Raw genomic sequence first — 109,713 nt, 5'->3', positions numbered from 1 at the left:
CGCACCCGCTCGGACGGCAGACCGCTGGTGTCGATCCTCAACGTCACCTCCCCATCATCACCGCCCGGACCACACGGCGACGGCCTCGATTGACGATGCGCGTCAATCGACGTGCCCCGCCCCGGCGGCCGGCCGCACCGTCTGACGTCATGGCGATCACCACCCGAATCCAGCCCCGCGCCCTCGTCCGCGTCTCCGGAGGCCCCCGCTACGCCGTCGCCCTGGCCGTGGACGCGCTCGGCACGGGCCTCCTGCGCCCCTTTCTGCTGCTCTACGGCGTGACGGTCCTGAGGCTGTCCGCGCCGGCCACCGGCACCGCCATGACGGTCGGCATCGTCGCGGGCCTGGCGTGCATGCCCGCGGTGGGCCGATGGCTGGACCGCGGCGCACGCAGCACCGTCGTGGCGGCGTCGATGCTGGTGCGTGTGCTGGGCGTGGCGCTGCTGCTGGCCGCCCCGGCCGGGCACGTCCGGCTCTTCGCGGCGGCGGCGCTCTTCCTCGGCATCGGCAACCAGGCATGGCCCGCCGCCCACGCCGCGCTCGTGGCCACGGTCGCCCACGGCCGGGAACGCGACACCGCCCTCGCCGCGGCCCGCGCCCTGCGCAACGCCGCCCTGGGCGTCGGAGCACTCCTGGCCGCCGTGTGCCTGGCGGGAGGCGCCACCGCGCTGCGGGCGCTGGCGGTCGCCACCGCACTCGCGTATCTCGCCGCGGCCGCCCTGGCGTGGTCGGTGCACGCGCACGCGCGTCCGGCCGGGACCGCCCCGCCCGGGGACCGGGACGGCGAGCCCGCGCCCCGCATGCTCGCGCTGCTCGCCGCCAACGTGGTCTACGTCTTCTGCCTCAACGTCCCCGAGATCGCGATCCCGCTGGTCCTGGTGACGCGGTTCCACGCGTCACCGGTATGGCCGGCGGCCGTCTTCGTGGCCAACACGGCGCTCGTCGTCGCCCTCCAGGTGCCGGTCACCGTCCTGATGGCCCGCTTCTCCCGGCGGACCGTGCTGGCCCTGTCCGGCGTGGTGATCGCCGCGTCCTACCTCGGCTTCCTCGCGGCCGCCTCGCTGGGACACCGCTGGGGGCCGCCGGCCGTCGCCGCGGTGTCGGTGGTCTGCACCCTCGGCGAGATCATCTACGCCGGCAGCGCCACCGCGCTGGTCACCGCACTCGCCCCGGCCCGCGTCCTCGGACGCGCCCTCGCCCGGTTCCAGCTCTCCACCGGCTTCGGCCTCGCCGTCTCTCCGGCGGTCATCACCGCTCTCGCCGCCCGCGGCCCCGCCGCCCTCTGGGGCGGCCTCACCGCCGCGACGTTGCTCTCCGCCTCCGCCGTCGCCACCGGGAAGGACCGGCGACCACGGCTGAGGGGTCACCGCCGCCAGGCGCGACCAAGCTCGTGAACTCGCCGGATGGGGACGATCCCGGGACCCTCGGCGAGTCACAGGCGTCCGCCCAGGGGAGTGCGGTGCGCGCGAATTGTGCGGTGGCTGATACGCCAGCCGCCCGGGGTGCGGACGAGGACGTCCTCGTAGGTCACGCTGCCGACGGAGCCGTCGGCGCTGACGCCGAGCCCCTTGGACCGCGCGTGCACCCGGCCGCCCGCGGCCTCGGTGAGGACGACGTTGGTGACGTGGTGCCCGACCGGGTTCAGCTCGCCGAGCGCCCGTCCGGCGGCGACGCACGCGGCCAAGCCGACCAGGGGCTCCTGCCCGAGGTCGCCGACGTCGCAGACGACGTCGGGGGTGAACAGCTCGTCCAGGCGGTCCAGCTCCCCGCTGTCGCACAGGTGGCCGTGCATCGAGATCAGCTCGGTGATCTCGGTGCGGTCCTCGGCGGTGAACGCCATCGCTCCTCCTCAGGGGTGAGCACTAAGCGGGGAAGTCCCCGTTTAATGCTCCGCTAGGCTAACCGGGGAGGTCCCCGTTCGACAACCAGGGAGCCCGGATGACCGCCGCCTCCGGCCGGGGGCGCCGCGCCGACGCCGAGCGCAACGCCCGGCTGCTCGTCGCCGCCGCCAGGGAGCTGTTCGACGAGCGGGGCCCCGGCGCGCCCCTGGACGAGGTCGCCAAGCGCGCGGGCGTCGGCAACGCGACCCTCTACCGGCACTTCCCGACCCGCGACGACCTGCTCGCCGCCGTCTACGCCGACGAGGTCGCCGCCCTGTGCGGGCAGGGCGAGGCCCTCGCGGCCGAAGCCGAAGCGGGGGAGGCGCTCCACACCTGGCTGGAGTCCTTCGCCGTCCACGTCGCGACCGGGCGGGCCCCGGCCTTCGCCGGAGCGGGCGGCGACGACGCGCGGCGCACCGAGCAGTTCGAGCGCTGGCACGCCGCGCTGACCTCCACCGCGCGGGAACTGCTCACCGGGGCGCAGCGGGCGGGCGCCGTCCGCGACGACCTCACCGTGGCCGAGGTGCTGACGCTGGCCCACGCGATCGCCACCTCGTGCACCGACCCCGGCCAGGTCCGCCGCCTGCTCGCGATCGTCCGCCACGGCATGATCTGACACCGCCGCGGTCTCGCCGTGCACCGGCGGTCGGCTGTGGCGCGTCGCCCGCGGTCCGGCCTCCGGACCGGGCTCATCGCGGCTGGAGCGGGTCGCCGGACTCCTCGCCGGTGAGTGCGTCGGGCCGGAAGACGACGCGGATGTCGAGCCCGCCCTCCGGCCGGGGACGCACGCCGAGGTCCGCCCCGTGCGCGGTGGCGATCGCCGCGACGATGGACAGCCCGAGCCCCAGGCCTTCGCCGTCACCGGTCCGGGTACCGTCCAGCCGCCGGAAGGGCTGGAGGATCTCGTCGACCTGCCCAGGCGGAACGGCAGGCCCGGTATTGGCGACGCGCAGCGCCGGCCGCCCGGCGTGCGCGCCGGTCCAGACGCTCACCCGCCCGCCGGGCACGTTGTGGCGTACGGCGTTGTCCACGAGGTTGGTCAAGAGGCGCTCCACCAGATGCGGATCACCCGGCGCAACGGCGCGGTCCAGATCCGGCTCGATCCGTATCCCGCAGGCGGCGGCGGCCGCGTGCGCGGACTCGACGACGCCGGCGGCGATCACCGCCAGATCCGTGTCCTGAGCGCGGTCCAGCCCTCGCTGGCTCCGGGCCAGGGTGAGAAGCGCCTCGATCAGACGTTCCTGGTGCCGGTTGCCGGCCAGCACCTGCCGGCACGCGGCTCGCAGGTCGGCGGCCGACGCGTCCGGATCGGCCAGCGCGACCTCCAGCAGGCTCCGCTCGAACGTCAACGGCGTCCGGAGCTCGTGGGAGGCGTTGGCCACGAAGGCCCGCTGCGCCTCGAACGCGGCCTCCAGCCGGCCGAGGAGGCCGTCGAAGGTGTCGGCCAGGTTCTTGATCTCATCGTCGGGGCCGCGTACGTCGAGGCGCTGGTGCAGGTTGCGCGCCGAGATCTCCCGCGCCGTCGCCGTCATCGCCCGCAGCGGGCGAAGCGCGCGCCCCGCCGTCAGCCAGCCGAGCCAGACCGACACGAACGTCATCATCACCAACGCCAGGCCCGACGCCACCAGGAGCCGCCGCAGGTCCTCGGCCCGCTGGCGGCCCAACCGGTCGTCCAGGTCCAGGCTCGGGACGGAGACGCCCGGAACCGGCGGCCCGTCGACCGGCCCGGCCGGCCGAGGCGGCGGCGAAGGACGGACGGGGTTGAACGGCAACGAGTGAGCCGTCAGCACGTAGGTGACGGCCAGCAGCAGCACGCCGGTCCCCAGGAACAGCGCCCCGTACAGCAGGGTCAGCCGCAGCCGGATCGTCCATCGCCGGCGCCCCCGCACCCGGTTCGCGCGTGCCGGATCCCCGGTGCCCATCAGATCCGGTAGCCCGCCTGGGGCAGGGTCTCGATCACCGGCGGATCGCCGAGCCTGCGGCGGAGCCGGCTGATCGTCACCTTGACCGTGCCGGTGAACGGATCGGCGGCCTCGTCCCACGCCCGCTCCAGGAGTTCTTCGGCGGAGACGACCCTGCCCTGGGCGGCCAGCAGCAACTCCAGCACGGTGAACTCCTTCGGGCTCAGTTCGAGCCTCCGGCCGGCCCGCGTCGCCACCCGCCGCCCGGGGTCGAGCCTGAGGTCGCCGCGCACCAGCACCGGAGGCAGCGCCGGCTGCGATCGCCGGGCCAGCGCCCGGACCCGCGCGACCAGTTCGGCGAACGCGAACGGCTTGGGCAGGTAGTCGTCGGCGCCGGAGCTCAGGCCGTCCACCCGGTCCTCGATCGCGGCCGCGGCGGTCAGCATGAGCACCCGCGCCGGATAGCCTCCGGCCGTCAAGGACCGGCAGACCTCGTCACCGTGCAGGACGGGAAGGTCGCGGTCGAGGACGACGACCTCGTAGCGGTTGACCGCCGTCCGCTCCAGCGCGGCCGCGCCGTCCGACACGACGTCGACCGCCATCCCCTCGCGGCGGAGCCCGGCCGCCAGCGTCTCGGCGAGCCCATGGTGGTCCTCGACTACCAGCACGCGCATCGTCCATCCCCCTGCCGCCGGAACGGGCTCCAGCATCGCGCAGGAAGCGGTTACAGCGCGGTTACAGCGTTCGTTCCCGCCCGGTAACCGCCGTGGCGGTCGACTACCGGTCAAGCCCGAACACCGCATGACCGAGGAGGGCCTGTGCCACGCAACCCTGGAAGTCCAGACCGGTCCGAAGCCGACCGACCTCGTCCCCCTCACCGGGGCGCGAGGCCCCGCCCCAGAGACAGGCGGGTCACGACCGCCGTCGCCGGATCGGCCGCGGTGCTGGTCGCCGCGACCGTCACCGCCGCGGTCTGGGCCGCCGACCCTCCGGGACCGCTCGGAGCGCGCCACGGACGAACCGGACACGGGTACGGTCAGGCGCAGCTGCAGCGCGATGTGGACGCCGTACACGCGACCGGTGTCGTGGGAGTGCTCGCCGCGGTGGGCTCACCGGAGCGCCTGCTGGCCCGCGGCGGCGTCGCCGACCTCACGACGCGCAGGCCCGTGCCGCCGGATGCCCGCTTCCGGATCGGCAGCGCCACGAAGACGTTCACCGCCGGCGTGGTGCTGCAACTGGCCGGCGAGGGAAGGCTGTCGCTCGACGACACCGTGGACAGATGGCTGCCGGGCGTCGTCCACGGCCATGGCAACGACGGTCGCAAGGTCACCGTCAGGCAGCTCCTCCAGCACACCAGCGGCCTCTACAACTACCTGGCGAGGCCGGCCGTGAACCCGCGGCAATGGGAGAAGGAGCGACTGCGGACCTGGCGCCCCGAGCAGCTCATCGCACTGGCCATGCGCCACCGGCCCCTCTTCGCGGCCGGGAAGGGCTGGAGCTACTCGAACACCAACTACGTCCTCGCCGGGATGATCATCCATCGGGTCACCGGACACACCTGGCAGGAAGAGGTCCGGCGGCGCATCCTCGTCCCCCTGGGCCTCACCCGGACCAGCGCGCCGGGGACCGATCCGCACGTGCCCGAACCGCACGCCAGGGCCTACCAGCGGTTCGCGCCGGACGGTCCGCTCACCGACGTCACCGTCCAGAACCAGACCCTGGGCGACGCCGCCGGCGCCATGATCAGTACGACCGACGACCTGGGCCGCTTCTTCCGCGCGCTCGTGGGCGGCCGGCTGCTCGCCCCGGCGCAACTGGCCGAGATGCAAAGGACGGTCCCGGCCGAGGAGCTGCGGATGATGGGAAGCCCCGGAGCACGCTACGGCCTGGGCCTGGTGTACCGGCCGCTGTCCTGCGGCGGCGGTTACTGGAGCCACGGCGGAGACGACAGCGGCTACCGGACGCGGCCGGGCGTCACCGCCGACGGCCGCCGCAGCGTGGTGGTCTCGGCGACCTCCCGGTCACCCGGCGACCTGGAGGCCGAGCAGCGCACCGGCCGCGCGCTGGACACGCTGGTCGACCACGCCCTGTGCGCCGGGTGACCCCGGTCCGCCGCCGTCGAGGACGGCGGCGGGGTCAGGGCGCGGCACCCTCCAGGATCACCACCGGAATCTCGCGCTCGGAAGCGGCCTGATAGCGGTCGTAGAGGGGGAAGATCGCGGTCATCAGGGCCCACAGCGGCGGCTTCTCCAACGGAATTGCGGTGCGCGCCCGCGCGGTGAAGGTGCCGGCCCCGACCTGCACGGTCACGTGCGGATCCGCGGTGAGGTTGAGGTACCAGGCGGGGTGCCGGGCGGCTCCGGCGTTGGAGGCCACCAGCAGGTGGCGGTCCTGGTCCCGGCCGTAGATCAGCGCGGTGCGGCGCAGCCTGCCGGACCGGCGGCCCCGCGTGGTGAGCAGCAGCGTCGGCAGGCCCTGGTAGAGATGGCCCTGGACGCCGCCGGTTTCGAGGTAGGCGCGGATGTGGTCGGCCACCCAGGGGGTGGGGCTGTCGACGACCTCGTTCTCGGGTGCCGTCACCGCCTCCTCCCCGCCTCGGCGCGGTGGGGAGGAGACGCCGCGGCGAGTGCCCGCGCGCGTCGTGGACTCCCGCGGTCGGCGTTCCCGGTCCCGCTCACTCGCGCCATCGCGGCATCTCCTTCAGCTACTCGACAGTTCAGGAACTGAATCTTCATTGAGCCGGAGCGTAGCATTCACTTGAGGAACTGAATAGTTGAGCCGCTTAAACAGCCGCTATGCTGGCGGCATGAGCGCCGAAACCGACCCGGATGAGGCGGATGAGGTCGTGGCCGAACTGAGCGGCCTGGTCTTCGAGGTCACCGGGCGGCTGCGCGCCCAGTTCAACGCCGCCGCGGCGAGACTCGGGCTTCCCCCGGCGCAGGCGCTCGTCCTGAGCAACCTGTCCGGGCCCACCCCGATGCGCCGGCTGGCCGACTGGCTCTCATGCGAACCGTCGAACGTCACCGGGATCGTCGACGGCCTGGAACGCCGCGGCCTGGTGACCCGCCGCCCCGCACCGGACGACCGCCGCGTCAAGCACGTGGTCCTCACCGAAGAAGGCGAGCAGGCCCGCCTGCGGTTGCGCGCCAGCGCCCACGCGCTGGCGCGGACCTTCTTCGAACTGCCCGGCCCCGACCGGCGGCACCTCCGCGACCTGCTCGCGCGCGTCCTTGCCGGCCCGCCGGCGGGCGCGGACGCGGCCGGGGTCAGCCCGGAGCCCTGCGGCTGAGGTGCTCCCAGGCCCGGTACTCCTCGGTGCGCGCCCGGTCCATCTGCTGGACCATGTCGTAGGAGGCGGCCCCGACGATCAGCCGCAGCGGCGGCTCGTCCAGTCCGGCCAGTTCCAGGACCACCGGCGCCGCGGTGCTCGGGTCGGGCCCGGCGTCCTCGCCCCACATCTCGGCCAGCCGGGCGCGGACCGGCTCGTACTCCGGGCGGGGCGTGGTCTGGGTGGTGCCCCGGGTGAACAGGTCCGTGCCGTACCCGCCGGGCTGGACGATCGTCACCTTGATCCCGAAGGGCGCCACCTCCATCGCCAGGGCCTGGCTCAGCGAGTCGAGCGCGCTCTTGCTCGCGGCGTAGAAGCCCGCGGAGGCGACCCCGCCGCCGGTCCCCATCGTCGTGACCTGGAGGATGTGCCCTGACCCCTGCGCCCGCAGGTGCGGCACCACGGCCTGGACCACCCACACCGCGCCGAAGAAGTTCACGTCGAACTGGGCGCGGATCTGCTCCTCCGTCGCCTCCTCCACCATGCCGAGCAGCATCGTGCCGGCGTTGTTGACCACGACGTCGAGCCGCCCGAAGGCCTCCGCCGCCCGGTCCGCCACCGCATGCACCTCCGCGCGGTCGCGGACGTCCAGCGTCAGCCGGACCAGGCGGTCCGGGTGCGCGGCGGCCAGGTCGTCGAGCGGGCCCAAGTCGCGCGCGGCCGCCACCACGCGGTCTCCGGCGGCGAGCGCCGCCTCGGCGTAGGCCCGGCCCAAGCCCCTCGATGCACCGGTGATGAACCAAACGCGGGCGGTCGCCATGCGCTCTCCCCAATCTCAGTGAGACGAGACGGTTCGTCTCGTCTACTCGGAGTCTGGTGCCCCTCCCTTCCGCTGTCAAGACGAGACGTCTCGTCTCGATGCCTGGTAGGGTCCCGGCCGTGTCCGGAAACAGGAACCCGAACCCGGCGCGCCGCAGCGAGCGGTCCCGCAGGGCCGTCCTCGCCGCGGCGCGCGAGCTGGTCTCCGAACTCGGGTACCCCAAGGTGACGATCGAGGCCATCGCCGCGCGGGCGGGCGTCGGCAAGCAGACCATCTACCGCTGGTGGCCGTCCAAGGGCGCGGTGGTCTTCGACTCGTTCCTGGCGCTCAGCGACGGGGAGGAGGGCGTCCGCCTGCCCGACACCGGCGACGTCGAGGCCGACCTCAGGGCGGTCATGCGGGCGACCGTCGCCGAGTTCGCCGACCCGGCGTTCGAGGCGCCGCTCAGGGCGCTCAACACCCAGATCGCCGACGATCCCGACCTGGCCGCCCTGTACCGCGAGAAGCTGGCCGGGCCGCTCGACCGGGCCAAGAAGGAACGGCTGCGCAGCGCCCAGCGGGCGGGGCAGCTGAACGCCGACGCCGACCTCGACCTAGTGCTCGAGGTGCTGTACGCCCCCCTCTTCCAGCGCTGGCTGCACCGCACCGGGCCGCTCACCCCCGAGTACGCCGACGCGCTCGTGGACGTCGTCCTCCGCGCCTTCGCCCCCTGACCGGCACCCGAGGCGGCGCCGGGTCCCGACCGGCGGCACCTTCGCGACCTGCCGGCGCGCTTCCCGGCGAGCGCCCACGCGGATCCGGCTCGGGCGCCCGGCCGCGGCTCGGCGCGACCGCCCGGCGGGCCGGGCGCGGCGGGGGCTGAAATCCCGGCAAAGCTTGCCCCTGCCGCGGTGCGGGGCGTCCGGATCGCCCTCCTGGCCGCCGTTAACGTGCGGGAATGCCGCAGACGCCCGGCCCGACGCCCGGCGACACGCCCGCCTACGGCCCGGCCGACGTCCCGCCCGACGCCCGCGCCACCGAGCGGGCCGCCGAGCGGTCGCACCGGATGCCGCCGTGGCTGCCCAGGGCGTTCGCGCTCGCCGGCGGCGGCGTGCTCGTGTTCCTGGCCACCCTGTGGCTGCTGGAGCGGCTGCGGGATCTGCTGCTGCTCCTGCTGATCTCGCTGTTCCTGGCCTTCGCGATCGAGCCCGCGGTGAACTGGCTGGCCTCGCGCGGGTGGCGGCGCGGCGCGGCGACCGCGGTGATGTTCGTGGTCGTGGGACTGCTCCTGGCCGCGTTCCTCGGCGGCATCGGCTCGCTGCTGGCCGCCCAGGCCACCAACCTGATCGGAGGGTTCCCCGGCTACGTCCGCGAGTTCGTCGGCTGGGTGAACTCCACGTTCGGGACACATCTGTCGCAGCGGACCATCTTCCAGCGGCTCCCCACCATCACCGACGCGCTGTCGCGGCACCTGTCGAGCGTCGCCGCGAACGTGTGGGGCTTCGGCACGACCGCCTTCGGCGTCGTCTTCAACTTCCTCGGCGTCCTGCTGTTCACCTTCTACCTGTCGGCCGAGGGCCCGCAGTTCCGCCGGACGGTCTGCTCCCTGCTGCCGCCGCACCGCCAGCGCGAGGTGCTGCGCGCCTGGGAGATCGCCGTCCACAAGACCGGCGGCTACATCTACTCGCGGGGACTGCTCGCCCTCATCTCCGGCATCGCCCACTACGTGCCGATGGTCCTGCTCGGCGTCCCCTACGCCGCGGCCCTGGCGCTGTGGGTGGGGGTGGTGTCGCAGTTCATCCCGGTCGTCGGCACCTACCTGGCGGGCGCCCTGCCCGTCCTGATCGCGCTGACCAAGTCGCCGAGCACGGCACTGTGGATCCTGCTGTTCATCATCGCCTACCAGCAGTTCGAGAACTACCTGCTGCACCCGCGCATCACCGCGCGGACACTGGACATGCACCCCGCGGTCGCGTTCGGGCTCATCCTGGCCGGCGCCGCCGTCGCCGGGCCCGTCGGGGTGCTGCTGGCGATCCCGATCGGCGCCAGCCTCCAGGCCTTCGCCGGCGCCTACGTGCGCCGCTACGAGGTCGAGGAGCATCCGCTGACCAGGCCGGACGAGCCCCCCGGCCGCTGGTGGCGGTGGCTTCACCGCTGACGCAGCCCGAGCGCTTCACCCGGCCGGGGACGGCTGCCGGGCGGATCGTCGACCATTGCCGTGGACGAGGGCCGTCCGCCGCGGTTACCGTGCCCGGGAGAACCTTGATCATCAGGCAGCTCGGGGGAGGGAGGGGGCCGTCATGCACCGTCCCCGCAAGCGCCGCCGCCGGTGGGTCGCCGGCCTCGCGGCGGGAGCACTCGCGGTGACCGGCCTAGGCGCCGTGGACGCGTCCGCCGCGCAGGCGGCGCCGGACGCCGGCAAGGACCCCCGGCTGCTCCGGATCCTGCGGTCGATGCCGCTGCGGGACAAGGTCGCGCAGCTGTTCGTCCTGCAGGTCTACGGCAAGAGCGCGACCACCGCCGAACCGGCCGACGTCGCCGCCAACCGCAGGCTGTACGGGGTCGACAACGCCGCGCAGGTCGTCGCCCGCTACCACCCCGGCGGCTTCATCTACTACGGCGACAACGTCGCCGGCCCCAAGCAGCTCGCCGCGTTCTCCAACGGCATCCAGCGCGCCGCGGCCGCGCAGCCGCTGCGCGTCCCCGCCACGATCGCCATCGACCAGGAGGGCGGCATCGTCGCCCGCGTCCAGCCGCCCGCGACGCAGTCGCCGGGCAGCATGGCCCTGGCCGCCGGGCGCCGCACCGGCGACGCCCGCGCGCTCGCCCGCATCACCGGCACCGAGCTGCGCGCCATCGGCGTCAACCAGGACTACGCGCCCGACGCCGACGTGAACGTCAACCCGGCCAACCCCGTCATCGGCGTCCGGTCCTTCGGGTCCGACCCCGGGCTGGTGTCGGACATGGTGACCGCGCAGGTCGGCGGGTACCGGGACGGGGGAGTGACCCCGACCGCCAAGCACTTCCCCGGGCACGGCGACACCACCACCGACAGCCACACCGGCGTCCCGCGCATCGACCACACCCGCGCCGAATGGGAGCGGCTCGACCTGCCCCCGTTCCGCGCCGCGATCAGGCAGCGCGTCGACTCCATCATGACCGCGCACATCGTGGTGCCGTCGCTGGACCCCTCCGGCGACCCCGCCACCCTGTCGCGGCCCATCCTCACCGGCATCCTGCGCGACCGGCTCCACTACCGGGGCGTCGTCGTCACCGACGCCCTCGACATGCAGGGCGTGCGCGACAAGTACGGCGACGAGAACATCCCCGTCCTCGCCCTCAAGGCCGGCGTGGACGTCCTGCTGAAGCCGCCCGCCGACGCCCAGGGCACCGGCGTGTTCCCCCGCCAGCTCGCGGCCGTCGTCAACGCGGTGAAGGCCGGTGAGCTCACCGAGAAGCGCATCGACGAGTCGGTCTACCGCATCCTGGAGCTCAAGCAGCGGCGCGGCCTGTTCCGCGACCCCTACGCCGACGAGTCGAAGATCGACCAGGTCGTCGGGACGCCCGCGCACCTGGCCGCCGCGCAGCGCGCCGCCGACCGCACCACCACCCTGGTCAAGAACGGCGCCGGGATCCTCCCGCTGCGCCCCGGCGCCCGCAAGGCCCTGGTCACCGGATGGGGCGTGTCCACCACCGCGACCCTCGGCACCGAGATCGCCCGGCGCGGCGCCACCACCACCATCCGGCAGACCGGACTCAGCCCCGGGCAGGCCCAGATCGACGAGGCGGTGGCCGCCGCCCGCGACCAGGACCTCGTCGTCGCCGTCACCAACCGCGCCTGGGACGTCAAGGACGAGCCCAACCACAACGGGCCCGGACAGATGAACCTCGTCAAGGCGCTCGTCGCCACCGGCAGACCGGTCGTGGTCGTCGCCGTCCGCGACCCCTACGACATCGCGTGGTTCCCCGAGGCGACCACCTACGTGGCCACCTACTCCTACACCGCCGAGGCGCTGCGCTCGGCCGCCAAGGTCCTGTTCGGCGAGCTCGACCCGCGGGGGCGGCTGCCCGTCGCCATCCCCGTCCGCGACCAGCCGGGCGCCGTCCTCTACCCGTTCGGGCACGGCCTGTCCTACTGACCCGCCGTTCCCGCCGACCCGCCGCCCGGCCGCACGAGAGACGGCCCGGTCCCGGCGCGGCAGCCGCCGCCGCGCCGGGACCGGGCCGGTTTCGGATCGGGGGGACGCGCCGGGCGCGCCCCGCGCGTCACACCCTCCGCGCGCCGATCGACTTCATCAGCGCCGGCCACACCGCGCTCGCCTCGCGGACCCACGCCGGCCAGTTGTGCCGGCCGTCGCCGTAGATGTGGGCGGTGTAGGGGATGTTCAGCTGGTCCAGCCGCTTCTGGAAGTCCTTGTTGTTCGCGCCGACCGCGATCTCGCTGAGCAGGCCGATGTCCCACGGCGCGACGTCGGGGTCACCGGGGCCGGGCCGCCCGGTCGTGCCCGCGGAGAAGTACAGGCCGGTGCCGCGCAGCTTGGGGGCCAGCGAGTACGGGTCGTGCGCGGCCCAGTTGGCGTCGTCGGACCACGGGACGCCCCAGATCGCGAACGGGTCCTGACCGTTGCCCGCGTTGGTGAACATCAGCAGCGCCGGGATCCCGATCGAGCGCATCGACAGGATGCCGCTCAGCGACGCCGCGTACTTGAACATCCCCGGGTGCCGGGCGGCGTAGGACATCGCGCCGGCGCCCCCGGAGGAGTTGCCGATCGCCGCGCGCAGCGCCCCCGCGTGGTAGTTGCGCTCCATCAGCTGGCGCACCTCGGCGGTGTGGAAGGTCTCCCACTTGGGCGTCCCGCCCTTGCCGTAGTTGTACCAGTCGGTGTAGGAGCCGTTGTCGCCCTCCGGCATGACGACGATGACGTTGTACTTGGCGGCCCACGCCTCGATGTCGGTGTTGCGCGTCCAGGAGGTGTAGTTGTCCTGGCCGCCGTGGTAGGCGTACAGCACCGGCCACGTCGCGGTCGCGTTCCGCGTCCAGTTCTTCGGCAGCAGGATGCGGGTCTTGACCGTCCTGCCGAGGGCGGGGGAGGCGATGGCGATGTCGACCTCGTGCGAGGCGATCTTCTTCTCCGCGGTGATCCGGGCCCCGTCGTCCGCCCTGGCCGGTCCCGCGAGCGCCTGCGCCGGGCCGCTGCCGACCGCGCCGAGGCCGATCGTCAGGACGGCGGTGACCGCCCCCGACGCCAGCGAGCGCCGCCAGGTGACTCGGTGCTGTCGGCGGCGGACGGTAGGTGTCGTGTGCAAGGCTCACCTCGCCGATCGGCCCGACCCCCGTGGCCGCGCGACTTCCGCAGAGTGTCCTCGCCTCCGCCGAAACGATCTACATGGCCGGGTTACAAGATTTCTCCGCGAGGCTGTGGAGAAGTGAGTCATCGGGCGCCGCCGGAGGCGGATCCGGCCAGCAGCGCGGCGAGCTCGCGGGGCCTGGAGAACATCGGCCAGTGCCCGGTCGGGAGTTCGTGGTAGGTCCAGCCGGGTCCGGTCATCATCGAGAAGACCGGGTGCCCGCCCTCGCCCATCTCCCTGACCGCGGCCAGCGGGATCGTGGACGCGATGAGCGTGCGGGGGACCTCCGGCAGCGGGTCGGGCCGGGTGAGGGCCTGCGTCGCGGTGCCGAACGGCTGGGGCGTTCCGCGCTCGCGCATCTCGGTCAGCCGCTCGCCGGTCAGGCCCGCGAGGTTGACCGGGTCGTCCTGCGGGTCGAACGCCGGCACCGGGATCTTCCAGCCGTCCCCGTGCTCGGCGACGGCCTTCTCCAGCTCCGCGCGCGAGTCGGGGTCGCGGAAGTCGATGCCCGCCAGGCCGGACGGCATGGGGCCGCTGTCGACGTAGACGACCCGGGCGATCCGGTCGGGGGCGCGGTCCGCGGCGCCCGTGACGGCCATGTTCGCGCCGCTGTGCGCGACCAGGACGACCCCGGTCAGGCCGCGGTCCTCGATCAGAGCCAGCAGGTCGGCGATCTGGGTCTCGACGTCGGCGCCGGGCGGGGTGTCGACGGCCCGCTCGGCCTGCCCGGCCGGCGTCACCGCGTGCACCGCGTGGCCGGCGGCGCGCAGGTCGGCCGCCACCTCGTCCCACGCCCACGCGCCGAGCCAGTAGCCCGGGACCAGTACGAACGTCGCGTTTCCGGTTGCCATGGTGAGCCGTCCTCTCTCGGTGGATACGGCTCCACGCTAAGGTCGATACAGGACAGAACCCGCCCGGATTAAGCGAGTGGCCTGTGTCACAACCCGCCCCGTCCCACCCGACGACCCGCGTCCTGGCGATGCTGGAGCTGCTCCAGGCCAATCCCCGCATGGGCGGGCCGGAACTGGCGCGGCGGCTCGGCGTGGACGAGCGGACCGTCCGCCGCTACGCGGCCCGGCTGGAGGACCTCGGCGTCCCCGTCGTCGCCGAGCGCGGCCGGTACGGCGGCTACCGGCTCATGCCCGGCTACAAGCTGCCGCCGCTCATGCTCACCGACGACGAGGCCGCCGCCGTGGTCCTGGGGCTGCTGGCCGGCCTCCGGGTGGGCCTGCCCGGGCAGGCGACCGAGAGCGCGCTGGCCAAGGTGCAGCGGGTCCTGCCCGCCGCCCTCCGCGACCGCGTCCAGGCGCTGCGCGAGACGCTCGGGTTCACCCTCGCCGCCCGCGACCCCGCCGCACCCGACACCGGCACCGTCCTGACCCTCGCGGCGGCGGCGAGGCAGAGGCGCCGCGTGCGCGTACGCTACCGGTCCTGGCAGGGCGCCGAGACGGAGCGGGACCTGGACCCCTACGGCCTGGTGTTCCACTCGGGGCGCTGGTACGTCACCGGCCACGACCACCGCAGCAGAGAGATCCGCACGTTCCGCGTCGACCGCGTCGCCGCCGCCGAGCCCGGCGACGCCCGCTTCGAGCCGCCGGACGGCCTCGACCCCGTCCAGCACGTGACCCGGTCGCTGGCGCGGGTGCCCTACGCCCACGAGGTCGAGGTGCTGCTGGAGACGACCCTCGCCGAGGCGCGGCGCCGGATCCCCGCCACGACGGCGACGCTGGCCGAGACCGCCGGGGGAGTGGTGATGACCACGCGCGCCGAGCGGCTGGACGGGATGGCGCTGATGCTGGCGGGCCTGGGCTTCCCGTTCGCCATCCGGCGGCCCGAGGAGCTGCGCGGGCACGTCCGCGACCTGGCGCGGACGCTGGAGGAGCAGGCCGGGCGATGACGTGGCAGCCCGCTCAGGACAGGGTCAGGCCTTCGCGCGGGCGTCCCACTCGTGGCGGAGCATCGCGTAGACGACCTCGTCGCTCCACTCGCCCTTGACGATCTCGTTCTGCACCAGGTGCGCCTCGCGGCGCATCCCGAGACGCTCCAGGACGCGGGCGGAGGCGGCGTTGCGCCCGTCCAGCCGCCCGCAGACGCGGTGCAGGTCCAGCCCCTCGAAGCCCAGCCGCAGCACCACCTCGGCGGCCTCGGTGGCGAACCCCTTGCCGTGGTAGGCGGGGTTGAAGATGTAGCCGATCTCGCCCTGCCGGTGCTCCCGGCTGCGCCACTGGAGGTTGACCTCGCCGATCAGGTCACCGGTCTCGCGCCACTCCACCGCCAGGACCAGCCAGTCGCCCTCCTTCTCCACGGTGGAGGCGCTCATCTTCTGCCTCAGGAACGACCGGGACTCCTCGAGGGACCGGGGCTCCCAGTAAAGGAAGCGCGCCACCTCGGGCAGGGACTGGTAGGCGTACAGACCCTCCAGGTCGTCTTCGCGGAACGGCCGCAGGTCCAGCCGCTCGGTCTCGATGGGATAGGCGGGACGGAGCATGCGATGATCCTATTCAGGCGGTCCGGTCCTGTGCGACCCGTGATTCCCCGGTAGCACGCCCCGCCCCGCGGCCCGCTAAAGCCGGTGCGCCCCGTGCTCGTCCTTCGCCTCGTGCCCGTCGTCGTTCCCGTCCTTGCCGTCGTGCTCGTCCTCGACGCCGTTCTCGCGGCGCTCGTCCTCGTCGAAGGCGCGGGTGTCGCGGAACTCCACGTACGGCTCCTCCTCGGGGGGCTGCCCGGCCGCGATCACACGGCTGCGTTCGAGTTCGGCGTCCAGTTCGGCGCCCAACAGGATCGCCAGGTTCGTGATCCACAGCCACACCAGGAAGATGATGATCCCCGCGAGGCTGCCGTAGGTCTTGTTGTACGAGGCGAAGTTCGCGACGTACAGCGCGAAGAGCCCGGACGCCGCCAGCCACAGCAGGATGGCGAGCGCGCTGCCCGGGGTGACCCAGCGGAAACCGCGCTTGGCGTTGGGGGAGGCCCAGTACAGCAGCGAGAACAGGAAGCCGACCACCAGCACCAGGACCGGCCACTTGGCGATGCCCCAGGCGGTGACCGCTTCGGAACCGAGCCCGAGCGTGTCACCGACCTTGCGGGCCAGCGGCCCGGAGACCACCACGGCGATCACCGAGGCCGACAGCAGCACCAGCGTCAGCAGCGTCACCGCGATGCGAAGCGGCACGGTCTTCCAGAACGGACGGCCCTCGGGAACGTCGTAGACGGCGTTGGAGGCGCGCATGAACGCCCCCACGTAGCCCGACGCCGACCAGACGGCGGCCGCGAGGCTCAGTACGGCGACGAAGCCGGCGCCGCCGGCGCCGCCCTCGAGCTGCCTAATCGAGCTGACCAGCAGGTCCCGGACCGGGCCCGGCGCCAGGCTCCCGACGCTCTTGACCAGGTTGTCGGTGGCCGACTGGCCGGCCATGCCCACCAGCGACACCACCACCAGGATCGCCGGGAAGATCGACAGGATGGAGTAGTAGGTGAGCGCGGCGGCCCAGTCCGACAGGTTGTCCTTCTGGAATTCCTTGAGGGTGCGCTTGAGCGTCTCCCACCATGACCGCGCGGGCAGGTCGGTGGGGGCGCCGGGGAGTTTGCGCATTTCGGTCTTCTTCCCGCCGCTCAGGACCGGCCGGTGCGGTGCACCATGACGGCGCGCTTCTGCCCGGTGCGCATTCGCACCCGCACCGGGGTCCTGGCCGGCGGCGAGGCCTTGCGGCCGCGCCCATGCCGCGTCTGCGGCGCCGCGTGGCGGCGGCGCATCCACACCACGCCCAGGGCGAGCCCGCCGGCGGACGCGACCACCACGGCGCCCAGGCGGGCCCTCGCCTTGGTCTTGTCCGAGCTCGCGACCTTCCGCGCCGTGGCCGCGGCGTCGCGGGCCCTTTCGCGCGCCTGCCCGACCTTCTCCCGCGCCATGGCCTTCACGTCGGCCTTGGCGGCGAGCTGCTCCACCGTGTCTCCGAGATCGTGCCGGGCCCGGTCGACCTCCTGACGGAGTTCCTCGGTGCCGGCCGCGGCCCCGTGCTTGCCCTGCATCGTCATCGGTGCGTCGCCCTCTCCTTCAGCTCGGACACGGTCTGCTTGGCCTCGTCCATGGCCTTCTCGGGCTTGGGCGGCGCGGCCCGCCGGGTCTGCGCCCGGCCCATCAGTGCCAGGACGCCCGCCACCACCAGCAGGAACACGCCGATGATCAGCGCGGCCGCCCAGACCGGGAGCGCCAGCGCGATCGCGGCCACCGCCGCCGCCAGCAGGACGGCCACGCCGTACAGCGCGACCAGCGCGGCGCCGCCGAACAGGCCGGCACCGGTGCCGGCGTGCCGGCCCTTGTCCTTGAGCTCGGCGACCGCCAGCCGCATCTCGGCCCGCATCAGGTCCGACACCTGCTGCGTGGCCTGCCTGATCAGCTCGCCGGTCCCCGCCTCGTGGCGCTCGGCGCGGAACTCCGGTGCGCTCGCCGCGTCGTGCCGGTGCGCGCCCGTCGTCCCGGCCTGGCCGTCGCCGTCGTGTTGCTGCCGCACGATGCTCATGCCTCCAGGCCCCCTCCACGTTTTCGAACCCTGCGCAAGGGCGTTCCCTGTGCGCATGGGCTAAACGTGGTCGCGCCACGACACGCGGTCGGCGGGCGGGGTTCCGGCCCGTCCGGACCTCCGGTCAGCGGCTCACGCGGTGGTCAGCCAGTCGACGCGGTGCGCCTCGGTCGGATCGGGGGTCTCCCAGCGGCGCACGAGCCGGTCGATGACCGGGTCCGGGACGGGGGAGGTGCGGGCCCGGTTGCGCTCGCGCAGCACCCGCGGCGGCGCCTCCAGCGCGACGACCTCCACCCGCCCCCGGTACCCGGCGATGAGGCCGGTGCACAGCTCGCGCTGCTGCCGCGACACGTTGGTGGCGTTCCACACGAACGACCGCCCGGCGCGCAGGTGCTCCCGGGCCAGCTCGTGAGCGGCGGCCGCCACGGGGCGCTGGTCGCCGGCCGGGTCGACGCCCATCTCGGCCCGCAGCCGGTCGAGGCTGACGACGGGCGTCCCCGGGCGGTGGGCGGCGATCCAGTGGTCCTTGCCGGCGCCCGGCAGCCCGGACAGGACGGTCACGGTGCAGCGCGTGTCGTCGTAGGCGGCGTAGGCGGGATCGCGGTCGGGCTTGCGGAAGTACCAGAACCGCGCGTGGTCTGAGGGGAACGCGCGCGGCCCGTCCAGGCAGTCCTGCTCGGCGCAGTACTCCCCGTAGAGGGCGACGTTGTCCAGCAGCTCGTCGGTGTCGGGGCAGATGCGGCCGAGGATGTCGGCGGAGGCGAGCAGCACCAGGTCGTCGTTGCGGGCCAGCAGGCTGACGCGGAACGCGATCTGCCGGAGGTCGGGGCGCTCCAGCGCCCAGAACGGCACCTGGTGGTGGCGGATCAGCGCCGCGACGTGCTCGCGCCAGGCGACCGGGGCGCCCAGCTCCCACAGGACGGCCCGCACCATCAGGTCACCGCGGCGGGAGTGGCCGCGCGCGGTGATGCGGCCGTCGTCGTCCAGGGCGGTGCAGTGCGGCTTGGCGATGTCGTGCATCAGCACGGCCGTGAACAGGCGGACTCGCTCCTCCGGCGGCCGGGCGCGCCATCCGGGAAGTGACGCCAGCGCCTCGCACGCCATCCGGGTGTGGGTCTCGACGTCGCCTTCGCCGTGGTAGACGGCGTCCTGCGGGACGTCCGCCATGTCGCGGACCCAGGAGAAGGCGTCCCGGATCCGGTCCCACGGGACCGTCCAGTTCGGTGGCGCCGGACACAGCTCCTCAAACACCCGCATACAGCACCTCCGGGTCGGCCAGGCCGTTGGCGACGATGGGGCGCTCCTGCCAGTGCGTGCCCGAGTCGAGGATCGCGTTCAGGAAGCTCGGCCGGACCCACTTGTAGCGGTCGACGGTCTTCCCGCCCTCCTCCACCTTGATGTACAGGCCCTCCATCTCCTGCGAGGCGTCGGTCTCCGCGGCGACGCGGTCCGGGTCGGCGCCGCCCGCCTCGGCCGCCGCGCGCAGCGCGTCCCGCCACCGGGGAGTGCGGCAGGTGGAGGGGCCGGTGAGCCTCGTCAGCGCGGCCAGGTCCGGCAGCGGGCCCTCGTGCAGGACGGGCACCGACACCACCGGCGTCCCGGCGAGCAGCTCGCGGCGCGCCTCGGTCGACAGGAACGTCCCGTCCCGCCGGTCGAGGACGTCGAACTCGCAGAAGTAGTGGGGGAGCGCGTCGTAGAAGACGGTGTGCTTGGCGTACAGCCACTCCCCGTACAGCACGTACCGGTCCGCCAGGCGTTCGCGCAGGATGTGCTGCACCGACGCCGCCCACGCCTTCATCGGCCCGAACTGGCGCTCGCGCGGCCCGCCGGTCAGGTAGTGGCCGCGGCTCTGCAACCGCAGCTCGCCGGCGGAGGTGAAGCTGATGCCGGCGTTGGCGCCGTCGAGCTTCTCCTCCACCACCAGGTACCGCCCGGCGATCGCCTCGAACGGCACGGCGGCGAGATCGTGGTCACCCGGCTGGAGCCGGGATCCCGCGATGTGCCGGGTCCGGGGGTACTTGCGAAGCATGCCCACCGTTCTAGGGCCGGGCGGCCGGTCCCGCCAACCGGTTTTCGGTCCGTCAGCGGGCCGGGACGACGCGGGTGAGGGCCAGCGCGGCCAGCCACAGGCCCGCGCTCGCCCAGGCCAGGACGTGCAGGCCGGAGGCGAACGCGGGCTGCGGCGCCGGGCCCGCGACCGCCCCGTACACCGCGACGCCGAGCGCCGTCCCGACCTGGCGGGCGGTGTTGTTGAACCCTCCGGCCAGCCCTGCGTGCGCCGGGGGCACGGCGCGCATCGCGGCGGCGACCACCGCGGTGACGACCAGGCCGTCCCCGATCCCGATGCCGAGCAGGGCCGGCAGCAGCGCCGCGTAACCGCCGCCGGGCCCGGCCGTGAGCAGGGACAGGGACCCGGCCGCGGCGACGGCGGCGCCCGCGGCGAGCGGCACCCGCGTTCCGAACCGGGCGGTGAGGCGCCCGCTCACCGGCGCCAGGACCGCCAGCGGCGCGGCCATCGGCAGCAGCATCGCCCCGGACAGCAGCGCGGAGCGGTCCCCGGCCTGCTGCAGCCGCAGCGTCGCCACGAACAGCACCCCGTTGGTGACCAGGTTCATGATCAGCGCGATGCCGCCGGCGCCGAGGAACGCCGGGGCCCGCAGCAGCGCGCCCGGGACCATCGGCGCGGCCGCGCGCCGCTCGGCCAGGACGAACGCCGTCCCGGCGGCCAGGGTGAGGGCGGCGGTGGCGGCGGCGCCTGCGCGGTGGCCGTGGCCCGCGGCGATGACCGTCCAGACCAGGCCGCCCAGGGTGAGCGGCGCGAGCACCATCCCGGCGCGGTCCAGCGGGGCGCCGGCCCGGGGCCGCGAGGGCTCGCGGACCAGGGCCTGGACGCCCGCGATCGCCGCCGCGGTGATCGGCACGTTCAGCAGGAAGATCCACCGCCAGCCGGCCGTGTCGACCAGCAGCCCGCCCAGCAGCGGCCCGGCCGGCAGGGCCGTGGAGGAGATGCCCGCCCACACCCCGAGGGCGCGCGCCTGCTCGGCGCGCCCCGGATGGTACGCGGTGATCAGGGCGAGGCTGCCGGGCAGCAGGAGCGCGGCGCCAGCCCCCTGCGCGATGCGGGCCGCGATGAGCGGTCCGGCGCCGGGCGCGGCGCCGCAGGCCAGCGACGCCAGCCCGAACAGCGCGAACCCCGTGAGCGTCAGCCTGCGGTGCCCGATCCGGTCGCCGAGGGCGCCGCCGCCGAGCAGCAGCCCGGCGATCGCGACCGCGTACCCGTCCACGACCCCTTGCAGGCCGGGCAGGCCGGTGCCCAGGGCCCGGCCGATGCCGGGCAGCGCGACGTTGACGACCGTCACGTCCAGCAGCACCAGGAACATCCCCGCGCACAGGATCGCGAGCATCGCCCCGCGCCGGGGCGCGGGGCCGGCCTCCCGGGCGGCGGGGACCCCGGTGGCGCGCGTTGTGGAATCCATGGCGCCACAGTGGCGCCCGGACGTTTCGGCGCGGCTCGAAGCGTCCGTCCCGCCGGGCCCGCGGCGGGGACGGGCGGCGGGTCAGGCGACGGCGACGCGAGCGAGCGCGCCGATCTCCAATGCCACCCACAGGGCGCCGTCCGGGCCGACCGCGATGCCGTGCGGCTCGGATGCGGCTGTCGGCAGCGGGTGCTCGTCGATGCGGCCCTCGGGGCTGATGCGGCCGACGTGGGCGGTGCCCCACTCGGTGAACCAGAGGTCGTCGCCGGGGCCGGCGACGATGGCGTGCGGGCGGGCGCCGCGGTCGGGCAGCGGGAACTCGGTGACCTTCCCGTCGGTGGTGATCTGCCCGATGTGCCCGGTGCCGATGCCGGTGAACCAGAGCGCGCCGTCCGGACCCGAGGTGATGCCGACTGGCGCGGAGCCCTCGGTGGGCAGCGGGTGCACGGCGACGTCCCCGTCCGGCGCGATCCGCCCGATGGCGTTGCCCTGGTTGAGGGTGAACCACAGGGCCTCGTCCGGACCCGCCGTGATCATCGAGGGCATGGTGCCCTCTCCCGGCACCGGGTAGGCGCTGATCTCGCCGTCCACGGTGATCCGGCCGATGCCGCCGGCGTGCATGCGGGTGAACCACAGCGCGCCGTCGGGCCCGGCGGCGATCCCGCACGGGCCCCACCCCTCGGGCAGGGCGAACCGCGTGATCTCGCCCGCCGCGGTGATGCGGCCGATCGCGTGGCCGTGGAAGGCGGTGAACCACAGCGCGCCGTCCGGGCCCGCCGTGATGATCATCGGTCCGGCGGGGACGGGCCCGTGCACGGTGAGCTCGCCGTCCGGCGTCATCCGGGCGATCCGGCCCTCGTGGACGAGCGTGCACCACAGCGCGCCGTCTGGTCCCGCGGCCACGCCGTACGGCCCCGCGTCCGGGCCGGACACCGTGAACTGCTTGATCGTGGTGTGTGAACCCTCTGCCATGAATCGTCCCCCCTCGTCCCTCAACTGCTGTTTCCGTCCGAGGACGAAGTTAACGCAACCAGAGTTGCGTTACTATCGGGTCATGGAGACCGGCCGGGACCTCGAGACCGCGCGGTGACCGCCCCCGGACCGGGCACCGTCCGCCCCGGAGGCCGCACCGCGCGGGTGCGCGACGCCGTCCGCGAGGCGACGCTCGCCGAGCTGTCCGATCGCGGCTACCAGGGGCTCACCGTCGAAGGGGTGGCGGCCCGCTCGGGCGTGCACAAGACCACCGTCTACCGGCGCTGGGGGAGCGCCGACGGCCTCGTCGCCGACGCTCTCGACCGCGCCGCCGCCGAGCCGTGGCCGATCCCCGACACCGGGTCGCTCGCGGACGACCTGCGGGCCCTCGCCCGGCTCGTCGCGGACGGCTTCGCCGATCCCGTCGAGGGCCCGATCGCCCGCGCGTTCGTGCTGGCCCCCGCCCAGAGCGGCGACGCCGCCCGCTCCCTGCACTCGTTCTTCGCCCGCCGCCACGAGCAGGCCGCCGTCATCGCGCGCAGGGCGGTCGAGCGAGGCGAGGTCCCCGAGGGAACGGACGCGGCCGAGGTCGTCCGGGTCGCCGTCGCGCCCCTGTACTACCGGCTGTTCATCACCGGGGAGCCGGCCGACGGGCGGGCCGCCGACCGGGCCGCCGCGGCCGCCTGCGCTGCCGCCCGCGCGGGCGCCCTCACGGCCGCGCCCGACCCCTGACCGCCGCGCTCAGGTGCCGTCGAGCGCGGCACGCAGGGCCTCGGAGTAGGCGCGTGGGTGGGTGGTGTTGCCGTTGTGGCCGCCGGGGAACTCGCGCGGCTCGGTGCCGAGCAGGGCGGCCAGCGCGAAGGCGCACTCCTTGTCGAAGACGGTGCGCGGGGTCGTGCGCCCCACGGCCGGGACGATCCGTGTGGGGGCGCCGGCGAGCGCGGCGACGTCGAGGGTGTCGCCGATGACCGCGCTGAAGTCGTGCTCGACGAAGAAGTCGAAGTCGCGCTCCCGCTGGGGCGTCATGGGCCGGCGGGTGACGCCGGGCTCGGCGTCGGGGGCGGCGGGGTCGATGCCCAGCACGCCGGCGATCAGCCCGAACGTGGCGGCCAGGCCGTCGCGGCGGTGGACCTCCTGGATATGCGCCAGTTCCCGCTCGTGGCGGGCGCGCTGGTCGCCGGGCAGCAGCCGCGGGGTGACGGGCTCATGGGCGACGAGCACGCCGATCCGGCCGGGGTGGTCGACGGCCACGTGGAACCCGATCGAGGCGCCCAGGCTGCACCCGAGCATGAGCACCGGTTCGTCGGACAGTTCGGCCAGCAGGCGGTGGACGTCGTCGGCGTGGTCGGTCAGGCTCACCCCCCGGGACGGGTCGTCCAGGACGCTGCGCGACAGACCTCGGCGGTCGTAGGTCACCACGGTGTAGTCGGCGACGAGCCGGTCGGCCAGGTCCGCGCTGCGCCCGGCGTCCCCCTCGCCGCTCTGGGAGATCAGCAGCATCGGGCCGGTGCCGCGCACCTCGTAGTGGATCCGGGCGCCGTCGGTGCGGAGCATGCCCGTCTCCAGGGGCCGGGGCGTGGTGGTGGCCATCGGAGGTCCTCTCGGTCAGGGGGCGGTTCGGTCGTACGGGACCGACCATAAAGCATCAAGTTTGATACATCAAGCTTGATGCATCAGAACTGATGTAAGTTGGCGGCATGGACGGAGTCGAGCTTTTCCTGCTGGGGCGGACCCTGATGAAGATCGGCGAGGAGGCCCTGCCCACCGAGGGCATCGGCCGGCACTCCACCAGCGTCCGGACCGTCCTGATCGTCGTGAGCGACGTCCGCACGCATCCCGGAAGCGCCGTCGGGGAGATCGCCGCCCGCACCGGCCTTCCGCAGAGCGCGGTGTCGGCGGCGGTCGCCCGGCTCCGCGAGGTGGGCGCCGTCAGCGCCGAGCCCGATCCCGGCGACCGCCGCCGGGTCCGCATCCACCCCGTGTCCCCGCCCTCCGCCCGGGTGGAGGAGATCAGGGCGAGCTCCGTCGACGGAGCCCTCGCGGCGGCCCTGGACACCGACGACCCGTCGCGGGTCGCCGAGATCGTCGGCCTCCTCGAGGAGCTCGCGCGGCACCTGACCCCGCAGGCCGTCACCCGCCTGCGCGGCTCGTCGTCCGCCTGAGGCTCCGGGCACCGCATGGGAGCCCCCGGTTCTCCACGGTGCCGCGCGGGTCAGTCGGCGGTGTCCGCCAGGCGGGCGGCACGGGCGTTGAGGTAGCGCCGCTCGGTCAGGCTGTGGGTGCGCTCGGCCGCCGCCAGGTAGCACGCCCGCGCGGCGGCGGCGTCGCCCGACATCTCCAGCAGATGCGCGCGGACGGCGTGCAGGCGGTGGTGCCCGGCGATCCGCTCGTCGGCCTTCAGCCCCTCCAGCAGGGCGAGCCCGGCGGCCGGGCCGCGGGCCATCGCCACCGCGACGGCGTGGTTGAGGGCCGCCATCGGGTTGGGCGCCAGCTCCAGCAGGACCTCGTAGAGGGCGGCGATCTGCGGCCAGTCGGTCTCCTCCGCGACCGGGGCCTCGTCGTGGAGCGCGGCGATCGCGGCCTGCACCTGGTAGGGGCCGGCGGGCCCGCGCGGCAGCGTCGCCGAAAGCAGCGACACCCCCTCGGCGATGTACTCGGCGTTCCACAGGCTCCGGTCCTGCTCGGCCAGCGGGACGAGGTCCCCGGCCGCGTCCGTGCGGGCGGGGCGGCGCGCGTCGGTGAGCAGCATGAGCGCGAGCAGCCCGGCCGCTTCGGCGTCGCCGGGCAGCAGCCGGTGGGCGATCCTGGCCAGCCGGATCGCCTCGGTCGCCAGCTCGCCCCGGTGAAGGCGCGCCCCGCCCGTACTCGCGTACCCCTCGGTGAAGATCAGGTAGAGGACGCGCAGGACCGCGGCGACCCGTCCGGGCCGCTCGTCCGCGGCGGGCATGCGGAACGGGACGCCGCTGTCGCGGACGCGCCGCTTCGCGCGGCTGATGCGCTGCCCCATGGTGGCCTCGGGGACGAAGAACGCGCGGGCGATCTCGGCCGTGGTCAGGCCGCCGACCGAGCGGAGGGTGAGCGCGATCCGCAGGTCCGGCGTCAGGACGGGATGGCAGCACAGGAACAGCAGGATCAGGGTGTCGTCGCCGGCCGGCGGCGGGCGGTCGGCGGCGGGCGCGATCCAGGCGTCCGGCGGCGTCCAGGCGGCCAGCGCGTCCTCGCGGCGGCGGCGCGCCCGCTCGGCGCGCAGCAGGTCGGTCAGGCGGCGGGACGCCACCGTGATCAGCCAGGCGCGCGGGTCGGCGGGTACCCCCTGGTCCGGCCACTGCGACGCCGCGGCGAGCAGCGCCTCCTGGACGGCGTCCTCCGCGGTGTCGAAGTGCCCGTACCGGCGGACCAGCGCGCCGAGGACCTGCGGCGCCAGCGGGCGCAGCAGGTCCGAGGTCCCCTCGTGCGGCGCGGTCACGGCTCCAGGTCGGCGCGCCCGTCGACGATCGGCCGCAGGTCCGCGTAGGCCCGCGCCCGCGCCGCCTCGGGGACCGGGCACCGCGCGAGGCGGGCGGCGATCTCCGAGGCGCGGTCGAACCCGTCGCACTCGATGACGGTGTACCCGGCGAGCACCTCCGCGGTCTCGGGGTAGGGCCCGTCGGTCACGGCCGGCTCCCCGTCCCCGCCGTGGAACCGGCGGGTGTGGACGGGCTCGTCCAGCCCCTGGGCGTCCACGAACTCCCCGGACTCGACCAGGTCCTGGTTGAACTTCTCCATGTACGCGTGCATCGCGGCCAGATCCTCGGCGGACCAGACGGCCTCGCCCTCGGGCACCTTGCCCGCCATCTCGTCGTAGTCCCGCTGCGACGCGTACAGCATGAGCATGTACTTCACGATGCTCTCCCCTTTGGTCCGGCGCCCCCGCGGCGCCTCGTGCAGGAGACGTCGGAGCCGCTCAGCCGCTTTCGACACACGTTCCCATTCTTTCTCGCGGGCCGATGTCGAGAACCCGGCGCCCGCTCCGACCCGTCCGTGACACGTGATCTCACCGGACGAGGGGTGCAGGGGCATGGAGCACGAGGAGCAGGACGCCGCGGAGGCGCCCGCGGGGACGCGCGAGTGGCTCGCGCTGGCCGTACTGGCGCTGTCGTCGCTGCTGCTGGCCGTGGACATCACGGCGCTGCTGCTGGCGCTGCCGCGGCTGAGCGCCGATCTGGGCGCGAGCGGCACCGAGCAGCTGTGGATCAGCGACGCCTACGGGTTCATGGTCGCCGGATTCGTGATCACCATGGGCACGCTGGGGGACCGGCTCGGCCGGCGCCGCCTGCTGTTCGCCGGAGCCGCCGCGTTCGCCGTCCTGTCGGTCGTCGCCGCCTACGCGCCCGACCCGCAGACGCTGATCGCCGCCCGGGCGCTGCTGGGCGTGGCGGGCGCGACGCTGGTGCCCTCGACGCTCGCGCTCATCACCAACATCTTCCGCGACGAGCGCGAGCGCGGGAAGGCCATCGCGATCTGGGCCACCTGCCAGTTCGCGGGCGGCGCGTGCGGCCCGGTGCTGGCCGGGCTGCTGCTCCAGCGCTTCTGGTGGGGGTCGGTGTTCCTGGCCGCCGTCCCGGTCATGGCCCTGCTGCTGGCGGCCGGCCCGTTCGTGCTGCCCGAGTTCCGGGACCGGACGGCCGGACGCGTCGACCCGCTCAGCGTCGGGCTCTCCCTGGCCGCGGTGCTGCCGGTGGTGTACGGGATGAAGCAGCTGACGCTCGCCGACGGCCGCGGCGGGCTCGCTCCGGTCGCGGCGATCGCCGCCGGGGCGGCCCTCGGCGCCGTGTTCGTCCGGCGCCAGCTCAGGCTCGACCACCCGCTGCTGGACCTGCGGCTGCTGCGCAGCCGCCCGTTCAGCGCCGTCCTGGTCTCGCTGGTCTTCGCGGGCGTCGCCATGGCGGGGACGGGCCTGATGGTGACCCAGTACCTCCAGGGCGTGCTGGGGCACTCGCCGTTGGCCTCGGCCGTGCTGTTCGCGCCGATGGGGCTGGGCGTCGCCGCCGGGACGATGGCGGCGCCCGCGCTGGTCAAGCGGGTCCGGCCCGCGACCGCGATCGCCTCCGGACTCGCGGTGTCGGCCGCGGGCTGCCTCCCGCTGGCGGTGTCGGACGGGCTCCCCGCCGTCATCGCGGGCGTCACGGTCCTGGCCCTCGGCACCGGCCCGCTGTTCGCGCTGGGGACCGGCATGGTGGTCGGATCCGTCCCGCCCGAACGCGCGGGCTCGGCGGCGGCGATGTCGGAGACGAGCAACTACCTCGGCGGATCGCTGGGCCTGGCGGTCCTCGGCGTGATCGGCACCTCCGTCTACCAGGCCCGGATGGACGGCGTCGCGGGCCCCGCGGCCAGGACCCTCGCCGGCGCCGTCGCCGGCAGCGGCCACCTGCCGCCCGCGCGGGCGGAGGAGCTGCTGCGCGCCGCCCATGCCGCGTTCACCGCGGGCCTGCACGTCACCGGCGTCGTCGCCGCCGCCATCTTCGCCGGGCTCGCCCTGCTCGTGGCGGCCTCGGCCCGCGGCGGCGCGACCCGGGCGGCCGGGGGAGCGGCGGCCGAAGAGGCGGACGCCCGGCCCGCCGTGGTGTGAGGGGTCAGGAGGGGGCCGCCCACTCCTGCTCCTTCCAGGCCGGGTCGAGCGGTGTGTGGGCGATGTGGTTGGTGTAGTTGGACAGGGTCTTCATACCGACGCCGAGGACGACGTCCAGGACGTGGCGGCGGGTGTGGCCGGCGGCCAGGAACGCCTCGACCTCCGCGTCGTCCACCCGGCCGCGCCGCTCGACGTCTCCTCAGCGGGGCGAAGGGGGAGCGGGTGAGAGGGGGCGGAGCGCGGCGTCGACCGCCGCCGACAGCTCGCCGGGGTCGGCGCCGGCGCGTGAGCGCACGTTCACGCCGTAGGCGAGCAGTGCCAGCATCCGCGCGGTGGAGGGCAGGTCCAGGTCGCCGCGCAGCTGCCCGCGGTCGCGTGCGGCGAGGAGGGCGGCGCGCAGGGCGGCGCAGAGGGCCTCGTGGTGGGCGTCCAGCACCTCGCGTTCGTCGGCGTCGCCCGCCTCCTGCGCCGCGTGGGCGTTGGACACCATGCAGCCCCAGCGCGCGTGCTCACCGGAGCAACGTGCGGTGACGAGCCCGTCGAAGAACGCGGCGATCCCCGGTAGGCCCCGCCCGTCGGCGGCGAGCCGGTCGAACACCGGACGCGAGTGCCGGTCGACGTAGCGGCGCAGCGCCGCCAGGTAGAGCTCCCGCTTGCCGCCGAACGTCCCGTACAGGCTGGAACGGCTGATCCCGGTCTCGGAGACCACCTCGGCGATCCCCGTCGCGGCCGCGCCGCGCCGCCAGAACAGCCGCACCGCCTGGTCCAGGACGGCGTCGGGGTCGAAATGCCTGACGTCGGGCAACGCCCGCACCTCCATTAACTTGGAATGATCGTTCCAAGATTGGCACGTGGTACGGCGGGGCGCAAGGGGAGGGGGAAGGGCGTCAGGCGAGGCCCGCGTCGTGGGCCAGCAGCGCGATCTGGGTGCGGTTGTCCAGGTCGAGCTTGGTCAGGACGCTGGAGACGTGCGCCTTGACCGTGGCCACGCTCATGAACAGCTCGGCGGCGATGTCGGCGTTGGAGCGCCCCCGGGCGACCGCCAGCACCACCTCGTTCTCGCGGGGGCTCAGCCGGGCGAGCGCCTCGCGGGCGCGCTGGTAGGCGCCGGCCTCCACCGCCGCGCGGTCCATGAGGCGGCGGGCGACGCGCGGCGACAGGATCGGGTCGCCGTCGGCGACCTGGCGGACGGCATGGACGATCCGGTCCGGCGGGGTGTCCTTCAGCAGGAACCCGCTGGCGCCCGCGCGCAGCGCGTTCAGGATGTCCTCGTCGGAGTCGAAGGTCGTCAGCACGATGACCTCCGGAGGGTTCGGCCGGGCGCGCAGCCTCCGGGTCGCGGTGATGCCGTCCACGCGCGGCATCCGCAGGTCCATCAGCACGACGTCGGGGGCGTGCGCGTCGGCGGCCGCGGGCACCTCGTCGCCGTCGGCCGCCTCTCCGGCCACGGTGATGCCGCCCGTCCCGTCCAGCATCATCGACAGCCCGGCGCGCACGAGTGCGTCGTCGTCCACGATCAGGACGCGCAGGGGGCGGGTCACGCGGGCCATGGTAGCCAGGCGCGCAGCCGGAACTCGCCCTCCGCGGCCTGGTGGTCGAGCCGCCCGCCGGCCAGCCGGACGCGCTCGGTCAGCCCCACCAGGCCCGTGCCGCTGCCGGGGGCGAGCGGCGCCGCGCCGTCCTCGGGCAGCGGGTTGCGGATGTCGACCACGAGGCGCGATCCCGGCCGCCCCTCCAGCACCACCCGGACGGGACGTCCCCCCGCGTGCTTGCGGGCGTTGGTCAGCCCCTCCTGCACGACCCGGTACGCGGCCCGCCCCGCCGCCGCCGGAAGCGCGGACGCGCCGACCGTCTCGTCCCGCAGCTCCACCTGCCCGCCCGCGTCGCGGGACTCCTCCACCAGCCGGGGCACGTCCTCCAGGACGGGCTGGGGCCGGTCCTCCGCGCCGGCGTCCTCGCCCGAGTCCTCGGCGCGCAGCAGCAGGATCACCTCGCGCAGCTCGTCGAGCGCCTGGTGCACCCCGGTGCGGATCACCCCCGCCGCCTGCGACAGCTTCTCCGGCGGGGCGTCCGGCCGGTACTCCAGCGCGCCCGCGTAGGTCGCCAGCAGCGACAGCCGGTGGGCGAGCACGTCGTGCATCTCCCGGGCGATCCGGGTCCGCTCGGCCATGCGGGCCTCGGCCACCCGGCGGCCCTGCTCGGCCTCCGCCCGGCGGGCCCGCTCGCGCAGCGAGTCCAGCAGCTCCCTGCGCGCCCGCGCCAGCGCGCCCCACCCGATCAGCGCCCCGTAGCCGGCGGCGATGAGCAGCAGCCACCAGCTGAAGGAGATCCCCCGGTTCGGCTGCCACAGCCCCTGCACGACGTGCGCGGCGACGCCCGCCGCGCCGACCATCGCCGCCTGCCGGAACGGGCGCCGCTGCGCGACGTGCAGCACGCCCATGCTGGCCGCCGGAGTGGCGGTGGGGGACAGGGCCGCGAGCGCGGTCAGCGCCAGGGCGGCGCCGACCGGACGCCACACCAGCAGCGGCGCCAGCAGCCAGCTCGCCAGGGCGACCGCGATCTCGAGGCCCAGGACGGCGCCCGCCCCCTGCGTGCTGACACGGCTCCAGACCGTCAGCGCGGTCAGGGCTCCCGCCACCGCGGCGAGCACCGCCGCACCGCGCAGCATGCGCCGCGCGTCGAGCTCCGGGCGGTCGAACGTCTCGTTCACCGCACCGAGGCTAACCGCGAGGTCGCGCCGCCGACACCGACCAAAGTAGGTGCCCGCCCGAACCGGGGGCGGAGCGGACCCCGCCGCGCGGCCGATGCGCGGAGACCGCCCCGGCGGCCACGCTTCCGGACGTGCACCAGCCGCAACGAAGGGAGAGGCACATGACCGGAGGCGACACCGCACGGCGGGCGCTCACCGTCGCGGGAGCGGCGGCCGCCGCGCTCGCGCTCTGGGTGGCGGCCGGCCCGGTGGCCGGGCTCGACCTGTCGGCCGAGACGGGCGGGGAGGTCCGGCGGATCGGCGCCGGCACGGTCGTCGCCGCCACCCTGATCGCGGGGCTGGCCGCATGGGGCCTGCTCGCGGCGCTGGAACGGACGACCTCCCGTCCGGGACGCGTGTGGACCGCCGTCGCCGCGACCGCTCTCGTCCTGTCGATGCTCGGGCCGCTCGCCGGCGCCGCCGACGGAGCCTCCATGGCCGTCCTGGCGGCGATGCATCTGGTCGTCGCGGCGATCCTGATCCCCGGCCTCGCGCGCTCGGCCCGTCCCGCGCCGAGCCGTGACCGCCGTGGGGCGGGCTTGTGACCCGTCCCGCGGACCGGTCCTGACGCAGAGGGCGGCCGGTCCGCGGGACGGGCGCGCTCGCGCCCGCGTACATGGGCAAATGATTCTTCTCGGGCCATTTCCGGGGGCTCGGGTTGACGGGGGCGATGCGAGCGTGTCATCCTGGCTGCGGGATCGAGGTTGACGATTTAAGTATGAGTGGACAGCTCTATCCACATTGCTTTATGCTGCCCCTTCCGCGCTCGCCTCGACGTCCCCTCTTCCGCAGTGGCCGTGATGTCGTCCGGCGTGCGCGCCGTCAGTCCGCCGCGAGCCCTCGGAAGGACCCCTGTTGGCAGTCTCGCACACCGCGTCCGCCGTACCCGCCGTACCCGCCGGCCCCCGCCGCGTCTCGTTCGCGCGCATCCGCGAACCCCTCGAGGTTCCCGATCTGCTCGCCCTGCAGACCAACTCCTTCGACTGGCTGGTCGGGAACGAGAGGTGGAAGGCCCGGGTCGAGGCGGCCCGCCAGGCCGGGCGCCGCGACGTCCCGATGCAGTCGGGGCTGGAGGAGATCTTCGAGGAGATCAGCCCGATCGAGGACTTCTCCGGAACCATGTCCCTGTCGTTCCGGGACCACCGGTTCGAGCCGCCCAAGTACTCCGTGGAGGAGTGCAAGGACAAGGACATGACCTACTCCGCCCCGTTGTTCGTCACGGCGGAGTTCATCAACAACACCACCGGTGAGATCAAGAGCCAGACGGTCTTCATGGGCGACTTCCCGCTCATGAGCCCGAAGGGGACGTTCATCGTCAACGGCACCGAGAGGGTGGTGACGTCCCAGCTCACCCGTTCGCCCGGGGTGTACTTCGACCGCGCGCTGGACAAGGCGTCCGACAAGGACATCTACGGCTGCCGGGTGATTCCGAGCCGGGGTGCCTGGCTGGAGTTCGAGGTCGACAAGCGCGACAACGTGGGTGTGCGCATCGACCGCAAGCGCAAGCAGCCGGTGACGGTTCTGCTGAAGGCGCTGGGGTGGGACGAGGCGCGGATCCGGGAGCGTTTCGGCTCGTATGAGTCGATCAATGTGACGCTGGAGAAGGACCACACCTCCGGTCAGGATGACGCGCTGCTGGACATCTACCGCAAGCTGCGGCCGGGTGAGCCGCCGACGCGGGAGTCGGCGCAGACGCTGCTGGAGAACCTGTACTTCAATCCCAAGCGGTACGACGTGGCCAAGGTCGGCCGCTACAAGATCAACAAGAAGCTCGGTCTGGACCTGGACATGAACCAGGGGACGCTGACCGAGGACGACGTCGTCGCCACGATCGAGTACCTGGTGCGTCTGCACGCGGGTGAGGAGGAGGCGACCCTCGGGAGCGTGGCGGTGCCGATCGAGGTCGATGACATCGACCACTTCGGCAACCGGCGGCTGCGCACGGTGGGTGAGCTGATCCAGAACCAGGTCCGCGTGGGGCTGGCCCGCATGGAGCGGGTGGTGCGTGAGCGGATGACCACGCAGGACGTGGAGGCGATCACGCCGCAGACGCTGATCAACATCCGGCCGGTGGTGGCCTCCATCAAGGAGTTCTTCGGCACCAGCCAGCTGTCGCAGTTCATGGACCAGACCAACCCCCTGGCCGGCCTCACCCACAAGCGCCGCCTGAACGCACTGGGGCCCGGCGGTCTGTCCCGTGAGCGGGCGAGCATGGAGGTCCGCGACGTCCACCCGTCGCACTACGGCCGCATGTGCCCGATCGAGACGCCCGAAGGCCCGAACATCGGCCTCATGGGGTCCCTGTCGTCCTACGGGCGCGTCAACCCCTTCGGCTTCATCGAGACGCCCTACCGCAAGGTCGTCGAAGGCCGCGTGACCGACGAGATCGACTACCTGACGGCCGACGTCGAGGACCGGTACGTCATCGCGCAGGCCAACACGCCGATCAACCCCGACGGCACCTTCGCCGAGAGCCGGGTGCTCGTCCGCCGCAAGGGCGGCGAGGTCGAGGCGATCCGGCCGGACGAGGTCGACTACATGGACGTCTCGCCGCGCCAGATGGTGTCCGTCGCGACCGCGATGATCCCGTTCCTGGAGCACGACGACGCCAACCGTGCGCTGATGGGTTCGAACATGCAGCGGCAGTCGGTGCCGCTGCTGCGCAGTGAGGCGCCGCTGGTCGGGACGGGTATGGAGTACCGTGCCGCGACCGATGCCGGTGATGTGATCACCGCGGAGAAGGCGGGTGTGGTCGAGGAGGTCTCGGCCGACTACGTGACCGTGATGAACGACGACGGCACGCGGACGACGTACCGGGTGTCGAAGTTCAAGCGGTCCAACCAGGGGACCTGCTTCAACCAGAAGCCGATCGTGGACGAGGGCCAGCGGGTGGAGCTGGGCCAGGTGATCGCCGACGGGCCGTGCACCGATGACGGTGAGATGGCGCTGGGCAAGAACCTGCTGGTGGCGTTCATGCCCTGGGAGGGGCACAACTACGAGGACGCCATCATCCTGTCGCAGCGGCTGGTGCAGGACGACGTCCTGTCCTCGATCCACATCGAGGAGCACGAGGTCGACGCCCGCGACACCAAGCTGGGGCCCGAGGAGATCACCCGCGACATCCCGAACGTCTCCGAAGAGGTCCTGGCCGACCTGGACGAGCGGGGGATCATCCGGATCGGTGCCGATGTGGTGCCCGGTGACATCCTGGTCGGGAAGGTCACCCCGAAGGGGGAGACCGAGCTGACTCCGGAGGAGCGGCTGCTGCGGGCGATCTTCGGTGAGAAGGCGCGCGAGGTGCGCGACACCTCGCTGAAGGTGCCGCACGGTGAGCAGGGCAAGGTCATCGGGGTGCGGGTGTTCTCCCGCGACGACGGTGACGAGCTGCCGCCGGGGGTCAACGAGCTGGTCCGGGTGTACGTGGCGCAGAAGCGCAAGATCACCGACGGGGACAAGCTCGCGGGCCGGCACGGCAACAAGGGCGTCATCTCCAAGGTGCTGCCGGTGGAGGACATGCCGTTCCTGGAGGACGGCACCCCCGTCGACATCGTCCTGAACCCCCTGGGCGTCCCCGGCCGCATGAACGTCGGACAGGTCCTGGAGACCCACCTCGGCTGGATCGCCTCCCGGGGATGGGACATCAGCGGCATGGACGAGGAGTGGGCCGGCCGGCTGAGGGACAAGGGCCTAGACCGCGTCGAGCCGCGCACCAACGTCGCCACCCCCGTCTTCGACGGCGCCGGCGAGCAGGAGATCATCGGCCTGCTCGGCAGCACGCTGGTCAACCGCGACGGCGACCGCATGGTGATGCCCACCGGGAAGGCGAGGCTGTTCGACGGCCGCACCGGCGAGCCCTACAGAGACCCGATCTCGGTCGGCTACATCTACATCCTCAAGCTCCACCACCTGGTCGACGACAAGATCCACGCGCGCTCGACCGGCCCGTACTCCATGATCACCCAGCAGCCGCTCGGCGGTAAGGCCCAGTTCGGCGGCCAGCGCTTCGGTGAGATGGAGGTCTGGGCACTGGAGGCCTACGGCGCCTCATACGCCCTCCAGGAGCTGCTGACCATCAAGTCCGACGACGTCGTCGGCCGCGTGAAGGTCTACGAGGCCATCGTCAAGGGCGAGAACATCCCCGAGCCCGGCATTCCCGAGTCCTTCAAGGTGCTCATCAAGGAGATGCAGTCGCTGTGCCTCAACGTCGAGGTGCTCTCCAGCGACGGCATGTCCATCGAGATGCGCGACACCGACGAGGACGTCTTCCGCGCCGCGGAGGAGCTCGGCATCGACCTGTCCCGTCGTCCGAACGAGGGCGCGATGAACGTCGAGGAGATCTGACGAGCGGCCGCCCGGTCCGGGCGGACGCCTCCCCGGACGGGGGTGTCCGCCCGGACCGGGCCGGCCCGGCGGTGCCGGGTCACCGGCGCAGTTCGAACGTGAGATGCGCGGACAGCGCGCGCAGGAAGTCGACGGAGTCGAACACCTCCCCGGCGGAGGCGACGCCGGTCGCCCGGGTCCGGCCGGTGAGGACGCGGTCCACCGCCTCCACCGCGAGCGGCGCGCTGACGGCGTAGATGTCCCGGCCGCTCGCGGTGGCGCGCCGCTCCTCGCCGCCGGAGCGCACGACGACGTCGACCACGAACGTCTGGCCGGAGCGTCCGCGCTCGTCGGCCGCCGCGGGCGCCGGGGTGCCCGGAGCCGACAACTCCTCGACCGCCTCGACCGTCATGTAGGAGCGCACTTCGGGGACCGCCAGGTGGCTGGGGATCGTGACGACGTCGGCCATGCTGAACTCCCCGATGACGGAACGGACGCCCATCGGCTCGGGAAACGCCCACTTCACGGAGGGAAGGGTGTCGTCGTGGTAATCCAGCTTCCCGCCGGTGAAGCGGACCCTCCGGCCGTCCCGCCGCTCGTAGGAGACCGCGCCCGAGGCCCGCGTACCGGTGGTGGGATGCCAGCCGCTCAGCCCGTAGGCGACGTGCACCTCGTCGGCGGCGTCCCAGTTCCCCATCGCCGCGGTGGCCAGCAGGTCGCCGAGGCCGCCGAAGAAGGCCATCGCGGGCACGACCACGGTCCCGGTCTTGCGGGCCCGCTCGGCGAAGCGCGCGAACGTGTCGGCGTTGGCCTCGATCTCGGCCGCCACGTCCACGTACGGGATGCCGGCGCGCAGCGCCGCCCCGATCACCGGGGCGCCCGTCGCGGCGAACGGCCCCGCGCAGTTGACGACCGCCGCCGCGCAGGCCAGCGCGCGGTCGAGCGACGCCGGATCCCCGGCCGACGCGGGCCGGACCTCCAGCCCCGGAAAGGACTCCGCCAGTGCCTCCAGCTTCCCGGCGTCGCGGCCGGACAGGACCGGGACGAACCCGCGGTCCCGCAACTCCGCCACCACGAACCGCCCGGTGTGCCCGTACGCGCCGAACACCGCGACCGCCTGACCCGATCCCATCGTCTCTCCCACCGTCCATCCCGGCGCCCTCGCCCGGACCATGGGAAGGATCCTGGCGGGCGAGAGCGCCCCGCACGAGCGTCCGGAACGCCATGGTTCATACAATTTCGGACATGAGGACGATCGCGGTCGCCGTCACCGACGGGATGCTGCACTTCGAGCTGTCGGTGGCCTTCGAGGTGTTCGGCTCCGCGCCGGCCGACGTGGCAGGGCCCTGGTACCGCGTCCTCGGCTGCGGGCCGGGCACCGTGCGGGCGGGCGGCTTCCGGCTGGAGCCCGAGCACGGGCTCGACCGGCTGGCGAGCGCCGACACCGTCATCGTCCCGGGGTGGGCCGACGTCGACACCGATCCGCCGGCCGACCTCGTCGACGCGGTGCGCGCGGCCCACCGGGCGGGCGCGCGTGTGGCCTCCCTCTGCACGGGCGCGTTCGTGCTGGCCGCCGCCGGCCTGCTGGACGGGCGGCGCGCGACCACGCACTGGGCGCACACCGCGGCCCTGGCCGCGCGCTACCCCCGGGTGGAGGTCGATCCGGACGTCCTCTACGTGGACAACGGCACCGTGCTCACCTCCGCCGGCAAGGCCGCCGCGATGGACCTGTGCCTGCACCTGGTCCGCCTCGACCGCGGCTCGGCGGTCGCGAACGCGGTGGCGCGCCGCCTGGTCGTCCCGCCGCACCGGGCCGGCGGCCAGGCCCAGTTCGTCGCCTCCCCGGTGCCCGCGCGGGAGGACCATCCGCTCGCCGATCTGCTCCCCTGGGCGATCGACCGGCTGGACCGTCCGCTGACCGTCGGGGACCTGGCCCGCCAGGCCTCGATGAGCCCGCGCAACCTGGGCCGCCGCTTCAGGTCGGTGACCGGCACCACTCCGCTGCAGTGGCTGTTGACGCAGCGGATCCGCCGCGCCCAGGAACTGCTGGAGACCACCGACGACAGCGTCGAGGCGATCGCCGCGGCCACCGGGATGGGCACCGGCACGACTCTGCGGCGGCATTTCAACCGCACGGTCGGCGTCCCGCCCGACACCTACCGCCGCACCTTCCGCCGCTCACCCGCCGAACGGCCTGCCGGCGGCACCGCGACCGGCGAGCGGCCCGCCGCGTCCCGGACGTAGCGGTCGCCGGTCCCTGAGGGCCCGACCGGCGAACCCGCTCGGAACACCTCCGCGCTGCCGGCGTGGCCGTGTCCGCCCTTTCAGTTCCAACGCGGTCCGCATGGTGGCCGCGGTCCGAGGCCTGCCGGCGTCCCGCCGCCGGCACGGCACGTGTGCAGTTCGAGCGAGGGAGAGTGCATGGACGCCGATGTGATCGTCGTGGGCGCCGGTCCGGCCGGCCTGATGCTGGCCGGGGAGCTGAGGGCGGCCGGCGCGCGGCCGCTGGTGCTGGAGCGCCGGCCGCGGCGCCGCGAGGTCCCGAAGGCCGGGGGACTGGGCGGGCAGATCCTGGAGCTGCTGCGCTACCGGGGCCTGCTGGAACGCTTCGAGGCGGCCTGCACCGATCCCGTCCCAGCGCCCCGGTTCCCCTTCGGCGGGGTGCATCTGGACTTCACCCGCCTGCCGGATCCCCCCATGCACGCCCTTCCCCTGCCGCAGCAGCGGCTGGAACGGCTGCTCGAGGAGCGCGCCCTCGAACTCGGCGCCGAGATCCGCCTCGGAAACCAGGTGGTCGGGGTGAGCCAGGACGATGCCGCGGTGACGGCGCAGGTGGACGGCCCGGACGGACTCCACCAGGTGAGCGCCCGCTACCTGGTCGGGTGCGACGGAGGGCGCAGCCGCGTCCGCGAACTGGCCGGCATCGCCTTTCCCGGCACCACCTATCCGGAGGTCAACCGGCTGGCGCAGGTGACGCTTCCGGACACGGTGGCCGTGTCGGGCGACGGCGACCTCGACGTCCCGGGCTTCGGGAGGATCCGTGCGGGGTTCACCCAGACCGGCCGCGGTCTGTTCGGGCTCGGCTCGTCCCCGGGCTCCAAGACCGTCTCCGTCTACACCACCGAGGACGAGGGCACCGAGTACGACGACGACGTACCGATGACGGTCGCCGAACTCCAGGGCAGCATCCGCCGCGTGCTCGGCGCGGTCCTGCCGGTGCGTGAGGCGCTCCGGCTGTCGCGGTTCACCTTCCAGGCCCGGCAGGCCGAGCGCTACCGCCACGGCCGGATCCTGCTGGCCGGGGACGCGGCGCACCTTTTCCCCGCGACCGGCGTGGCGATCAGCGCCGGGATGCTGGACGCGGTCGACCTGGCCTGGAAGCTGGCCGCCGCCGTCCACGGCTGGGCGCCGCCCGGCCTGCTGGACACCTACCACCGTGAACGCCACCTCGCCGGGGCCCGCACCCTGATGCACACCCGCGCCCAGGTGGCGCTGCGGCGCGGCAACGACCCCGCGGCCGAGGCGCTCCGGGAGCTCTTCCAGGAACTGCTCACCGACGAGCAGCCGCTGCGCCGCATGGGAGCGCTTCTCGCCGGCACCGACATCCGCTACCCGATGCCCGGCGCGGCCTCGCACCCCTTGGCCGGGACCTTCGCACCCGACCTCACCCTGCACACCGACCGGGGCGTCACCAGCGTCGCCGAGCTCATGCACGCCGCCCGGCCCGTCCTGCTCGACCTCGCCGAACGGCCCGACCTGCGCGAGGCGGCCCGGGACTGGCGGCACCGCGTCGACATCCGCGCCGCCAAGACCGACCAGCCGGCGGCCGGCGTCCTGCTGATCCGGCCGGACGCCCGCGTCGCCTGGGCCGCGCCCGCGGACGAGCCCGCCGCCACCGCCGCGCCCGCGCTGCGGCAGGCGCTCTCCGAGTGGTTCGGCGCTCCTGACGCCGGCGCTGCCTGAGGGTTCCGGCAGGGCGCCGGTGGAGGCGACGGCCCGGCGGGACGGCCGCGAAGTCGACCGTCCCGCCCGGTCGCCTACCGGGTCTCGCCGAACGCCCGCCCTTCATGGCCTCGACCCGGCCGTGGCTCCTTGGCCGCCCTGTGCTGTTCGCGAGCCCAGGCGGCGAGGCCCGCGGCCATGAACGCCGCCCCGGTCGCCGACACCGCCGTCCATCCGCCGGACCGGTAGGCGCCCGCGCCCGCGGCGGAGCCCGCCACGCCCCCGAGGGTGTAAAAGGTCATGTACACCGAGGCGATCCGTGAGCGGGCCCCGTCGACGAGCCCGTAGACCACGCTCATGTTCAGCAGATGGGTGCCGTGGACCGCGACGTCCATCACCAGGAGCCCCGCGACGAGCCATGCCAGGCTCCGGTCTCCGAGTGCCACCGCGCCGAACGAAGCGACCCCCAGGATGAGCAGCCCGCCGGTCCAGGCGCTCTGGCGGCCCCGGTCCGCGGCCCGCCCCGCGACCCTGGCCGCGAGGGCTCCCGCGGCGCCGACCAGCGTGAACAGGCCGATCTCCGCTTCGCCGTAGCGGTAGGGCGGATCGGCCAGCAGGAACGCCACGGTCGTCCAGAAGACCCCGAACGCCCCGAACACGCAGGCGCCGATCAGCGACCGGCCTCTCAGCAGCGGCTCGCGCGCCGCCAGGCGGGCGGTCGCCCGCAGCTGCGCGCCGTAGCCGATCGGCACCTCCGCGGCGGACGGAGCCATGGCGCGCGCCAGCACGGCGGCGAGCAGCAGCGTCATCGCGGCGGACGCCAGGTACAGGACGCGCCAGCCGAAGTACGCGGCGGTGAGCCCGGCGACCGCGCGCGACAGCAGGATGCCCACCAGCCCGCCGCCGAGCATCGTCGCGACCACCCGGCCGCGCTCGTGGCCGGCGGCGGCGGTGGCCGCGTAGGGCACGAGGATGTTGACCACGCTCGCGCTCGCCAGGCCGATCACCGCGCCCGCGGCGAGCAGCGCCCCGGCGGTGGGAGCGGCGGCGGTCGCCGCGAGGGCCGCCGCGTCGACCAGGAGCAGCAGGCAGACGAGGGGGCGGCGGCGGACGATGTCGCCGAGCGGCACCACCAGAGGCAGCGCCAGCGCGTAGCCGAGCTGCCCCGCGGTGGGCAGGTACCCGACCGCCGAGTCCGCGGCGTAGGAGTGGGCCATCTGCAGCAGCAGTGGCTGGCAGTAGTACAGGTTGGCGATGGTCAGGCCGTAGGCCGCGGCCAGCAGCCACACCATGCGGCGGGGCGTCCGCTCCGCTCCGCCGGCCCGCCGTCCGAGCGCCTCGTTGATCACGACCGCGACGCTACGAGGGAAATGGATCGACGATAAGATCCGCTCTCGTGTCAGGATCTTGGCCCATTCCAGGAGTCGATCTCCACCTGGAGCTCGACCCCGCGACCGGGCGCCGGGCCGGCCTGGAGAAGGCCCTCCGGGAGGCCGTCCGGACCCGACGACTCGCGCCTGGGGCGCGGCTGCCCGCCACCCGCAGGCTCGCCGCCGAACTGGGCCTGTCCCGGGGCACCGTCAAGGCGGCCTATGACCAGCTCGTCGCGGAGGGCTACCTGGCCGCCCGCCAGGGGTCGGGCACCGTGGTGGCCCGGCTTGCCCACGGCTCCGCCGATGACCCGGACCGATCATCCGGCGAGGCGGCCCTCCGACCACGGCACGATCTGCGTCCGGGCCGTCCGGACGCGTCCGCGTTCCCGACCGCGGCCTGGCTGCGGTCCGCGCGCCGGGCCCTGGGCGCCGCCGCGGGGGACGCCTTCGCCTACGGCGATCCGCGCGGCCGGATCGAACTGCGCACCGCGCTCGCCGAGTACCTCGGACGGACCCGCGGCGTCCTCGCGTCCCCCGATCTGATCGTCATCACCGGCGGATACGTCCAGGCCCTCGCCCTGCTCAGCCGCGTGCTCGGCGAGGCCGCCCCGGCCGTCATCGCCGCCGAGGACCCCGGAGTCACCTTCCACCGCGAGGTGATCCGCCGCAACGGCCCGGCCGTCGTCCCGATACCGGTGGACGAGCAGGGGGCCCGGACCGACCTGCTCGAGGGCCCCGGATTCCCCTCGGTGGACGCCGTGGAGCTGACCCCCGCCCACCAGTACCCGACCGGTGGGACCCTCGCCCCGGGGCGCCGCCGGGCCCTGGTCGACTGGGCGCGCTCCAACGACCGTCTTGTCATCGAGAACGACTACGACGGCGAGTTCCGCTACGACCGCCAACCCATCGGCGCCATCCAGGGGACCGCTCCAGACCGGGTCGCCTATGTGGGGACCGTTTCCAAGACCCTCGGGCCCGCGCTGCGCCTCGGCTGGATCGTCACGCCCCGCCGCCTCCTCGAACCGCTGGTCGAGGCCAAGCGCCACGACGACCGGCAGACCGAGAGCATCGGCCAGCTGACCTTGGCGGACTTCATCACGTGCCACGCCTATGACCGGCACGTCCGCGCATGCCGGCTGCGCTACAGGCGCCGCCGCGACCTCCTGCTCGACCGCCTGGACTCCAGGTCGCGTCCGCCGGCCGGATTCTCCGTCCACGGAGTCGCCGCGGGCCTGCACGTCCTGCTCAGCCTTCCCGCCTGCGGCCCCACCGAGCAGGACGTGCTCAGCGCCGCGGCGGCCCGGGACGTGGCCGTGGGCCGGCTGGGCGACCGCTGGCATGCGCCTGGAGATCATCCGCAGGGCGTCATCGTCGGTTTCGGAACGCCGAACCAGCACGCCTACCCGGCCGCCGTCGAGGCACTCACCCGCGCCCTCGACGCGTGCAGCCGCTGAGCGGCGGATCGAGCCTCAGCCGCCGCTCGCCGGTTCATGGCGCTCGTCCGGCTGGGCCTAGGGTGGGGCGGCATGGCGCTGCGACTCGTTCAGGTGAACTTCAAAGCTCGGGACGACTCCGCGCTCGGCCGGTTCTGGGCGGAGGCGCTCGGCTGGAGCATCTCCAGCGAGGGCCCCGGCGTGACCAATCTCGAACCCGAGGGATTCGACTGGCCGGACCCCACCGCCGTATGCGTCGACCTCGTCGCCGTCCCGGATCCCGGAACGGTGAAGTACCGCGTGCACCTCGATCTCGCCACCACCTCGGCGGACCATCGGGCGGAACTGGTGGCGCGCCTGAAGGATCTCGGTGCGACGCCCGCGGACGTGGGGCAGGGTGATGTCCCGTGGACGGTGCTCGCCGACCCGGAGGGCAACGTCTTCTGCGTCCTCGAGCCGCGGGAGGTCCACCGGGACACCGGCCCCATCGCCGCCGTGGTGGTCGAGAGCGAGGACCCCCGGGCCGAGGCCCGTTTCTGGGGTGAGGCGATCGACTGGACCCTGCACGAGGTGACCGACGATCACGCGGTGCTGCGTTGCGCCGAGGGCGTCGGGCCGTATCTGGAGTTCCGCCGCGCATCGAGCCTGCAAACCTGGTGGAGCCGCGTGCATCTCGACCTGCTGCCCAGCCCCGTGGACGCCAAGGACGCGGAGGTGGCCCGGCTGCGCGCCCTCGGCGCCACCGACGTCGACCTCGGCCAAGGCGATGTGCCTTGGACGGTCCTGGCCGACCCGGAGGGCAACGAGTTCTGCGTCCTCGGCCGGGCCTGAGGCAGAGCCGCGCCGCCCCCGGTTGTGAACGATTGCGGCGGCCCTGACGAAAACCGTTTGAGCCGTCCTTCCTCGTTCGAGTACGTTGCCCGCGGCTCATCTCAGTGAGGACAAGGACAAGACCGCGTGACCCCGCCTGCTCTTCAGACCTGACACCTTCTTCCGCTCACCCGTAGCCGACGCTCCCGTCGGCTCCGCCGGGCTGCCCGTGCGCGCCCGGTCGTACAGCGTTCGAGGCCGCGCGCAATCGGCCTCGTGTCAGGTCTTGAGAGATCATGTCTTCACAACCTCATACCGTGCTGCCCTGGGTCGTCCGCCGGACCAGGCTGCCCCTGCTGTCGCTGCGGTGCGCCGACTGCCGCTCGGAGTCGGCGACCGCGGGCGAGGGCAGGTTCCGTGTCAACGCCAACGGCAGGCTGCTGGACGTGTGGCTGCTGGTCCGCTGCGTGTCCTGCGATCGGACGAGCAAGCTCACCGTGCACGAGCGAACCCCCGTCAGGTCCTTCGATCCGGCCGTGCTCCACGGCTACCGGGTCAACGATCCGCGGCTGGTGGCCTCCAGGCTGCTGGATCCGCTGATCGCCCGACGCAACCGCTTCACCCTGGACTGGACCGGAGCCTGGCGGCTGGAGACGCCGTCGGCATGGCTCGACGAGGCGTACCCGGTCGAGATGGAGGTCGTCTTCGACGATCCGGTGCCGGTCCGTCCGGACCGGCTCATCGCGCAGGGTCTCGGCCTCAGCCGGAACGAGGTACGGCGCCGGATCAAGTGCGACATCCCGCTGCGCCGTCCGACCACTGCCGGATTCACCTTCACCGTGATGACCTGAGACCGCCGGGGTGCAGCCGGGCGGCCCGCCCGGCTGCACCCCGGACCATGGCGGTCCCTCGTCCGCAACGAGGCCGAGCGCGGAGCTGGCGGTAACCACAGACCGCAAGGAGTGCCCCGGCAAGAGTTGCGATCAGAGGGCACGACCCGGCGTCCTGGCCACCCTCCGAAGGGGCCCTGCTTTCAGGCGAGCGTTCCCGCTGGTTGCAGCCTGTCGCGAGCGTTCTTCCACGGTTTGACCCAGATCATCTCTTCGGGGACCAGTACCTGGCCGCATGAGCTGCACACCTGGCCCTGTGTGGTCTCCTCGCCGCACGTGACGTGGACCATCGCCATGTGCGCGCCGGTCGCCGGCATCACGGTGTGACGCTCTCCCCAGATCGCGAGCTGTTGCAGCACGGGCAGCAGCTCGGCGGCGGCCTCGGTGGCGGCGTACCCCTGCCGGGTACGGGCCCCGTCGGGGTAGTCCACGCGCACCAGCAGGCCCGCGGTGACCATGGAGCGCAGGCGGCGGCTGAGAACGGCTTCGGAGATGCGCAGGTTGTCGCGGAGCGCATCAAAGCGTCCGCGTCCGTGCAGGACGTCGCGAATGATGAGCAGCACCCACGGATCCCCGAGCACGTCAAGTGAGCGCCGGATGGGGCAATGCTCCTCGGACCAGTCGGATCGCAACGGCATCAGGCAGGCCTTCCGTGACTCCAGGGGTGGGCGACCAGTATGGTTCAATACTAACTTCCTTCAAGAAAGTCATCTCGTATGCCACAGATCCCCCCTGGCCCTGCGCGTGTGCGACCTCGGCCCCGTGTGCACCCCGCATGGTGGGTGGCCGCGGTGGCCTTCCTCGCGCTCCTGAGCGCGGCGGGGTTCCGTGCCGCCCCCGGCGCGCTCATGGTGCCCCTGCACGAGGAGTTCGGCTGGTCCACGAGCGTGATGTCGCTCGCGGTCAGCATCAACCTGGTCCTCTACGGACTCACCGCGCCCTTCGCCGCCGCGCTGATGGACCGCTTCGGCGTCCGCCAGGTGGTGGCCACGGCCCTGACCCTGGTCGCGCTGGGCGCCGGCGGCAGTGTGCTGATGACGGCCTCCTGGCAGTTGCTCATCTTCTGGGGGCTGCTCATCGGGCTGGGAACCGGGGCGATGGCGCTGGTGTTCGCGGCCACGATCGCCAACCGCTGGTTCCTCCAGCGCCGCGGCCTGGTGATGGGCCTGTTGACCGCGGGCTCGGCGACCGGGCAGCTCATCTTCCTGCCGCTCGTCGCGGCGCTGGCCGAGGGCGTGGGGTGGCGTCCGGCCTCCCTGCTGATCGCGGCGGCAGCGCTGGCGCCTGTTCCCATCGTGTGGTGGGTGGTGCGCGACCACCCGGAGGACCGCGGTGCTGTGCCCTACGGGGCGGACCCCCACACCTACCTCACACAGCCGCGGACGAACGGCGGCGCCGCGCGCGCCGCCTTCGGCGGTCTGGCGTTCGCGTCACGGCAGGGCTCGTTCTGGGCCCTGGCGATCGCGTTCGCGATCTGCGGGGCGACCACGAACGGCCTCATCGGTATCCACTTCATCCCCTCGGCGCACGACCACGGCATGGCCACGACCACCGCGGCCGGGCTGCTCGCCGTGGTGGGGATCTTCGACATCGCGGGCACGGTCGCCTCGGGATGGCTCACCGACAAGTTCGACCCCCGCAAACTCCTGGTCGCCTACTACGTCTTCCGTGGCGTGGGGCTGCTCCTGCTGCCCTGGCTGCTGTCCGACACGGTGCACCCGAGCATGGTGCTGTTCGTGGTGATCTACGGCCTGGACTGGGTCGCGACCGTCCCACCGACCGCTGCGTTGTGCCGGGAGATCTTCGGCGAGCGCGGCACCGTCGTCTTCGGATGGGTCTTCGCCGCCCACCAGCTCGGCGCGGCCGCGGCCGCCCTGGGCGCGGGCCTCATCCGTGACGTCTCCGGCACCTACACCTACGCCTGGTGGGGCGGCGCCACGATGTGCGTCATCGCGGCCGTGCTGTCCGTCATCGTCAAGCACTCCCGCGAACACACGCTCGCGACCGCCGCTCCCGCCACGGCTCCACAGTGATCCTCCCAGGGAAGCGAACGATGCCTCTGGCCCGGACCGCCCTCCGTTCGGCCACCTGCTCCCGACCCACCGCCGCGATGCGCCGAGCCATCGCCACCGCGGTCGCGGGCAACGACGTCTACAACGACGACCCGACCGTCAGGGAACTCGAGGCCCAGACGACCGGGCCGGCGGACGCCGAAGACATCGTCATCGAACCGGCCGGCGTCCAGACCGAAATCGTCCGCTTCCGGCTCGACGGCGCGCCCTCCAACTCCGCCGGGGTGCGCGCCGTGTTCCACCTCGACCTCACCCAGCAGGACATCAACGATGCCCCGAAGGGTGTCCGCGACGGGGTGGCCAACCTGGGCCACTCCACGACCGCGACGAACGTCGCAGGATACTGAGGCACCCCTATGCGCACCGTCATTACAGTTCCCGTCCTCTCGGACGCCTTCGCCCAGCTCGGCGTCCCGCTCACTCTCGTCAACACCGCCGGCCCGGCGGTCTACGTGTCCGGCCTGCCGCCCTATGACCCCGGGACCGGGGAACTGGTCCGCGGGGACATCGCGACGCAGACCGACGCGTGCCTGCGCGCGTTGACCGCCTGTCTGGCCGCAGCCGGAGCGACTCTGGACGACGTGGTGAACGTGCGCATCTATGCCGCGAACGCCGGATTCTACGGAGTGATCAACAAGGTCTACGCCCGGTACTTCCCTGACAGCGCACCCACCCGGGTGTTCGTGCCCGTCGCGGGTTGGGCCGGAGAGTTCGACATCGAAATCGACGCCGTCGCCTACCGTGAGTGATCACCTCGCGAGGTTCGGCTGACAGGTGATCTGCCCGCTCTGACCAACGCCGGGGACCCGGCGGATCGCCCTGCGCAGCTCCGGCCGCCCCAGCTCGTGCGAGCACCGGGCCCGCCCCAGCGCACCCGGACGTTGCACCACCGCACGCTCCTGCGACACCTAACGCCCCGTGATCCGCGCCCCCGCGACCGGCCCCTCTGCCACCTGGCCTACCACGCCGGGCTCCGGGCCGCGAGATCCTCGTTCTGGACGTGGCCGACGTGCCCCTGTCACCTTCGGCGGTGCCGCCGCATCCGCAGGACAGTCCGGCCGAGCATGACTGCTCGGTGCACAATCCGACACGGGCGCCGACGAACTCCTCGCGAAGGCGCTCCATCCGTGCTCGCAGTCCCTCGGCGAGGGCGCGAGCCGCGTCGGCCTGACGGCGTGCGTGTTCCGTAGCCTCCCAGCGCCGCGCGTTGCCGGACCGGGCCGCCGCCAGCGCCTTGAAAGCCTGCTGCGGCCCCGGCTCGCCTCGTGGACGCGGTGGTCGGCGCGTTCGCGTTGGGCGGCGGCTTCGGCGCGCGTTTCCTCCACCGCCCGAAGCCGTTCGGCCTCCGCGCAGGCATCCCGCGCCCCGGTGGTCTCCGCTCTGGCCTGCGCCGCACCGGCAACGGCGGCTCGGCACGCGTCTGCTCCGCGGCCCGGAGCGCCTCGTCGCGTTCACGTTCGGCCTCCTGCGCGCGGAGGCGGTCGGAGCGGGCGCGTTCGCGGGCCTTCTCCGAGGCCTCCTCGGCTTGGACGGTTCGGGCCTCGGCGTCGTCGCGGGCGGCGCGGGCAGCGGCGACCGCCGCCTCCGCCTCCGCGTCGGTCGGTGGTCTGCGGCGCCATCGCCCCCCAGCAGGACCGCGATCCGCAGCGCGAGCAACTCGTCCCCGTCGTCGCAGCCCGCACGCCCCGGCAGGCGAGCGTCAGGTGGCAGCACCGCATCCCGGTCGGCTGATCGATGGTGGGCTGGTCGTAGCGGGGCGGCTTGTCGTACTCGGCGGCGTCCGGGATCCCCGGCTGGACGTCGTGGCGGTAGGGGCAGGTGCCGCACGGCGAGGCCGCCGGGCGATAGAGGCTCGGCATGCCCTGAAGACCAACATCGTCGAGCGCGTGGCCGGCGCAGGCCGAGCCGCGGCGCCGATGGCGGAACACCATGGGCGGGCTGGTGCAGCGTTCGAGGCGGCGGCGCTGGCGCGCAGTCCGTGGAAGGTGCGCGGCGGCGTTGTCGAGCTCGGCGCGGATGGCGGCGTCGCGCACGATCTGGTCGAGGGTCTGTCGCCGGTGCGTGTTGGGGCCGGGGCCTGCGTAACCGGGCGTGCCGCCCCGGTGGCCGTGCTTGTCGGTGCGCGCAGCACGTGCGAGTCGGGAACATCACCACAATAGGTACGGTGTCGCCGTGACATCGGTGACTCTCGTGCCCCAGACGCGCACCATGAGCGGTGAGGAGCTCTCGGTCGGCGATGCCTGGACCACCCTGCGTGAGTACGGCGTGGGACACCTGGCCCGCGATTCATGGATCCGGTTCAGGTACGGCGACGGTATGAGCCACTCCAGGGCGCTGGCGTTCCAGATGTGCCTGTCGATCGTTCCAGGGACCATCGCCCTGGTCGGGCTGAGTTCGGTCATCCACCAGGAGCAGCTGGGCCAGGTGATCCAGCTGACGCTGAGCCGGCTGGCCCCCGGCGGGGACAGCGATGCCGTCCGAGAGGTGCTCGGCGAACAGCGGCAGAGCCGCGACGCGCTCGCCCTGTGGCTGGGTCTCGCCACCGCGCTGGCGTCCCTGACCAGCACGATGGCTCAGATCGAGCGCGGCGCGAACCGGATCTACGGCATGAAACGCGACCGCCCGTTTCACCGCAAGTACGGCAGGGGAGCGGTACTGGCGGTCACTGCGGGTGCGCTGATGGTCTCCGGCTTCACGATCATGGGCGGCGGTGACGCCATCGGGGACGCCCTCGCCCAGGTCTACGGCTGGGGCGAGGGTCTGCGCTCCTCCTTCGACCTGGTGCGCTGGCCCCTGGGCTTCCTGCTCGCGCTGGCCTCCACCTCGGTGCTCTTCCGGGGCTCTCCCCGCCGCAGGCAACCCGGCCACACGTGGCTGGCCTTCGGCGCGCTGGTCACCCTTGCGCTGTGGACCCTGTTCACCTTCTGTCTGGCGGTCTACACCGGTCAGAACACCACGTTCGGCAGCACCTATGGTCCGCTCACCGCGTTGATGGCGCTGTTGCTGTGGTCGTTCCTCAGCTCGATCGCGCTGTTCTACGGCCTGGCGTTCGCCGCTCAGCTGGAGGCATACCGCGGGCGCTGCCCCGCCCCTGCACTGCCTGACCCCGGCCCGACCGCCGAAGAAGAACGCGAGCCGCTGGTGGGCGCCGTCGGCTCGGCGGTCATCACCTCCAGCCGCCGCCTCATCACCCTGATCAAACGACTCCGATCCCCCAAAGACCAAAAGTCCTGAAGGCCTTCCCCTCGTCACCGCCGACCGCGCGATGCCTGTACCGGCGGTCGGCTCGACCACCCGGCGGCGGGGAACGGCGACGAACGACAGACCCGCGCAGTGCGACCTCGTCTTCAAAATGCACGGCCACTGCAACCTGTCCTGCGATCACTGCTACATCTACGACATGACCGGTCAGCTCTGGTGCGGACGGCTCCTGAGCGAATCACACCTTGCTGATCCCAGTCACCGTCTGGCCGTGCCCCGGGAAGGGGCAAGTGCGCCGGCAGGAGGTAGGTGCCGGCTCTGCCCCCTGGCATCGGCGCGGGGCTCCGGCTGCATGATCCCTCGGTGTATGGCTCTGTGTGCGCTAGGGCGATATCTGATATGCGGAGCTCGTCCTAGGGCTGGACTGGTCGTCCACCAAGATCAGTAGGGTGGAGACTGCGCGAGTCGACCGGGCATCCGGCCGGCCTTCGGGTACCGGAGGCCCTGCTCGCCGAGCTCAAGGTCGTTGCGGGGGGCGAGTGCGGTGCGGATCGAGCCGCCCTGGCGGTTACTGACCCACCAGACCACGTCGTAACGGGCCTTGACTTGTTGCGCGTACTCCGCAGCCATCTGGGGCTTGTTCACGTTCCCCGACTCCCTGCCGGGCGATGGCACGTGGTGTTCGCCTTCTCTCAATTCTTCGTCCTCGTGTCCCTTAGTCCAACACTTTGTCCGGTTGTTGTGCGGCGGGCGGCCCGGTCCCGGGGCCCAAGTTCAACGCTTGGAAGAATGTTGGACGCAATGCCGCCACTGAAAGGCAGTCGGCGCGCTACAGTCCTCGGGGTCGAGTTCCCTCCCCGATCCCCCAGAGCGTTCGTTCATGGAGGCACAGCGATGCCGAGAAAACGACTCAGTAAGGTTTTTCCATGCAAGCGGAGAAACCCGTCGTCCCGACCCCAGGTGCACAGCGGTCCGGCCGATCGGCGATGCCGATCGGCCGGCTGCGTTCGAGGTGCTCACGGGGTTGACCGACACTGCACCCTGCGCCGATTCCGCAAATCTCACACTTGTGCGCACCTCGAGGGCGAATCCATGCAGCCGTCGGTGCACGAAGGATGCCGTGTTCCCCAGAGGCCGCAGCGGAGCCTGGTTATAGTGGCAACCGCCGCTGAGGTGGGGATATTCGTGCTGGAGCTCTTGCACTTCTTGAAGAACTAGCAGCGAATTGGTGGCCTCCATTCTTCAAATGAGAGAATCTGAGGGTCGCCACCTGAGCAACCCCACTAGGGGGCGCGCGACGGGAGCCCTCGCATCTAGCTGGTCTTGACCGGCGGAGGAGATGCGAGGGCTACTTACTTTTGCCCGAAGAAGTACTCTGCGGAAAGCTCGGCAGGCTTCCATTGACCTGGAGGCCCGACTTTCGCGCTCTGCCAGTACGGGCGGGGGCGGCGGCACCAGCTGATTTTACTGTCCTGTCCCGCGAGGTCGAGATCGAAGTCGAGGACGCGGTGGAGGCCGCCCGGTGCGGTTTGGTCGCGGTGGTGCATGGATGCGCGGCCACTGAGGTACGGGGCAGCCAAGACAGCCGAAGGGGCAACGCCCTGGTCAGGGCGTCTATAGGTTGAAGACGCGCCCGACGGGGGCCGCAGACCCGTGATGCGGCCGTCCTCGCCGACGGCCAGGACGACCTCGCTGATACCGGAGGCGGCCACGTTGGCCAGTCCATAGCGAGCCGGGGCGCGACCGCGCTCATCAAGCCATGCAGTGAGGTGAACGCGAGCGAACGCGGCCAAGGGGACGGTGCGGCCGGTGATGGGGATGTCCTCGAGTTCGAGGCGGGCGCATTCTTCCACCCGGGTGCCGACGTACAGCAACACCGCCACGATCGCCGCATCGCGGACGCCGCGTCGGACGGCCGTGCGTCCGACGGTGCCGTGAGTTGATCGGCGGTGACGGCCCAGCCTTCGGCGACCAGCTCGCGGGCGTGGCTGGCTAGCTGCAATCGGCGCGCCGTCGCTGATCGAGTTTTGCGGCTGGGTGGCCCGGTTGTGTTCGGGGGAGGCGGCGTTGGGCCGAGGGGCGCGGGGTGTTAGAGCCCTACATCGTCCAGGGCATTGTTGGCCCAGGCTGAGCCGCGTCGCCAGTAGCGGAACACCATGGCCAGGCTCGTCCAGCGTCCGTGTTCCTGGATGGTGGAGGGCGCGGCGCCGGCCTCGGCGGCGGAGGTGGCGGCGCCGGCGCGCAGCCCGTGGAAGGTGTGCGCGGCGGCGTTGTCGAGCTCGGCGCGGATGGCGGCGTCGCGCACGATCTCGTTGAGGGTCTCGTCGTCGATGCGGCCGGTGTTGGGTCCGGGAGCGGCGTAGCCGGGCGTACCGCCCAGGCGGCCGTGTTTGTCGATGCCGCGCAGCAGCGGGCCGCCGGTGATGGGCGGTTCGGCGTCGGCGAGCCGCGCCACCCAGGTCCGCAGCAGTGCGACCGGGTCGGTCTGCGGGCGCCTGCCGTGCTTGAGGACGACCTCGCTGCCGACCGCATCCTGGTCGGTCTTTGATCTGAGCACGTTGATGACCAGTCCGCGAGGAGTGAAGGTGAGGTCCTCGATGTCGAGCGCGGCGACCTCCGAGCGGCGGCCCATCATCGCGAAGCCGAGCACCAGGACGAGTTGGTCGCGTTCGGCGCGCAGCGGGTGGATCCGCCCGGCGTCCGCGGCGTCCCCGATCGCGGTGATCATGGCGCGGAGGGCGTTGACGTCGATCTCGGGGGCGCGCCGCACCCGGTGCCGCAGCGCCGGGTCGGGATGGGCGGCGCGCTGCTTGCGGTAGGCGCGCAGCGCCATCCGGGCGAGCCGGGGATCGCAGTCGAGACCGGCGAGCTTGTGCGCGGACTGCACGCAGCTGAGCATCGCGTCGATGCTGGCCGGCGCGGGGGGCCTGCCGTACTGGGTGGTCGTGCCGGTCAGGTGGTGGACGTACTCGGCGAGCGTCTCCCGGGTCGCCGGAAGCGGCGTCCGGCCGGTCAGCTCGCACCAGCGGGTGAAGGTGGCCCAGTGCCGGATGTAGGCGCGGGTGGTGTTGTCGGCCAGCCCCGCGGTCACCATCGCGGCCGCCTCGGGCGACAGGGTCTCGTCCGGCGGCGACTCAGGCGGGGCCGGGGGTGAGGGCACAGCGGTGCCGGTGACGGCGGGCTCGGTCCGGGGGAGTGGCGCCTGCCGTGATACGAGCGCGGGGAGCGGCGGCGAGGGGGCGCGGCCGCCGTCCTGGGGGTCGGTCACGGCGTAGCCCCCGGACCATCGCCAGCGGCGTGGGGGAGGCCGGGGCCGGGCAGGGAGCCGTCGCCCCGGGCGCCGCTGGTTTCGCCGTAGCAGTGGTCGAGCAGGCTGCGGTGGCGGGCGGGGAAGAGTTCGCGCCCGGCACCGTCGCTTGCCAGAGGATCTGGGGCCGGTGCGCGCCCGGCGGCGAGCGGACCGAGGCCGGAGCGGACGCGCATCCAAGTAACCCTTTCGTGACAGTGCGTCGCGAAGCTGGAAAGCTCCTGGTACCGGGTCGGTCCTTTCACCCCGGTCCGTCGACGCACCCCGACTCGGCTTCGGTGGGAAGGCTTTGTGCTCATCGAGGGAGCCATCGCCCCGGTCGGCCTCCGCGAGCGGTCACCGCAGGCGGCCGAGCAGATCGCTGCGGCGGGGAAGGGCCGCGCGGAGCCGGTTCAGGTCTTCGGAGCTCCCGCCGTGGCGGCGGACCACCGGCGGCATGACGGCCTTGACGATCAGCAAGGGCACCACGATCGCCAGAAGCAGTCCCGGCCCGAGCATCCTCGATGGAGTCACCCGGGGAGCGTACCGCGCCGGCGCTCTCGTCGTCAGGGTTAAGTCTCCCTTAACCCTATCTAGATGCCTTCGAACTATCGCGTTTCTAGAAACCGAGGAACCTAATTTAGGTTTCTCGGAAACCAACTGCGAAACCTGTCACGATGGGGGCATGGCCGATCTTGAAGCTCCGGCGCCCGATGCCGCCCGCGATGCGCTGCCCGTTCCAGCCGTCACCAGTGCCCCGCTCCCGTCCGCCACGTCGGCCGGGGGCCCGGGGGAGGAGGGGCCAGACGTCGCGGATGCGGCGCCGCATGGGCGGTGCAAGCACTGCCGGGGACCGTTGCCGCCGCGCGCGACCACCGGCCGCCGCCGCGAGTACCACCACAGCGGAGAGGGCCCGAACGGCCAGGACTGCCGGGAGGCGGCCCGGCGAGCCCGCGAGTCCGCCGTCGGCGCCGCCGTCGAGCAGCCATTGCAGGCCCTCATCACCTGGGCCGACCGGGAGGAGACCGACCGCCGCTCCCACGCCGAACTGCTGCGAGCGGCCGCCGACCGCGACGAGCGGTTCGCCGCCGAGCTGGCCGATCTGCGCACCACCGTGCTGGAGCGCAATGCCGGCCTGGAGGCCCAGACCGCGCAGGCCAAGGCCGCCACGGCCGAGGCGATCGTCGCCCGCGAGGCCGCCGAACGACGTGAGCAGACCACCCTGGCCGAGGCCGCCGAGGCCCGCGCCGACGCCGAGCGCTCCGCCGAGCGCGCCGCCGGCGCCGCCGAGCTGGCCCGGCGGGCCGAGGACGCCGCCGACGCGCACCGGATCGCCCGGACCAAGGCCGAGCAGGAGACCGCGGTGGCCGTCCAAGCGGGCCAGGAGGCGCGCTCCGAGCGCGACACCGCCCGCGCCCGGCTCAGCGAGCTGGAGCGGGAGTTGGCCGCGGCCCGCGCCCAGGTCGGCACTCTGGCCGGGCGGTTGGACGCTGCCGCCCGCGAACTGGCCGCCGCCCGCCAGAGCCTCACCGAGAAGGACGCGACGATCGGCGAGCTCACCGGACGGCTGGAGCGCGCCGAGCAGGAGGCCGAGGCCGCCCGCGCCCGCGCGGCCGAGGAAGTGCGCGCGGCCCGCGCCGCAGCGGAGCAGGACCTCCGGCGCGTCGACGCGCAGCGGCAGACTGCCCTTGACGCCGCCGAGCAGATGCGCGATCAACGTGACCAGGCCCGCACCGACATGGCCGCCGCGCAGGCCGCCCACCGCGCCGAGTTGCAGGCACTGGAACGTGAGCGGGACGCCGCCCGGGCCGCGGAGACCGAGCAGCGCGAACGGGCCGTGCGGGCCGAACAGGCCGGGCGGCCGGACGAGACCGCTGGCGGCTCGACCGGAACGGGTCCTGGGATCGCAGAGCCTCGGTGAACACGCCGGGACGGCTCGCCCTGCAGCCAGCCGCCGGAGGACGATCGCCTCACCCAGTAGGGACCGGCTCGGTCTTGCCGATCCCCTGGCCCCCCGCTTTCATGGCGGGTTGATTCCGGCTGGTCGTCGACATGCGAAAACGCTCCTGAACTGGGAGGGCAGGGCTTACCGAACGTCCTGTCCGCGCCAGGTTCTGGAGCACCTCCCAAGTGAAGACCACCGGCCGCGGGGCCAAGTGGTCCCCTCAACGCCGGGTCCAACACCGCTGCCGATCACCTCGGCGCAGGACGCCCGGCCCTCCACCAGATCCCGTCCGGCCTGCACAAACGCATCCGGACCGATCCAGGTGGCGGTACCCACCAGGCCTGAACTGGGGCGCGGCCCGCCGCATCAAGCACTCGGCCGCATTCAAGCCTCACCGACGACCTCTGCACCGCGATCCTCAAACCTGCCCGAGCACGTGTGGGGAGCGGAGGTCGTCGGCGACGCCTACGAGGTGGACGGTGGCCTGCCATCACCCGGTGGCACGAAGCGGATCTGAAGCTGATTTGAAGCAACGGCTTGTTTGACTGGCGGCCGCTGTCCCAACGGCAGCGGAGTTCCGACAGCGGGAAGGACGAACAGCCATGAGAACGAAGATCCTGCGGCGCGTCGCGCCGATCGCCGCCGCGACCGGGTTGGCGCTCGGTGCGGCACCCGTCGCGGCCGAAGCGGACACGGGCGCCGCGGCCGAGGGCATCGCGGCCGACGCGCCGTTCCGTCTCTACAACAGCGGCAGTGGTCGCTGCCTGATCGACACCCCCGACCTGTCCGGTGCCTGGACCGGTAGCTGCACGAGCGGCCGCCGCTACTGGCGAGGTGTCGAGGACGTCTGGGGCGGGCGCGTCGTCAACACCACGAGCGGGCGCTGCCTGACCGACAAGAACGGGAGCGCCCTGTTGATGGCGTGCACCGGCGCCTACAACCAGATGTGGTACCACCTGGGCTACGGCTTGGTGCAGAACGTCGCCTCCGGCAAGTGCCTGCAAGGGGCGACGGGGGGCGGCGGCACCTGGATGTCGGCCTGCAACACCTCCAACACCTACCAGCGCTGGGGCACGCTCTCCTGAACGAGACAAGGACGCAGCAGCGCCAATCCAATCGGCGCCGCCCGCAAGCCCAGCTCGCCGATCTTGCTGTCGGGCTCCGTCCGCCGAGCCCAGTCCATCGCCGACCGCCAGGACCACGAGGGCGCGGACTGATCCGGCAGAGTGACCACCGACCCGACAAGCAGCACACGAAGGCCCTGCCTCCCCGCTGGCAGGGCCTTTTCCCGCTCCTAAATCGTTGAGGGTCAGTGCGTGGGATCGGGTGCGGCGCTGTCGGGCGCCGTAGTTTCGTAGCAGTCGTAATTGCGTTGGGCGACGATCCGGCCGTGCTCGACCCGCAGGAAGGCGGCGATGCGCGCCCGCAGCACGTGTCCGGCGGGATAGGGACCGTAGGGGACCGCGAGCCTGCCCCACCATTCCACCTCGAGTGCCACCTGGTCGCCGGCGGCGACGGCGTTGCGGACCTCGAACCGCTGCTCCGCCATGGCCTCCCGGCCGCGTTCGGCGGCCTCCCGCATCGCGTCGAGATCGCGTACCGCCCCTTCGGGGAAGAGCAGGTTGGGCAGTTCCTCGTGGATCATCCCCGGCGCGAGGAAGCGGGTGATCTCCTCGGCGGACGCTCCGCCGGACACCGCCTGGTGGTAGCGGACGGCGAGATCGATGTTCCGGGCTTCCCGGTCACGGTCGTGCGACATGAACACAACCATAGTTGCACAACCAAGGTTGTCAAGTGCAGGCTGGGTCCATGCAGTCATCAGCGGCCGGTCCCGATGGCGGATCGGATGCCGTGCGACCGGAGGATCTCGATCTGGGCAGCCTCGCCCTGTTCGTCGGCCTGGCGGCGGCCGAGGAAGTGCGCCGGGACATCGAACGGGAGGGCTTCGCCGGGTTGCGGTTCTCGCACGGCTACGTGTTCCAGCACCTCATCGAAGCCGAACCGACCATCGGTGAGCTGGCCGCCCGGCTGGACATGACGCAGCAGGGCGCGTCGAAGGCGGTCGCCGAACTGGAGCGCCTCGGGTACCTCGAGCGAGTGCCCGACCCGGCGGACGCGCGGATCCGGCGGGTCCGCCTCAGCGCGAGGGGACGGGCCGCCGTCGAAGCCGCACGGCGCGGCAGGGCCGCTCAGCAGGAGCGGATGGCGCGCCGCTGCGGGCACGAGCGGCTCGACACCGCGCACGCCGTCCTGGTGGAGCTCCTCGACGTGCTCGGTGGCGCCGATGGCGTACGGCGTCGCGACGTCCGCTTCCCAGCCTGACATCCGGGACGAGGACGACCACGGGGCAGGTCGCCCCGCGGCTGTCCGAACTGGACGATCGTCTCCGCCGTCGTTGCGAAGCGCCTGGCCAGCGGCTCCCCGACCGGTGGGGCCGGCGAGCGTCTCCAGCGTGGGGCCGGTGCGCTCAGTAGTCGGAAGGCGTGTCGCCGCCCGCCAGAGGAGGGGCGCCGGCGATGCGGCCTCGAAGGTCGTCCAGGATGGCGGCCGTGGCGGTCGCGCCGAAGCGGGTGGCGCCCAGGTGGTGCAGATGGAGCAGGGCGTCGAGGGTGCGCACGCCGCCGGCGGCCTTGACCTGGATGTGCGCCGAGACGGTGCGCCGCATCAGGGCGATGTCGTGGGGAGTCGCTCCACCCGGGGCGAAGCCCGTGCTGGTCTTCACGAAGGCCGCTCCCGCCGCCTCGGCCGCCCGGTACCCGGCGACCTTCTGGGCGTCGTCCAGGTACGCGTTCTCGAAGATCACCTTGACCGGCCGGCCGTCCGCGGCCTCGACGACGGCGGCGATCTCATCCCGGGTGTGGGCGGTGTCGCCTGCGCGCAGGCGGCCGATGTCGACGACCATGTCGATCTCCTGTGCGCCCAGGGCGACGAGTTCGGCGGTCTCGAAGGCCTTCGCCGCGGTGGTCGACCCGCCGTGGGGGAAGCCGACCACGGTGCCGACCGCGACATCGCTGCCGGCGAGCGCGGCCGCGGCGGCCGGAACGTCGACCGGGCGCACGCACACCGACGCGGTGCGGTACCTCAGCGAGGTCGCCACGCCCTCGGCGACCTCGGCCGGGGTCAGTTCCGGCCGCAGCAGCGAGTGGTCGATCATCTTCGCCACCTCCTCGCCGGTCGGCAGCGGGCCGTCCCATCGAGCGGCGGAGACGGATGCGACGGTCATGGCGTTCCCCTTTGGTCAACGGAGGTATTGTATAGACAGCCTACACAGATGAGGACGATGGTGAGAGGCCCGCGTACGCGGCGCTCGATCGAACCGTCCCGGACCCGGAGGAAGAAGCCCCGCCATGGCCGCTCCGCAGCCCCTGTACGAACGCATCGAGAAGCAACTGCGCCGCCGGCTGGCCGACGGGGTCGACGGTGACCCGTTCCCGTCCGAGCCTCGGCTGGCCGAGGAGTTCGGCGTCTCGCGCATGACCGTGCGGGCGGCTCTGGCGGGGCTGGAACGCGACGGCCTGCTCGAGCGCGTGCCCGGTCGGGGGAGCTTCGTCCGCAAGCCCGCCGCCGCCCGTCCGGTGGGCACCCTGCTCAGCTTCCACGACCAGGCACGCGCGGCGGGCGCGGCTCCCCGCTCCCGCGTCCTCCAGGCGGGCCTGCGCCCCGCCACGCCCGCCGAGACCGCGGCGCTGTACCCGGCCGCGTCCGGCGAAGACGCGGCCGTGGTCGCGATCAGCCGCGTCCGGCTCTTCGGCGATCTGCCCGTCGCCATCGAGCACGCGGCCTTTCCCGCGGCCCTCGAAGCCCTCCTCACCGCGGATCTGGAGACCGGATCGCTCCACAACGCGCTCCGCCGCCTGGGCCTGCATCCGACCCTTGGCTCGTCCGTCCTGACCGCCAGGACCGCTGATGACGACGCACCCGAACTCGACGTGAGCGCCACCACTCCGATGCTGGTCGAGACGCGCTCCATCACGGACCAGCACGGCGCTCCGCTGGAGTACACCGTGAGTTCCTACGTCGCCCACCGCTACGCGCTCCAGGTCGACTTCTCCGTCGTCCGCCACGAGGGGCCGTGACCACTCGGCGGCTCGGCACCGTACGCACGCCGCCGGCCGACCACGTTGGGGGCAGGCCCCCGACCTCCCGGCCGGGCAGAGTGCCTCACCGGCGCCGGGGAGCCCCGGGTGCGCAGTCCGGGGGCGGTGTTACCCGGGGGCGTCGGCGCGGATGCCGTCGAGGACGATCCGCAGGTGGCGGCGCCAGTCGGCGAGGCCGCCGGGCTTGAAGTACATGGTGGCGATCACGCCGTTGGCGAGCATGGCGAAGTCGGCGAAGGTGAAGTCCTCGCGCACCCGCCCGGACGAGACCGCGTGGTCGATGATGCGGCCGACGGCCTCGGCGAACTCGGCCTTCTGCGGCCGGACGTCCTCCCACTGCGGCCCGTCGGAGCCCATGAGCGCCAGCTGGAAGCCGGCGTCGCCGTTCGCGGCCTCGAGGTAGCCGCGCAGGACCGCCTCGAGGGCTTCGCCCGGGTCGTCGATCTCCTCCGTCGCCCGCGCGAGGTCGGCCATGCCGTGGAAGCGCTCCTGGACGATGGCCGTCAGCAGCGCCCTCTTGTTGGGGAAGTGCCGGTAGAGGGTGCCCATGCCGAGGCCGCAGTGCGCGGCGATGTCCTCCATCTGGGCGCGGTGGCCGAGGCGAGCGAACAGCTCGCCGGCGGACGTCATGATCCGCTCGCGGTTGCGGCGTGCGTCGGCGCGCAGGGGCCGTGTGTTCTCGGTCATGGCTTGACAACCGGAAGCGTAGTTCCGGTACCGTGCATGGCGCAAAGAGGAAGCGGTATTCCGGTTCCGGTTAGAGTCGTCGTCATGGAGGCCTCGTGCTCGTCATCACCACTCCCACCGGCCAGATCGGCAGCCAGGTCCTCGACCTCGTGCTCGACGCCGACCGCCCCGTCCGGGTGATCGCCCGTGATCCCTCGCGCCTGCCCGCGCGGGTGCGAGAACGCGTGGAGGTCGTCCAAGGGGCCGCGGACGACACCGGCGTGGTCACCAAGGCGTTCGAGGGCGCCGACCGCGTCCTGTGGGTGGCGCCTCCGAACCCCCGCGCCGAGAGCCTCCACGGGCACGTCATGGACTTCACCCGGCCTGTGTGCGATGCGATCGAGGCCCAGGGCGTCCAGCGGGTGGTCGGCGTGTCGAGCCTGGGCCGGGGCACGGCCCGGAACGCCGGCCAGATCTCAGCCGTCTTCGCCATGGACGCCCTGATCGAGAGCACGGGCGTTCACTACCGCTCCCTGTGCGCTCCGGGGTTCATGGAGAACATGCTCCGGCAGGTCGAGCCCCTCAGGAGCGAGGGCGTGTTCTTCTCCTCGGTCTCCGGCGACCGCAAGGTCCCGACCTGCGCGACCCGGGACATCGCGGCCGTCGCGGCCGGCCTGCTCCTCGACGCTTCCTGGGAGGGGCAGGAGGACGTCCCCCTTCTCGGCCCGGAAGACCTGTCCCACGACGACATGGCGCAGATCATGACGGAGGTGCTGGAGCGCCCCGTCCGCTACCAGCAGATCTCCGGGGAGGCCCACAGGGCCGCGCTCGTCCGGCATGGGATGAGCGAGGCGTGGGCGCGGGGGATCGTGGCCATGGCGGACGCGGCCGACCGGGGCCTCTACAACGCGCAGCCGCGCACTCCGCAGGCCACGACGCCCACCGGCTTCCGCCAGTGGTGCCGGGAGGTGCTCAAGCCGGCCGTCGGCGCCTGACCGCCCGGTGCCGCCCGCGCCGGTGCCGCGCGGCGGGACGGGCACCGGGACGGGCGGCACCGGCGGGCGGGCCGCGCTTCAGGCGGCGGGAGCGCCGAACCACCTGGGCAGGTGGGCGAGCAGGTCCGCCTGGTCGTCGCCGACCCACGCGACGTGGCCGTCCGCGCGCAGCAGCGCCGCGGGGACGTCGAGTTCCTCGCTGGTGTCGACGACGTGGTCCACCCGGTCGGCCCAGCCCGCCGCCGAGAGCCGGCCGGTCTGGTCGAGGAGCAGTCCGCGGCCGCCGTGCATCAGCCCGTAGAGGCGGCCCTGCTTCAGCCCGACGTCCCGCAGCCGGCGCCCGACGAGCGGATGCCCGCCGCCGAGGTCGTAGCGGATCCCGATCGCGATGATCTTCTCGGTCAGGTAGCGGTTCACCTCGTCGAAGTCCATCAGCCGCGACACCAGCTCGCGCACCGCGCGCGGACCCGGCTCGGTGGACAGCAGCTCCATCTGCGCGCGGGTGTTGTCCAGCACGTCGGCGGCCACCGGGTGCCGCTCGCGGTGGTAGCTGTCCAGCAGGTCCTCCGGCGCCCAGCCGCCGGCCTCGGCGGCCAGTTTCCAGCCGAGGTTGAACGCGTCCTGGACGCCGAGGTTGAGGCCCTGCCCGCCCACCGGCGGGTGGATGTGCGCCGCGTCCCCGGCCAGCAGCACCCGGCCGACCCGGTAGCGCTCGGCCTGCCGGGTGGCGTCGCCGAAGCGCGACAGCCAGCGCGGGGAGTGGACGCCGAAGTCGGTGCCGGCGACCGCCCGCAGGCGGCTCCTGAACTCCTCGAGCGTCGGCGGGGCCGCGCGGTCCTCCGCGACGCCCTCCGCGGGCACCACGATGCGGTGGATCCCGTCCCCGACGGGCCCGGCGCCGAACCGCTTCTGGGTCTCGCGGACTTCGGCCATCACCGCGGCCACCTCTTCCGGGGGCGCCGTCACCTCCATCTCGCCCAGCAGGGTCTCGACCCGGGTGGGCTCGCCGGGGAAGCCGACGCCGAGCAGCTTGCGGACGGTGCTGCGGCCGCCGTCGCATCCGACGAGGTAGCGCGAGCGCAGCCGCGTCCCGTCGGCCAGCTCGGCGGTCACCCCGTGCTCGTCCTGGCTCAGCCCGACCACCTCCCGGCCGCGCCGGATCTCGGCGCCGAGCTCGTCCGCGCGCTCGGCCAGCAGCCGGTCGGTGACGGGCTGCGGGATGCCGAGGACGTAGGGGTGCGCGGTGTCCAGCCGCTCGGGCGCGGGCTTGCGGATGGCGGCGAAGAAGCCGCCGATCGGGTACCGCTTGCCGTGCTCGAGGAACCGCTCCAGCAGGCCGCGCTGGTCCATCACCTCGATGCTGCGCGCGTGCAGGCCGAGCGCGCGGACGAACGCGGCCGGCTCCCTGTCCTTCTCCAGCACGACCACGCCCACCCCGTGCAGCCGCAGCTCGCCGGCGAGCATCAGCCCGGTCGGCCCGCCGCCGACCACGATCACGTCGATCATGAAACCCCATTCGAGAGAGTGGTCCTGGACCAGACCGCCGGCGCGGCTCCCCGCGCGCCGAGTCCTCGCGGGCGCGCCGCGAGGCTCGCGTGCGGCCCGTGACGGCACCGCGCCACCACGTGCGCCGCCGCACGGCCGCGCCCCGTTCCCGCAGGTACTGGCCTCGGCCGACGATTCTGCGGCACGACCGGGGTCTTGCCGCAAGCCCCCCGTTCCGCTATAGGTTGAAAATGGAAGGAGAGTGTCGATCTCCTTCGTCCCCCTGCGGCGCGTCGGTCGGCTGCTCGCCCACCTCCGACGACATCGAGCCCGGGGTCACTCCGGCTGAGGCGATCGCCGGTGCTGTGAATCTCGCCCGTGACAGTGCCCTTGGCGTTGCTGCGCGGGGCGGCGTACCGGAACCGTGACGGCCGCTATCGCGCGAGCAGCGGGAGGGCCGGGAAGGCGTGGTCCTGCCACAGCAGCCGCGAGGCCTCTTCGGGGTACGCGGCGGTCACCGGCGGCGTGTCGAACAGGCGGGCGAGGCGGTGCTCGGCGTCGTAGCCGGGCCAGCCCGGGTCGCCGTGGGCGGCGAACGCCGTCCACGCCTCGCGTATCCGCGCGGACAGCTCCCGCGCCGCCGGGGAGGGCGGGTCGCCGATCAGCATGGCGGGCTGCCCGCTGCCCAGGTTGCCGAACACGAGCGGCACGTCCAGGCCGTGGCAGGCGCCGAGGGCCCCGCCCGCTCCGGGAGCGGGCCAGGTCAGCTCGTAGAGGTGGGCCCGGCCGCCGCCGGCGATCTGCGCGTCGGCGAGGCGGAGGCTCGGCATGCGGAACAGCCAGTCGGCGTTGACCAGTTCGTACAGTTCCTCGTCGGTCGCGTCCGGGAACGCCTCCCGGTACCGGCGTGCGCCGTCCGGTCCGGGCGCGAGCATGCGCAGCGCGGTCTCGGTCTCCTCGCCGGTGACCTGGCCGAGCACGCCGTCGATCAGGCTGAACAGCCGGTGCTCGTCGCGGGTGTGCCCGACCAGGAGCGCGACGTCGCGGGCGGCGCCGTCCGCCAGGGCCTGCCAGGGGGTCGCCGGCAGGACGTCGCCGTCGACGACCGGCGCGAACGGGATGGGCCGGTGGGTGATCGGGCCCCAGCGCTCCCGCCGGCGGGCCATCCGGGCGGAGATCGCGTCGCCCGCCGCGGGAAGCCGGTCCGGCTCGACCGCCGACAGCCCGGAGACCGTGGGCCGCACTCCGAGTTCGGCGGCGCAGGCGGCGGCGACGTCGGCGGCCAGTTCGGGGGAGAAGAACGTCCCCGGCACGCTCTGGGCGACCGCCCGGCGGAACAGCCCCGCGGCGCGGGGCATGGCGAGCAGCGCGGCGACCGAGCCGCCGCCCGCCGACTGCCCGAAGACCGTGACCAGGTCCGGGTCGCCGCCGAAGCCGCGGATGTTGTCGCGCACCCACCGCAGCGCCGCGACCTGGTCGAGCAGGCCCCGGTTGGCCGGGGCCCCGTCGATCTGCGCGAAGCCCTCGATGCCGAGGCGGTAGCTGAGCGACACCACCACGGTCCCGCTCGCGGCCAGGTTCCCGCCGTCGTATTCGGGGAGGCCCGCGTTGCCCATGACGTAGCCGCCGCCGGGGATCCACACCATCACCGGGAGCGCCGCCGCCGGATCCGGTTCCGGCGTCCAGACGTTGACCGTCAGCCAGTCGTCCCCGCCGGTGTCCCGGGACGCTCCGAGCACGCCGGACTGCGGGGGCGGCGGGCCGTAGGCGACGGCCAGGCGCGCGCCGTCCCAGCCGCGCACCGGCCGAGGCGCGGCGAAGCGCAGGGCGCCGACCGGCGGCTCGGCGAACGGGACGCCGCGGAAGACCGCCAGGCCCGCCTCCCGCCGGCCGCGCAGGACGCCGGCCGCCGTGCGGACTTCAGGTTCGGGCCCCGACGGCTCGCCGGGCGCGGTGACGACCACCTCGCGGTCTCCTTCCCTTGCCGCTTCGGCAGAGCATCCCCGCGCGCACCTTGTGCGGGCAAACCATTTAGGGCGCGGGCACCGGCAGCGCGGGGGAGCGGTCTCGTCGCGTCCGAGGCGACCGCGCCGGTTCCAGGGGCATCGGCCCCGGGCCGCGTTCCGGGGACGACGCCGTTACCCTGCACGATTTCACGGTGAGTCCTGGGCTATAAACGTGGAGTGATGCCGCCGGACGGCATCGACGCGTCACGGTGAGCTCGCGGTGAGCATCTGGTGAGCCCCCTTCGCGACCGTCGGTTCATCGCCGGATCCGCCGCGGACCGGCCACTGGACAGGGAGCCACGATGAACGTTCTGACCGGCAAGACGGCGTTGGTGACGGGCGGCTCGCGGGGGATAGGCCGGGCGGTCGCGCTGCGACTGGCGGCCGAGGGCGCGCTGGTCGCCGTCCACTACGGCGGCAACGAGCAGGCGGCCAAGGAGACCGTGGCGCGGATCGAGGAGGCCGGCGGCCGCGCGTTCGCGATCCGGGCGCGGTTCGGGGAGGACGGCGCGGTGGACCGGCTGTTCGAGGAGCTGGCCGCGGGGCTGGCGCAGGCCGGCCGGGGAGGGGCCGGACTGGACATCCTGGTCAACAACGCCGGCATCAGCTCGACCAACCCGATCTCGCAGCTCACCGCGGCGGAGCTGGGCAGGCTGCTGGAGATCAACGTCGCCGTGCCGTTCCTGGTGATCCAGCGCGCGATGGCGCTGCTCAACGACGGCGGCCGCATCATCAACATGGGCTCGACGGCGAGCCGGTTCGCCGTCTCCACCCAGATCGGCTACACGATCAGCAAGGCCGCGCTGGAGTCGATGGCGCCGTCGCTGGCCAACGAGCTCGGCAGGCGCGGCATCACGGTCAACACCGTCGCGCCCGGGGCGGTGCGCACCGACATGACCGCGGGCTACACCTCCATCCCCGAGGTGGTCGCCGGGCTGGAGTCGATCACCGCGCTGGGGCGGCTGGGCGAGCCCGAGGACGTCGCGGACGTCGTCGGGTTCCTGGCGGGCCCGCAGGGCCGGTGGGTGACCGGCCAGACCGTCGACGTCTCGGGCGGGACGTTCCTCGGACCGATCACTCCGTGATCGACTGCCGGTGGACGATCACCGGCATGCGCTTCGCGATCCTCGTCGGCCGAGCTGGCGAGCACTGCCGGGAGCTCGCCCGGCCGGGGCGGTAATCTCAACGTTGAGATTGTCGCGGGAGGGCGGGACATGGCGGACGCGGTGGACGCGATCCTGGCGCAGTGGGGCCGCGAGCGTCCCGACCTGGACGTGTCGGCGATGGGCGTCGTCGGGCGGATCTCGCGGGCGCAGCTGCTGCTCGGCCGGGAGCTGAAGGAGTTCTTCGCCGCGCGGGGGCTGGAGAGCTGGGAGTTCGACGTCCTGGCGACGCTGCGCCGGCACGGCGCCCCCTACGAGCTGACGGCGGGGGCGCTGCTGCGGGCCGCGATGGTCACCTCGGGTGCGATCACCAACCGGATCGACCGGATGCAGGCCAGGGGGCTGGTGGAGCGGGTGCGCGACACCGGGGACCGGCGGTCGGTGCGGGTCCGGCTGACACCGCGCGGCCTGGAGATCGTGGACGAGGTCGTCGGTCTGCACGCCGCCAACGAGGAGCGCCTGCTGGCGGGGCTCCCGCCGGCCGACCGCGAGCGCCTCGCCTCCGCGCTGCGCGCGCTCCTGGAGTCGCTCGGCGACACCTCGATCGACACCGCCCCCGGCGAACCCTGACAACCGACCGCGCGGGCGGCCTGCGCACCGGGTCTCCCGCCGCGGGCGGCGCTCAGGTGGGCTCGGGGGCGGTGAAGGGGCGGATGGCGCGGGTGGCCCGGTCGGCGATGGCGGCCAGGTGGCCGGCGAGTTCGGGCGGGTCGAGCAGGGTGTAGTCCAGGGGCAGCAGCGTGACGCGGTAGGCCAGGAAGCGCATCGAGTCCGACCGGGTGTGCAGGAGGCAGGTGCGCTCGTCGGCGGGTTCCAGGACGCCCTGCCAGGCGGTGACGTGCTCGGCGGCCTGCTCGATGGGGGCGTGCAGCAGCAGCCGCGCGCGGATCGTCCCCGATCCGCCGGCCAGGGCGTCCATGGCCCAGGAGGCGGCGTCGGCGCCGCCGGGCAGGTCGCGTTCGGGGCCGCGCATGCCGGTGCGGTGCGGGCCCGTGATGCGGTCGGCGCGGAAGGTGCGCCAGTCGGCGCGGTCCTCGTCGTGGGCGACCAGGTACCAGCGGCGGCCCGCGGTGACCAGGCGGTGCGGCTGGACCAGCCGGCGGGTGCGGCGGCCGTCGGCGGCGGTGTGGGTGAAGCGGACCTTCTCGCGGGTGAGGCAGGCGGCGGCGAGCAGGGCCAGGACGGCGGGGTCGGCGGTGGGCGGGGCGCCGTCCTGCGGGGGCAGGGGCACGGCGGCCTCGGTGAGGGCGGCGACGCGGTGCCGCAGGCGGTGGGGGAGGACCTGCTCGAGTTTGGCCAGCGCGCGCAGGGAGGTGTCCTCGATGCCGGTGACGGCGCCGGCCGCGGCGGTGCGCAGGCCGATCGCGATGGCGGTCGCCTCGTCGTCGTCGAGCAGCAGCGGCGGCATCGCGGCGCCGGCGGTGAGCCGGTAGCCGCCGGTGCTGCCGTGCGTGGCGTGGACGGGGTAGCCGAGGTCGCGCAGGCGGTCGATGTCGCGGCGGATGGTGCGGGCGGTGACGTCCAGGCGCTCGGCCAGTTCGGTGCCCGACCATTCGCGGGGCGTCTGGAGAAGGGACAGCAGCTGGAGCAGCCGCCCGGAGGGATCGCGCATGTTTCCCATCCTGCCGCGCCTATAGGACGTTGGGTGACCTATTGGCCGTCTAGCGTCGTGGGTGTCGGGGCCGGAGGGTCCGGTTCCCGGTGACCGGGAGGCACGACATGCTGCGGGGATTCGCCACCATCAGCTACTTCGCCGACGACATGGAGGCGGCCAAGGACTGGTACGCCGAGCTGCTGGGGATGCAGCCGTACTACCGGGTCGCGGGCCCGGACGGCGGCGCCGCCTACTACGAGTTCCGGGTGGGCGACTACGAGCACGAGCTGGGGTTGATCGACGCCAGGTTCCGTCCGGGAGGGCCGGAGGACGGCCCTGGCGGGGCGATCATGCTCTGGCACGTGGACGATTTGGAGGCGGCGGTGGAGCGGCTGCTGGCGATGGGAGCGCGGGAGCACGACAAGATCACCGAGCGGGGCGAGGGGACGGGGTTTCGCACCGCGTCGGTGGTGGACCCGTTCGGCAACGTGCTGGGCGTGATGTCCAACCCGCACTACCTGGAGGTGCTGGGCCGGGCGGCGCCACGCTGACCCCTCCGCCCGCCGGGCGGCCCGCCGGGGCGCCCGGCGGGCCGGCGGCGGTTCAGGCGCTGCGGACGTAGTCGCGCAGGTGGCGGGCGGTGAGGGTGTCGGCGCCGGCGACCAGGTCGGCGGGCGTGCCGGTGAACACGACGCGGCCGCCGTCGTGGCCGGCGCCGGGGCCGAGGTCGATGATCCAGTCGGCGTGGGCCATGACGGCCTGGTGGTGCTCGATGACGATGACGGTGTTGCCGCCGTCGACGAGGCGGTCCAGCAGGGCCAGGAGCTGGTCGACGTCGGCCAGGTGCAGGCCGGTGGTGGGCTCGTCCAGGACGTAGGTGGCGGCCTTCTCGGCCATGTGGATGGCGAGCTTGAGGCGCTGGCGCTCCCCGCCGGACAGGGTGGTGAGGGGCTGGCCCAGCCCGAGGTAGCCGAGGCCGACGTCGGCGAGGCGGTCCAGGACGGCGCGGGCCTGCCCGGCGGTGAAGAACTCGCGGGCCTCGGCGACGCGCATGCCCAGGACCTGGCTGATGTCCTTGCCGCGCAGGGTGTAGGTGAGGACCTCGGCGGTGTAGCGGCGCCCCTCGCACTCCTCGCACACCGAGGCGACGCCGGCCATCATCGCCAGGTCGGTGTAGACCAGCCCGATGCCCTTGCAGGCCGGGCACGCGCCTTCGGAGTTGGCGCTGAACAGGGCCGGCTTGACGCCGTTGGCCTTGGCGAACGCGGCGCGGACGTGGTCCAGCAGCCCGGTGTAGGTGGCGGGGTTGCTGCGGCGCGACCCGCGGATCGGGGACTGGTCGACCACGACGACGCCGTCGCGGCCGGGCAGGGACCCGTGGATCAGTGAGCTCTTGCCCGATCCGGCGACGCCGGTGACGACGGTGAGGACGCCGAGGGGGATCTCGGCGTCGACGCTCTTGAGGTTGTGCAGGTCCGCGCCCTTGATGGCCAGGTGCCCCGAGGGCTCGCGGACCTTCTCGCGCAGGAGGGCGCGGTGGTCCAGGTGGCGTCCGGTGAGGGTGGCGGAGGCGCGGAGCCCGGGCAGGTCGCCGGTGTAGCAGATCCGGCCGCCGTCCGCGCCGGCGCCGGGGCCGAGGTCGACGACGTGGTCGGCGATCGCGATGGTCTCGGGCTTGTGCTCGACGACCAGGACGGTGTTGCCCTTGTCGCGCAGGCGCAGCAGCAGGTCGTTCATGCGGGCGATGTCGTGGGGGTGCAGGCCCGCGGTGGGCTCGTCGAAGACGTAGGTGATGTCGCTGAGGCTGGAGCCGAGGTGGCGGACCATCTTGACGCGCTGGGCCTCGCCGCCCGACAGGGTGGTGGACTCGCGGTCCAGGCTGAGGTAGCCGAGGCCGATCTCGACCAGGGAGTCCAGGGTGCCCTGCAGGGTCGCCACGACCGGCGCGACGGACGGCTCGGTGATCCCGCGGACGAAGGCGGCCAGGTCGCTGATCTGCATGGCGGCGCAGTCGGCGATGTTGAGCCCGCCGATGCGGCTGGCCAGCGCGGCGGGGCCCAGGCGGGTGCCGCCGCAGGCGCCGCACGCGCTGAAGGCGACGGCGCCCTCGACGAACGCGCGGATGTGAGGCTGCAGCGACTCGATGTCCTTGTCGAGGTAGAGCCGCTTGACCTTGACCAGCAGGCCCTCGTAGGTGGTGTTGATCCCGCTGCTCTTGATCTTCGTGGCGGGTTTGTGGAGCAGGTCGTCCCACTGGGCGGGGGTGTAGTCGCGCAGCTTGGCGTCGGGGTCGAACAGCCCCGAGTCGGCGATCACCTTCCAGTACCAGGAGCCGACGCCGAAGTTCGGCACGGTCACGGCGCCCTCGTTGAGGGACAGGTCGCGGTCGACGAGCCGGTCCACGTCGACGCGGGAGGCGCGGCCGAGCCCCTCGCAGGCGGGGCACATGCCCTCGGCGTTGTTGAAGCTGTACGCCGAGGAGGTACCGGCGTGCGGTTCGCCGAGCCGGCTGAAGACGATGCGCAGCATGGTGTGGGCGTCGGTGGCGGTCCCGACGGTGGAGCGGGAGTTGGCTCCCATCCGCTCCTGGTCGACGACGATCGCGGCGCTGAGGTTGCGCAGCGCGTCGACGTCGGGGCGGCCCACGCTCGGCATGAACCCCTGCACGAACGCGGTGTAGGTCTCGTTGATCAGCCGCCGCGACTCGGCGGCGATGGTGCCGAACACCAGGGACGACTTGCCCGATCCCGAGACGCCGGTGAACACGGTCAGGCGGCGCTTGGGGACGTCCAGGCTGACGTCGGCGAGGTTGTTCTCCCGCGCGCCGCGCACCTCGATCACGTCGTGGGCGTCGGCGGCCCGGAGCGCGTCCGCGGGCGTCCCGGGCGGCGCGGGCGTCGGCTGGAGGGGCATGGGGGCTTCCTCACTCGCTTGGTATCTTAGGGCGTAAAGAGATCTACGATCTGTAGCAGTTTATGGCATAAGGAGATGCGCTTGGTCGTCTTCGCCGGGCAGGGCGACCCGCGCCGCTCGATGGACCTGCTGTGGCGCGGCGCGGAGCCGGCCCGCAGGAGTCCGGGGCCGCGGCCGGGGCTGAGCGTGGAGGTGATCGTGGACACCGCGATCGCCGTCGCCGACGCCGAGGGGATGGCGGCGCTGTCGATGCGCGCGGTCGGCGAGCGCCTGGGCCGCACGGCGATGGCCCTGTACACCTACGTGCCGGGCAAGGCCGAGCTGGTGGACCTGATGTACGACCGCGCGCTGGCCGAGCTGCCCGGCGGCTACGACACCGGGCAGGGCTGGCGGGCGGCGCTGGTCCGGTGGGCGGAGGACTCCTGGGAGTTCTACCTGCGGCATCCGTGGATGCTCCAGGTGTCACAGGCGCGCCCGGTGCTCGGGCCCAACGAGTACCGGGTGCTGGAGGCGCTGCTGGGCGTGCTGGCCCGCACCGGGCTGCCGGCGCGGTCGGTGCGGCGCGCGGTGTCGGCGCTGTCGAGCGTGGTGCGCGGCGCGGCGCAGACCTTCACCGAGTCGCGGCAGGCGGTGCGCGACACGGGCCTGTCGGAGGAGCGGTGGTGGTACGGCCGGGCCGGCGCCCTGGAGGAGCTGGCGCCCGGGTTCACCGAGCGCTTCCCGCTGGTGGCCTGGCTGGACGCCGAGGGCGGCGCCGCCGTCGCCGAGGACGTCCCCTACCTGGAGCAGGCGGCGCGCGAGGCGTTCGAGGGTGGCCTCGCCCTGGTCCTGGACGGCATCGCCGCCGCCGTCGCCACCGAGCCGGACCGGCCCGGGTGAACCGGACCGGGCGGTCCGGCTCCGCGGGCGGGCGAGGCGGTCGGGCGGGTCAGGTGAAGATCGCGGCGGGGTCGCCGGTGAGCCAGACGTTGTCGATGACGACGCGGCGCATCACCCAGCCGGGCCCCTCGCCGGCGCGGACGAGGTCGACGTCGTAGAGGTTCTTCAGCAGGGCGTGGACGGACCGGTCGGCGGTGAGCAGGTGCTGGGCCTCCACCAGCGCGGTCAGCCGGGCGGTGTCGCCGTCGAGCTCGACGCGGGGGTTGGTGACCTGGTGGGTGGTGAGCACGCGCCCCTCGAACCCGCCGAGGATCGTGTCGACGATCGTGTCGCGGCCGGTCATCGGCGGCGGCTCGGCGCCCCACGCGGAGGCGGCCGGGCGGAAGTCCAGCACGGCGTCCGGGGCGAAGGCCGAGGCGAGCAGGGCGCGGTCCTTGAGGTCCTGGCCGAGCCCGAACCGGTAGAGCGCGTCGATGACCTCGGTCCGGTCCCGCAGGTCGGCGGCGCCGGCTGCGGTCAGGGCGTGCGGGCGGGTGACGTACACGGCTGCTCCCTCGCGGGTTCGGTGGTGGCGACGCGTCCAGCCTTCCGGCGGGCGCCGTGGCGATCAACGCCGCGTCGTGCAACCATCGTGTAACCACGCTTAACGATCGGGGGTCGCGGGGTGCTGGAGCGGCATGAGATCGAGGCGTTCCTGGTGCTGTCGCAGGAGCTGCACTTCGGCCGGACGGCCCGGCGCCTCGGCGTGTCGACGGCGCGGGTCAGCCAGACGATCCGGGGCCTGGAGCGCCGTGTCGGGACGCGGCTGTTCGACCGGACGTCCCGGCGCGTGGAGCCGACCCCGGCGGGACGGCGGCTGGCCGGCGAGCTCGGCCCGGCGTGGGAGCGGATCGGCGCGGCGATGGAGCGGGCCGTGCAGGAGGGCCGGGGTGTTACCGGGACGCTGACGGCCGCGTTCACCGACGCCGCGGCGGGTCAGCTGCTGGCGGGCGCGGCCAGGCTCCTGCGGTCGCGCGAGCCGGGCTGCCGGGTGGTGCTGCGGGAGGCGCGGCCCGGGCAGATCGCCTCGTGGCTGCGCGACGGCGAGGCCGAGGTGTGCCTGGCGGTGCTACCGCTCGATTGCCCGGGGGTGGCGGCGGGGCCGGTGCTGGTGCGGGAGGCGCGGATGCTGGCCGTCCCGTCCGGGCACCCGTTCGCGCGGCGCGCGTCGGTGCCGCGGGCGGACCTGGCGCGGGTGAACGTGCTGTCCGCCGATCCCGGGGCGACGACGGCGGAGCTGCTCACGCTCGTGGGCGCGGGCGAGGGGGTGGTGTGCGTGGGCGCGCACACCCGCCGCTACCACGCGCGGCCCGACGTCGCCTACGTCCCGATCGACGACGGGGAGCCGCTGGAGTGGGGCCTGGCGTGGCGTGCGGGGGCCGAGACGGCCCGGGTCCGCGCGTTCACCCGCGCGGCGCTGGACCTGCTCGCCGCGGGCGGGTCGTGACGCTGCGGGGCCGCGCGGGCGTTGCGGGCTCGGGCGGGGTGTGATGTGCGCCTCTCGCGGGGCCTGGCGCGTCACATCGGGGGCCGTCTGAGGCCTCATATGGGTATGGAGACCTTCGCGGTCCAGCCGCGCGACACGGCCTGGCACACCCTCCTGTACGCCGCCCACCACGCGTTCCGCCGGGATCTGGACCGGCTCGCGGCGGCCGCGGCGGCGGGCAAGGGGCAGGCGTCGCACGTGCGCGCGGGCTGGGAGAACCTCAAGGAGCAGATCCGGCTGCACCAGGAGCTGGAGGACGGGTGGCTGTGGCCGCGGGTGGAGCGCGCGGTGCGGGGGCACCGCGCGGAGCGGGCGGTGCTGGAGGAGCTGCGCTCCGACCACGCGCGCCTGGCTCCGCTGATCGCCCGGGTCGACGCGGCCATGGGCGACACGGGCGCGGGCGATGCGGGCGCGGGCGGCGACCTGCGCGCCGCGGTGCGCGAGCTGAGTGAGGCGCTGGAGCGGCACCTGCGGCACGAGGAGGCGAGCGCGCTGCCGCTGGCGCGGTCGGTGCTGGCCGAGGCGGAGTGGGTGGCGCTGGCGGCCGAGGCCCGGGGCCGCTGCGAGGCGGGCACGCCGCTGTTCGTCCCGTGGGTGGTGGACGGAATCGGGCCGGTGGAGCGCAGCCGGTTCCTGACGGCGCTGCCCAAGCCGCTGCGGGAGCTGAACCGGGTGACGTGGGAGCCCCGCTACCGCAAGCGCCGCCTCTGGAGCATCTGACGGCGCCGCTGGGTCCGGGTCCGGGTGGCGGGTGTCAGAAGCGTGCGGTGAGCAGGGCCAGGACGGCGACGCCCGCGGTGAGCCAGGCGGCGTAGTCGCTGACGTCGCCCGAGTGCAGGTCGTGCAGGCGGCGGGTGGCGGCGCCGGTGGCGCGTCGCAGGGCCGCCCGTCCCAGGGCGGCGCGCGCGGCGGCCGGGGCCGTCGCACGGGCCGGGGCGGCCGCGCGGGTCGGGGCGGTGCGGCGGACGCCGCCGGCGGCGACGGCCAGGGCGAGCAGCAGTGTGACCGCCGCGCCGGCCAGGCCGGCGGCAGTCCAGGGCTCGGCGGGCGGCGTGTGCGGGTGGGTGATCCTGCCGTCCAGGACGAGGGCGGCGTAGGCGCCGCGGTCGGCGAACACCGCGGCGGCGTCGGCGACGGGGCCGCCCGGCAGCAGCCCGGTCGCCAGCCCCGCGGCCAGCAGCGCGACGGCGGGGGCCACCATGATCCAGGGGATGGAGCGGAGGGTGAAGGGCGTCTCGGGCCCCTCGCGCTCCCCTCGCGCGCCGGCGCCCGCCCCGGCGCCGGGCTCGCCGGGCAGGGACCTGCCGCGCCACACCACGAGCCACACCCGCAGGACGGCGCCGGCGGTGACGGCGGACGCGGCGATGGACAGGGGCGTGAACCACCACCAGCCGCGCTCCAGGACGGCGTGCTCGGTGACCGAGTGCCCGGCGAACAGCCCGGACGGGGGGAGCCCGGCCAGGCACAGCGCGCCGACGAGGAAGACGGCGCCGGTGATCGGCATGCCGCGGCCCCGTCCGCGCAGGTCGCGGGCGTCGACGCTGCGGTGCCGGTTGAGCAGCGCCCCGGCGGCCAGGAACAGCGCGCCCTTCACCCCGGCGTGCCCGGCCAGGTAGTAGGCGGTGCCCGACAGCGCGCCGGGCGTACCGGCGGCGACGCCGATCAGCAGCAGCCCGGCGTGGCTGATGGTGGAGTAGGCCAGCAGCCGCTTGATGTGGTGCTGCAGGACGCACATGGCGGCGCCGAGCAGCGCGGCGGCGGCGCCGAGGACGGCGACGGCGCGCAGCGGGACGAGCCCGGCGAACACGGCCCAGTAGGTCCGCGCGACCCCGTACACGCCGAGTTCGACCATGGCTCCGGAGAACAGGACGCAGACGGGGGTGGGGGCGACGGCGTGGGCGTCGGCGAGCCAGAAGTGGAAGGGGACGGCGGCGGCCTTGACCAGGTAGCCGGTGCAGATGAGCACGAACGCGGCGGTGACCAGGGCGCCCGGGCGGCCGGCGAGGTGGACTCCGATGGCGGCCAGGCCGAGCTGCCCGGTGCGGCCGTAGACCAGGGCGATGCCGGCGAGGGTGAGGTAGGCGCCCAGGGACTGGACGATGCCGAAGTTGAGGGCGCCGTGGACGGTGGAGGGCTCCTCGGAGCGGTAGCCGGTGAGCGCGAACGCGACGACGCTCATGAGCTCGAAGAACACGAAGGCGTCGAACAGGTCGCCGGTGTAGACGAACGCGCACATGGAGGCCAGGAACACCAGGATGAGGGCGTGGAAGATCGCCTGGATCTCGGTGAAGTACCGCCAGGAGAACGCCAGCGCGGCCAGGGTGAGGACGGCGGCGAGGAGGGCGAGCGCGGCGGCGAGGGGGTCGGCGGCCAGGGGGATCCCGACGCCGGTGCCCGGGCCCCAGCCGCCGAGCCAGGTGACCTGGGGGCGGCGGGGCGCGCGGGCGAGGGTGAGCGCGGTCAGGGCGGTGACGGCGGCGGCGGTGGCCAGGGCGGCGGTGTCGACGGCCGGGCGCGGCAGCCACCGTCCGGCGGCGGCGAGCAGGGCGGCGACCAGGACGGGCAGCGCGACGGTGGCCTGGAGGATCACTTCTCGAGGGAGCGCAGGGCGCCGGGGTCCAGGGTGCCGCGCCGCTTGGCGACCTGGACGGCCAGGGCGAGCAGCAGGGCGGTGACGGTGGCGCCGACGACGATGTCGGTGAGGGCCATGGCCTGCACGACGGGGTCGGTGACGGGCCCGCCGGCGGGGGGCGGCGGCCGGTCGGAGAACACCGGGGCGGTGGCGCCGGACCGGTAGCCGATGGCCAGCAGCAGCACGTAGGTGCCGGACTGGGTGACCGACAGGCAGACCACGGCGTGCACGAGGTCGCGGCTGGTGACGATGCCGTAGATGCCGACGAGGATGATCCATCCGGCGGCGAGGTAGGGGGCGGCGCTCACGAGGGCTCCCTCGGGTCGCCGGCCGCGCGGGGCTCGCGGACCAGGAGCGCCTGTTCGAAGAAGCGGCCGAGCAGCAGGACCATGGCGCAGCCGACCTCGATCCCGACGGCGGTGTTGAGGGCGGGGATCCGGTCGCCGGGCGGGGCGCCGGCGGCGGCCAGGGCGAGCAGGGCGAACGCGGCGGCGGCGACGGCCTCGGCGGACTCGAACACCGGGATGGGCCGCAGCCGCTGCAGGGCGGGGTAGTCGCCGGCCAGGTAGAGCAGGTGGATCGCGGTGCCGAGGACGACGCCGCCCTGGAAGCCGCCGCCGGGGGACTGGGCGCCGTGCGCGACGATGTAGGCGCCGGTGAGCAGGGTGAGGGGCAGCAGGAGGGCCCCGACGACGCGCAGCGCGTCGGACACCTCGGCGGGGCCGTGCCGCAGGGCGGCGCCGTCGCGCTCCTCCTCGGTGCGCACGACGCGCAGCAGCGCCACGGCGGCGACCGCCGCCGACAGCAGGATGAGCTCCTCGCCGAGGGTGTCGAAGGCGCGCTGGTCGAAGTTGACGGAGGAGACGGCGTTGGGGGTGCCGCGCCGCACGGCCTGGTGGACGGCGCGGTCGGCGTAGGGGTGCAGGGATCCGCCGAACGTGGGCAGGCCGAGCGCCCCGGCGGTGAACAGGGCGGCGGTCCCGGCGGCGCCGGCGGCGAACAGCGGGACGCGGGTGCGGGGCCTCACCGGGGCGCCTCCCGCCCGCCGCGCCCGGGCCCGCCTGGACCGTCCTGTGCGCGTCGGGCGCCGTCCTTGGCGGGGGCGGGCGGCCCGTCGCCGGTGTCGCGGTGGCGGCGGGTGGCGTGCAGGGCCAGCACGACCATGAGCGGCAGCAGGACGGTCCCGACGCCGATCTGGGACATGGCGACGTCGGGCGCCTGGAGGATGAGGAACAGCAGGCCGAGGACCATCCCGTAGCCCGACAGTACGATCGCCTGGCGGACGGTGTCGCGGGTCAGCACGACGGCGGTGGCCATGAGCACGGCCAGTGCGAGCGCGGCGGCGATGAGGGCGTCGGCGAGCGGCCCCGACAAGGGGTCCAGCGCCGCCGAGCCGCCCGCGCCGGAAACGGGCGCGGCCGTGTGCGCTGCAAGGGGGGCGAGGGCGGGTGTCACGGCGCGTTCACTCCCTTCGGCCGGCGGCGCGCTCGACGGCCTGCCCGGCGGTGGCGACCGTGGCGGGCCCGGTCGCGGCGAGCAGGACGGCGATGACGGCGAGCTTGGCGACGTCGTGCCAGGACGACCAGGGCCGCAGCGCCAGCCCGGCGATCAGCAGCGGCGCGGCCAGGACCGTGACGGGCGCGGCGGCGTGCAGGCGGGCGGCGGCTCCGCGGGTGAGGGGCAGCCGCAGCCCGGCGGCGACGGCGACGGCGGCTCCGGCCCAGGTCAGTACGTCGGCGAGCAGGTCCAGGCTCATCGGGGCCCCCTTTCACAGGGTCCGGCTGAGGAAGCGGGCGAACACCAGCGACCCGGCGAACGACAGCAGCGCCAGCACCAGGGCGACGTCGAGGTAGGCGGGCCGCCGGTAGGCGGCGGCCAGCAGCACCAGCGCGAGGGCCGCCAGCGGGCCGGTGGCGATCAGCCCGGCCAGCCGCCCGGCGGGCGGTCCCCGCAGGGTGGACAGCAGTGCCGGCAGCAGCGCGCCGGCGATGAGGGCCAGGGCGGGCACGGCGGTGCCGAGGGCGTCGGCCTTCATGGCGGCCCCTCCTCGTGCGTGCCGTCACCGCGCGGCGGGGCGGCGCCGCGCGGCGGGGCGGCGCCGCGCGTGCGGGAGGGTCCGGGGGCGTCGATGAGCCCGGCGCGGCGCAGGCTCCGCTCGAACGGGGACGGGCCGGTCAGGCGGTGCACGCGCAGCAGCCCGCGGCCCGGGTCGACGCGGCCGACCCAGGTGCCGGGGGAGGTCGACACCAGCAGCGTCGCGGTGCCGCGGTCGGCGGGGCCGGGCGCCACGGACAGCGGCGCCCAGTACCCGCCGGACGCGCCGCGCAGGGTGATGCGGGCGGTGTCGGAGAGGATCTGGGCGGGCAGCCGCGCCAGGGGCGGCAGGAGCCGGGCGGGCCGGACGCGCCCGCCCGCGGACGGGCCGCGGCGGGGGCCGGCGGTGAGCAGGTCCCGGCGCGCGGCGACCGCGGCGGCGGCGCACGCGGCCGCGGCGAGCGACCCGACGGCGATCTCGGTGGGGGAGATGGCCGACACCAGCGCCAGGTAGACCGCCAGCAGCGCCGTCCACCAGGCCAGCGGCTCGGCCGCGCGCCGGGCGGGGCCGGGGCGCGGCGGCGGGGCGGGCGCGCCCGGCGGCTCATCGGGTGGCATGGCCTTCGCATACCCGGAGCGACGGTTCCAACCGTCCGCCCGGGCGGGTGGCCGCGGCCGGTCCCGGCGCGCCAGCCGGATGCCCGAAATGTTTGCAATGCCCGGGTGGGGTAGGCCGCTTACAGGCCGAACAGCACGCTTTCCACGCCGGTGAGGGTGCGGCCGCGCGGCGGCCGGACACCGGCGCGCAAGCAGATCCCCCTGATGGAAGGACGGAAGATGGAGACCCCCTCGGTCCCGGGCAACGGGGCCGGACAAGCGAGCAAGAACGTCAGCCGGGCCGCGGGCGCGGCGGCCGGCACCGCCGAGTCCGCCGGCTCGGGAGCCAAGAACACCGCGAAGGGCGCGACCGACACCGCCAAGGACGGTGCGACGAGCACCGCCAAGGGCGCCAAGGACACCGCGCAGGGAGCGGCGAAGACCGCCGGGACCGGAGTGGCGCAGGTCGGAGGCCAGGTCGCCGCGCTGCCCGGCCGCGTGGCGGGACTGGCCAAGCTCGTCACGCTGGGCCGGTTCCTGCGCGCGGTGCCGGTGGCGGGAGCGGCCGTCGCCGGGATCGTCGTCGGGCGCCTGACCGCCCGCAGACGCTGACTCGCCCCCGGCCCACCGGGTCAACCTCGCCGAAGGCGGGCGGCGCCCCCGCGGAACGCGTTCCGCGGGGGCGCTCGCGCGCCCTCGGGCGGCCCGGGCCCTCACCCGCGGAGGCCCGCGGACTTGACCCTCCGATGACCGGAACCAGATTGCCCGTTTAGCGAGGCAAGAGCGGGTACACAACGGGCCATGCTCAACCCCCGGACGGGTACCACCCGAGAAGGAGCGATCACATGACTGGGCCTGTCGCCCAGCAGACTTCGGGCAGCAATGTCGTGCAGCGCGGCGGCTCCGGCAGCGGTCTTGCCGACGTCGTCGACCTGATCCTGGAGAAGGGTCTGGTCATCGACTTGTATGCACGGGTTTCGCTGGTGGGAATCGAGATCCTCACGATCGACGTGCGGATCGTGGTCGCCAGTGTCGACACCTACCTGCGGTTCGCCGAGGCGGTGAACCGCCTGGACATCGCCCACGACGGCACCTCGCAGGGCCTGCCGGAGTTCGTCGGCGGCATGCAGGAGTCGGGCGCCAAGAAGAAGACCCGCGGCGCGCTGGAGGGTGCGGGGGAGCGGCTGAAGGAGACCTTCGGCGGCGACTCCGACGACGACGATGACTCCGAGGACAAGCAGCCCGCGCGGCGCCGCTCTTCGCGCAAGAAGGAGGACGAGGAAGAATGACCACGCCGCAAGCCCCCGGCGGCTCTGAGGCCGGGGACCGGATCCCGCAGTACGTGTACGGGGTGACCCGGTCGGGCGCGGCGATCCCGCCGGACCTGGCCGGGCTGGACGACCGGCCGGTGTCGCTGGTCGAGGACGGCGGCTCGTGCGCCGCCCTGGTCAGCGACCTTCCGGCCGACCGGCCGCTGGGCGAGCGCGCCGACCTGGTCGCGCACCAGCGGGTGCTGAACTCCCTGGTCGACGCCGGCACCGTGGTGCTGCCGTTCCGCTTCGGGGCGGCGCTGGCCGACCGCGGCGCGGTGGAGAAGGAGCTGCTGGCCGACAACTCCGAGCGGTTCGGACAGGTTCTGGACCAGCTCGAGGGCCGTGTCGAGCTGCGCCTGAAGGCCACCTACGTCGAGGACGCGGTGCTCCGGGAGATCATGCAGAACGACCCCGAGGTCGCGGAGCTGTCGCAGCGGCTGCGCGAGGTCCCCGCCGACGCCGCCGACGCGGTCTACTACGACCGGGTCCGGCTCGGCGAGCTGATCGCGCAGTCGATGCAGCGGCTCCGCGAGAGCGACGAGCAGGTCCTGCTGGACGGGGCCACCTCGGCGGCGGAGGCGTTCTCGCGCAAGACCCCGGCACGGGAGGAGGACGTCCTGGACGCCTCGTTCCTGGTCCGCGCCGACCGCCGCGCCGCGTTCGAGGAGGCCGTGGACAAGCTGGGCGAGACCCACGGCGAGCGCATCCGGCTGCGGCTGATCGGGCCGCTGCCGCCCTACGACTTCGTTCCGGAGGCGTAAAGGACGATGGGATTCTTCACCGGTCTGATCACGGCGCCGCTCGCGCCCGTCAAGGGCGTGATGTGGCTGGCCGAGACCCTGACCGAGCAGGCCGAGGCGCAGCTGTACGACCCGGGGCGGATCGCCGCGGAGATGCAGCAGGTCGCCGACGAGGCGGCCGCGGGCGAGATCACCGAGGAGGAGGCCGCCGCGCGCGAGGAGGAGCTGATCCACCGGCTGAACGAGGGCCGCGCCCGCGGCTACCAGCCGGGCGGTTAGGAGGCCGGTGATGTTGTCCGCGTCCAAGGCCGCCCGGATGGCGGTGGAGCACGTCACCGCGATGACCGGCCGCAGCGCCGAGAGCGTGGTGGGGATGGAGCGCACCGAGGAGGGCTGGCGCGTCACGCTGGAGGTCGTGGAGACCCACCGGATCCCCGACTCCAACGACATCCTCGCGGTCTACGACACCGAGGTCGACGCGGAGGGCGAGCTGGTGAGCTACCGGCGCACCCGCCGCTACGCCCGCGGGCGCACCGAGAGGAACTGAGCGGCCGTGCACCGGCCGCGGGAGGCGGACCGAAGGGAGCCCGCGCCATGACCGCTCTCGGGTCCGCCGGCCTGCCCGGCGGCGCCGTGGGCGCCGCCGGGACCGGCGTCTACCTGTACGGGGTGGCGTGGGGACTGGACCCGGCCGCGCTGGACGGGGCGGCCGGGGTGGCGGGCGCCCCGGTGCGGGGCGTGGTCGCGGGCGGGCTGACCGCGCTCGTCAGCACCGTCCGGCTGGAGGAGTACGGGGAGGCGGCGCTGCGCGCCAACCTGGAGGACCTCCAGTGGCTGGAGGCCACCGCCCGCGCCCACCACGACGTGGTGGAGCGGGCGGCGCGATCCGCGCCGACCGCGCCGGTGCGGATCGCGACCATCTACCGCGACGACGCGCGCGTCGCCGCGGTGCTGGCGGCCGAGGGCGAGCGGCTCCGCGAGGCCCTCGACCTGATCAGCGGCCGCTCGGAGTGGGGCGTGCGGGCCTACGCGAGCCCCGAGCTGCTGCGCGGCGACGGCGGGAGCCACCAGGACCCCGGTGGGGGACTCGCGCCGGGCGCCGAGCCCCCCACCGGCCCCGGCGAGGCCGGGGCGGGGCACACCCGGCGGCGGCGCCGCCGCGCCGACGCGGGGCGCCTGGCGGGGGAGCAGGCCGACTCGGTGCACGCCGAGCTCGCCGACCACGCCGCGGCGTCCCGGCACCACCCGCCGCAGGACCCGCGCCTGTCGGGCCGGGAGGGCGAGCAGATCCTCAACGCCGCCTACCTGCTGGACGAGGAGCAGGTGGAGGGGTTCCTGGCGGTGACGCGGGCGGCCCGCGAGCGGCTGCCGGGCATCGAGGTCGAGGTCACCGGGCCCTGGCCGCCGTACTCCTTCATCGACCCGGGAGCGGCGTGACGGCCCTCCAGCGGCCCGAGCGGCCCGAGCGGCACGCGACGTGCCGCGCCGGGGGCGCCCTGAGCGGGGACCGCCGGCGGCTCACGGCGGGTTGACGGCCGTGGCCTTGAAGAACGTGTAGTGGAACGTCCCGCCGGGCTCGGCGGTGCGGCGCAGGTCGGCGACACCGCGGTCGAAGTCGGCCGGGGTGGCCAGCCCCGCGGCGACGGCCTCGTCGCGGACGGACTCGACCATCGCGGTGAAGGTGTCGCGGGTGAAGGCGCGCGCCAGAGCGGGCCGGGTCCCGTCGGCGTAGACGGTGCGGGGCTCGACGCCGACCCGCGCGTACCCGGCCTCGGCCAGCAGCGGCCCCAGCCTGCGCCCGAGGTGGGCGTCGCCGCCCGCCGCGGCCTGCAGGACGACCTGGTGGGCGATCGCGGCGCGGGCGTGGGCGCTGTCGGGATGGAAGAACGCCGACCCGTGGTCGCCCTCGATCGCGGTGAGGGTCCCGCCGGGCCGCAGCACCCGCCGCAGCCCCGCCAGCGCCGCGCACGGATCGCGCAGGTGCTCCAGCACGAAGCACACGAACACGTGGTCGAACGCCGCGTCGGGGAACGGCAGGTCCCGCAGGTCGGCGCGCCGCCAGAGCACCCGCGCCGCGGGCACGGCCGCGGCGAGGCCGGCGCGGGCCTGGTCCAGGGACGCCTGCGACAGGTCCACGGCGGTCAGGCGCACGCCGGGGGAGCGCGACACCAGATGCACCGTCTGCGCGCCGACGCCGCAGCCGGCCTCCAGCACCCGGCTCCCCGGCGGGTAGGCGGTCCCGTCGTGCAGCAGCGCCGCGAGGGCGTCGGCCTGGTCGCCGAGCCGGCGCGCCTCCCGCCCCGAATACCCGTGGACATAACCGCCGGATCCGTTCATCGTCGTGGTTTCCATCCGCCCACCGTGGCCGCACAATGGCCTGATGGACAGGTCCAAACACGGCGAATACGACCGGGCCATAACGCGGGGGGCGGACTTCCTCCAGCTCGACGCCGCCGACGCCCCGCCCGGGGGACTGGCCGACTGGCTCGCCGGGCGGCTCCGCGACGCCGTCGCCGACGGCCGCCTGCCCGTGGGAGCGCGCCTGCCCGCCACCCGCGTCCTGGCGGCCGAACTGCGCGTCTCCCGCGGCGTGGTCACCGAGGCCTACCAGCGCCTCGCCGACGAGGGCCACGTCGCCGGACGCGGCCGCGCCGGCACCGTCGTCGTCGCCACGCCCCTGACCGCGCCCCTCACCACCCGCCCCACGACCGGCCCGCCCCCCGCACCCGCATCCACACCGCAGGCACCGGCCGCCGCACCGCTCCCCACACCGCAGGACACCGACCTGTTCGACGTCCTGCGCGACACACCCGCCCGCACCGACCTGTCACCCGGCCTGCCCGACCTCGCCGCGTTCCCCCGCGCCGCCTGGCAGCGCACCGAACGCACCGTCCTGCGCGACCTGCCCGCCGCCGCCCTCGGATACGGCGACCCGCGCGGCACCCCCGCCCTGCGCACCGCCGTCGCCGCCTGGCTCGCCCGCAACCGCGGCATCCGCGCCGACCCCGCCGGCATCGTCATCGTCGCCGGCACCAGCCAGGCCCTCGGCATCGTCGCCCGCGTCCTGACCCGCGAAGGCACCGACCGGATCGCCGTCGAAGACCCCGGCTCCCTCGGCGTCCGCCAGCACCTGGCCCACTGGGGAGCCGCAACCCCGCCCGTCCCCGTCGACGACGCCGGAATCCGCGTCGACCGGCTCCACGCCACCGGCGCCCCCGCCGTCCTGCTCACCCCCGCCCACCAGTTCCCCACCGGCGCCGTCCTCGGCGCGGACCGCCGCCGCGACCTCATGCGCTGGGCCTCCGCCGGCGGCCTGGTCATCGAGGACGACTACGACGCCGAGCACCGCTACGACCGGCCCCCCGTCCCCGCACTGCGCTCCATGCTCACCGACCGCGTCTTCTACGCCGGCAGCGTCTCCAAACTCCTCGCGCCCGCCCTGCGGATCGGATGGCTCATCCCACCGCCCTCCCACCTGGACGCCGTCGTCGCCGAGAAGCGCTTCGCCGACCTCGGCAACGCCGCACTGCCCCAACTCGTCCTCGCCGGCCTCATGGACTCGGGGGAGATGGAGCGCACCCTGCGGCTGCTGCGGCGCCGCCACCGCCGCCGCCGCGACACCATGATCCAGGCCATCGCCGAGCACCTGCCCACCGCGACCGTCCACGGCGCCGCCGCCGGACTCCACCTCACCATCACCTTCCCCGGCCGCGCCCACGGCGACCTCCACGACACCGACCTCGCCGCCGCGGCACTGGAACTCGGCGTCAAAACCCACCCCCTGTCATGGCACGCGCAGCGCCCCCACCCCCCAGGCCTCGTCCTCGGATACGCGGCCGCCCCCGCCTCCGCCATCCCGGGCGCCGTCGCCGCACTCGCACACGCCCTCCGCCACACCGAAACAGGCCGGGACCCCGCCCAACCCGGAGATCAGCACGGCACCGCCCGGCCGGCCAGCACCTCGGCCTCCCACAGGTCGCGGTAGGCGCCCGGCACCCCCACCAACTCCTCGTGCCGCCCCCGCTGCACCACCCGGCCCCGGTCCAGCACCACCACCTCGTCGGCCGCGCCCAGCGCCGCCAGCCGATGCGTCACCAGCAGCAGCGTCCCGCCGCCCGGCGCCTCCAGCAACTCCCGCACCACCGCATCCGCCATCCCCGGATCCAGCCCCTCGGCCGGCTCGTCCAGCACCAGCACCGGCGGATCGGCCAGCAGCGCCCGCGCCAGCAGCAAACGCTGCCGCTGCCCGCCCGACAGGCCCCGACCACCCGCCCCCACCACGGTGTCCCACCCCTGCGGCAACTCCCGCACCACCTCCGCGAACCGCGCCCGCTCCGCCGCCGCCCACAACTCCGCCTCACCGGCATCCGGACGAGCCAGCAGCAGATTCGCCCGCACCGACGCCCCGAACACGTGCGCGTCCTGCGCCAGACCCCGCACCGCCCCCCGCACGTCCTCCGGCGCGTACCGGCCGAGCTCCCGCCCGCCCAGCACCACCGCACCCGACCCCACCGGCACCTCACCGGCCACCGCCGCCAGAAGCGTGCTCTTGCCCGCGCCGCTCGCCCCCACCACCGCGACCCGCCGCCCCCGCTCCACCCGCAGATCCACCCCGTCCAGCGCCACACCCTCCCCGTAGCAGACCCGCACACCCAGCAGCTCCACCTCCAGCGGCCCCCGCGGCACCACCACCGGACACGCCGGACCCCGCACCGGGGGAGCGGCCAGCACCGCACCCACCCGCCGAACCGCCGGCAGCACCTCCCGCAACCGCTGCGCCGCACCCGCCAACGGCAGCACCGACTCCACCGCCACCAGCGCCGTCAACGCCAGCACCGCCGCACCCACCTCGTCCACACCCGCCCGCAACCCCGCCCACAACACCGCCGCGACCGCCACGCCCTGCACCACGAAACCCGCCGCCGCCACCGCCGCCGACACCCGCACCGCCGACCGCTCCGCCCGCTCCAGCTCCCGCGCCGCCTCCCGCGCCCGCTCCGCGAGCCGGCCCTCCGCGCCGAACACCGCCAGATCCCGCGCACCCTCCAGCACGTCCAGCGCCCGCACCGCCAGAACCCCGCGCCCCCGCGCCATCCGCGCCGCCGCGCGCCCCCCGGCCACCGACGCCGCCGCCGGCACCACCACACCCGCCACCAGCAGCCCCCCGGCAAGCACCACCGCCGACCGCACGTCCACCAGCGCGCACACCGCCACCCCCGCGGCCCCGCACACCACCGACGCCGCCACCGGCAGCACGCACCGCAGCAAAAGATCCTGGACGGCGTCCACATCCGACACCATCCGCGTCAACACCTCACCGTCACGCACCCGCCGCGCACCCGGACCCGCCGCCGCCAGCGCGTCGAACACCCGCCCCCGCAACTCCGCCAGCGCCCGAAGCGCCCCGTCATGACCCGCCAGCCGCTCCACATACCGCAGCGACCCCTTCGCCAGCGCGAACCCCCGCACCGCCGCGATCGCCACCGCCAGCACCGCCAGCTCCGGCCCCTGCGACGCCCGCGCGATCAACCACGCCGCCGACGCGATCAACCCCAGCCCGCACAACTCCGCCGCCGCGCCCGCCAACCCCGCCGCCACCAACCGCACCGCGTGCGGACGCACCGCACCCCACACCCCCGACCCGCCCCTCACGCCGCCTCCCCGGCCCGCGCCCCGGCCCGCCCGCCCGCAGGCCCGCACAACCGGCCGCCCTCCAACCGCACCACCCGGTCCACCACCCCAAGCAGCGCCGGACGATGCGCCACCACCACCGCCGTCCGCCCCGCCAGCAAACCCGCCGCCGCCTCCACCAGCACCCGCTCGCTGTGCAGATCCAACCGCGCCGTCGGCTCGTCCAACAGCATCACCGGCCCACCCGACAGGTACGCGCGCGCGATCGCCAACCGCTGCCGCTGCCCCGCCGACAACCCCGCACCCCCCTCACCCAGCACCGTCTCCAACCCCTCCGGCAGCTCCCCGACGAAATCCATCGCCGCCGCCCGCGCCGCCTCCTCCACACGCCCCGCCCCGGCACCCGGATCACCCAACCGGACGTTGTCGGCCACCGACGCCGCGAACAGGTGCGGCCGCTGCGGCACCCACCCCACACGCGCCCGCCACGCCCCCACATCCAGATCCGACAGATCCACCCCGTCCACCAGCACCCGCCCCGAATCAGGGGACACCAGCCCGGCCAGCACCAGCAGCAGCGTCGACTTGCCCGCACCCGACGGCCCCACCACCGCCACCCGCTCACCCGGCCCCACCCGCAACGACACCCGGTCCAACGCCGCACCCGCCGCCCCCGGATACCGGACCGTCACCTCCTCCAGCACGATCTCCGGCGCCCCCTCACCCGGCACCACCCCGCCACCGCCCCGCGAACCCGCCGGCGCGTCCAGCACCGCGAACGCCTCCCGCGCCGCCGCCACCCCCTCCGCACTGGCATGGAAACGCTGCCCCAACGCCCGCAACGGCAGGAACACCTCAGGCGTCAACACCAGCACCAGCAGCCCCGCCGCCAGCGCCATCTCCCCGCCCAGCAACCGCAACCCCACCGGCACCGCCACCAACGCCACCGACAGCGCACACACCAGCTCCAGCACCAGCGACGACAGGAACGCCACCCGCAACGCCCGCACACTCGCCCGCCGATGCTCACCCGCCAGCTCCCGCACCACCGCCGACTGATGACCGGCCCGCCCGAACGCCCGCAACGTCCCCAGCCCCGCCACCACATCCCGGAAATGCCCGCCCAGCCGGTGCAGCAGCCCCCACTGCCGCCCCGTCAGCTCCGCCGTCCGCATCCCCACCAGCGCACCGAACACCGGCACCAGAGGAACCGTCACCGCCACCACCAGAGCCGACGCCCAGTCCACCGCCGCCAACCGCGCCAGCACCACCACCGGCACCACGCACGCCGCCACCAGCTGCGGAACATAACCCGTGAAGAACGGATCCACCCCGTCCAAACCCCGGGTCAGCAACGTCACCCGCGCCCCCGCCTCACCCGCCGGCCGGCCCAGCAGCGCCCCCCGCAGACCGCGCTTCACCCGCGCCGCCGCCCCACCCGCCACCAACCCCGACACCCACGCGAGCACCGCCCGCCCGGCCACCGCCCCCGCAAGCCACGGCAGCGGCCCCGCGTCCAGACCCGCCACCGCCCGCACCAGCAGCTCCGCCTGCACCACCAGCAGAACACCCTGCCCCGCCGCCAGCACCCCCACCAGCACCACCACCCGCCGAGGAACCAACCCCAGCAGACGCCGCTCCACACCCCTCACCACGACCGCCTACAGGTACGAGGGCGACTCCACCCGCCCCCGGAACGTCCACCACACCAGCGCCTGCGACGCCAGCAGCAACGGAAGCACCACCACCGTCACCACCGCCGTCATCGTCAGCCCCGCACCCTCGGCCACGACCTCCGACCACTCCACCTGCACCCCGGCCACCACCGGCGCCCCCGCCAGCACCAGCGCCGACAACCCGTACCGGGACGGAACACGCCCCGCGCGCTCCGCCAGCCCCACCGGCAGCCGCCACCGCGCGAACCCCGCACCATGCCACGCGAACAGCAACGCCAGCGGCAACCCCAGCACGCTGCCCACACCCAGCCCGCCACCGGCCAGAACCGACCCCAGCACCGCCCCCCACGAAAGCGCCAGCGCCCAACTCCCCGCCACGATCGCCCCGTCCCACAGACCACGCCACGCCGCCGCGTCCACCCGGCCCCGCAGCCACAACCCCGTGTCCCGCACGACCCACCCGACCAGCAGCACCGAGAACAGCGGATACAACTCCTCCACCAACCCGTGCTCCAGCCCCGGGAACGCACCCGCCACCAGCCCCGCCGCCGCCACCAGCCACACCTCGTTGCCCAGGAAGAACGGCGCGAACGACGCGATCACCAACCGCCGCTCCCGCCCGTCCCGCCCCAGCCACGGCAGCAGCATCCCCACCCCGACATCGGCACCCGCCAGCACCAGGTACCCGGCCGAGAACACCGCCAGCAACACCACCGCGAGCAAATCCATCACCAGGCTCCTGTCAGAACGTCGGGCTCATCACCGGCGCGGCCGGCTCCACCGGGGGAGAGGCACCCAGCCCCACCCCCTCCGGCCCCCGCCGCGCGAACCGCGCCAGCAGCCACGCGTTCACCACCAGCAACCCCGCGAACAGCACCGAGAACACCGCGAACGACACCGCCGCCGCCCCCGACCCCACACCCGGCGACACCGCGTCCCGCGTCTTCAGCACCCCGTACACCATCCACGGCTGCCGCCCCACCTCACGGAACACCCACCCCGCCACCATCGCCACATACGGCAGCGGCACCGCCGCGATCATCAGCACGTGGAACACCCGCCCCCGCACCAGCCACCGCCCGAACGGGAACTTCACGAACGCCACCACCGCGACCAGCAGCATCAACAACCACATCGTCATCATCAATGCCTCGCCGACCCCCGCCAGCACCGGCGCCCGGTAGTCGTCCGGACCGAACCGCGCCGTGAAGTCCGCCACCGCGGCCGCCGCCTTGCGACCCCCCAGCTTCGTCGGCTGCGCGTACCGGAACTGCGTCCCCCCGAACACCACCACCGGGATCACCGACACCATCACCGCCAGCAACCCGATCCGCATCGACCGCCGGAAGAACTCCACCTCCGCCGTCCGCCGCAGCAGATGGAACCCGCTCACCCCCGCCATGAAGAACCCCGCCGTCAGCAGACCCCCGAACAGCACATGGAAGAACGCCAGCACCGCCGTCGGATTCGCCAGCAACGCCCCCGCGTCGTCCAGCCGCGCCACACCGTCCACCATCACGAACCCCACCGGACGCTGCAGCCACCCGTTCGCCACCAGCACGAAATACGCCGACAGATACGCCGTCAACGTCACCACCCAGATCAACGCCAGATGCACCCACCGGTTCAACCGGCCCCACCCGAAGATCCACAACCCCAGGAACGTCGACTCCACGAAGAACGCCACGATCGTCTCCAGCGCCAGCGGCGCACCGAACACGTTCCCCGTCACCCGCGACAGCCCCGACCAGTTCAACCCGAACTGGAACTCCATCACCAACCCGGTGACGATCCCCACCGCATAGTTGATGACGTACAACTGCCCCCAGAAACGCACCATCCGCGCATGCACCGCACTGCCCGACACCGTCGCCCGCGTCTGCGTCAACGCCACCAGCGTCGCCAAACCCAGCGTCAACGCCACGAACAGGAAATGCGTACCGGCCGTCAACGCGAACTGCACCCGCGCCAGCTCAAGCGAGCCCGCACCCATCAGCACCCCAAGAATCGATCCGCAACGACCCCACGATCCTCGGCCCGAACCCGCCCCCCGCGAATCCGGCGAGAGCGTTCAACCGCCATGCGCATTTCGCGTAGCGCCCACCCGCCGCCTACGCCTCCGGATGTACTCGGCCCCGCCACGCCCCCAACCCCAGCACGACCGCCACCACCGCGTACGGCACCGCCGCCGCACCCATCAGCACCCCCGCCCCCGCCCACCGCGACCCCACCGCATACCCCGCGTAAACCAGCACCGCCACCACCTCCGCCCCGAACCCCGCCACCGACGTCACCGTCGCCCGCGCACCGTCACCCACCCGCTCCTGCAACCGCGCGTCCGCCGCCGCCATCGCCCACCGGAACACCCCGAACGCAGCCGCCACCAGCACCAACCCACCCGGACGGCCACCCAGGCACCCCACCGCCAGACACACCGCACCCACCCCCAGCACCGGCGCCAGCCACCGCACACCCCGCCCCGCCGACCAACCGCCCACCGCGTCACCGACCGTCACCACCAACACCAGCAACGGCACCGCCGACGCCGCCACACCCGTCGACCCCACCAGCAGCGGCACGTACTCATCCAGCGACGTCACACCCTCCAACACCACCACCAGGACCAGCGCCCACCGCACCGCCGGCTCACCCCGCACCTGCGCCCACCCCAGGCGCACCACCGACCCCAGCGACGCCGCGCCCTCGCCGCCGCCCCTGGACTCCGGCAGGAACCACCCCGCCACCGCACACCCCACGCAAGCCGCCACACTCGCCGCACCCAGCGCCCGGTACCCCCACGCCGCCAGCACCGGCGACGCCACCGCGGACGCCACCACCACCGCCAGCAGCGACACCGCCTCAGAACGCCCGATCAGCCGCGCGTAGGCGTCCGGCGCCCCCACCCGCTCCAGCTCCTCGTACACCAGCGCCTGCATCGTCCCCGAACGCAGCGCCGACCCCGCACCCCACAGCACGAACCCCAGCGCGAACACCGGATACGAGGGAAAGAACGCCCACAGCCCGAACCCCGCACCCGCCAGCAGGGGAGAGGCCACCAGCAGCAAGCGCCGCGAGAACACGTCCGCCCACAGACCGGACGGCAACTCCAGCGCGAACGTCGTGACCGACCAGATCACGAACAGCGACGAGATCGCGGCGGGGGAGAGCCCGGCGTCGGCGAACAGCACCGCGTACACCGGGTACAGAAGAACGAGGTCCTCGAGGAACGCGTAGCCGTACAGCCTCCGCGCGAGCCCCGCCTCAGGTGAAGATCAATGTCGTCGGCGCATGCCCGCACTCTAACCGCCGCCCGCCGTCCCGCGCATCAGAAAAACGGCGGGGAAGAAGCACCGATCAGCCCCGAACTGTCACTCTCCGTAATGATCCGCGCCTGTCTCAGACGCCAGCGGGGGAGCGGCCGAAGAGCGCCAGCAGCCGCGTCTGGTCGTCGGCGCCCTCCGGGACGGCGACCTCGGGGCCGAGCATGCCCGCCTCACGGCCCCCGGACGCCATACGCCGCGCCGTCGCCAGCGCCGGACCGACCAGATCGGCGTCGAACACGACCGACTGACCCGTGGCCTCCGCCAAGTCCCACGAGTGGACCAGCAGCTCCAGCGGATATCCCTCCAGCCACTCGCTCAGCGTCATCTCCAACCCGAGGGCGAGCCGCACCGGCCGCGCCAGCGCCTCCGGAGTGAGCTCGGCCGCCATGCGGGCCCGCACCCGCCGCCACGACGCCACAGGGTCCGCGCCGGCGACCTCGCGCCAGTCGGGGTCTTCCTCGGGCAGCTCACGCCCGGCGGCCCGCATCTCGACCACCAGCAGCCCGGCCGTGACGTGCCCGGCCACGTCGACGGCGGCCCAGCCCTCGCACGGCGAGGGGGAGAGCCACCGGTCCGCGGGCACCGCGGCGAGCACCCGCTCGAAGACGTCCAGCGCGCGGACGAACCGGTCCGGGACCATGCGCATCACCTCTACTTAACATAATGTTCATTATCGACCAACGATCGAACCCCGGAGAGAGGGTGGCGATCGGCGCGTCCGCGGCCGGTTCACGTGCCGCCGCCGGCGAGGTCGATCCAGAAGCGGGCCTCGCCGCGGGCGCGGCCGTCGTGGACGCCGCCGTTGGCGAGGATGACCCGCCGGGAAGGCTCGTTGTCGGCGTCGCACGTCAGCAGGACGCGTTCCAGGCCGAGCCTGCGGCACTCGGTCAAACCGGCCGCCAGCATCCGCGTGGCGTGGCCCTGCCGCCGCCACGGGAGCACGACGTGGAAGCCGATGTGCCCTCCGACCTCCTCGAGCTCCGGTGTCAGGCGATGCCGCACGATGAGCGTCCCGATGTAGTGCTCGCCCGAGACGTACCAGAACGTCGAGGACGGGACGCCCCAGCGCTCCTGCACCTGGCGCCTGCCCGCCACGAACGCGTCGAAGTCGCGGTAGGCCTCGTCCAGCCAGTCCATCGGGTCGCCGGACGCCAGATGGTCGGCCCTCTCCCCGGCCAGGAACGATTCGCGCACCGCCGTCGTCGGCGGCGCCAGGCACGGCAAAGCTTGATCATCCACCGGACCAGTCTGACCCGACTCCGCCGTCGGCGGAACGGTTCTCCTAGGGCGTGAAGGCTCGGGCGACGGCGAGGCTGTCCTCGTAGACGTGGTGCCGGACGACGAGTCCGTCCTCGACCGTGAGGTGGAGGGCGAACCGGGCGCGATAGGCGCGCCCGGTCGATCGGGCCGTCAACCGGATCTCGCCCAGCATCACCGCGTCATCGCCGTCCACCAGGATGCGCTCGACCTGCGTGTCCGCCGTCTCGGGCACGTGGTGTTCGGCGATCTGCCGGTAGTGCGCGGCGGCGTCGGCGCGGCTGGAGCGGTGCCGGATCCAGGGTGTGGCGGCGCGGCCGTGCTCCGCCTCGGGCCAGTCCAGCTTCCAGTCGCTGTGCTCGGCGTACATGGCGGCGATCTGCTCGGGGTCGCCTTCACCGATCCTGCGGAGCAACTCCTCCACCACGGCGCGCGTGCTGATCGGCGTCGTCGTTCCGGGCATGGTCGGCCTCCGTGGATGCGAGTTCGGTTAAGCACGCAACCCTGCCAGCGCCCTCAGCCCCGCGGCGATGACCTCCCACATAATGCGTCGAGTGGACGCTCGCGCTCCTCCGCTCGAGACTGTTACCCCTTTTCGCCTTAAACCAGACAGAAGCTGGATTCTGTCTGGTTTCATCGCGACTACCTCAATCCCACCCTTCTGGTTCCCAGCACGGCGCCGGCCTTTCGTCAGGTGGAGATGTTCGTCTTACTCAATGACGTGCCCGAGGAGCTCGGGCCGCCGCACCTGGTCTCGCGCAAGCTCACCGACGGTCTGCCCGCCGTGCCCAACTGGTTCCGGCAGCCCGGGCGACGAGGCGCTGGGCGCTTCGTCGACGACAGTGGCGGCGACGAGGTGCGGCTGGCGCTGACGCCCGGGTCGAGGTGCCATTCCGCGGAGAGTGCCGTGGTCCACGGGTCCGCTCCCCCGGGCGTCATGACTTGCGGGTGAGTTCGGTGAAGCGCAGGGCGTTGCGGACGGCGGCGCCGCCCGGGTCGTTGTTGAAGTAGACGTAGCCGTCCCCTCCCCCGCCGAGTTCGTCCGCCCGGCGCTGGAGGGTCTCGTCGTCGTACTCCGGCCAGGGCTCGGCGGGGCCTTCGTGGAAGCGCATGTAGAGCCAGTCGGCCGTGCGCCACAGGGGTGTCTGCGCCTCGCCGAGGCGGTCGGCCCAGCACAGGGCCGCGCCGTGGTGCTCCAGGACCCGGCGGGTCTCGTCGGTCCACCAGGAGGGGTGGCGGGGTTCGACGGCGACGCGGACGTCGTCCGGGAACCTGCGCAGGCACTCGGCGAGGCGGTCGGTGCCGGCCTGCAGGGTGGGCGGGAGCTGGAGCAGGACGGGGCCGAGCCTGTCCCCCAAGCCGCGGGCGGCGTTCATGAGGCGCTCGACCGGCTCGGCCGGGTCCTTGAGGCGCTTCATGTGGGTGAGGTAGCGGCTGGCCTTGACCGCCATGACGAAGCCGGGCGGGGTGTGGTCGCGCCACTGCTCGAAGGTCTCGCGTGCGGGGAGGCGGTAGAAGGCGTTGTTGTTCTCGACGGTGGCGAAGGTGTCGGCGTAGTGGCGCAGCCAGCGCTTCTGTGCGAGGCCGGGCGGGTACAGGACGTCGCGCCAGTCGGTGTACTGCCATCCGGATGTGCCGATGAGCACGGCCCCTCCCCCGTGTCGGGTGTGCGCGTGTCCGGGGTCATACCCGCCGGCGGTGCGGTTCCAGGGCGCGGATGTAGTCGACGAGGCGGACGCCGATGTCGAAGGGGATGTCGGGGGCGGTGAGGTCGGTGTCGGGCCAGGTCTCGGAGATGCGGCGCCAGGTGTCGCGGCCGAGGAAGGCGCCGGTCCGGGGTTCGTCGCCGAGGCCCGGGCGCCATGCGGTCTCGGTGGCGAGGAGGCGGGTGAGGGCGGCCTGGTTGTCGGGTTCGTCGCGGTGTTCGGCGTGGAAGCCGATCTCGATGGCGTGGTGGCGGGCGCCGGGGGCGATGGCGGCGGGGATGATCTGGGCCTCGTAGTGCTCGCGCTGGGGTGCGGGGTCGCCGAACCAGGCTTTGACGCCGTTGTGGCGTACCTGGACGTGGGGGCGGCCGAGGGCGGGCGGGGTGGATCCTCGGATGATCTCGCCGACCTGGTCGAACAGTTCCCTCTCCCCCATGTTGTCGATCTTACGGGGGTTCTGTCGGTGGCGGGGGGTAGCGTCGCGCGGGTGCGTCCTGCCGATGTTCAGCGCGTGTCCGTGGCCGAGTGTGCGGACCGCTATGCGGAGATGGTGCGTGCGAAGGCGTCGACGGGTGCGCTGGCGCCGTCGTCGGCCGAGGTGTACGTGCGTGATGTGGTGACGTTCGCGGCGCTGGCGGGTGCGGACCGGGTGCTGGACGATCTGACGGGTGAGGACGTCGATGAGGTTCTGCTCAGGTTCGCGCGCAAGCCCGATGAGCGGCGGCGCCGGGGGGCGCGGGTCGCGGGGGCGGGGGGTGCGCCGTCGCAGAGTGCGGCGTCGCAGGCGCGGTTCCGGCGTTCGGTGTCGGCGTTCTTCCGGCATGCGGTGGTGGCGGGGTGGGTGCAGCTGAATCCGATGCAGGTGGTGACGGTGCGTCCGAAGGAGCGGGGCGGGCTGCGGGCTGAGCGGCGTGCGTTGACGGTGGAGCAGGCGGAGGGGTTGCTGGGGGCGGCGCGGGATCTGGTGGAGGCGCCGGGTGCGGGGGTGGTGCGGCGGCGTCCGGATCAGCGGACGGAGTTGCGTGACGGTCTGGTGGTGTTGCTGCTGGCGGCGGTGGGGCCGCGGGTGTCGGAGTTGACGGCGGCGAACGTGGAGGACTTCTTCGTCAACGGGGGGACGCGGTATTGGCGGATCTTCGGTAAGGGTGGGCGGACGCGTGATGTGCCGCTCCCCCGGCCTGTCGCGGAGGTGCTGGACGCGTATCTGGCGGAGGGGCGGGTGGTGCTGGACCGGGGGCGGGAGCCGAAGGCGCTGTTGTTGTCGTGGCGGGGGCGGCGGTTGGCGCGGGGTGATGTTCAGGGGGTGATCGACCGGGTGCTGGAGCGGGTGGATGCGGGGCGGCGGCGGAGTGTGACGCCGCATGGGCTGCGGCATACGACGGCGACGCATCTGCTGGCGGCGGCGACGGACATGGATGCGGTGCGGCGGGTGCTGGGGCATGCGGATCTGTCGACGCTGGGGCGGTATCGCGATGAGTTGCCGGGTGAGTTGGAGGCGGCGATGCGGGTGCATCCGCTGCTGGGTCCGGTGGAGCGCCGGCGGGGTGGTTGAGGTGGTCGGGGGTCGGTGAAGGGGGCGGCCGCGCAGGGTGTCCTGCGCGGCCGTCGTGGTGTGCGGGTCAGGTGTTGATGTAGGCGGCGAGGTGTTCGCCGGTGAGGGTGGAGCGGGCGGCGACGAGGTCGGCGGGGGTGCCTTCGAAGACGACGCGGCCGCCGTCGTGGCCGGCGCCGGGGCCGAGGTCGATGATCCAGTCGGCGTGGGCCATGACGGCCTGGTGGTGCTCGATGACGATGACGGACTTGCCGGCGTCGACGATGCGGTCGAGGAGGGCGAGGAGGTGTTCGACGTCGGCGAGGTGGAGGCCGGCGGTGGGTTCGTCGAGGACGTAGACGCCGCCGTCGTCGGCGAGGTGGGTGGCGAGTTTGAGGCGCTGGCGTTCGCCGCCGGACAGGGTGGTGAGGGGCTGGCCGAGGGTGAGGTAGCCGAGGCCGACGTCGGCGAGGCGGTGGAGGATGCGGTGGGCGGCGGGTGTGCGGGCGTCGCCTTCGGCGAAGAACTGTTCGGCGTGCTCGACGGGCATGGCGAGGACGTCGCTGATGTTCTTGCCGCCGAGGGTGTAGTCGAGGACTTGGGCTTGGAAGCGTTTGCCTTCGCATTCCTCGCAGGTGGTGGCGACGCCGGCCATCATGGCGAGGTCGGTGTAGATGACGCCCGCGCCGTTGCAGTTGGGGCATGCGCCTTCGGAGTTGGCGCTGAAGAGTGCGGGTTTGACGCCGTTGGCCTTGGCGAAGGCCTTGCGGATGGGGTCGAGGAGTCCGGTGTAGGTGGCGGGGTTGCTGCGTCGTGAGCCGCGGATGGGGGTCTGGTCGATGGAGACGACGCCGGAGCCCGCGGGGATGGAGCCGTGGATGAGGGAGCTCTTGCCGGAGCCGGCGACGCCGGTGACGGCGACGAGGACTCCGAGGGGGATGTCGACGTCGACGTCGCGGAGGTTGTGGGTGCGGGCGCCGCGGATCTCGAGTGTGCCGGTGGGGGTTCGGAGGGTGTCCTTGAGGGGGGTCTTGTCGTCGAAGTGGCGGCCGGTGATGGTGTCGCTGGTGCGCAGGCCGTCGACGGTGCCCTCGTAGCAGATGGTGCCGCCGGCGGTGCCGGCGCGGGGGCCGAGGTCGACGATGTGGTCGGCGATGGCGATGGTCTCGGGTTCGTGTTCGACGACGAGGACGGTGTTGCCCTTGTCGCGGAGGCGGAGCAGGAGGTCGTTCATGCGCTGGACGTCGTGGGGGTGCAGGCCCATGGTGGGTTCGTCGAAGACGTAGGTGACGTCGGTGAGGGATGAGCCGAGGTGGCGGATCATCTTGGTGCGCTGTGCCTCGCCGCCGGACAGGGTGCCGGAGGTGCGGTCGAGGGAGAGGTAGCCGAGGCCGATCTCGACGAAGGAGTCGAGGGTGTCGCCGAGGGCTTTGAGGAGGGGGGCGACGGAGGGGGCGTCGAGGTCGCGGACCCATGCGGCGAGGTCGCTGATCTGCATGGCGCAGGCGTCGGCGATGCTGGTGCCGTTGATCTTCGATGAGCGGGCGGTGTCGCTGAGGCGGGTGCCGTCGCATCGGGGGCAGGGGGTGGTGGTGACGGCGCGGTCCACGAAGGCGCGGATGTGGGGCTGCATGGAGGCGCGGTCCTTGCTGAGGAAGGACTTCTGGATCTTCGGGATGAGTCCTTCGTAGGTGACGTTGACGCCTTCGACCTTGATTCTGGTGGGTTCCTTGTGGAGGAGGGCGTCGAGTTCGGTGTCGGTGAACTTGCGGATGGGCTTGTCGGGGTCGAAGTAGCCGCAGCCGCGGAAGATGCGGCCGTACCAGCCCTCCATGGAGTAGCCGGGGATGGTGAGGGCGCCCTCGTTGAGGGAGAGGGAGTCGTCGTAGAGGGCGGTGAGGTCGAAGTCGTTGGCGGTGCCGGTGCCTTCGCAGTGGGGGCACATGCCGCCGGTGACGCTGAAGCTGCGTTGTTCTTTGACGGTTTTGCCGGAGCGTTCGGTGGTGACGGCTCCTTGGCCGCTGATGGAGGCGACGTTGAAGGAGAAGGCCTGGGGTGAGCCGATGTGGGGTTCGCCGAGGCGGCTGAACAGGATGCGCAGCATGGCGTTGGCGTCGGTGGCGGTGCCGACGGTGGAGCGGGCGTCGCCGCCCATGCGTTGCTGGTCGACGATGATGGCGGTGGTGAGGCCGTCGAGGATGTCGACGTCGGGGCGGGTGAGGGTGGGCATGAAGCCCTGGATGAAGGCGCTGTAGGTCTCGTTGATCATGCGTTGGGATTCGGCGGCGATGGTGCCGAAGACCAGGGAGCTCTTGCCGGAGCCGGAGACGCCGGTGAACACGGTGAGGCGGCGTTTGGGGATGGTGACGTCGACGTCCTTGAGGTTGTTCACGCGTGCTCCGTGCACGCGGATCAGGTCGTGGCTGTCGGCGGCGTGCGCGGGCGTGGGTGCGTCCGTGCTCTTGGCCTTGCTCATCGTGTCTCCAGGTGTCGGGCGCGGCAGTGGGATCTGTCTACCCGATCGGTGGTGCGGTTGGGGTGCGGGTGGACGTTGGTCAGGCTAGGGGTGGCGGTGCGGGGGGCGCTTCTCGATTCCTGATCGGTCGGGTGACCTGTTTTTCCAGGCAGGAGGGGACGCCTGCGGCGGTGCCGGAGGAGGCGGGGCCGGTGTCGGCGGTTTGGCGGCGGTAGGTGCTGGGGGGCATGCCGACGAGTTCGGTGAAGCGGGTGCTGAAGGTGCCGAGTGAGGAGCAGCCGACGGCGAAGCAGACTTCGGTGACGGTGAGGTCTCCGCGGCGCAGGAGGGCCATGGCGCGTTCGATGCGGCGGGTCATGAGGTAGGAGTAGGGCGATTCGCCGTAGGCCTGGCGGAATTGGCGGCTGAGGTGTCCGGCGGACATGTTCTCGCCGCGTGCGAGTGCTTCGACGTCCAGGGGGCGGTCGTACTCGCGGTCGATGCGGTCGCGGATGCGGCGCAGTCGCGCGAGGTCGCGCAGGTGGTGGGGTGCGGCGGGTCTGCTGGTCACGTGTGTGATCGTGTCATGCGGGGGTGGGGGCGGGCGAGGGGCGGCACGCCGACTGTTCTGGGTGGTTTGTCGAGGTCAGGTGGGGTGGAGGGTGCGGGCGAGGGTGTAGGCGGCGGTGAGGTCGGTGCCGCGGTAGTCGAGGGCGGCGATGTCGGCGAGGTGGTGGTCGGCGTTGACGGCGACGGTGTTGGCGAGGTGGCGGAACAGGGGCGCGTCGGACATGGAGTCGCCGTAGGCGGTGCATTCGGCGGTGGTGAGGCGGTGGCGGGCGAGGAGGTCGTCGGCGATGCGGACCTTGTCGTCGGGGGTGAGGATGCCGGCGGGGTCGAGGGTGCCGGTGAAGGGCATCGGGGGGAAGCTGGAGGCGATGACGTGGTCGAAGCCGTGGCCGCGGAGGTGGTGGGCGAAGAAGTCGGGCGACATGGTGATGACGGCGGAGTGCTCGCCGCGGGCGCGGATGTCTGCGCAGACGTCGGTGATGCCGGTGAGCCAGGTGGCGGCGCGGTAGGCGGTGGCGACGACGGCGGGGGTGAGGTGGCGCCACAGGCGGTGGATCTCGGTGGAGAAGCCGCGGGTGTCGAGGGTGCCGGCGGCGAAGCGGTCCTCGAGGTCGCGGAGTTCGGGGAGGGTGCCGAGGTGGCGGGCGATCTCGAGGTTGGCGGTGGTGCCGGTCAGCAGGGTGCCGTCCATGTCGAAGATGTGCAGGTGTCCCACAGGGTGTGAAGTGTGGTGCAGGTGCGGGCGGGGCGCGAGCGGTTTTCCGCCGGCGGCGGTGTCCGGGGCGGGGCCGGGCGGTGCGGCGGTGGTCCTCGCGGGTGAGGGCGGGGTCGTCCCTGGCTCTGAGGGTGCGGGCGTTCCCCCTGCCGAAAGTGGGGGGTGAACAGGGCCTTTCGCGGGATCCGCCGGAGGGGGCCGGTTACTTAGCGTCGTCACATGGGCGAGCTGATGGGTGTGGTCGACACGGCGGTGACGTCGCCGTGGTTCTATCTGGTGCTGTTCGCGGTGGCGGCGGTCGACGGGTTCTTCCCCGTGGTGCCGAGCGAGAGCATGGTGATCACCGCGGGTGTGTACGCGGCGTCGGGGCAGCCGGAGTTGGCGCCGGTGGTGGTGTCGGCTGCGCTGGGCGCGTTCGTCGGTGACCACGTGTCGTATCTGGTGGGGCGCCGGGCGGGCGGGCGGCTGGTGCGGGGCGCCCGGCCGGGGACGCGGCGGCACGGGGCGCTGGGGTGGGCGCGGCGGACGCTGGCCGAGCGGGGCGGGCTGATCCTGGTGGTGGCGCGGTACGTGCCGGGCGGGCGGACCGCGGTGACGGTGACGATGGGCGCGGTCGGGTTCCGGCTGCGGTCGTTTTCGCTGTTCGCGGCGGTGGCGGCGGTGTCGTGGGGCGTGTACGGGGCGTTGCTCGGATATGTGGGCGGGGTGGCGTTCGAGGACGATCCGCTGAAGGGCGTGGCGGTCGGGCTCGGGCTGGCGCTGGGGGTGACGGCGGCGGTGGAGGGCGTGCGGTTGGCGCGCCGACGGCGCCGTGGTGCCGGGGAGGCGGGGCGGGCGGGGCGCGGGGCGGTCGAGCGGGGGCCGGGTGTGCGAGTGGGGCCATTGCCCGGCGAGTGATCCCTCTAAGGTGAAAGGCTTAACCCTCCATGGCCGGAGAGTGAACATCAGCGGTCTTTCGGGTGTCTGACAGATGAAGGGCACAAGCCGCTGCGAGCGTGAGGGAGAGCATGGGAGCGCCGGATTTCAGCGCGGACCTGTACCGGGAGATCACCGAGTTCGCGCAGGGCACGCCTTCGTGGGTGCATTCGGCGGCGGACGTGGGCACCGACGGTGGCCTGCTGCTGTTCGCGGTGCTGTTCGTCGTGGGCTGGTTGCGGGCGCGGGGCCTGGACGCGCGGGCGATGGGGCTGGCGCTCGCGGCGCCGTTCGCGATGGTGTCGGCGTATCTGGTGAGCGAGGTGTCCAAGAGCTTCATCCAGGAGGAGCGGCCGTGCCGCGCGGTGGCGGGGGCGGTGCACATCGCGGCGTGCCCGGCGCAGGGCGACTGGTCGTTCCCGAGCAACCACGCGACGATCGCGGCGGCGTCGGCGGCGGCGATCGTGGTGGCGTGGCGGGCGATGGCGCCGCTGGTGCTGCCGCTGGCGGCGCTGATGGCGTTCTCGCGGGTGTTCGTGGGCGTGCATTATCCGCATGACGTCGCGGCGGGGTACCTGGTGGGCGTCGTGGTGGCGCCCGCGGTGGCGCTGGTTCTGGTTCTGGCGCTGCGTCCGCTGGTGGAGGCGATGCGGGGCGTGGCGGTGGGCGCGGTGCTGCTGGGCCCGGGCCCGTCCGCTGTGCGGGGGCCGGGCCTCGGGGTGCCGCTCGGGACGCCGAGGCCGCGGGCCGCGGCGGCGCCGATGGCCGGCGCGGCCGCGCCGATGGACGACGCGTCGGTGACGATGCCCGACGTGATGGGCGGTGTGCCGCCGCGGCGCGGTCCCCTCCCCTAGCCGCTCGATCGGCGGGCCGGGTTTCGCGGGCCGTCCGGGGTGGTGCTTCGGCGCCGCCCGGGGCGGCCCGTTCGCGTTGCGCCGTCCGGGGTGCCGGGTTCTGGACGAAGGTCGGGGGCCGGCGATGGCGTCCGCCCGGTGCGGGGCTCCTTCCCCGCTGCCTAGCGTCGCTCGGGACGGCAGGACGGAAGGGACCTTGATGATCGTGTTGCGGGGCCTGACGAAGCGGTTCGGGGACAGGACGGCGGTGGACGGGCTGTCGCTGGAGGTGGCGGCGGGCAAGGTGACGGGGTTCCTCGGCCCCAACGGCGCCGGGAAGTCCACCACGATGCGCATGGTGGTGGGCCTGGACCGTCCGAGCGCGGGCGAGGCGCTGGTCGGGGGCCGCCGGTACGCGGAGATGCGGCATCCGCTGCGGGAGGTGGGCGCGCTGCTGGACGCGGGGGCGGTGCATCCGGGGCGGCCGGCGCGGGCGCATCTGCTGGCGATGGCGCGCAGCAACGGGATCGCGCGGGGCCGGGTGGAGGAGGTCCTGGGGATGGTGGGGCTGGAGGCGGTCGCGGGCCGGCGGGCGGGGACGTTCTCGCTGGGGATGCGGCAGCGGCTGGGGATCGCGGGCGCGCTGCTCGGCGATCCGGGGGTGCTGATGTTCGACGAGCCGGTCAACGGGCTCGATCCGGACGGGGTGCTGTGGGTGCGGCGGCTGATGCGGTCGCTGGCGGCGCAGGGCCGGACGGTGTTCGTCTCCTCGCATCTGATGAGCGAGATGCAGCTGACCGCGGACCGGCTGGCGGTGATCGGCAAGGGCAGGTTGCTGGCGGACGCGCCGATGGCCGAGGTGATCGCGGCGGGGTCGGGGAACGAGGTGCGGGTCCGCAGCCCCCGCGCGCGGGCGCTGGCGGAGCGGCTGGTGGACGCGGGCGGGCGGGTGCGGCGCGTCGGCGAGGAGGAGCTGCGGGTGGCGGGGCTGGCCGTGGAGCGCGTCGGGCTGGTCGCGTTCGAGGCGGGGGCGCCGGTGCTGGAGCTGGGCGCGGTGCAGGCGTCCCTGGAGGAGGCGTACATGGAGTTGACGGGCGCGAGCGTGGAGTTCGGCGCGGCGGCGGGGACGGGGGTCTGAGCGATGGCGGTCACCGGAGTCCGGACGGGCGGCGGCGCCCGGGCGGCCAGGGGCGGCGGGTGGCGCGGCGCGGTCGCCGCGGAGTGGACGAAGCTGTGGTCGGTGCGGTCCACCTGGTGGGGGCTGGCGTCGGCGGTGGCGCTGATGGCGGTGATGGCGTTCACGCTGGCGACCTCGACGGTGTCCAACAACACCAACGCGCTGCCCGGCGACGACATGGGCGTGGTGTCGGTGAGCGGCGTGGCGGTCGGGGCGCTGGACATGGTCCAGTTCGTGGTGCTGGCCCTGGCGATCCTGGTGGTCACCGGCGAGTACGCGACGGGCAGCATCCGGGCGACGCTGCAGTGGGTGCCGCCGCGGGGCCGGATGCTGGGCGCCAAGGCGGCGGTGGTCGCGGCGGTGGCGTTCCCGCTCGGGGTCGTGTTGAACGCGGCCGGGACCGTGGTCGCCGGTCCGGCCCTCGGGTGGTGGGGGCGGCTGCGCGCCGGGGAGTTCGCGGCCGACGCGCTGCAGTCCGGGGTGTACCTGGCGCTGGTGGCCGTGCTGGTGCTGGCGGTCGGGGCGGTGCTGCGCAGCACGGCGGCGTCGCTGACGGCGGCGTTCCTGTTCCTGATGGTGGCGCCGATGCTGCTGGGCGCCGGGGACGAGGCGGGGCTCGCGCGGCGGGTGACGGACTCGATGCCCAGCACCGCCGGCCGGTACTTCATGTCCGGGGGCGGCCCGTATCCGCAGGCGGTGGGGCTGGCGATCCTGGCGGCGTGGACGGCGGCGGCGCTGTGCGGCGGGGTGGTGGTGCTGCGCCGCCGCGACGCCTGACCCCGGGGCGGGTCAGGGGGTGTCGTCGGGGTCGTCGACGAGGCCTGCCTGGTAGGCGAGCACGGCGGCCTGGACGCGGTTGCGCAGGTCCAGGCGGGTCAGGATCGCGCTGACGTAGGCCTTGACGGTGCCTTCGACGACGTGGAGGCGCGCGCCGATCTCGGCGTTGGACAGGCCCGCGCCGAGCAGCGCCAGCACGTCGCGTTCGCGGGGGGTGAGCGCGGCGGCGCGCCGGCTGGCGCGGGCGCGGCCCTCCAGGCGGCCGCCGCCGAGCCGGGTGATGACGCGGTGGGCGACCTTCGGGGACAGGTAGGCGGCGCCGCCGGCGACGGCGCGGACCCCGGCGATCAGCTCGCGGGGGTCGCCGGACTTGAGCAGGAAGCCGCCGGCGCCGCCGGCCAGGGCGCGGGCGATGTACTCGTCCTCGCCGAAGGTGGTGAGCATGATGACGCCGGTGGCGGGTGCGGCGCGGCGCAGTTCGGCGGCGGCGGCGAGGCCGTCCAGGCGGGGCATGCGGATGTCCAGGAGGGCGACCTCGGGCCGGTGCCGCAGGGTCAGCTCGACGGCCTCGCGCCCGTCGGCGGCCTCGGCGACCACCTCGATGCCGGGGTCGGCGGTCAGGATCGCGCGCACGCCCGCGCGGATCATCGCCTCGTCGTCGGCGAGCAATGTCCGGATCACTGGTCCTCCCGGCCGGCGCGGCGGTCTGTGAGCAGGTGGGTGTCGTAGGCGTTCTTGGCGGTGAGGCGGCCGCCGGCGAAGCAGAGCCGGTAGATGCGGCCGACGCCGAGCACGTTGGTGTCGGGCCGGTAGTAGCGGCAGTCGGCGCGGGCCGGTTCGGGGACGGCGGAGCGGACGGTGCCGGCGTCGGGGGTCTGCATCGGCGGGAGGGCCTGTTCGGCCAGGTGCTGGGGGGTTCCGACGGTCAGCGCGGCGTAGTCGGCGGGCCGCAGGACGGAGTTGAGGGTGGCGAAGACGTGGTAGCCGGCCATGACGGCGCCGAGGAGCGCCATGAGGGCGGTGGGGGCGGCGATCGCGGTGATCAGGCCGCGGCGGACCCGGCGGCGCTCGCGGGCCAGGTGCCGGGCCGATTCCGAGGGCCACTCCCCCTCGGCGGGTCCTGAGGCGGGAGCCGGTGCGGGGAGCGCGGCGGCCGGGGGCGGGGCCAGGCCGAGGGCGGTGCGCAGCGCGTCCCGCGCGGTCGGGGGCGCCCCGGCCGCCCGGCCGTCCGGGTGCGCGGGGGGCGCGGGGGGCGCGGCGGGCAGGTCGGCGGTGACGCGGAAGCCGCCGTCGGGGGTGGGTGCGGCGTGCAGGGTCCCGCCGAGCAGGCGGACGCGTTCGGTGAGGCCGATCAGGCCGCGCCCGCCGGACGGCAGCAGCGGCGGCCCGCCCGGCGGGGGTTCGTTGGCGACCGTGACGGTGAGCGCGCCGGGGGCGGGGCGGGTGAGGGCGACGGTGACGGCGGCGCCGGGGGCGTGCTTGGCGGCGTTGGTGATGCCCTCCTGCGCGACGCGGTGCGCGGTGAGCGCGGCCATTGGCGCGAGTCCGGCCGGGGCGTCGCCGGTGAGGCGGACGGGGACGCCGGAGGCGCGGGCGCGGTCGACCAGGTCGCCGATGCTCTCGCGCGCGGGCCGCACCGGCGCGGGGCCCGGTCCCCCTCCCCCGGCCGCCGCGCCTGCGGGTTCGACGGGTTCGGAGGGTTCGGAGGGGTCGTCGCGGAGGAGGCCGATGATCTCGCGGAGGTGGTCGGTGGCGTCGGCGGCGCCGGTGCGCAGCTCGGCGGCCGCGGCGCGGTGCCGGTCGCCGAGGCCGGGCGCGACCTCCAGCGCTCCGGCGCGCACGGCGATCAGGGCGAGTTCGTGGCCGAGGGAGTCGTGCATGTCCCGGGCGATGCGGGCGCGCTCGCGGAGCCGTTCGCGCTCGGCGACGATGCGCTGCTGGTGCTCGAGCCGCTCGGCGCGTTCCCAGCCGGCGCTGAGCAGTTCCTGGTACTGGCGCCAGTAGCGGCCCACCAGCCAGGGGAGGACGCCGAGCAGGACGAGCCAGACGGTGGAGGGGAACCATGCGGTGACGTCCATGCCGCGCAGCGTCGACAGCAGCGCCCCGCCGACGAACACGCCGGCGAATCCCCACAGCAGCGGCCGCGCGCGGCCGCTGCGCCGGCCCGCCAGGTAGGCCAGGACGGGCATCGCGAACACGAAGTTGCCGTGGACGGCGGTCAGCGCGATCACGGTGAGCAGGGCGGGGGCGGGCCAGGCGCGGCCGGCGGCGACGGCGGCGGCGAGCAGGGCGAGCCCGGCGGCCTGGAGCCACCACGACGCCCGCGCGGGCTGCGGCGGGGACGCCATGCCGACCGCGACCGGGAGCGCCAGGACCGCGTACAGCAGGACGTCCCTGACCAGCGCCGCGCGGGAGGGCCGGCGGACCAGCGCGCGCAGGCGGGCGGAGGCGGTCGGCGGGGGTGCGGGCGGACCGGGGGCCGCGGTGTCGGTCACGGGGTTCACGCTACTGGCCGTTGATCTGGTCCGTTACCGACGAAAGTCAGGGGTGCGGCCGTCCCGCCCCACCCCGTGATGATCTTCGTTGGGGCGCGGGACGGGGCGCGGCTGAACTACGGTTGGCGCGTGACAGCGACCCCGCGGCGGCCCCGGCGCCCCTCCGGTCCGGGCGGACCGGAGCGCGGCGCTGACGCGGCCGCGCCCCGCGCCGCGCCGCCGGGCGGGATCGCCGGGCGGATCGCGGGCGTGCCGCTGCGGCCGCGGGGGCGGGTGGCCGACGCCCTGCTGGCGGCGGCGGTCCTGGCGGTGGCGGTGGTGATGAGCGAGGCGGCGGTCAAGCCCGGGGACCGGCCCCTGTGGCCGGGCGGGCTGGCGCTGATCACGGTGGCGGCCGCTGCGCTGGCGTGGCGGCGCAGCCACCCGGTCGCGGTCCTGGTGGTCGCGGTGGCGGTGCCGCCGCTGTACTACCCGCTGGGGTATCCGGACGGGCCCGTCGCGGTCGTGCTGTGGCTGGCGCTGTTCAACGCGGCCGTGGAGTGCCGGCTGGCGGTGCCGCTGGGCGCGGTCATCGTCGTCAACGCCGGTTTCCTGGCGGCGGCGTCGGTGCGCGGCGGGGGCGGCGACCCCGACGCGGTCACCGACGCGCGCAGCGTGGCGTCGCTGTCGCTGGGGCTGCTGGTCACCGTGGCGGTCGGGCAGTACGTGCGCGGCCGCCGCGCGCTCGCCGAGGCCGCCGAGCGGCGCGCCGCCGCGGCCGAGCGCGACCGCGAGGACGAGGCGCGGCGCCGCGCGGTCGCCGAGCGGCTGCGCATCGCGCGGGAGCTGCACGACGTCCTGGCGCACCAGATCTCGCTGATCAACGTGCAGGCGGGCGCGGCGCTGCACCGCCGCGACGATCCGGCCCGCGCCTACGCGGCGCTGGAGGCGATCAAGGCGGCCAGCAAGGAGACCCTGCGGGAGCTGCGCGGCGTCCTCGGCGTGCTGCGGCAGGTCGACGCCGCGGACCCGGGTGCCGGGGCGGCGGACCGGCCGCCCGCGCCGCCGCCGTCGCTGGCGCGGGTCGGTGAGCTGCTGGACCAGACCGCCGCGGCCGGGCTGGCGGTGCGGCGGGCCGGCGACCTGCCCGAACCGGGCTCGCCGGGGACGGCGGCGCTGGAGGACCTTCCGGCGCCGGTCGGGCTGGCGGGGTACCGGATCGTGCAGGAGGCGCTGACCAACGCCGTCCGCCACTCGGGGGCCGCGGCGGTGACGGTCGAGGTGCGGCTGTTCCCCGGCGAGGTGGTCGTGCGGGTGGACGACGACGGCGCCGGGCCGGCCGGGCGGGCCGCGGACGGCAACGGGGTGCGGGGCATGCGGGAGCGGGCGGCGTCGGTCGGCGGGCAGCTGACCGCGGGGCCGGGCCCGGCGGGCGGGTTCCGGGTGTGGGCGCGGCTGCCCCTGGACGCCGCAGCCGAACCGCCCGGAGCGAACGGAGAGGGCGACATGGGCGGAGAGGGCAGAATGGAGGAGGACGCGTGATCCGGGTGATGCTGGCCGACGACCAGACACTGGTCAGGGCGGGGTTCCGGTCGATCCTGGAGGGCGAGGACGACATCGAGATCGTCGCCGAGGCCGGGGACGGGGACCAGGCCGTCGCGCGGGCCCGCGAGGCGCGGCCCGACGTGGTGCTGATGGACGTCCGCATGCCCGTCCTGGACGGGCTGGAGGCCACCCGGCGCATCATCGCCGACCCGCGGCTGGCCGACGTCCGGGTGGTGATCTTGACGACGTTCGACCTGGACGACTACGTCTACGGCGCCCTCAAGGCCGGGGCCAGCGGGTTCCTGGTCAAGGACACCGAGCCGACCGAGCTGATCCACGGCGTGCGGGTGGTGGCGCGCGGCGACGCGCTGCTGGCGCCCACGGTGACCCGGCGGCTGATCGCCGAGTTCGCCTCCCGGGTCTCCGCGCCGCCGCCCGCCGCCGAGCTCAGCTCGCTCACCGACCGCGAGCGCGAGGTGCTGGAGCTGGTCGCGGCGGGGCTGTCCAACGAGGAGATCGCCGGGCGGCTGGTCCTGTCGCCCGCCACCGCCAAGACCCACGTCAGCCGTATCCTGGCCAAACTCGGGGCCCGCGACCGGGCGCAGCTGGTGGTGCTGGCCTACGAGACGGGGATGATCCGCCCCGGCTGGCTCGGCTGACCGCCCGCACCGCCCGGGCACCGCGCGCGCCGTCCGCGCCGCACGGGCGCGGCCGCAACCGGGCCGGTCACGGCGGTGTTGAACGGATGTGACGGTTACGGACGAAGCTCTCACCCACGACCCCGCCACCGACGACGACGGGGGCGGCGGCGCGGGCGACACGGCAGGCGCGCGGGTCGCCGCCGCCCTCGCACGCGACCTCGACGAGGGGTTCGCCGCCCTGTACGAGGCGTACCGGGCGCCGGTGTTCTCCACCGCCCTGCGGCTGTGCGGGCGGTGGGCCGAGGCCGAGGACCTGTCCGCCGAGGCGTTCCTGCGCGCCTACCGCGCGCTGGCCGGCTACGACGCGCGGCGGATGACCGCGCTGCGGCCGCGGGCCTGGCTGCTGACGATCCTGGCCAACGTGTGGCGCAACAGCCTGCGCTCGGCCGCGCGGCGCCCGCAGCCGGGCCCCATCGAGGACGCCCCCGACCCGCCCGACCCCGGCGAGGGCGTCGAGGACGCCGCCGCCCGCCACGAGACCGGCCGGGAACTGGCCGGGCTGCTGGCCCTCCTGCCCCACCAGCAGCGCGCCGCGGTCGTGCTGCGGCACGTCACCGACCTGCCCGTCGCCGAGATCGCCGCCGTCCTGGGCCTGCCCGAGGGCACCGTCAAGTCCCACATCTCCCGCGGCCTGGCCCGCCTGCGCGACCTGCGCGCCGCCCCCGAGAGCACACCACCCGACAGCACACCACCCGACAGCACAGCAGCCGACAGCACAGCAGCCGACAGCACGCCCGACCCGACCGCAGCCCACACCGAGCAGAAAGGGGGCCACCGATGAACCGCACCGACCCCGCCGGCGGCGCGCCCGACCCGCTGGCAGGCGAGCTGGCGGGGCTCGCCACCGACGCGCCCGCGGCCCTGCTGGACCGCATCGCCGCCCGCCGCGTCCACGTCCCCGGCCCGCTGGAGGACCTCCAGGCCGCCTTCACCGACCACGGCGTCGCCTACCTGCGCGCCGGGATGGACGAGCGGGAGTTCGCCGCGGCGTTCCGCGCCCGCTTCGCCCGGCCCCTGCTGCCCGCCGAGCGCCCCCCGGCCGGGCTCGTGCCCGCCCTGCGCACCGGCCGGCTCGGCGCGCTGCGGCTGGACCTGCGCGGCCTCAGCGACTTCGAGGCCGCCGTGCTGCGCGCCGCCGCGCGGATCCCGCGCGGGCAGACCCGCCCGTACGCGTGGGTGGCCCGGCAGGCGGGGCGGCCCAAGGCGGTCCGCGCCGTCGGGTCGGCGCTGGGCCGCAACCCCGTCCCGCTGCTGATCCCCTGCCACCGCGTGACCCGCTCGGACGGCGCGCTCGGCGACTACGTCTTCGGCGCCGACGCCAAGGAGCGGCTGCTGCGCGCCGAGGACGTCGACGTCGACGAGGTGACCGAGCTGGCCAGGCGCGGCGTGCGGCTGGTGGGCTCCGACACCACCGGGATCGTGTGCTACCCGACGTGCGGGGACGCCCGCCGGATCACCCCCGGCCACCGGCGCGGGTTCCGCGACCTGGCCGCCGCGCGGGCCGCCGGTTACCGGCCGTGCCTGCACTGCCGCCCCGGCGAAGCCCAGCCCGCCTGACACCGCGACGCCGCTCCCGGGCGGGGCGGCGGCGGGGCATACATCGGCGCGGGACGGGAATGGGGCCGTCCACCTGCGGGGACGACCCCGCGGGTGACCGCCGACGAGGGGGAGACCGCCATGCGCGTCGTCGTCACCGGCGCCACCGGCAACATCGGAACCAGCACCGTCCGCGCGCTCGCAGCGGACCCGGCCGTCACCGAGATCGTCGGGCTCGCCCGCCGCGACCCCGGCCCCGAGGCCGCCCGCGAGGCCGACCCCGGCGGGACCGGCAAGCTGCGATGGGCCGAGGCCGACGTCACCGACACCGACCTGGTCCCGCTGATGCGCGGCGCCGACGCGGTCGTCCACCTGGCGTGGCTGTTCCAGCCCACCCACCGGCCCACGGTCACCTGGGACTCCAACGCCGTCGGCAGCGCCCGGGTGTTCGACGCCGCCGCCCGCGCGGGCGTGCCCGCGCTGGTGTACTCCTCGTCCGTCGGCGCCTACTCCCCCGGCCCCAAGGACCGCGCGGTCGACGAGTCCTGGCCCACCCACGGGTGGCCCGGGGCCGCCTACAGCCGCGAGAAGGCCTACGTCGAGCGGCTCCTGGACGCCTTCGAGGCCGCCGACCCCGGATGCCGGGTCGTGCGGCTGCGGCCCGGGTTCGTCTTCGAACGGCAGAGCGCCAGCGAGCAGCGCCGCCTGTTCGCCGGGCCGCTGCTGCCCGGCCGGCTCGCCCGCCCCGGCCTCATCCCGGTCGTGCCGGACCTGCCCGGCCTGCGGCTGCAGGTCCTGCACTCCGCCGACGCCGGGCAGGCCTTCCGCCTGGCCGCCACCGGCGAGGCCCGCGGCGCGTTCAACCTCGCCGCCGAACCCGTCCTGGACGCCCCCGAACTCGCCGACCTGCTCGGCGCCCGGATCGTGCGGATGCCCGCGCGGGGCGTGCGGGCCGCGCTCGCCGCGGCCTGGGGCCTGCACCTGGTGCCCGCCTCGCCCGGCCTGTTCGACCTGGCCCTGCAGATCCCGCTCATGGACACCGCCCGCGCCCGCGAGGAACTCGGCTGGACGCCCCGGCACACCTCCCGCGAGGCGATCGGCGAGTTCCTGGAGGGGCTGCGCACCGGTGCCGGCCGCGACACCCCGCCGCTGTCCCCGGGCACCGGCGGACGGCTGCGCGGCCGCGAGATCGGCACCGGCGCCGGCCAACGCCCCTGACCCCCCACGCCGACACCCCACGTCCGCCCCCCAGTCCGACAGCTCCCGCGACCAGACCGATCCGGAGGTCACCCGATGCCGACGATCACATCCGAGCACCTGCACACCCTGCTGGCCTCCACCGACCGCGGCGCCGCGCTCGTCGTCGTCGGGGGCCGCGCCGCCGTCGTCCCCGGCGACCCCGGGCGCGGCGACGGCCCCGAGGACGCCATGGTGATCACCACGAGGGACGCCGTCATCGCCGAACTCGACACCGGCGCCAACGAGGAGCAGATCGAGGCCCTCGCCCAGCGCCTGGACACCGCGCTGGACAGCCTCGGCGGCTGACACCCGCCGCCACACGCCGCCACCACTCGGCGCGGCGCCACCACGAACGCGCCACCACGAAGGCGCTACCGAACGCGCCGCCCCACGGCACACCGCCGCGGGGCGGCGCGTTTCGCGGGGCGACGCCCGGTCACCGCCGCGCTCCGGCCCCGGTCAGTCGCGGCGGCGCCGACGGTGGCTGGTGTCGCAGAACGGGAAGGAGCGGCTGCGGCGGCACGCGCACAGCGCGACCAGCCACCGGTCCGACACCGCCGTGGTCCCGTCCTCCATCACGACCTCCACCGGGCCCTCCACCAGCACCGGCCCGCCCGGCACCATCCGCACCCGCCGCCGCTCCCGGCCACCCGCGCCGCCGGCGGGCGGACCCGCCTGGCCGGCCGGGTCCGCGGACGCCGCGGCGGGCGCCTCAGGCCGCCGCCCGGTCGCGGTCATCGCGCGCCTCCTCCCCGACCCGGTCCGCGCGGACCACCACCAGGTCCTCGTGCGCCTGCCCGGCCGGCAGCAGGCCCCGGGACCACAGCGCGTCCGCGCGGCGCCGCATCACCGGCCCGAACGGCTCGCGGTGCCGCGCCACCACCGACGCCCGCATCCCCGCCTCGCGCAGCCCCACCAGCGTGGCCGCCACCCCGTTCAGCGCCGAATGCACCACCAGCAGCGTCCCCGAAGGGCTCAGATGGCCCGGCGCCTGCGCGCAGATCCGGTCCAGTAGCACGCGGCCGTCCGGCCCCGCCTCCCACGCTCGCGCCCGGCCCCGCACCGACGCCGGGTCGACATCCCCCACCACGTAAGGGGGGTTGGCCACGATCACGTCGAACTCCTCCCCCGCGACCGGCGCGAACAGGTCCCCGCGCAGCACCCGCAGCGGCAGGCCCCGCATCCGCGCGTTCACCCGCGCCGCCATCACCGCCTGCGC

At 74.1% G+C, this 109,713-nt stretch carries 115 protein-coding genes and 1 pseudogene (2 of these 116 cut by a window edge); 52 read left to right on the top strand and 64 right to left on the bottom strand.

What is annotated here, in order from left to right:
* A protein-coding gene (locus FKD65_RS01650) for a helix-turn-helix domain-containing protein (RefSeq protein ID WP_141575565.1) crosses the window boundary here: on the bottom strand, nucleotides 1–47 show its start. 1,039 nt of this gene lie to the left of the window's left edge; the window shows 47 of its 1,086 coding nt (coding positions 1–47); the start codon lies at nucleotides 45–47; the stop codon falls past the left edge of the window.
* Between the two features lie 102 nt (nucleotides 48–149).
* Between FKD65_RS01650 and FKD65_RS01645 the strand changes: the two genes are divergently transcribed.
* Complete coding sequence (locus FKD65_RS01645) at nucleotides 150–1,394, top strand: MFS transporter (protein ID WP_141575562.1); 1,245 nt, start codon at nucleotides 150–152, stop codon at nucleotides 1,392–1,394.
* Nucleotides 1,395–1,432: 38 nt separating this feature from the next.
* Here the strand turns inward: FKD65_RS01645 and FKD65_RS01640 are convergent, their stop codons facing one another.
* Nucleotides 1,433–1,840 carry a nuclear transport factor 2 family protein gene (locus tag FKD65_RS01640; protein ID WP_141575561.1) on the bottom strand — a complete coding sequence of 136 codons (408 nt, stop codon included), beginning with the start codon at nucleotides 1,838–1,840 and terminating at the stop codon, nucleotides 1,433–1,435.
* Between the two features lie 98 nt (nucleotides 1,841–1,938).
* Between FKD65_RS01640 and FKD65_RS01635 the strand changes: the two genes are divergently transcribed.
* Entirely contained in the window at nucleotides 1,939–2,496 is a 558-nt protein-coding gene (locus tag FKD65_RS01635; protein WP_141575558.1) for a TetR/AcrR family transcriptional regulator, read from the top strand.
* A 73-nt stretch (nucleotides 2,497–2,569) separates the two neighbouring features.
* Here FKD65_RS01635 and FKD65_RS01630 read toward each other — a convergent pair whose 3' ends face one another.
* Together FKD65_RS01630 and FKD65_RS01625 are read right to left on the bottom strand one after the other, a co-directional pair.
* Nucleotides 2,570–3,802 carry a HAMP domain-containing sensor histidine kinase gene (locus FKD65_RS01630; RefSeq protein WP_141575556.1) on the bottom strand — a complete coding sequence of 411 codons (1,233 nt, stop codon included), beginning with the start codon at nucleotides 3,800–3,802 and terminating at the stop codon, nucleotides 2,570–2,572.
* Nucleotides 3,802–4,455, bottom strand: a complete 654-nt coding sequence (locus FKD65_RS01625) for a response regulator transcription factor (protein ID WP_141575554.1) — start codon at nucleotides 4,453–4,455, stop codon at nucleotides 3,802–3,804. The genes FKD65_RS01630 and FKD65_RS01625 overlap by 1 nt, the downstream gene beginning before the upstream one ends.
* 267 nt (nucleotides 4,456–4,722) lie before the next feature.
* Between FKD65_RS01625 and FKD65_RS01620 the strand changes: the two genes are divergently transcribed.
* A complete protein-coding gene (locus FKD65_RS01620; RefSeq protein WP_205718508.1) occupies nucleotides 4,723–5,883 on the top strand; it encodes a serine hydrolase in 1,161 nt (386 codons plus the stop codon).
* A 34-nt stretch (nucleotides 5,884–5,917) separates the two neighbouring features.
* Here the strand turns inward: FKD65_RS01620 and FKD65_RS01615 are convergent, their stop codons facing one another.
* Entirely contained in the window at nucleotides 5,918–6,361 is a 444-nt protein-coding gene (locus FKD65_RS01615) for a nitroreductase family deazaflavin-dependent oxidoreductase (RefSeq protein WP_141575549.1), read from the bottom strand.
* A 226-nt stretch (nucleotides 6,362–6,587) separates the two neighbouring features.
* On the opposite strand from FKD65_RS01615, the gene FKD65_RS01610 reads away from it, so the two are divergent.
* Nucleotides 6,588–7,070 (top strand): MarR family winged helix-turn-helix transcriptional regulator, encoded by a 483-nt coding sequence (locus tag FKD65_RS01610; protein ID WP_141575547.1) that lies wholly within the window; start codon nucleotides 6,588–6,590, stop codon nucleotides 7,068–7,070.
* Here FKD65_RS01610 and FKD65_RS01605 read toward each other — a convergent pair.
* Entirely contained in the window at nucleotides 7,048–7,869 is an 822-nt protein-coding gene (locus FKD65_RS01605; protein WP_141575545.1) for an SDR family NAD(P)-dependent oxidoreductase, read from the bottom strand. The genes FKD65_RS01610 and FKD65_RS01605 overlap by 23 nt on opposite strands.
* Nucleotides 7,870–7,988: 119 nt before the next feature.
* Here FKD65_RS01605 and FKD65_RS01600 point away from each other — a divergent pair, with 119 nt between their 5' ends.
* The 3 genes from FKD65_RS01600 (at nucleotide 7,989) to FKD65_RS01590 (ending at nucleotide 11,987) form a co-directional block, all read left to right on the top strand.
* Nucleotides 7,989–8,582 carry a TetR/AcrR family transcriptional regulator gene (locus FKD65_RS01600; protein WP_240809932.1) on the top strand — a complete coding sequence of 198 codons (594 nt, stop codon included), beginning with the start codon at nucleotides 7,989–7,991 and terminating at the stop codon, nucleotides 8,580–8,582.
* A 224-nt stretch (nucleotides 8,583–8,806) separates the two neighbouring features.
* Nucleotides 8,807–10,006, top strand: a complete 1,200-nt coding sequence (locus FKD65_RS01595) for an AI-2E family transporter (protein WP_141575541.1) — start codon at nucleotides 8,807–8,809, stop codon at nucleotides 10,004–10,006.
* 142 nt (nucleotides 10,007–10,148) lie between these two features.
* A complete protein-coding gene (locus FKD65_RS01590) occupies nucleotides 10,149–11,987 on the top strand; it encodes a glycoside hydrolase family 3 protein (RefSeq protein WP_141575539.1) in 1,839 nt (612 codons plus the stop codon).
* A 127-nt stretch (nucleotides 11,988–12,114) separates the two neighbouring features.
* Here FKD65_RS01590 and FKD65_RS01585 read toward each other — a convergent pair whose 3' ends face one another.
* Together FKD65_RS01585 and FKD65_RS01580 are read right to left on the bottom strand one after the other, a co-directional pair.
* Nucleotides 12,115–13,155 (bottom strand): alpha/beta hydrolase family protein, encoded by a 1,041-nt coding sequence (locus FKD65_RS01585; protein WP_240809931.1) that lies wholly within the window; start codon nucleotides 13,153–13,155, stop codon nucleotides 12,115–12,117.
* Between the two features lie 125 nt (nucleotides 13,156–13,280).
* The gene (locus FKD65_RS01580; protein WP_141575537.1) at nucleotides 13,281–14,048 is read right to left on the bottom strand and encodes an alpha/beta fold hydrolase; all 768 of its coding nucleotides are present in this window, start codon (nucleotides 14,046–14,048) and stop codon (nucleotides 13,281–13,283) included.
* An 83-nt stretch (nucleotides 14,049–14,131) separates the two neighbouring features.
* On the opposite strand from FKD65_RS01580, the gene FKD65_RS01575 reads away from it, so the two are divergent.
* Nucleotides 14,132–15,094 (top strand): YafY family protein, encoded by a 963-nt coding sequence (locus FKD65_RS01575; RefSeq protein WP_240809930.1) that lies wholly within the window; start codon nucleotides 14,132–14,134, stop codon nucleotides 15,092–15,094.
* A 24-nt stretch (nucleotides 15,095–15,118) separates the two neighbouring features.
* Here the strand turns inward: FKD65_RS01575 and FKD65_RS01570 are convergent, their stop codons facing one another.
* From FKD65_RS01570 to FKD65_RS01535, 8 genes are all read right to left on the bottom strand, one after another.
* On the bottom strand, nucleotides 15,119–15,685 hold the full coding sequence (locus FKD65_RS01570; protein WP_141575535.1) for a GNAT family N-acetyltransferase: 567 nt from the start codon (nucleotides 15,683–15,685) through the stop codon (nucleotides 15,119–15,121).
* Between the two features lie 75 nt (nucleotides 15,686–15,760).
* Nucleotides 15,761–16,789: a YihY/virulence factor BrkB family protein gene (locus tag FKD65_RS01565; protein WP_141575533.1), complete on the bottom strand. Its 1,029-nt coding sequence runs from the start codon at nucleotides 16,787–16,789 to the stop codon at nucleotides 15,761–15,763.
* Between the two features lie 20 nt (nucleotides 16,790–16,809).
* Nucleotides 16,810–17,232 carry a DUF3618 domain-containing protein gene (locus FKD65_RS01560; RefSeq protein ID WP_141575531.1) on the bottom strand — a complete coding sequence of 141 codons (423 nt, stop codon included), beginning with the start codon at nucleotides 17,230–17,232 and terminating at the stop codon, nucleotides 16,810–16,812.
* Nucleotides 17,229–17,717: a phage holin family protein gene (locus FKD65_RS01555; RefSeq protein ID WP_141575529.1), complete on the bottom strand. Its 489-nt coding sequence runs from the start codon at nucleotides 17,715–17,717 to the stop codon at nucleotides 17,229–17,231. The genes FKD65_RS01560 and FKD65_RS01555 overlap by 4 nt, the downstream gene beginning before the upstream one ends.
* A gap of 132 nt (nucleotides 17,718–17,849) precedes the next feature.
* Nucleotides 17,850–18,974, bottom strand: a complete 1,125-nt coding sequence (locus tag FKD65_RS01550; RefSeq protein ID WP_141575526.1) for an AAA family ATPase — start codon at nucleotides 18,972–18,974, stop codon at nucleotides 17,850–17,852.
* Nucleotides 18,961–19,746 (bottom strand): RNA ligase family protein, encoded by a 786-nt coding sequence (locus FKD65_RS01545; RefSeq protein WP_141575524.1) that lies wholly within the window; start codon nucleotides 19,744–19,746, stop codon nucleotides 18,961–18,963. Before FKD65_RS01545 ends, FKD65_RS01550 begins: the two co-directional genes overlap by 14 nt.
* A gap of 52 nt (nucleotides 19,747–19,798) precedes the next feature.
* Nucleotides 19,799–21,193, bottom strand: a complete 1,395-nt coding sequence (locus tag FKD65_RS01540) for an MFS transporter (RefSeq protein ID WP_240809929.1) — start codon at nucleotides 21,191–21,193, stop codon at nucleotides 19,799–19,801.
* Nucleotides 21,194–21,274: 81 nt separating this feature from the next.
* Complete coding sequence (locus FKD65_RS01535) at nucleotides 21,275–22,165, bottom strand: virginiamycin B lyase (RefSeq protein WP_141575521.1); 891 nt, start codon at nucleotides 22,163–22,165, stop codon at nucleotides 21,275–21,277.
* A 114-nt stretch (nucleotides 22,166–22,279) separates the two neighbouring features.
* On the opposite strand from FKD65_RS01535, the gene FKD65_RS01530 reads away from it, so the two are divergent.
* Nucleotides 22,280–22,897 carry a TetR/AcrR family transcriptional regulator gene (locus FKD65_RS01530; RefSeq protein WP_240809928.1) on the top strand — a complete coding sequence of 206 codons (618 nt, stop codon included), beginning with the start codon at nucleotides 22,280–22,282 and terminating at the stop codon, nucleotides 22,895–22,897.
* Nucleotides 22,898–22,906: 9 nt separating this feature from the next.
* Here the strand turns inward: FKD65_RS01530 and FKD65_RS01525 are convergent, their stop codons facing one another.
* Nucleotides 22,907–23,755, bottom strand: a complete 849-nt coding sequence (locus FKD65_RS01525) for an alpha/beta fold hydrolase (RefSeq protein ID WP_141575519.1) — start codon at nucleotides 23,753–23,755, stop codon at nucleotides 22,907–22,909.
* Between the two features lie 107 nt (nucleotides 23,756–23,862).
* Here FKD65_RS01525 and FKD65_RS01520 point away from each other — a divergent pair, with 107 nt between their 5' ends.
* Entirely contained in the window at nucleotides 23,863–24,327 is a 465-nt protein-coding gene (locus tag FKD65_RS01520) for a MarR family winged helix-turn-helix transcriptional regulator (RefSeq protein WP_141575516.1), read from the top strand.
* 50 nt (nucleotides 24,328–24,377) lie between these two features.
* Here FKD65_RS01520 and FKD65_RS01515 read toward each other — a convergent pair whose 3' ends face one another.
* On the bottom strand, nucleotides 24,378–25,631 hold the full coding sequence (locus FKD65_RS01515) for an RNA polymerase sigma factor (protein WP_141575514.1): 1,254 nt from the start codon (nucleotides 25,629–25,631) through the stop codon (nucleotides 24,378–24,380).
* Nucleotides 25,628–26,038: a YciI family protein gene (locus FKD65_RS01510; RefSeq protein ID WP_240810426.1), complete on the bottom strand. Its 411-nt coding sequence runs from the start codon at nucleotides 26,036–26,038 to the stop codon at nucleotides 25,628–25,630. The genes FKD65_RS01515 and FKD65_RS01510 overlap by 4 nt, the downstream gene beginning before the upstream one ends.
* Nucleotides 26,039–26,222: 184 nt before the next feature.
* Between FKD65_RS01510 and FKD65_RS01505 the strand changes: the two genes are divergently transcribed.
* A complete protein-coding gene (locus tag FKD65_RS01505) occupies nucleotides 26,223–27,773 on the top strand; it encodes an MFS transporter (RefSeq protein WP_141575510.1) in 1,551 nt (516 codons plus the stop codon).
* A gap of 4 nt (nucleotides 27,774–27,777) precedes the next feature.
* Here the strand turns inward: FKD65_RS01505 and FKD65_RS01500 are convergent, their stop codons facing one another.
* From FKD65_RS01500 to FKD65_RS01485, 4 genes are all read right to left on the bottom strand, one after another.
* Nucleotides 27,778–27,948, bottom strand: coding sequence for a hypothetical protein (locus FKD65_RS01500; protein WP_205718507.1), 171 nt, complete (start codon nucleotides 27,946–27,948; stop codon nucleotides 27,778–27,780).
* A gap of 24 nt (nucleotides 27,949–27,972) precedes the next feature.
* A complete protein-coding gene (locus FKD65_RS01495) occupies nucleotides 27,973–28,578 on the bottom strand; it encodes a TetR/AcrR family transcriptional regulator (protein WP_141575508.1) in 606 nt (201 codons plus the stop codon).
* Nucleotides 28,579–28,660: 82 nt separating this feature from the next.
* Nucleotides 28,661–29,323, bottom strand: coding sequence for a response regulator transcription factor (locus tag FKD65_RS01490; RefSeq protein ID WP_141575505.1), 663 nt, complete (start codon nucleotides 29,321–29,323; stop codon nucleotides 28,661–28,663).
* A complete protein-coding gene (locus FKD65_RS01485; RefSeq protein ID WP_240809927.1) occupies nucleotides 29,311–30,483 on the bottom strand; it encodes a sensor histidine kinase in 1,173 nt (390 codons plus the stop codon). Before FKD65_RS01485 ends, FKD65_RS01490 begins: the two co-directional genes overlap by 13 nt.
* Nucleotides 30,484–30,644: 161 nt before the next feature.
* Here FKD65_RS01485 and FKD65_RS01480 point away from each other — a divergent pair, with 161 nt between their 5' ends.
* Together FKD65_RS01480 and rpoB are read left to right on the top strand one after the other, a co-directional pair.
* On the top strand, nucleotides 30,645–31,067 hold the full coding sequence (locus tag FKD65_RS01480) for a DUF6069 family protein (protein ID WP_141575503.1): 423 nt from the start codon (nucleotides 30,645–30,647) through the stop codon (nucleotides 31,065–31,067).
* A 310-nt stretch (nucleotides 31,068–31,377) separates the two neighbouring features.
* Nucleotides 31,378–34,863 carry a DNA-directed RNA polymerase subunit beta gene (gene rpoB, locus FKD65_RS01475; protein WP_141575501.1) on the top strand — a complete coding sequence of 1,162 codons (3,486 nt, stop codon included), beginning with the start codon at nucleotides 31,378–31,380 and terminating at the stop codon, nucleotides 34,861–34,863.
* Between the two features lie 79 nt (nucleotides 34,864–34,942).
* Here rpoB and FKD65_RS01470 read toward each other — a convergent pair whose 3' ends face one another.
* The gene (locus FKD65_RS01470; protein ID WP_141575499.1) at nucleotides 34,943–35,974 is read right to left on the bottom strand and encodes a trans-acting enoyl reductase family protein; all 1,032 of its coding nucleotides are present in this window, start codon (nucleotides 35,972–35,974) and stop codon (nucleotides 34,943–34,945) included.
* A gap of 113 nt (nucleotides 35,975–36,087) precedes the next feature.
* Between FKD65_RS01470 and FKD65_RS01465 the strand changes: the two genes are divergently transcribed.
* On the top strand, nucleotides 36,088–37,086 hold the full coding sequence (locus tag FKD65_RS01465) for a helix-turn-helix domain-containing protein (protein WP_141575497.1): 999 nt from the start codon (nucleotides 36,088–36,090) through the stop codon (nucleotides 37,084–37,086).
* A 177-nt stretch (nucleotides 37,087–37,263) separates the two neighbouring features.
* Entirely contained in the window at nucleotides 37,264–38,805 is a 1,542-nt protein-coding gene (locus FKD65_RS01460; RefSeq protein ID WP_141575495.1) for an FAD-dependent monooxygenase, read from the top strand.
* Nucleotides 38,806–38,879: 74 nt separating this feature from the next.
* Here the strand turns inward: FKD65_RS01460 and FKD65_RS01455 are convergent, their stop codons facing one another.
* Nucleotides 38,880–40,133: an MFS transporter gene (locus FKD65_RS01455; protein WP_141575493.1), complete on the bottom strand. Its 1,254-nt coding sequence runs from the start codon at nucleotides 40,131–40,133 to the stop codon at nucleotides 38,880–38,882.
* Between the two features lie 47 nt (nucleotides 40,134–40,180).
* Between FKD65_RS01455 and FKD65_RS01450 the strand changes: the two genes are divergently transcribed.
* From FKD65_RS01450 to FKD65_RS01440, 3 genes are all read left to right on the top strand, one after another.
* Nucleotides 40,181–41,611, top strand: coding sequence for a PLP-dependent aminotransferase family protein (locus tag FKD65_RS01450; RefSeq protein WP_141575491.1), 1,431 nt, complete (start codon nucleotides 40,181–40,183; stop codon nucleotides 41,609–41,611).
* Between the two features lie 72 nt (nucleotides 41,612–41,683).
* The gene (locus FKD65_RS01445) at nucleotides 41,684–42,421 is read left to right on the top strand and encodes a VOC family protein (RefSeq protein ID WP_141575488.1); all 738 of its coding nucleotides are present in this window, start codon (nucleotides 41,684–41,686) and stop codon (nucleotides 42,419–42,421) included.
* A 296-nt stretch (nucleotides 42,422–42,717) separates the two neighbouring features.
* Nucleotides 42,718–43,251: a DUF1062 domain-containing protein gene (locus FKD65_RS01440; RefSeq protein WP_240809926.1), complete on the top strand. Its 534-nt coding sequence runs from the start codon at nucleotides 42,718–42,720 to the stop codon at nucleotides 43,249–43,251.
* Nucleotides 43,252–43,433: 182 nt separating this feature from the next.
* On the opposite strand, the gene FKD65_RS01435 is transcribed toward FKD65_RS01440, so the two are convergent.
* Nucleotides 43,434–43,928 carry a helix-turn-helix domain-containing protein gene (locus FKD65_RS01435; protein WP_141575484.1) on the bottom strand — a complete coding sequence of 165 codons (495 nt, stop codon included), beginning with the start codon at nucleotides 43,926–43,928 and terminating at the stop codon, nucleotides 43,434–43,436.
* Between the two features lie 153 nt (nucleotides 43,929–44,081).
* Here FKD65_RS01435 and FKD65_RS01430 point away from each other — a divergent pair, with 153 nt between their 5' ends.
* From FKD65_RS01430 to FKD65_RS46145, 4 genes are all read left to right on the top strand, one after another.
* Nucleotides 44,082–45,323, top strand: a complete 1,242-nt coding sequence (locus tag FKD65_RS01430) for an MFS transporter (protein ID WP_368367201.1) — start codon at nucleotides 44,082–44,084, stop codon at nucleotides 45,321–45,323.
* Nucleotides 45,324–45,343: 20 nt separating this feature from the next.
* Complete coding sequence (locus tag FKD65_RS01425) at nucleotides 45,344–45,709, top strand: beta-eliminating lyase-related protein (protein WP_141575480.1); 366 nt, start codon at nucleotides 45,344–45,346, stop codon at nucleotides 45,707–45,709.
* Nucleotides 45,710–45,718: 9 nt separating this feature from the next.
* Nucleotides 45,719–46,111 (top strand): RidA family protein, encoded by a 393-nt coding sequence (locus FKD65_RS01420; RefSeq protein ID WP_141575477.1) that lies wholly within the window; start codon nucleotides 45,719–45,721, stop codon nucleotides 46,109–46,111.
* 853 nt (nucleotides 46,112–46,964) lie between these two features.
* Nucleotides 46,965–47,093, top strand: a complete 129-nt coding sequence (locus FKD65_RS46145) for a hypothetical protein (protein ID WP_302931579.1) — start codon at nucleotides 46,965–46,967, stop codon at nucleotides 47,091–47,093.
* Between the two features lie 26 nt (nucleotides 47,094–47,119).
* Here the strand turns inward: FKD65_RS46145 and FKD65_RS46510 are convergent.
* A pseudogene (locus FKD65_RS46510) lies at nucleotides 47,120–47,221 on the bottom strand (hypothetical protein); the annotation flags it as partial.
* Between the two features lie 313 nt (nucleotides 47,222–47,534).
* Here FKD65_RS46510 and FKD65_RS01415 point away from each other — a divergent pair.
* Entirely contained in the window at nucleotides 47,535–48,596 is a 1,062-nt protein-coding gene (locus tag FKD65_RS01415; protein ID WP_141575475.1) for a YihY/virulence factor BrkB family protein, read from the top strand.
* A 408-nt stretch (nucleotides 48,597–49,004) separates the two neighbouring features.
* Here FKD65_RS01415 and FKD65_RS01410 read toward each other — a convergent pair whose 3' ends face one another.
* From FKD65_RS01410 to FKD65_RS43880, 4 genes are all read right to left on the bottom strand, one after another.
* The gene (locus FKD65_RS01410) at nucleotides 49,005–49,208 is read right to left on the bottom strand and encodes a hypothetical protein (RefSeq protein ID WP_141575473.1); all 204 of its coding nucleotides are present in this window, start codon (nucleotides 49,206–49,208) and stop codon (nucleotides 49,005–49,007) included.
* Nucleotides 49,209–49,915: 707 nt separating this feature from the next.
* Nucleotides 49,916–50,446, bottom strand: coding sequence for a hypothetical protein (locus tag FKD65_RS01405; protein WP_141575471.1), 531 nt, complete (start codon nucleotides 50,444–50,446; stop codon nucleotides 49,916–49,918).
* A gap of 206 nt (nucleotides 50,447–50,652) precedes the next feature.
* On the bottom strand, nucleotides 50,653–51,831 hold the full coding sequence (locus FKD65_RS01400) for a tyrosine-type recombinase/integrase (protein WP_141575468.1): 1,179 nt from the start codon (nucleotides 51,829–51,831) through the stop codon (nucleotides 50,653–50,655).
* A gap of 375 nt (nucleotides 51,832–52,206) precedes the next feature.
* The gene (locus FKD65_RS43880) at nucleotides 52,207–52,383 is read right to left on the bottom strand and encodes a hypothetical protein (protein WP_168220905.1); all 177 of its coding nucleotides are present in this window, start codon (nucleotides 52,381–52,383) and stop codon (nucleotides 52,207–52,209) included.
* 322 nt (nucleotides 52,384–52,705) lie between these two features.
* Between FKD65_RS43880 and FKD65_RS01395 the strand changes: the two genes are divergently transcribed.
* Both FKD65_RS01395 and FKD65_RS01390 read left to right on the top strand, forming a co-directional pair.
* Nucleotides 52,706–53,770: a hypothetical protein gene (locus tag FKD65_RS01395; protein WP_141575465.1), complete on the top strand. Its 1,065-nt coding sequence runs from the start codon at nucleotides 52,706–52,708 to the stop codon at nucleotides 53,768–53,770.
* 626 nt (nucleotides 53,771–54,396) lie between these two features.
* On the top strand, nucleotides 54,397–54,879 hold the full coding sequence (locus FKD65_RS01390) for an RICIN domain-containing protein (protein WP_141575463.1): 483 nt from the start codon (nucleotides 54,397–54,399) through the stop codon (nucleotides 54,877–54,879).
* 224 nt (nucleotides 54,880–55,103) lie between these two features.
* On the opposite strand, the gene FKD65_RS01385 is transcribed toward FKD65_RS01390, so the two are convergent.
* Complete coding sequence (locus FKD65_RS01385; RefSeq protein ID WP_141575461.1) at nucleotides 55,104–55,553, bottom strand: nuclear transport factor 2 family protein; 450 nt, start codon at nucleotides 55,551–55,553, stop codon at nucleotides 55,104–55,106.
* 92 nt (nucleotides 55,554–55,645) lie between these two features.
* Here FKD65_RS01385 and FKD65_RS01380 point away from each other — a divergent pair, with 92 nt between their 5' ends.
* Nucleotides 55,646–56,116, top strand: coding sequence for a MarR family winged helix-turn-helix transcriptional regulator (locus FKD65_RS01380; protein ID WP_141575459.1), 471 nt, complete (start codon nucleotides 55,646–55,648; stop codon nucleotides 56,114–56,116).
* 145 nt (nucleotides 56,117–56,261) lie between these two features.
* On the opposite strand, the gene deoC is transcribed toward FKD65_RS01380, so the two are convergent.
* Complete coding sequence (deoC, locus tag FKD65_RS01375; RefSeq protein ID WP_141575456.1) at nucleotides 56,262–57,017, bottom strand: deoxyribose-phosphate aldolase; 756 nt, start codon at nucleotides 57,015–57,017, stop codon at nucleotides 56,262–56,264.
* A gap of 124 nt (nucleotides 57,018–57,141) precedes the next feature.
* On the opposite strand from deoC, the gene FKD65_RS01370 reads away from it, so the two are divergent.
* Nucleotides 57,142–57,870, top strand: a complete 729-nt coding sequence (locus FKD65_RS01370; protein WP_141575454.1) for a GntR family transcriptional regulator — start codon at nucleotides 57,142–57,144, stop codon at nucleotides 57,868–57,870.
* Between the two features lie 129 nt (nucleotides 57,871–57,999).
* Here the strand turns inward: FKD65_RS01370 and FKD65_RS01365 are convergent, their stop codons facing one another.
* The gene (locus tag FKD65_RS01365; protein ID WP_141575452.1) at nucleotides 58,000–58,578 is read right to left on the bottom strand and encodes a TetR/AcrR family transcriptional regulator; all 579 of its coding nucleotides are present in this window, start codon (nucleotides 58,576–58,578) and stop codon (nucleotides 58,000–58,002) included.
* 95 nt (nucleotides 58,579–58,673) lie between these two features.
* Between FKD65_RS01365 and FKD65_RS01360 the strand changes: the two genes are divergently transcribed.
* Complete coding sequence (locus FKD65_RS01360) at nucleotides 58,674–59,552, top strand: NAD(P)H-binding protein (RefSeq protein WP_141575450.1); 879 nt, start codon at nucleotides 58,674–58,676, stop codon at nucleotides 59,550–59,552.
* 78 nt (nucleotides 59,553–59,630) lie between these two features.
* Here FKD65_RS01360 and rox read toward each other — a convergent pair whose 3' ends face one another.
* Both rox and FKD65_RS01350 read right to left on the bottom strand, forming a co-directional pair.
* Nucleotides 59,631–61,058 carry a rifampin monooxygenase gene (gene rox / locus FKD65_RS01355; protein WP_141575448.1) on the bottom strand — a complete coding sequence of 476 codons (1,428 nt, stop codon included), beginning with the start codon at nucleotides 61,056–61,058 and terminating at the stop codon, nucleotides 59,631–59,633.
* 413 nt (nucleotides 61,059–61,471) lie between these two features.
* Nucleotides 61,472–63,001: a carboxylesterase/lipase family protein gene (locus FKD65_RS01350; protein ID WP_141575446.1), complete on the bottom strand. Its 1,530-nt coding sequence runs from the start codon at nucleotides 62,999–63,001 to the stop codon at nucleotides 61,472–61,474.
* Nucleotides 63,002–63,345: 344 nt separating this feature from the next.
* On the opposite strand from FKD65_RS01350, the gene FKD65_RS01345 reads away from it, so the two are divergent.
* Nucleotides 63,346–64,128: an SDR family NAD(P)-dependent oxidoreductase gene (locus FKD65_RS01345; RefSeq protein ID WP_141575443.1), complete on the top strand. Its 783-nt coding sequence runs from the start codon at nucleotides 63,346–63,348 to the stop codon at nucleotides 64,126–64,128.
* Nucleotides 64,129–64,257: 129 nt separating this feature from the next.
* Complete coding sequence (locus tag FKD65_RS01340; protein WP_141575440.1) at nucleotides 64,258–64,776, top strand: MarR family winged helix-turn-helix transcriptional regulator; 519 nt, start codon at nucleotides 64,258–64,260, stop codon at nucleotides 64,774–64,776.
* Between the two features lie 52 nt (nucleotides 64,777–64,828).
* Here the strand turns inward: FKD65_RS01340 and FKD65_RS01335 are convergent, their stop codons facing one another.
* On the bottom strand, nucleotides 64,829–65,818 hold the full coding sequence (locus FKD65_RS01335) for a YafY family protein (protein ID WP_141575438.1): 990 nt from the start codon (nucleotides 65,816–65,818) through the stop codon (nucleotides 64,829–64,831).
* Between the two features lie 107 nt (nucleotides 65,819–65,925).
* Between FKD65_RS01335 and FKD65_RS01330 the strand changes: the two genes are divergently transcribed.
* Nucleotides 65,926–66,351: a VOC family protein gene (locus FKD65_RS01330; RefSeq protein ID WP_141575435.1), complete on the top strand. Its 426-nt coding sequence runs from the start codon at nucleotides 65,926–65,928 to the stop codon at nucleotides 66,349–66,351.
* Between the two features lie 52 nt (nucleotides 66,352–66,403).
* Here the strand turns inward: FKD65_RS01330 and FKD65_RS01325 are convergent, their stop codons facing one another.
* Nucleotides 66,404–68,713: an excinuclease ABC subunit UvrA gene (locus FKD65_RS01325; protein ID WP_141575433.1), complete on the bottom strand. Its 2,310-nt coding sequence runs from the start codon at nucleotides 68,711–68,713 to the stop codon at nucleotides 66,404–66,406.
* Between the two features lie 81 nt (nucleotides 68,714–68,794).
* On the opposite strand from FKD65_RS01325, the gene FKD65_RS01320 reads away from it, so the two are divergent.
* Nucleotides 68,795–69,592: a TetR/AcrR family transcriptional regulator gene (locus tag FKD65_RS01320; protein ID WP_141586246.1), complete on the top strand. Its 798-nt coding sequence runs from the start codon at nucleotides 68,795–68,797 to the stop codon at nucleotides 69,590–69,592.
* A gap of 49 nt (nucleotides 69,593–69,641) precedes the next feature.
* Here FKD65_RS01320 and FKD65_RS01315 read toward each other — a convergent pair whose 3' ends face one another.
* Nucleotides 69,642–70,136 carry a nuclear transport factor 2 family protein gene (locus tag FKD65_RS01315; protein ID WP_141575431.1) on the bottom strand — a complete coding sequence of 165 codons (495 nt, stop codon included), beginning with the start codon at nucleotides 70,134–70,136 and terminating at the stop codon, nucleotides 69,642–69,644.
* A gap of 120 nt (nucleotides 70,137–70,256) precedes the next feature.
* Between FKD65_RS01315 and FKD65_RS01310 the strand changes: the two genes are divergently transcribed.
* Together FKD65_RS01310 and FKD65_RS01305 are read left to right on the top strand one after the other, a co-directional pair.
* Nucleotides 70,257–71,078, top strand: a complete 822-nt coding sequence (locus FKD65_RS01310) for a LysR family transcriptional regulator (protein ID WP_141575429.1) — start codon at nucleotides 70,257–70,259, stop codon at nucleotides 71,076–71,078.
* 105 nt (nucleotides 71,079–71,183) lie between these two features.
* The gene (locus FKD65_RS01305) at nucleotides 71,184–71,837 is read left to right on the top strand and encodes a hemerythrin domain-containing protein (RefSeq protein ID WP_168220903.1); all 654 of its coding nucleotides are present in this window, start codon (nucleotides 71,184–71,186) and stop codon (nucleotides 71,835–71,837) included.
* Between the two features lie 34 nt (nucleotides 71,838–71,871).
* Here FKD65_RS01305 and FKD65_RS01300 read toward each other — a convergent pair whose 3' ends face one another.
* From FKD65_RS01300 to FKD65_RS01270, 7 genes are read right to left on the bottom strand one after another with little or no spacing between them, the layout of a single operon-like run.
* Nucleotides 71,872–73,707, bottom strand: coding sequence for a complex I subunit 5 family protein (locus FKD65_RS01300; protein ID WP_205718505.1), 1,836 nt, complete (start codon nucleotides 73,705–73,707; stop codon nucleotides 71,872–71,874).
* Nucleotides 73,704–74,057 (bottom strand): sodium:proton antiporter, encoded by a 354-nt coding sequence (locus FKD65_RS01295; RefSeq protein WP_141575424.1) that lies wholly within the window; start codon nucleotides 74,055–74,057, stop codon nucleotides 73,704–73,706. Before FKD65_RS01295 ends, FKD65_RS01300 begins: the two co-directional genes overlap by 4 nt.
* Complete coding sequence (locus tag FKD65_RS46140; protein WP_141575422.1) at nucleotides 74,054–74,776, bottom strand: MnhB domain-containing protein; 723 nt, start codon at nucleotides 74,774–74,776, stop codon at nucleotides 74,054–74,056. The genes FKD65_RS01295 and FKD65_RS46140 overlap by 4 nt, the downstream gene beginning before the upstream one ends.
* Entirely contained in the window at nucleotides 74,773–75,204 is a 432-nt protein-coding gene (locus FKD65_RS01285; RefSeq protein WP_240809925.1) for a DUF4040 domain-containing protein, read from the bottom strand. The genes FKD65_RS46140 and FKD65_RS01285 overlap by 4 nt, the downstream gene beginning before the upstream one ends.
* A gap of 7 nt (nucleotides 75,205–75,211) precedes the next feature.
* Nucleotides 75,212–75,505 carry a monovalent cation/H(+) antiporter subunit G gene (locus FKD65_RS01280; RefSeq protein ID WP_141575420.1) on the bottom strand — a complete coding sequence of 98 codons (294 nt, stop codon included), beginning with the start codon at nucleotides 75,503–75,505 and terminating at the stop codon, nucleotides 75,212–75,214.
* Between the two features lie 12 nt (nucleotides 75,506–75,517).
* Nucleotides 75,518–75,784: a monovalent cation/H+ antiporter complex subunit F gene (locus FKD65_RS01275; protein ID WP_141575418.1), complete on the bottom strand. Its 267-nt coding sequence runs from the start codon at nucleotides 75,782–75,784 to the stop codon at nucleotides 75,518–75,520.
* Entirely contained in the window at nucleotides 75,781–76,401 is a 621-nt protein-coding gene (locus FKD65_RS01270; protein WP_141575416.1) for a hypothetical protein, read from the bottom strand. The genes FKD65_RS01275 and FKD65_RS01270 overlap by 4 nt, the downstream gene beginning before the upstream one ends.
* A gap of 219 nt (nucleotides 76,402–76,620) precedes the next feature.
* Between FKD65_RS01270 and FKD65_RS01265 the strand changes: the two genes are divergently transcribed.
* The 6 genes from FKD65_RS01265 (at nucleotide 76,621) to FKD65_RS01240 (ending at nucleotide 79,870) form a co-directional block, all read left to right on the top strand.
* A complete protein-coding gene (locus FKD65_RS01265; RefSeq protein ID WP_141575414.1) occupies nucleotides 76,621–76,992 on the top strand; it encodes a hypothetical protein in 372 nt (123 codons plus the stop codon).
* A gap of 233 nt (nucleotides 76,993–77,225) precedes the next feature.
* Nucleotides 77,226–77,669, top strand: a complete 444-nt coding sequence (gvpJ, locus tag FKD65_RS01260; protein ID WP_141575411.1) for a gas vesicle protein GvpJ — start codon at nucleotides 77,226–77,228, stop codon at nucleotides 77,667–77,669.
* Nucleotides 77,666–78,454: a GvpL/GvpF family gas vesicle protein gene (locus FKD65_RS01255; RefSeq protein WP_141575409.1), complete on the top strand. Its 789-nt coding sequence runs from the start codon at nucleotides 77,666–77,668 to the stop codon at nucleotides 78,452–78,454. Before gvpJ ends, FKD65_RS01255 begins: the two co-directional genes overlap by 4 nt.
* Before the next feature lie 6 nt (nucleotides 78,455–78,460).
* Nucleotides 78,461–78,712, top strand: coding sequence for a gas vesicle protein GvpG (locus FKD65_RS01250; protein ID WP_141575406.1), 252 nt, complete (start codon nucleotides 78,461–78,463; stop codon nucleotides 78,710–78,712).
* Between the two features lie 10 nt (nucleotides 78,713–78,722).
* Entirely contained in the window at nucleotides 78,723–78,980 is a 258-nt protein-coding gene (gene gvpO, locus FKD65_RS01245; protein WP_141575404.1) for a gas vesicle protein GvpO, read from the top strand.
* Nucleotides 78,981–79,027: 47 nt separating this feature from the next.
* Nucleotides 79,028–79,870, top strand: coding sequence for a GvpL/GvpF family gas vesicle protein (locus FKD65_RS01240; RefSeq protein WP_141575402.1), 843 nt, complete (start codon nucleotides 79,028–79,030; stop codon nucleotides 79,868–79,870).
* A gap of 81 nt (nucleotides 79,871–79,951) precedes the next feature.
* Here FKD65_RS01240 and FKD65_RS01235 read toward each other — a convergent pair whose 3' ends face one another.
* Complete coding sequence (locus FKD65_RS01235) at nucleotides 79,952–80,785, bottom strand: methyltransferase domain-containing protein (protein ID WP_205718504.1); 834 nt, start codon at nucleotides 80,783–80,785, stop codon at nucleotides 79,952–79,954.
* A 28-nt stretch (nucleotides 80,786–80,813) separates the two neighbouring features.
* On the opposite strand from FKD65_RS01235, the gene FKD65_RS01230 reads away from it, so the two are divergent.
* Nucleotides 80,814–82,418, top strand: coding sequence for a PLP-dependent aminotransferase family protein (locus FKD65_RS01230; protein ID WP_141575399.1), 1,605 nt, complete (start codon nucleotides 80,814–80,816; stop codon nucleotides 82,416–82,418).
* On the opposite strand, the gene cydC is transcribed toward FKD65_RS01230, so the two are convergent.
* The 10 genes from cydC to FKD65_RS01180 all read right to left on the bottom strand — a co-directional run bounded on the left by cydC (nucleotide 82,364) and on the right by FKD65_RS01180 (nucleotide 92,462).
* Nucleotides 82,364–84,085, bottom strand: coding sequence for a thiol reductant ABC exporter subunit CydC (cydC, locus tag FKD65_RS01225; RefSeq protein ID WP_240809924.1), 1,722 nt, complete (start codon nucleotides 84,083–84,085; stop codon nucleotides 82,364–82,366). The genes FKD65_RS01230 and cydC overlap by 55 nt on opposite strands.
* Nucleotides 84,082–85,707: a thiol reductant ABC exporter subunit CydD gene (gene cydD, locus FKD65_RS01220; protein ID WP_240809923.1), complete on the bottom strand. Its 1,626-nt coding sequence runs from the start codon at nucleotides 85,705–85,707 to the stop codon at nucleotides 84,082–84,084. Before cydD ends, cydC begins: the two co-directional genes overlap by 4 nt.
* A gap of 18 nt (nucleotides 85,708–85,725) precedes the next feature.
* Nucleotides 85,726–86,469 carry a cytochrome d ubiquinol oxidase subunit II gene (locus FKD65_RS01215; protein ID WP_141575395.1) on the bottom strand — a complete coding sequence of 248 codons (744 nt, stop codon included), beginning with the start codon at nucleotides 86,467–86,469 and terminating at the stop codon, nucleotides 85,726–85,728.
* 13 nt (nucleotides 86,470–86,482) lie between these two features.
* Nucleotides 86,483–87,733: a cytochrome ubiquinol oxidase subunit I gene (locus FKD65_RS01210; protein ID WP_141586231.1), complete on the bottom strand. Its 1,251-nt coding sequence runs from the start codon at nucleotides 87,731–87,733 to the stop codon at nucleotides 86,483–86,485.
* A 118-nt stretch (nucleotides 87,734–87,851) separates the two neighbouring features.
* Entirely contained in the window at nucleotides 87,852–88,937 is a 1,086-nt protein-coding gene (locus FKD65_RS01205) for an MFS transporter (RefSeq protein ID WP_141575393.1), read from the bottom strand.
* A gap of 199 nt (nucleotides 88,938–89,136) precedes the next feature.
* The gene (locus tag FKD65_RS01200; protein ID WP_141575390.1) at nucleotides 89,137–89,709 is read right to left on the bottom strand and encodes a TIGR03086 family metal-binding protein; all 573 of its coding nucleotides are present in this window, start codon (nucleotides 89,707–89,709) and stop codon (nucleotides 89,137–89,139) included.
* Between the two features lie 83 nt (nucleotides 89,710–89,792).
* On the bottom strand, nucleotides 89,793–90,302 hold the full coding sequence (locus FKD65_RS01195; RefSeq protein ID WP_205718503.1) for a GNAT family N-acetyltransferase: 510 nt from the start codon (nucleotides 90,300–90,302) through the stop codon (nucleotides 89,793–89,795).
* Between the two features lie 43 nt (nucleotides 90,303–90,345).
* Complete coding sequence (locus tag FKD65_RS01190) at nucleotides 90,346–90,783, bottom strand: nuclear transport factor 2 family protein (RefSeq protein WP_141575388.1); 438 nt, start codon at nucleotides 90,781–90,783, stop codon at nucleotides 90,346–90,348.
* Nucleotides 90,784–91,255: 472 nt separating this feature from the next.
* Complete coding sequence (locus FKD65_RS01185) at nucleotides 91,256–91,966, bottom strand: DUF72 domain-containing protein (protein ID WP_141575385.1); 711 nt, start codon at nucleotides 91,964–91,966, stop codon at nucleotides 91,256–91,258.
* A 37-nt stretch (nucleotides 91,967–92,003) separates the two neighbouring features.
* Nucleotides 92,004–92,462, bottom strand: a complete 459-nt coding sequence (locus FKD65_RS01180; protein ID WP_141575383.1) for a hypothetical protein — start codon at nucleotides 92,460–92,462, stop codon at nucleotides 92,004–92,006.
* 51 nt (nucleotides 92,463–92,513) lie between these two features.
* Here FKD65_RS01180 and FKD65_RS01175 point away from each other — a divergent pair, with 51 nt between their 5' ends.
* Nucleotides 92,514–93,578: a tyrosine-type recombinase/integrase gene (locus FKD65_RS01175; RefSeq protein ID WP_141575380.1), complete on the top strand. Its 1,065-nt coding sequence runs from the start codon at nucleotides 92,514–92,516 to the stop codon at nucleotides 93,576–93,578.
* A 67-nt stretch (nucleotides 93,579–93,645) separates the two neighbouring features.
* Here the strand turns inward: FKD65_RS01175 and FKD65_RS01170 are convergent, their stop codons facing one another.
* The 3 genes from FKD65_RS01170 to FKD65_RS01160 all read right to left on the bottom strand — a co-directional run bounded on the left by FKD65_RS01170 (nucleotide 93,646) and on the right by FKD65_RS01160 (nucleotide 97,297).
* On the bottom strand, nucleotides 93,646–96,033 hold the full coding sequence (locus tag FKD65_RS01170) for an excinuclease ABC subunit UvrA (protein ID WP_141575378.1): 2,388 nt from the start codon (nucleotides 96,031–96,033) through the stop codon (nucleotides 93,646–93,648).
* Between the two features lie 79 nt (nucleotides 96,034–96,112).
* Nucleotides 96,113–96,583 carry a helix-turn-helix transcriptional regulator gene (locus FKD65_RS01165; RefSeq protein ID WP_141575376.1) on the bottom strand — a complete coding sequence of 157 codons (471 nt, stop codon included), beginning with the start codon at nucleotides 96,581–96,583 and terminating at the stop codon, nucleotides 96,113–96,115.
* Nucleotides 96,584–96,658: 75 nt separating this feature from the next.
* Nucleotides 96,659–97,297: an HAD family phosphatase gene (locus FKD65_RS01160; RefSeq protein WP_141575373.1), complete on the bottom strand. Its 639-nt coding sequence runs from the start codon at nucleotides 97,295–97,297 to the stop codon at nucleotides 96,659–96,661.
* Between the two features lie 219 nt (nucleotides 97,298–97,516).
* Between FKD65_RS01160 and FKD65_RS01155 the strand changes: the two genes are divergently transcribed.
* The 4 genes from FKD65_RS01155 (at nucleotide 97,517) to FKD65_RS01140 (ending at nucleotide 100,999) form a co-directional block, all read left to right on the top strand.
* Nucleotides 97,517–98,194 carry a DedA family protein gene (locus FKD65_RS01155; RefSeq protein ID WP_240809922.1) on the top strand — a complete coding sequence of 226 codons (678 nt, stop codon included), beginning with the start codon at nucleotides 97,517–97,519 and terminating at the stop codon, nucleotides 98,192–98,194.
* Nucleotides 98,195–98,304: 110 nt separating this feature from the next.
* Nucleotides 98,305–99,066, top strand: coding sequence for a phosphatase PAP2 family protein (locus tag FKD65_RS01150; protein ID WP_141575371.1), 762 nt, complete (start codon nucleotides 98,305–98,307; stop codon nucleotides 99,064–99,066).
* Between the two features lie 199 nt (nucleotides 99,067–99,265).
* Nucleotides 99,266–100,183, top strand: coding sequence for an ATP-binding cassette domain-containing protein (locus FKD65_RS01145; protein WP_141575369.1), 918 nt, complete (start codon nucleotides 99,266–99,268; stop codon nucleotides 100,181–100,183).
* Nucleotides 100,184–100,186: 3 nt separating this feature from the next.
* Nucleotides 100,187–100,999 carry an ABC transporter permease gene (locus FKD65_RS01140; RefSeq protein ID WP_141575367.1) on the top strand — a complete coding sequence of 271 codons (813 nt, stop codon included), beginning with the start codon at nucleotides 100,187–100,189 and terminating at the stop codon, nucleotides 100,997–100,999.
* A 12-nt stretch (nucleotides 101,000–101,011) separates the two neighbouring features.
* Here FKD65_RS01140 and FKD65_RS01135 read toward each other — a convergent pair whose 3' ends face one another.
* Complete coding sequence (locus FKD65_RS01135; RefSeq protein ID WP_141575365.1) at nucleotides 101,012–101,680, bottom strand: response regulator transcription factor; 669 nt, start codon at nucleotides 101,678–101,680, stop codon at nucleotides 101,012–101,014.
* Nucleotides 101,677–103,494, bottom strand: coding sequence for a sensor histidine kinase (locus FKD65_RS01130; RefSeq protein ID WP_205718502.1), 1,818 nt, complete (start codon nucleotides 103,492–103,494; stop codon nucleotides 101,677–101,679). Before FKD65_RS01130 ends, FKD65_RS01135 begins: the two co-directional genes overlap by 4 nt.
* 129 nt (nucleotides 103,495–103,623) lie before the next feature.
* On the opposite strand from FKD65_RS01130, the gene FKD65_RS46135 reads away from it, so the two are divergent.
* The 6 genes from FKD65_RS46135 to FKD65_RS01100 all read left to right on the top strand — a co-directional run bounded on the left by FKD65_RS46135 (nucleotide 103,624) and on the right by FKD65_RS01100 (nucleotide 108,800).
* On the top strand, nucleotides 103,624–105,015 hold the full coding sequence (locus FKD65_RS46135) for a sensor histidine kinase (protein WP_302931578.1): 1,392 nt from the start codon (nucleotides 103,624–103,626) through the stop codon (nucleotides 105,013–105,015).
* Complete coding sequence (locus FKD65_RS01120; protein WP_141575363.1) at nucleotides 105,012–105,677, top strand: response regulator transcription factor; 666 nt, start codon at nucleotides 105,012–105,014, stop codon at nucleotides 105,675–105,677. The genes FKD65_RS46135 and FKD65_RS01120 overlap by 4 nt, the downstream gene beginning before the upstream one ends.
* Nucleotides 105,678–105,765: 88 nt before the next feature.
* On the top strand, nucleotides 105,766–106,500 hold the full coding sequence (locus tag FKD65_RS01115) for an RNA polymerase sigma factor (RefSeq protein WP_141575361.1): 735 nt from the start codon (nucleotides 105,766–105,768) through the stop codon (nucleotides 106,498–106,500).
* A complete protein-coding gene (locus FKD65_RS01110) occupies nucleotides 106,497–107,276 on the top strand; it encodes a methylated-DNA--[protein]-cysteine S-methyltransferase (RefSeq protein WP_141575359.1) in 780 nt (259 codons plus the stop codon). The genes FKD65_RS01115 and FKD65_RS01110 overlap by 4 nt, the downstream gene beginning before the upstream one ends.
* Before the next feature lie 93 nt (nucleotides 107,277–107,369).
* On the top strand, nucleotides 107,370–108,473 hold the full coding sequence (locus FKD65_RS01105; protein ID WP_240809921.1) for an NAD-dependent epimerase/dehydratase family protein: 1,104 nt from the start codon (nucleotides 107,370–107,372) through the stop codon (nucleotides 108,471–108,473).
* Nucleotides 108,474–108,548: 75 nt separating this feature from the next.
* A complete protein-coding gene (locus FKD65_RS01100) occupies nucleotides 108,549–108,800 on the top strand; it encodes a hypothetical protein (protein ID WP_141575357.1) in 252 nt (83 codons plus the stop codon).
* Between the two features lie 153 nt (nucleotides 108,801–108,953).
* Here FKD65_RS01100 and FKD65_RS44690 read toward each other — a convergent pair whose 3' ends face one another.
* Together FKD65_RS44690 and FKD65_RS01090 are read right to left on the bottom strand one after the other, a co-directional pair.
* A complete protein-coding gene (locus FKD65_RS44690; RefSeq protein WP_205718768.1) occupies nucleotides 108,954–109,118 on the bottom strand; it encodes a CDGSH iron-sulfur domain-containing protein in 165 nt (54 codons plus the stop codon).
* A gap of 88 nt (nucleotides 109,119–109,206) precedes the next feature.
* Nucleotides 109,207–109,713 carry the 3' portion of a HemK2/MTQ2 family protein methyltransferase gene (locus tag FKD65_RS01090; protein ID WP_141575353.1) on the bottom strand. Its footprint extends 195 nt past the window's final position, so 507 of the gene's 702 nt are visible here — the last part of the coding sequence; its start codon lies beyond the right edge, outside the window; the stop codon is at nucleotides 109,207–109,209.

Source organism: Actinomadura sp. WMMA1423 (assembly GCF_006547145.1).
Taxonomy (GTDB): Bacteria; Actinomycetota; Actinomycetes; order Streptosporangiales; family Streptosporangiaceae; genus Spirillospora.
Note: the sequence above shows the minus strand (reverse complement) of the source record. Positions and strands in the feature narration are given on the sequence as shown.

Bases quoted from the DNA above. Each gene is read 5' to 3' on its own strand.
- FKD65_RS01510 (WP_240810426.1), bottom strand. From the start codon at position 26,038: ATGCTCATGCTGTACGCGTCGCAGCGGGACTACGACGAGATGGCGGGC.
- FKD65_RS01605 (WP_141575545.1), bottom strand. From the start codon at position 7,869: ATGGCGACCGCCCGCGTTTGGTTCATCACCGGTGCATCGAGGGGCTTG.
- FKD65_RS01180 (WP_141575383.1), bottom strand. From the start codon at position 92,462: ATGGGGGAGAGGGAACTGTTCGACCAGGTCGGCGAGATCATCCGAGGA.
- FKD65_RS01240 (WP_141575402.1), top strand. From the start codon at position 79,028: ATGACCGCTCTCGGGTCCGCCGGCCTGCCCGGCGGCGCCGTGGGCGCC.
- FKD65_RS01340 (WP_141575440.1), top strand. From the start codon at position 64,258: ATGGCGGACGCGGTGGACGCGATCCTGGCGCAGTGGGGCCGCGAGCGT.
- FKD65_RS01470 (WP_141575499.1), bottom strand. From the start codon at position 35,974: ATGGGATCGGGTCAGGCGGTCGCGGTGTTCGGCGCGTACGGGCACACC.
- rox (WP_141575448.1), bottom strand. From the start codon at position 61,058: ATGATCGACGTGATCGTGGTCGGCGGCGGGCCGACCGGGCTGATGCTC.
- FKD65_RS01170 (WP_141575378.1), bottom strand. From the start codon at position 96,033: ATGAGCAAGGCCAAGAGCACGGACGCACCCACGCCCGCGCACGCCGCC.
- FKD65_RS01210 (WP_141586231.1), bottom strand. From the start codon at position 87,733: ATGGGTGCGGGCTCGCTTGAGCTGGCGCGGGTGCAGTTCGCGTTGACG.
- FKD65_RS01365 (WP_141575452.1), bottom strand. From the start codon at position 58,578: ATGACCGAGAACACACGGCCCCTGCGCGCCGACGCACGCCGCAACCGC.
- FKD65_RS01520 (WP_141575516.1), top strand. From the start codon at position 23,863: ATGGACGGAGTCGAGCTTTTCCTGCTGGGGCGGACCCTGATGAAGATC.
- FKD65_RS01505 (WP_141575510.1), top strand. From the start codon at position 26,223: ATGGAGCACGAGGAGCAGGACGCCGCGGAGGCGCCCGCGGGGACGCGC.
- FKD65_RS01370 (WP_141575454.1), top strand. From the start codon at position 57,142: ATGGCCGCTCCGCAGCCCCTGTACGAACGCATCGAGAAGCAACTGCGC.
- FKD65_RS01460 (WP_141575495.1), top strand. From the start codon at position 37,264: ATGGACGCCGATGTGATCGTCGTGGGCGCCGGTCCGGCCGGCCTGATG.
- FKD65_RS44690 (WP_205718768.1), bottom strand. From the start codon at position 109,118: ATGGTGCCGGGCGGGCCGGTGCTGGTGGAGGGCCCGGTGGAGGTCGTG.
- FKD65_RS01545 (WP_141575524.1), bottom strand. From the start codon at position 19,746: ATGCTTCGCAAGTACCCCCGGACCCGGCACATCGCGGGATCCCGGCTC.
- FKD65_RS01330 (WP_141575435.1), top strand. From the start codon at position 65,926: ATGCTGCGGGGATTCGCCACCATCAGCTACTTCGCCGACGACATGGAG.
- FKD65_RS01435 (WP_141575484.1), bottom strand. From the start codon at position 43,928: ATGCCGTTGCGATCCGACTGGTCCGAGGAGCATTGCCCCATCCGGCGC.
- FKD65_RS01480 (WP_141575503.1), top strand. From the start codon at position 30,645: ATGACCGGAGGCGACACCGCACGGCGGGCGCTCACCGTCGCGGGAGCG.
- FKD65_RS01335 (WP_141575438.1), bottom strand. From the start codon at position 65,818: ATGCGCGATCCCTCCGGGCGGCTGCTCCAGCTGCTGTCCCTTCTCCAG.
- FKD65_RS01305 (WP_168220903.1), top strand. From the start codon at position 71,184: ATGGAGACCTTCGCGGTCCAGCCGCGCGACACGGCCTGGCACACCCTC.
- FKD65_RS01270 (WP_141575416.1), bottom strand. From the start codon at position 76,401: ATGCCACCCGATGAGCCGCCGGGCGCGCCCGCCCCGCCGCCGCGCCCC.
- FKD65_RS01555 (WP_141575529.1), bottom strand. From the start codon at position 17,717: ATGAGCATCGTGCGGCAGCAACACGACGGCGACGGCCAGGCCGGGACG.
- FKD65_RS01635 (WP_141575558.1), top strand. From the start codon at position 1,939: ATGACCGCCGCCTCCGGCCGGGGGCGCCGCGCCGACGCCGAGCGCAAC.
- FKD65_RS01110 (WP_141575359.1), top strand. From the start codon at position 106,497: ATGAACCGCACCGACCCCGCCGGCGGCGCGCCCGACCCGCTGGCAGGC.
- FKD65_RS01425 (WP_141575480.1), top strand. From the start codon at position 45,344: ATGCCTCTGGCCCGGACCGCCCTCCGTTCGGCCACCTGCTCCCGACCC.
- FKD65_RS01590 (WP_141575539.1), top strand. From the start codon at position 10,149: ATGCACCGTCCCCGCAAGCGCCGCCGCCGGTGGGTCGCCGGCCTCGCG.
- FKD65_RS01595 (WP_141575541.1), top strand. From the start codon at position 8,807: ATGCCGCAGACGCCCGGCCCGACGCCCGGCGACACGCCCGCCTACGGC.
- FKD65_RS01385 (WP_141575461.1), bottom strand. From the start codon at position 55,553: ATGTCGCACGACCGTGACCGGGAAGCCCGGAACATCGATCTCGCCGTC.
- FKD65_RS01265 (WP_141575414.1), top strand. From the start codon at position 76,621: ATGGAGACCCCCTCGGTCCCGGGCAACGGGGCCGGACAAGCGAGCAAG.
- FKD65_RS01625 (WP_141575554.1), bottom strand. From the start codon at position 4,455: ATGCGCGTGCTGGTAGTCGAGGACCACCATGGGCTCGCCGAGACGCTG.
- deoC (WP_141575456.1), bottom strand. From the start codon at position 57,017: ATGACCGTCGCATCCGTCTCCGCCGCTCGATGGGACGGCCCGCTGCCG.
- FKD65_RS01445 (WP_141575488.1), top strand. From the start codon at position 41,684: ATGGCGCTGCGACTCGTTCAGGTGAACTTCAAAGCTCGGGACGACTCC.
- FKD65_RS01560 (WP_141575531.1), bottom strand. From the start codon at position 17,232: ATGACGATGCAGGGCAAGCACGGGGCCGCGGCCGGCACCGAGGAACTC.
- FKD65_RS01150 (WP_141575371.1), top strand. From the start codon at position 98,305: ATGGGAGCGCCGGATTTCAGCGCGGACCTGTACCGGGAGATCACCGAG.
- FKD65_RS01140 (WP_141575367.1), top strand. From the start codon at position 100,187: ATGGCGGTCACCGGAGTCCGGACGGGCGGCGGCGCCCGGGCGGCCAGG.
- gvpJ (WP_141575411.1), top strand. From the start codon at position 77,226: ATGACTGGGCCTGTCGCCCAGCAGACTTCGGGCAGCAATGTCGTGCAG.
- FKD65_RS01190 (WP_141575388.1), bottom strand. From the start codon at position 90,783: ATGCCCGGAACGACGACGCCGATCAGCACGCGCGCCGTGGTGGAGGAG.
- FKD65_RS01525 (WP_141575519.1), bottom strand. From the start codon at position 23,755: ATGGCCACCACCACGCCCCGGCCCCTGGAGACGGGCATGCTCCGCACC.
- FKD65_RS01345 (WP_141575443.1), top strand. From the start codon at position 63,346: ATGAACGTTCTGACCGGCAAGACGGCGTTGGTGACGGGCGGCTCGCGG.
- FKD65_RS01535 (WP_141575521.1), bottom strand. From the start codon at position 22,165: ATGGCAGAGGGTTCACACACCACGATCAAGCAGTTCACGGTGTCCGGC.
- gvpO (WP_141575404.1), top strand. From the start codon at position 78,723: ATGTTGTCCGCGTCCAAGGCCGCCCGGATGGCGGTGGAGCACGTCACC.
- FKD65_RS01550 (WP_141575526.1), bottom strand. From the start codon at position 18,974: ATGCGGGTGTTTGAGGAGCTGTGTCCGGCGCCACCGAACTGGACGGTC.
- FKD65_RS01275 (WP_141575418.1), bottom strand. From the start codon at position 75,784: ATGAAGGCCGACGCCCTCGGCACCGCCGTGCCCGCCCTGGCCCTCATC.
- FKD65_RS01235 (WP_205718504.1), bottom strand. From the start codon at position 80,785: ATGGAAACCACGACGATGAACGGATCCGGCGGTTATGTCCACGGGTAT.
- FKD65_RS01325 (WP_141575433.1), bottom strand. From the start codon at position 68,713: ATGCCCCTCCAGCCGACGCCCGCGCCGCCCGGGACGCCCGCGGACGCG.
- FKD65_RS01145 (WP_141575369.1), top strand. From the start codon at position 99,266: ATGATCGTGTTGCGGGGCCTGACGAAGCGGTTCGGGGACAGGACGGCG.
- FKD65_RS01565 (WP_141575533.1), bottom strand. From the start codon at position 16,789: ATGCGCAAACTCCCCGGCGCCCCCACCGACCTGCCCGCGCGGTCATGG.
- FKD65_RS01610 (WP_141575547.1), top strand. From the start codon at position 6,588: ATGAGCGCCGAAACCGACCCGGATGAGGCGGATGAGGTCGTGGCCGAA.
- FKD65_RS01420 (WP_141575477.1), top strand. From the start codon at position 45,719: ATGCGCACCGTCATTACAGTTCCCGTCCTCTCGGACGCCTTCGCCCAG.
- FKD65_RS01630 (WP_141575556.1), bottom strand. From the start codon at position 3,802: ATGGGCACCGGGGATCCGGCACGCGCGAACCGGGTGCGGGGGCGCCGG.
- FKD65_RS01540 (WP_240809929.1), bottom strand. From the start codon at position 21,193: ATGGATTCCACAACGCGCGCCACCGGGGTCCCCGCCGCCCGGGAGGCC.
- FKD65_RS01215 (WP_141575395.1), bottom strand. From the start codon at position 86,469: ATGGATTTGCTCGCGGTGGTGTTGCTGGCGGTGTTCTCGGCCGGGTAC.
- FKD65_RS01200 (WP_141575390.1), bottom strand. From the start codon at position 89,709: ATGCGCATGGTCCCGGACCGGTTCGTCCGCGCGCTGGACGTCTTCGAG.
- FKD65_RS01280 (WP_141575420.1), bottom strand. From the start codon at position 75,505: ATGAGCCTGGACCTGCTCGCCGACGTACTGACCTGGGCCGGAGCCGCC.
- FKD65_RS01250 (WP_141575406.1), top strand. From the start codon at position 78,461: ATGGGATTCTTCACCGGTCTGATCACGGCGCCGCTCGCGCCCGTCAAG.
- FKD65_RS01580 (WP_141575537.1), bottom strand. From the start codon at position 14,048: ATGGCAACCGGAAACGCGACGTTCGTACTGGTCCCGGGCTACTGGCTC.
- FKD65_RS01570 (WP_141575535.1), bottom strand. From the start codon at position 15,685: ATGCTCCGTCCCGCCTATCCCATCGAGACCGAGCGGCTGGACCTGCGG.
- FKD65_RS01390 (WP_141575463.1), top strand. From the start codon at position 54,397: ATGAGAACGAAGATCCTGCGGCGCGTCGCGCCGATCGCCGCCGCGACC.
- FKD65_RS01490 (WP_141575505.1), bottom strand. From the start codon at position 29,323: ATGGCCCGCGTGACCCGCCCCCTGCGCGTCCTGATCGTGGACGACGAC.
- FKD65_RS01100 (WP_141575357.1), top strand. From the start codon at position 108,549: ATGCCGACGATCACATCCGAGCACCTGCACACCCTGCTGGCCTCCACC.
- FKD65_RS01640 (WP_141575561.1), bottom strand. From the start codon at position 1,840: ATGGCGTTCACCGCCGAGGACCGCACCGAGATCACCGAGCTGATCTCG.
- FKD65_RS01465 (WP_141575497.1), top strand. From the start codon at position 36,088: ATGAGGACGATCGCGGTCGCCGTCACCGACGGGATGCTGCACTTCGAG.
- FKD65_RS01645 (WP_141575562.1), top strand. From the start codon at position 150: ATGGCGATCACCACCCGAATCCAGCCCCGCGCCCTCGTCCGCGTCTCC.
- FKD65_RS01255 (WP_141575409.1), top strand. From the start codon at position 77,666: ATGACCACGCCGCAAGCCCCCGGCGGCTCTGAGGCCGGGGACCGGATC.
- FKD65_RS01230 (WP_141575399.1), top strand. From the start codon at position 80,814: ATGGACAGGTCCAAACACGGCGAATACGACCGGGCCATAACGCGGGGG.
- FKD65_RS01155 (WP_240809922.1), top strand. From the start codon at position 97,517: ATGGGCGAGCTGATGGGTGTGGTCGACACGGCGGTGACGTCGCCGTGG.